This is a genomic window from Bacteroides sp. 90-K9/2, assembly GCF_047310725.1.
Classification (GTDB): Bacteria; Bacteroidota; Bacteroidia; order Bacteroidales; family Bacteroidaceae; genus Bacteroides; species Bacteroides vicugnae.
Map to the genome: position 1 here is coordinate 115,344 of NZ_JBCGVL010000001.1, position 115,343 is coordinate 230,686.

The following is a 115,343-nucleotide window of genomic DNA, read 5'->3' on the forward strand; positions in this document are numbered from 1 at the left end:
TTCGATCAAGGCAAAGAGTTTTTCATCATCTGTATTAGTATATGGAACAATCTTGTTTTGCATTCTTCGGATTTTGTTTATTTGTTTCCAAAAGAACAAAAAGTGTATTACTTGCTGCTATCTTTATAAAGAGCAAATGTAGCAAATAACTTAGAAAACCTAAATGTATTTACGAAAAAAGTCCCTGATTAACAATCTCCACTATAAAAGAGGATCCGTTAATCAAGGACTACTCCACTAACTAATTAACAATGAATTATAAATGATAGGTAACAATTCTTTCTTCGGGTGAATCAATCCAGAGACGCCACACTCCTTCCGATACTTTCTCCGGTGTTCCGATATTTGCTTTGGGCGGACGACGACTATTGATTGTCAGATAGCCTTTCCCTTCTGTTGCTTTCACTTTCATCATTTTGCCATTCATATAGATATGGATATCGCCATTCGGAGTGGGTACAGTACCCTCCATCCATTTCAGTCCTCCCAATACAGGAGCGATAGTAAACTCCTTATATCCTTCTTTCACTGGTTTCACACCCAAATAATATTTGCCGAGCAGATAGATAGGACTTGCTCCCCAGGCATGACACAGACTCTTGCCATAAGGACGGCCGTACATGGCAAGATGTTGCGTTCCAGTTTCTTCAGGGTTGTATTTTTCCCAGAAAGAGGTAGCACCCTCCTTCAACATACCGCCCCAATAAGCTTTCATTTCCTTCATGACAGCCTCCTGTTCACCCAGAGCACAAAGAGCTTCCAATTCATAAAAACGCATATAAGGCGTTGTGATTTTCAGAATGCTGTCATTCAGAAGAACAGAGTTCTTGATGGCTTGCTGCTTATCTGCGTTCAGATACTGGAAGAATACAGAAAACATATTGGCATAACGCGTCACAGCATCACTTTGCTGACCATTCACACGATTATGCACAAATGCCTGTTTTTGATTGTTCCAGAAAGTAGGTTCTAACTTTGCTTTCAGAGCAGCAGCCAGCTTCTCATACTTCTGCTTCCCAATCTCATCCCCGACTAAATCAGCACACAAAGCCATTGTTTCCAGACTTCTGCAAAATAAAACTTGCTCAAAAGAAAGTTCTCCTTTTTTATCCAGATAGCCGTCCGCCCAGTCCACAAATACCCAATCACCGGTCATACCTTCCACCATACCATTTTTATTTGTACGTCCCAATACATAATCCATCATCGTTTGCATACGTAGATACAGTTGGTTGACAAAGTGGCGGTCGCCACTATACATATAATAATCATATACGCTAAGGAACCAATAGAAAGTATAGTCCATGATCGTATTGCTGTGGCTGGTCACAGGATCTTTGCCACGAAGCAGCCAGATTGTACGTTTCACGGATTCAATATCGAAGAAAAGATAATAATTCATCAGATAACTTTGGATAGCATCACCACTCCATACCCAGCGGTCACGTTTGATACCGTCAATAAAGAACTCGCGCGTAGTGAGATGCATAGTATAAGCCCCCACTTCCCAGATACGGTTCAATTCTTCATCATTGCAACGGAAACTTCCACGATACTCTTCAGGAAGATATTCATATTGCATGGATACTTCTCCTATTTGTACACCCGGTTCGTGGGTAACGTAGACATATCGAAAAGCTTTACTGTTCTCCAACGTATATTCGTTATCAGAATTATTTAAAGGAGAAGTGCTGCGGATGGCGAGGTCAGTCACTTGTCCCGGCTCTAACAACAGTTTGTCCAAAGTTTCACAATATGCTTTATCCTTTGCTTCTTCCGGACTTTCACCATAATAAATCTCTATTTTTCCTTTTCCGGAAAGATTCTTCAATGTGATGAATCCGAATGTCTCTTTTCCAAAATCATAAAGAATACCTCCTTCAGCCTGTTCTGTCTTCGCAACAGGTTGCTGCGGTTCACGCATCAGACTGAATTGGGAAGGAAGTTGGGTAGCCCCGTCAAAGTTCCAGCATCCGGCATCCATATAGATCGTAGCAGATGTGTCACTGGCTTTTCCGCTCTCATCAATCCATTCTTTATCTTCGTAAGTCACTCGCCAGGAGGAATCAGAATTCACCGTCTTCCCTTTCACATAAATGGTGGGAGGAGTAGCCTGATTCCAAACTTTGATGTTCAGGTTATGCTTACCGGCAGGAAGAGTCATCGTCTCCGGCATACCGAATTGAAGCTTTCCATCCAGTTTGACATTATACTTTCCTTCCGCAGCAATAAAGATCTCTTCCGGCTCGGAAAGATTCAGTTGCTTGCTGAACTCTACGACTACATAATGACTGTCCGTTTTCCAGAAAGGAGGGAAAAATGCCCCCCGTTCCGTACGACGGTTGTTCATTTGATTTCCCAGCCAGATTTCATAATCTCCCGGATACCAGATCCAGGTCTGGGCAAATGTGCTGCTTGCCAAAGACAAGGCACTAAGCAATATCATATATTCCTTTTTCATTATTCTTACTATTATTAACTGACTGTGTTATAAGAAACAATTCGTTCTACAGCATGTTGATGTTTAGTTCCACATCTGTGGAACGAACCGCATATTGCAGTTAAATGATTTACCAATCACTATCGAATATTCAGCAAATCCTTGTATTCTGCTTCCAATCCTGCACGTTCACGAATAGCATCATCCACTTTCGGACCATTATTCTCCCATACATTTCCGGGACCATTGGCATTTTGCAGATACTTCTCTCCCTCCGTCCAATTGTCACGAACAGTGATGAAAGAAGAACCCTCATCCGTATAAAGATAGAACCAATGATTAGGATCGTGCACGTAACCCGGTTTATAGATACTATGCACACAATTCTCCGTTACATAGCTTTTGGGCTGTGAACCGAGCGTGTAAACACCCGCTACATCATACATGTGTTTCGCATAATGATGAATCAGATTTGCATGAACTCTGTTATTACGCATACAATTCACAGTTTGTGTCCATCCCCAACCAAGACTGATGCCACTATAAGGAACTTCACTGATTTCATTATGCTCGATATTAATATCACTCACATACCCCGCAGCAATGGCGAGACATCCCCAGTCCTCAATCCCAACTTCCGTGAAATAGCAATTATTGATTTGCTGGTGTGTGCATACTTCCCGGCGGTCAGCAGGATCATAAGGCAAATGCGTTTCGTGAGCAGCCGGAGAAAAGCTACCGGCCAGCAAACCATTTCCTGCAATATCGCGAAAGAAACAACCACGAACAATACCGCCCTGCACCGCTTCCTCATAATCCAGTCCGGTAGAACCCAAATGTTCAAATCGGCAACGCTCAAAATCAATCTGCCTGGCAGCAGCTATCCGGACAGCAGCCGCAGGACGACCCAACCATCCTTGATTATCCAACGGATGATTCTGATAATCCCGTTGTATCTTCGGATCAATCCGGTACCCATCCGTCAGATACATACCTGCCTGAAGAGGCACATGTCCTTTCTCTGACGGACGCATCCACGTAGTATAAGAAAAAGTAATTTTCTCAAAACGAATATGACACACAGGACGATCCAAAGTACCTTCTACCTGCACTAACGTCTCAACGGCGGGTACCATCACTTCCGCCTCCTGCATCTTCTCTCCTTCTCGTGGATAATAATACACTTTGCGGGCATCTATATCGTGATACCATTCACCCGGTACATCCAATAGCTCACGGGCATTCGTCAGATAGAAAGCAGAATTATGTCCGTCCGTCGTCACCATTGGACGCGGCCAAGGATGTTCAAACTGAATCCGGCTTTCCGGCTGATGGAAACGTACTGCCGCACTATCTCCCTGCACCTCAATAGACCGAATCCGAAGATTGGCCACACACCACATCTGATGGATTACCATCTCGGCATATTCAGCCTTCATTTTTCCCTTATGATCCATAAGTCTGCGCACCGCAACCGCAGGAACATAAAGAATTTCATTCTTTTCATCCACGCTGCAAATACGGTTCATCTTTTCGAAATTCTCTACATCACGGGCACGGACAGCCTTTTCTCCATTCACCCACAACTGACGGAAATCCAATGGACGCCCATTAAATGCCGGCACATCTGCCACCCAGAGCTTTCCTTGTCTCTTCCAATTCTTAATACGGATTCCTCCACTCAATACCACCTTTTCATCGACTGCCGAACGGATCACCGTTGGTGATTCCTTTGTCCCACTATCTTCCGGACGGATAAAAACCGGCTCATACAGAGCATACATTCCACCCTCCATATAAACAGTGATTCCTCCCTGCACACGGTCATCTTCCGTCCTCCGCCACTCACGCGCCTGCCGTAAAGCAGCAGTCAGCGTTGCTTTGGGAGACTGGCGGGTTCCATCATTCAAGTCATTACCTTTGGAAGAAACCCATATCTCACCGGACCATAACCAATGACTGCACAAAATACATATAGCCGTTAAAAATAACTTTCTCATCCTCATTTCTTCATTTCTGTATCCTGATTTATCTGGCAAGAGGCATCCATACGGTCATTTCTCCTTTTCCTCTATTTCCCCATGCATAATAAGGAATCAAACGAATATCCACCGTCTTTTCAGCCTGAACTACCGGACGATAAAGTACTCCTTCCCAAGAAGTTGCAGATGCCAGACGCGCTTTACCTTCGAGCGCTACAACCGGACTGCCTTCAATCGTAATCTTCTTCGGAGTCAATTTTATATCAGCAGGGATCAATACATTATCAATCTTCTCTCCATTCGCTATGTCCATATTTTCCAGACAATAAACCAACGGTCCGCGCTTCACGACCACCTGATTACGAATCTCCTCTGCCAACGGATGAGCTTCAAGCAAGCGCACAGGCATATCCATTGCCAGTTCCACTACATCTCCCTTCTTCCATGCACGATTTACTTCCGCATACGAATTTGCCCTCGCATTGATTTGCAGCGGCTGCCCATTCACCGTAAGCGTAGCCTTTTCGCACCATTCAGGGATACGTAAGAAAAGCGAGAAACTACCCGCCTTACGAGGAACTTTATTCAACGTTACACGTACATTTCCATCCCAGGGATAATCCGTCTCCTGCGTCAGAGCTACTTCTCCCTTCTCTTTCCAAGTCGTTGTCAATGTATTTGCTCCATACAGATTACAATAAATCCCTTCCGGACTCAATGTATATGCATAGTTTTGTGCCTGGCACAGTGTACGCAATGTGTTCGGAGGACAGCAGAAACAACTGATATATTCCGTCCGTTCCTTCGGCCAACGAAGCGTGTAAGGAAGATCGGCACTGATACGAAGCGGATTCGTGTAGAAATACTTCTTTCCATCCAGACTAATACCGCTCAATACACTATTATAAAGACAAGTCTCCACAAGATCGGCATATTTCGCATCTCCTGTCACCTCCAGCATCCGCCAGTTGAACAGCATATTACCGATATTGGCACACGTTTCATTGTGAGCAGTGCTATTCGGCAACTGATAGGGACGTCCATAACTCTGATGCACTTTCTGAATACTATCCGGCTCATAACACGTACCATCAGGCGATGTACCATCATAAAGAGCACCGCAAGCACCGGTCACATACATTTTCCGGGTCACGATATCATTCCAGATACTAGTCAGATTCTTCATTAATTGCTGCTCACCGGTTTCTGCATATACATCCGCTACTCCGGCATACAGATAGTTGGCGCGTACGGCATGTCCCATCGCACGATATTGATCGCGGAAAGGAATACGGTCCTGATTATCGTCTGTACCGTTCTCCACCATACCACGGATATCAATCAGATTCTTTGAAAGTTCCAGATAACGGGGATTTCCGGTAGCCCGGTACATTTCAACTACCCCCATATAATGAGAGGGACAAATAGCATTGCGAGCCAGTTCGGCAGAAGCCGTTTCATAAAAATGACAGAGGAAATCCGTCGCTTTCACAGCAGCATCGAAAAGAGTAGTCTTTCCAGTGGCACGACGATGCACAATACCCGCCATCATCAAGTGTCCCAGATTATAAGTCTCAAAGTTCAGCCGATTGGCAAAAGCTCCTTTTTCATTCTCGTCACCTACTTTCGTTCCAATGACCGTTTGTTTATGCTGATCTCCCAATGCATGAGAGTCAATCCCTTTATTCAGTTCTTCAATAACAACAGGCGTATGTATATAACCGTCTGCACGCTGGGCTTTTACGACACAAGTAATAAAGTTATCCATTAATTTGTCCAGCTCCGGATCTTTATTAACTGCATAGACAGAAGCCACACCTTCCATCCATTTATACATATCTCCGTCATGAAATGGAGGTCCCCAATGCTCTCCTTTGCATACCCCGGCAGCAATCTCAAAATTACGGAAACCGTGAGAGATTTCCGGCGTATTCCAAGTGTTCCACATACTTTGCAGGGAAGTCCGGCTAAATACCTGAAAGCGATCTCCCCAGAATCCATCCGTCCAATGTACTGCACCGATTCCGGTATTCGCCATCTTCGCAAAACGGCTCTGACTCATATCCGTCAATCCATTGCTTTGCGCAAGTGCTCCCGTAACGGAGGCGGAAGCTAAAAGAAGTAACAGTTTTATCTGTTTCATTAATATGGATAATTTAAAATTTACACAATATCTTTATAAAAAGACGTGATTATCCGTATTTTGTACTCAATAAAACAAAAAGCGAAGATTGCCAATCAACCCTCGCTTTCAGTAAAAAATATCTGAACTAACCTTTTATTTCTTGTTTATCAGGCATATAATTCAATCCTGCCTTCCTCGCCTGCGAATGTTGAAACTGTCGGGCAATCTTGTATTCATGTCCCTCTTTCAGTAAATAACTCCCAGTCTGCTTGAACCAAAAGCCGACATTCGCATCTATACATTGCTGCCGGATATCCAGCACCCACTCATAGTCACACATCCGGGCTTCCTTCCCCGACTCCCCTCCGGCAACCACCTGTTCCACCCAATCTCCCAACTCGCCTCTGAAATCAATCCGGCTAAGAAGCGGCTCGCAGATAATGATTTTATGTTTAATAGGACTTTCTTTATAAATAGGCAGACGATAATCCATCCTATCCTGATTCTCCATTGTGCAGCAGATTGTTACGTTCTCATACCCATCACCCCAATCCGGAGGCAGACACTGTTGTAATCGATCGATTCGTTTGGTGATAAAAAGGAAATGCAAGTCCTGCCGTATCCGCATCATCTCCCATGCTTCGGCACGCCATTCGTCGGCATCTTCTATCAGAAAATCCGAAGTAAAACAAGTATATACCAGATTTCCCGAAGGTATCTTATACGTACCATTCTTTTTTCGAAGCAAAGGTAAATCAAACTTCTCCGTCTTTGTCACCACCGAACTGTCTTTTCCATATTTACCATCCGTCCGATATACATAACAATGGCGGCAGCCCTCACTCAATTTGTGACAGCCGTGCCAGAGATTCCACATTGAAGCTTTTTCACCCATCTTCTTTTTTCTTCAAAGATATATTAATCTATTATATAACCATAAAAAGAGTGCACCTTATTCTTCAACAGAATAAAGGTGCACCAAAACACAAACAAAACAAACAATAGAGCGACCTTCACAGGCAGCCGATCCACGAGGGATCTTTATCTTAGTCAGCCCATCTTGACGATGGCAGCTTTCTTTTACAGCGATACTCCTACTGCCGGCACAAGTGTAGGCAAAAAGCATTCCGTGTATTGCCTTACATGAATCCGGTTTTCCATTTCCTCCCAAAATTCTAATTGCTTATAACGGGTAAAGTAGCACCCAAAAATCATAAAAGAATGTTTCTTTTTATCGAGAAGCCATTTTGCTAATCGACTATTATATATAATCATTAATCCCTAATATTGTTTGTTAGTTACCTTCTGCAAAAGTCCGCATAATCACGAATATGGCAAATTGTATTCATGTCTAAGAGAACAATATCTGTTTACAAACAAGACTAATAGCAAATATTTTAAATAGCCTGTTTCGATATATGCAAAATTCAAACTCAAAAGCTACCACTTTTACGTTATTCACACATTTAGGGCTACACAATCAATTATCACAATTAAAAATTTCGCCCTCATTCTCATTGTATATCCCGATATGAATATGAATATTATTGAACAATCACTCCATTAAGCCCGATATACCTCTACAAAGATAGTATTATTCTATATATTTCTATGCAAATCCTCAAAAAAGAATTCTCCTCTTTTTATAAATAAAGTAAAGTAACATCAATGCCGATATACTAATTATTAGCATCCAACTTATATTTTTCCTATAATATAAGCTATTCTCTACCTCCTCACCAACCACTTTATGACGATTCGTGTCGATAAAGGATGATATTTGAGTATCTTCTTTCTCATCTATCCTCTCTTTCTTTTCAAAAACCTTATTCACCGTCTTTCTGCTACCTGAAATAAAACAGGTGGAAGAGAAATCCCCTGTCGCAGTATCTTTCCCCAATACTACCAATATTTGTTCGGTAGACTCCTCCATCCGTTCCAGCATCTTCCTTTCCTGATTAACATCATACGAAGCCACATGGGAAGAATGCCCGGAAGAACTTGAATCCATCTGCACCTCACTGCTCCTACTGATAACTTCCTTCTTAGTCCTGCATCCCGAAAGCACCCCCGGAAGAACGAGACCCAATAATAAAGCAAACAGCAACTCCCTCCCACTCTTCATAAACTCTCTCATATCAAAACAAGGACACACTTTCACATATTCATAAGGTTCGATCACCCCGTCTCCATTCAAATCCGGCGAAGTATCCCGGTGTCCCAATACCTGAAGAATAGTATATTCCCGTTGCAAATCCATTATTACTTGATAAAGCACCCGTTTTTGCGCATTTGTCCGGGTATCTGCCGGATGTCCGTTCTCATCCAATCCCCCGATATAACAGATCCCGACACTTCGCTCATTCCAACCTTTGCAATGCGCTCCTGCCAAATCAATCTCCCTTCCTTTCTCCAGTTTTCCATCCAGGCGGATAACATAATGGTAACCGATACCGTTGAACCCACGTTCCCGGTGCCAACGGTCAATATCTGCGGCGGTAAAATCCTGTCCAGCTTTTGTAGCCGAACAATGTACTATAATAGAATCTATCTTTCTCATAACATTTTATTTTTATCAACTAACCTCATTAATATTCCGAAGGAGGAATGCGTTTCACACACCCTCTGATATCACACTTTTTCACCTCCGACTCTTTCTGTGCCAACTCCACCTCATGGCATTTATGTATCCAGTCGATCTTCTCTTCCTGCTCCTTGCGAAGCTCGATGTAAAGCCCGTCTATTTTCTCGTCCCGCTGTGTCAGGCGATCTTCCAGCCAATCCACTTTTTTACGACGATTTTCTTCTTCCAGACTACTCACGTCTGCCTCTTCTTTCCGTGCATCCGTTTTCCGGCAAGTGATATATCTCACCATCCATTTCACCGCTTCCAAACCGCCCATAGCAGTAATGAAAGCAAGGATTGTAGTTATTTGCATATTGATCTATTTATGTAGTTTAAAGAAAGAATGAGGCCGAAGCCCCATTCCATACAAAGTCGCTAATTTTCATTTCCCGCTTATCAAGCTGCCGGATCAGGTGCTTCACCATTATCTCCCGAACCACCGTCAGGATTCGGTGCTTCCTCTCCTTCACCTGCCCCACCATCAATGATACTTGAGTCGTTGATATGATCCAAATCCTTAAACTTCAATCCATCCGAACGCGTCGAAGTTCCCGTAAAGAGACGGATATCCGAATTAGCACGAAAACAAACCCGCAGGCCGCTGATGTCAGATACAGTAAAGTCTTCTGCCTTTTCTGTTCCTTTGCTTTGAGCCGCAAGAAAAAAGTAACCCAATCCCTTAATGTTCACTGAACGGCCCGAAAGTAATGTCTTACGTAGAAGTGTACGAAAATCTTTCAATACACTAATCGTTTCACCCTCACTGACACCGGAAGTAGAAGAGATTTCTTTCGCAAACTCATCCAGTGTAGCGCTCGTATCATACTGATAAGAAATCACCGGATACACTTTCTTTCCTGCCTCTTTGTTTGTCGGATCACACAGACGTTGAACTCTTTTAAATCTAATTGCCATAATACTTTTCTTTTTTAAATGAATACTGTTTAATAATTATTTCGCTAACGTTAACGATGCAAAGATGCGGCATATTCAACGGACATGAAACGACAAGCGATTATCGGCACTACAAGGCCTACAAACAATATTTATAGCAAATAATCAACCCAATACCTTGAAAAAAGCGACAAGCAGGGAGACAAGGGAGCATAAAAAAGACCGGCAAACAAAGTTACGCTTTGTATGCCGGCCCCACTACCTAAAAACAAATACCTTTTCTAATCCTATTGATCACAAGTCCAGGTTAAAAAGAAAATCAATGACTAAATTCATTTTACGTAATGTTCCAATCCTTTTTGTAAAAACTCAATATAGGAAGTAATATCTTCATTATATGCGTACGACTTATTCAACGGATAACCCTCATTATCCAGCAATACATAAAAAGGTTGTGCATTTGCTCCAAACTTCACACGTTGCAGATAGCTCCATCTATCCCCTACCGTGCGTAAGGTACGTTCCGTTCCATTTTCCGTTATTTTGAGCGGCTCATTCAATGGAGTTTTATCATCCACGTACAAAGAAATAAGTACATACTTATCATTGATGATACCACCCACCTTACTATCCGTCCACACAGCCGCCTCCATCTTACGACAATTCACACAACCATATCCGGTAAAATCGATCATCACAGGCATTCCCTTTTGCCGTGCATACTCCATACCGATTTCATAATCCTTGAATTTGGGGTGGACCTCATTCGAATATAAATTAAAGTCCTGTGTCGTCACAGGAGGAGCAAATGCACTGACAGCTTTCAAAGGTGCTCCCCAAAGTCCGGGGATCATATACACAGCAAACGCTAAAGAGACAAGTGCAAGAAAGAAGCGGGCTACGCCTACCCTACTTTCATCACCGTCATGCGGAAACTTGATCTTTCCTAACAGATATAACCCCATCAGTCCGAAAATCACAATCCATAATGCAAGGAAGGTTTCCCTATCCAGAATTCTCCAACCATAGGCTAAGTCCGCAACCGATAAGAATTTCAAGGCAAAAGCCAGTTCCAGAAAGCCCAATGTCACTTTAATTACATTCATCCACCCTCCTGACTTAGGCATTGATTTCAGCCACGAAGGAAAAAGAGCAAACAGTGTGAATGGTAAAGCCAAAGCGATGGCAAAGCCTAACATTCCGATAGCAGGAGCAATCACGCTACCAGTTGTAGAAACCTGTACGAGCAGAAAGCCGATAATCGGCCCTGTACAAGAGAAAGACACCAGAGATAACGTAAATGCCATCAGAAAAATACTTAGCAGCCCACTCGTCGCTTCCGCTTTGCTATCCACAGCATTACTCCATTTAGAAGGCAAAGTAAGTTCAAATGCCCCAAAGAAAGAAGCTGCAAAAACAACCAACATCAGGAAGAAAAGAATATTAAATACGGCATTTGTTGATAAAGCGTTCAATGCACTGGCACCAAATATTAAAGTAATTGCTAATCCCAGTGTTACATAAATCACGACAATTGAAGCACCATAAGTCCATGCATCCCGAATCCCTTTCTTCTTATCCTTGTTTCTTTTCAGGAAAAAACTCACAGTCATAGGAATAATCGGCCATACGCAGGGAGTGAACAAAGCCAATAATCCGCCAAGAAATCCAGTGACAAAGACATACAACCAAGATTTATCCTCTTGAGAATGTTCTTCACCTAACACTTGCAATTCATTGATTACCGGTTTCCAAAGATCACTTTCCGATTGCTTCTCTACCACATTTACCGGAGCCTCTTCCTCCCCTTTTGTAACTATTATATCTGCTTCTGCTTTTTTCCCATATTGAAAAGGAATTTGAGTCGGAGGTAAACAGCTCTCATCGTTACAAGCTCCAAACTCCAGAAACCCATCCATAAAGTAATCATTTCCTGTAAATCTCACTTTTTGGATAAACTGTACCGTATCTTCAAAATAACGCACGTTCATCTCGAACATCTTATCATAGATGCTGATTTCTTTTCCAACAGGTTGCAATTTACCCATTGTTTCTACATGATTACTCGCATTGATGTTGAAAGTAGCGGAAATAGGCCCATCATCCCCTAGCCCGGTCGAATACACATGCCATCCTTTCTCTATCGAAGCAGTAAACACGATTTCCGCTTCCGTTTCAGATGTCATTTTCAACTCATTTTTGAACTTTACAGGCTCTTTGATTTGTGCTTGTATATTTCCGATTGTGTACCAACCCAATAATAAAAATAAAATAATTCTCATTTTTCTAAGTTCTAAATTATAATCTATTATACAACAAATTTATTTCACTGTTTATATTCTATTGTGCTCGTCGGTCTCTTATATCTTTCAGCATCTCTATATATTCTGGAGAAGGATTCTTATTAGAGGTATCTGCATTTGATGGCGGGGGTATCACTTTGATGAATAAGAAGATGCAGAATATTACCCAAATAAGATTTATTGCTAAAAAAATCCAAACTTGCTTCATACGTTGTCGTTGTTTTTCTTTAGTTTCATTACGATATTTATCAGCAATAGACAAATATTGTCCATCGCTAATAAATAATCTATGAGCAACAAAAGTGAATATAACAGCCAAAAGTATACCTAACTCTTCATTGTTTGGTACTTCCAATGAATGTAATACTCCAACTATTGGGCCAACAAAAACAAAAGTAAACAATGAAGTCGGTAGTAATAACCCTGCCACTTCTGGCGACCGCTTTTCTCCCCACAATCTAAGCTGCCATATATATGTTCGATAAAACAGATATTCATATATCTCATATATTTGTTTAAGTATATTCATTCTCAATATATTTTTTTATATGGTTCAACATAAGTATTATCAGATGAACAGAAAGTCGGTTCTGTTATCGGACAAAATATAAATCCATGAGGAGCAAAAGTCATAGAATAATACATTGTTCCCACAATCATTCCAGGAGGTCCACCATAAGTAGAAATATATCCGAAAACAATATTTGCCGAAGATTGGAATATAAGTTCGTAATTATTTTCAGAAGCATTGTTCCAAATTATAACTCCATTAATTACAGCATCAAGACAGAACATATATTTACCAATTTTCTCTAAACGTAAAGCCTTTTTCATCACAGTGCTACGAGCCCCTGTATACTGATTACCTCCCCAAGATGTTTTGTACCATTTACCGTCCATTCCACGCCACATTCCATCATGTACATGCGAGTAAGCTTTTATTCCAGTATATGTCCCTACTGCATAATTTATCATAGAATAAGCATCACCTACACTAGGAAAGCCAGTTTCCTCTTTTTTCGGAAGCTTCCCATGAATTGTGATTTCCCCATCACTTACAGTCCCATAACTACTCAAGTCATAGCTACCATTGTAAGAAAATACAGCAACTCCATATACTGCATAGGCTCTAACAAACTCATCGTGAGTTAGATAAAACCAATCATTACTTACAGAATATGGTTTGCCAAACATATTCTGGCCATCCTTGTATAAATTAAACATCCGGTCTATCAAGTCAGGGTCAGACGTACTCCACATATCTTCTCCTGTTAAATCAATCCATTTTAATGGATTTCCATTACAATAAGTATAAGGATTAATTATATAATTCATGGCAGCGTGAGGATCAACACTAATAAAGCAACCAATTAAAGGATCATAGATTCTCGCATTCATATTAATCAGGTTCATTTCATCAATATGCTCATGAGTTGTAAATCCACGTCGCGTAATACGATAAGAATCTATCAATTCTATAGAAGTCAATTTCTCGCCAGTCAATGGATTGCGGCGTTGCCCCCATGCGTCATACCCCAACTGCTGTACTACATTCCCTTGAAAATCAGTCAAGCATCGAATAGAACCTAAATTATCAGAATAGACAAAATATATAGTCGCCTGATTTTCTGTAGTCTTTCTTAAAGCTACCAAATTTTCACCTGCATAAATATAATCAATATCAGTCGATTGGTTATCAGTACATTCTTTTTCATAATTAGAAAAATAATATTTAGTTAATCGTACAATGCCATTTTCTTCCAACACCGCTTTTGCACGCATCTCATTCACATCATAATCATAAGTCCATATCTTATCTTTTTCTTGTATTGTAGCAATACGATTATTTGTTGAAAATGTTAATATCTGTGAAGGATAATAATCTCTTTCTGACACTGTGGATATGCTATGAATTCGAGATTTATCGCTAGTATATAAATAAGTCCCCATGTCGGATTTTGATGCAATCCGATAACCGGAAGAATATGAAACCTCTTGCCCTGTTTTTCCTTTTCTTTCAGATGCAATAAGCCTTTCATAAGTATCATAGCTGAAATACTCATCAAATCCTTTCCATAAATCATCCGTATAAAACTTTTCTTTACGTGAAAGCATCAAATCACGATGATCATATTGATATAAAAAATCAATAACTCCCGGAGAATAAATATGTGTATATTCTCCACGATTATTATACGTATAATCTACTGTTCGATTATCTCCATTAATAACCTGTGAAATATATCCCAAAGAATCGACCTTCGTGCGTTTCCATAGAATTTTTGAATCGCCTGTAGTTATATCACGAATCTCAACCAATTCACAAAATCTATCATCATATACATTCTTTTGCTTGAAACCAGACGGAGAAGTATACACTGATAAACGTCCAAAGTTGTCATACTGATATTTCTTGACCATCGGTATCCCTAATGTCGTTTTCTTTTCTTCAATAACCCGTCCTATATTATCATATAAATATTCCAGTTTATGTGACAAAGATTCAATTCCTTTTAGCCAACCAGTAACTGCGTCATAAATATAATGAACAGTATTTTCCCCTGTCGTTTTTGTTATTATTCTTCCCTCTTTATCGTAAGCATATTTAATCTTATTTCCTTGACTATCAACCTCTTTAGCTAATTCATTGAAATTGTTATATTCACATGTCGATTTACCTGTAGAATTATTGAAATGAGAAATTCTCAATCCATAATCTGTATATTTATCCTCTGTCGGATATCCTACCGTTTGTACCTTTATTAAGTTATCAGCACTATCATATTGGTAAACTATTGAATCACTATTTTCGATTCTTAATACAGGTAAAGCAGTACGATTATATATCATTATTGTAACAATAGAATCAGTGGTAGATGCATTAGTTATTACAGTTTTTACCTTTTTCCCTCTCCTGACATTTGGATCATAATAAACATAGTCTATAGTTTTTCCATTTTTGCCCACATCTACTGGAGATGATATTTTCTCTTGTATAATGCGATTCTTATTATCATAATACATTTCTTTCGAATTTACTAAAACTTTCCCTCTATATGAATACAACTTTTCTGACAACCCTTTTTTGTTATAATAAATATCAACATGTTCGCATATTCCATTTAATAGAACTTTTTCTTTTCGAATTTCTCTCCCCAGACAATCGTAGTGTATGGCATTATTAAAAATAATACTTTTTTCTGTATTTCCATTCAATATAACATAATTCGCAACATAGAATCCTTGTTTATCACGTCCCCCTCTTATTGCTTTCCGGACTGAAACAGTACCATCGGGAGCCTTAATTTTATAAGGTCTGAATAAATCATCATAAGTATAATATGTTTTCAGATTTCCCGGTCCGGTATGAATAAGAATATTGCCATAGACATCAGTTGTATAAGTTGAGATTAAACCTGTCGGAGATATAGTCTTACTTCGATGTAGAAAGTTAGTATCATATTCATAAATAAACTGTTTTTTAGTGATAGAATCTTCTATACTCTCCGCAACCAAAAGCCCACAAACATTATATTGGTATCTTTTAAAATATGAATTAAATGATTCTAAAGAAATTTTTCCTTGTGGTGTATAATCGTATCTTTTCACCTGAGTGATACTATTAGCTTCATCTCTTGTGTAGACAGTTGTAATTTTTGAAGGTTTCTTCTTATATAATAGATTATCCGGACGTACATATTGATAATTGGTTAAAACTCTTTTTTCTGGTATATTATTTACCCTAGCAAATCCTTGATAACTAACATCAGAAATTATGATATTATCTACTTCATCATAAGTATATTGCTCCACTTTTTCACATTGCTTATCCAAGTCTGTTTCAAAAACGGATGTATGTCTCAAATAATAGCTCCCTGACAAATCATGTAATTCAGCTCCATAGTTAGTAGACGAAACGATTTCATGTCCAACACGATACTCGCTTTTGGCAAGATATAATATACAGGGAGATCCTAATACATTATAAGTATTAACCGTGATAGTATTTAAAAGAGAATCTGTTATTATTTGTTTTTCAAATCCAACAAAATTACCTTTATCCTTTCTATAAAAAGGAGTAGTATATGAATATGACTTCTTACCAATATGAATGTTTTTATGCAAATCGGATGTTAGTACATAATTTACATTTCGAATTAATGCATATTGCTTATTCCAATGAGTATATAATCCTTTTATTAGCGGATTCTTACTCACACGTGATTGTACATGACTATTATATTCAATAGAGCGCCTACCCGCATTACCATCTATGATATCAATCACCACATCAGAAGAACATTGTTCATCAAAAGTTACCAAACTGTATTTTACGTCACGAAAACGTGTAATCACCCCTGGCCCTGTTACTCTGGATTGAGAAATGGCTAATACATCAGCTCTACCATCCCCTGTAAAATCACCGGCAAAAAGATCGTGTTTTATAGGATAAACATAAGATTTTCCCTTATATGAATACACATCATCTAATCTTGTAGTTCCAGGAGAGATATCAGGAGATAGAAATAAATCCGTAACATCAATATTGTAGGTATTACTCGTAAAATGACATCCAGGATAACTAACAGTCGCAGCTTTGGTCTCTTTATCTTGGTCAATTGTATAATAACAAGACATTAACTCTGATATACCATCATTATTAAAATCTGCAACTAAGAAAGATAAATTAGGATGTGATTCCGTAATTTCTCCCTTAACAAATTCATTTCCGTTGTAATAATATATAAATTGTTTATATTGTTCCCCGGATTTACAATAAAAAAAGATATCCGCATATTGATCATTATTGAAATACCCGAATTTAATATCCTCGATTTCCCCCTCATTACAGGTAAAATGTGTCAATTTACGAAGATTCCCACTATAATCAATAATAGCATAAGCTGTAAATTCTTTCTTCTTTTTATCATATACAACAATATCATCGTATTTATCTCCATCAACATCTATGACTGCATAACTCCCATTATCTGGTAAAGTTTCTATATTTAGAGAAGTATATTTAACTAATTCATCATCAAAAGAGTAGTATTTATTTCCGATTAGAAGTTGATCTTTTCTATTTCCCTCAAAATGCCCAACTAATACAGGACTAGCAACTCCCCCCAACCTGGTCGTTGTTTTATAACCTAATTTTCCTTCCTCATTCAGATACGCTTTCATAATTGTGAAATGCGTATCATCCTTAGTTAACATAGCTAAATCCAATAAACCATCTCCATTAAAATCCCCAGGAATTACAGTAAAAGAATAGTTTTGGTCATAAATGGTTGTAGTCCATACTTTTTCACGATTTCCTTTTTTATCTATTGTTTGGACTTCTAATACAATATTTATAGAATCCATATATTCTGGAGGTCTCATTATATATTGTTTATCTATTGTCAGAAAATCCTCTATTCCATCACCGTTAAAGTCTCCTTGAATCACATCTGTCGGACGATGTTCAAACGCATATTTTTGCAAACATTTCTCACCTTGATGATTTCCCCAACCTATTATAATAGGATTATAAGCAACATTATTCTTTCCAAACTCTTGTATGCTATTAAGTTTTGGATATATATCTTTCTCATCTTTTATATACTTCATTTTATAGGTACGTACCTGTTCACTTCCTGCAAAAACGGAAATTTCTTTCAATATCTTATCACGTTTAATCCTGAAACCATTCAGGAAACCAGTTGGAACATCTTTCACACGATTATATAAAAAATCAATTCGATTGGTTTGTGTATAATTACATGAATTATTAAATGTATATTCAATTGACTTTAACCATATATCTGCATTTTCAATATCTTGTTGATAATTATACAATATATAATTTCCATAAGGATCTTCTTGACAAGCCAAATACCAGGAAATAATAGTAGTCTGGTCAGCATTAGATAATTGGTATGCTTTGGTATCTTTGTAATCACCATAATAATATTTCATTCCATCTTGAGTGGTCAATACAAAGTAACGTGTAGAGTTATCTCTGGTTATTAAGGAATAATCATTATTTTCTTTATAATAGACTATTTTTCCATCCACCCATTTCTTTATTAGAGGTATACCGTCCAGATAATATTTATTCCAAGAATGTAATTCATTAAATCTAGACTCTTCATTACTACGAGTAATTGAAGATAAACATGACAAATTTATTCCTGTACCTAAAACTCCATCTCCACTATAACTATTGTATACAATTTCCCAATTAGGTCCTATTCCACCATTGCCAACAGGCAACGAGAGAGGAATTGAAAAATTAGAAGCACCATTTGCTGCTATATCAAAAAAATAAGGAGTAGATCCTACTGCTAAAAGTGTATCAAGAGTATGATTATTTACATCAACAGCTACATCATATTCCAAATATGGAATATCAACAGAAGCAGCAATCATTATTCGACGATCTTTACTCTCAATATTATTTGTCCGTGAAATTCGATTTCCATTATTATCATAGTCATAAAACAATCGATTATTCTGTGATAAAACCGAATTGTTTCCTAATAATAGACTTACTAGTGCAATTTTCCAGAATCCCATAATATGTCATAATTATTATATGTGATTTGTATCATACCCATGAGCTGCTAATATTGCTTTATCAGCCTCAAGAATAGAAGAGTACCCATTCTTTTTAGTTAATTAATTATTTACCTGCGTAATAGAACGAAACCACTTATACTCCCCCTCTACTCCTTCTCTCCATACTTTCAATTGATATGGCTTGGTTACAAAATATTTGTTTAAAGTAGGATTGTAAATTCTTACAGCAAAATTATATGTTCCTTCACCACCATATAGTACTACAACAGTCGTATACCAATCAGAATTAAATATTTCCTTCATAGACCCATCGGCAGGTACAGGTCTATATATCCAATGTCCATATTCATAGTATTGATAGACCCCTCTCGGTATGACTATCGGATATTCAGAATCATAATTGACTATTGATATGTATGTATTAGATAAAGGACATTTATCACTCTCCCCAATACATAACAATTCGCTTGAAGGTACTGTTTTTTCGTAATGAGAGGGTGAATACCAACTAGTCACCACATTATCCACCACTTCATATTGTGATTTACTTTCAGAATCATCATCCGAACAACTGCTTATTAATCCTAACATTCCAATGAATATGATTAATTTATATAACGATTTATTCATCATAATATTCCATTTTATTTCTATTCATTTATAGAACAAAAATGGGGATGCCCTCACTAACACCTTACCGAGAAGCATCCCCTTAAACTTAAGAGAAAATTTATTTCACAAGAGATTTAGTCTTACTAATATAAGTTTTCTACTTCCGGCTTGTTATAAATGAGCGAGCCAAAAGTTCCCACAGGGCGTTTCAACGGTACAGACGGTACTCTAATGATTTCATCTTGTTGCGAACGGGTCATTCCTGATCTTCCGCTACGTTTCACCGGTTCACCTGTCGTCGGATCCACCCCTTGAACATCACATAGTGCCCAATATAATGGATAATTGAAATCAAAGTTATCCCAATCTCCGAAAGCATAAGGAAATACGTTATCAATATCATCCTCGTAATCTGAGTTTTGATTGTTCAGCATGACATCCGGATCCATGCCACTAGCATAATCTCCCCAATCTTTTGCATTGAAAGAACGGAAAGTAATCGGAGCAAATTCATAATATTTATTTCCATATTTATACTCTTGCACTTCCATTCCCACGTTCTTTCCCTCCGTGCGGCTACCAAATAATTTCACAGGAAAATCTATTCCTCTTAGTCCATTAATTATCAATTCACTGGCAGAAGCCGTTTCTTCCGAACAGATGATTCTTACAGAATTAAGATTTAGATCATCACCATCTCCAAAACGGATATACTCATCCGCACCGGAATTACGTTGCATTTTCATAAATACATCCGAACGATGTGATGTACCGGCGATAGAAGCGGCTAAATAACGAGCTAACTCAACTGAACCTCCATTGTTGAAACGTAAATCTAAAATCAAATCTGTAATACCTTCCGCCTTGAACTGCTGAATCACATATTTCAAGTCTTCTTCAAAATTCAAATCAAAACTTAGATAAACTAAATAACCGATATTGAATTTATTCTCTTTTTTATCTTTTATAAACATTGAATTCAAGATAGGGCTATTCTTATAACTACCGGTAGTTAATGTAGTAGCTCCATCCACTAAATCGTAGCCGCCCTGTTTTTCATCAAAGATTTTACGCCTATAGCCGATCTTAAAAGTTTCACCTCCACCTGCATAAAACAAAGTGCTCATGTATTGCTGATAATTATTCTTGTTCAAAGTAACCCCATCAACAGAAACAATCACGTCGCCCCGTCTCAATCCGGCTTTGGCAGCCGGAGATTCCAAATACACATAACCAATGGATAGTCCAATAGTTGTTCTATCCGGCATATAAGAAGAGAAAAACGTACCAAGTCCCGATCCTACAACACTTGTTGCACGAGTATTCGCACGGGTTCTACTGGAACCTGTTTCCATAATATAAGAATAGATATAGCGCTTGCCTGCATTGGCCGAAAATGCACGATAAGTTCCACCATCTTCCATATTGGTTTTCATCGGTAAAAGATAAGTCGGCAGGAAATTTTCATAAGATACTGATGCATAATCTATATCCAACGTATTATATTCCTCATTGAACAAATAATGTTCCTTCAAATATTTATCCATATACTCATTCAAAGCCAAGTCCACTGCCGTTCCGGAGCCTGCTCCTTGTGTGATAGTACATACTGTAACGGGAACCTTATATCCCTCCACTTGCACAGCTACAGTCAAGACCCGTTCTTTTCCGGATTCATTTTTATCAACCTTTACCTTTAATCCGCCTTTACCTGCTGTAGCATTACCACTGGTATTAGTGATGGAAGCCCAATCCGCTCCTGCAGAATATTGTAAAGAAGGCGACCATTTTCCTGCCGCAGTAAATGAAATCTCGACAGTTTCCCCATAAAGAGACACGGTCATTTCTGTTGCACTGGCAATCGCAGTGATTCCATTATCCGCACCACCTACTTCTCCGCCGTCATCACCATCCGAACAGTTACTGAAAGCAACCAGACACAAAGCAAGTAATACTACACTATAAAAACTATTAAATAAATTTTTCATCTATCATTTTATTAAATTAGAAAATTAAAAGATTATTGCGCAGGAACGTTTACCACAATTTTAGAAAGCTCATAAAGCCGTCCCTCCGCATCTACCCAAGTTACATTGATATTAGTTGGCAACGGTCCGTAAATACTTCCAGAATAAGTGGTTGTTTGTTTGACTCCATATTTCATCACATACTTGATTTGTTCATCAAACATACCCGTCAGGTAGTCTGCAGATCCGGCAAATACATAAAACTGTTTGCAACCGGCTTTAGGCTTCACGGTGTACGTAACCGTATAGAACTTATCCTTTTCTATCTTGTCAATCGTTACCTCCGGCTCACCGGCTTTCCACAAATCCGCATCTTTCTCTATTCTGACGAAAGTCGGTTTTGCACTGGTATACTCCTTCTTTGTCATAGTTGTAGAAGGATTACCGTCTGCATCAACTGCTATCATGAATAATACATAGTCAGCTTTAAACTCTATGTCCTCAATAACCAGTTGATTCTTTTTCAAATCAGCAACGGTAACCTCTGTTACATCCTGATTCATTACCAAAGCCTGCTTTACCATTTCATCATCCCCCCAATATGGATAGTTTCTGAAATCATTCAATGGCATATGGACATAACGGTATTTTACCGGACTACCGGTCGGGGTCAACGTCAACGTCGTGGATAAAGCTCCCGGTTCTATCAATACATCGACCGAAATAGAAGAATTATAGGACATTTCCTTAGAATCAGCCTGCACTTTAACCAACGAACCGAGCTGCCCTTTTTTATCCAAAGCTACTGCAACAAGAAAACCTTTCGTGCCTGGTTCCAAAGAAGCCCTTTCAAAATTTTCAGCCTCTTTGGCAGACTTGCCGTTTTTGATAAGATAGGATATCACATCTCTGTCGGTAGCATAATTAGCCATAGCCGTTTCCTTCATGTAAGAATAATAATATTTATAGCAATCCGTTCCGGGAGTAAGAGGCGCACTTACACTTGTAACCGTAGCAACCACATTACCCACATTTACCGTTGCCGTTCCGTCATATGTCAGCGCAGGAACAGGAATTTCAAGCGATACCAGTTCTTCTGTCTTATACTTTCCTTCTTCATTATAAGGAATAGCCCAAAGCACATACGTTGTTCCCGGCACAACTGTCGGAAGGAAATCCAACACCTTACCCTCCAGCGGTCCGTTATAATCCGAATACTGTTTGGTTCCGCCATCATAAAAAGACACGTCTTCGATGACTGCATCAGGTGAATAATTAGACTTATCCGTGATTCCTGTATAATAAATGTCACACCCCTTTCTTGTTGCAGAAACCGTTGCACCTTCAAATGTAATATCCGAAACCTTCAATTCCACAGTCGCAGCAGTCTTAATTGCAGCAGCAATTACATCATCAGACTGATACTTGTCGCCTGTTTCAGATGGAGGTACCGCCCAAATCATATACGTCTTTCCGGGTTCTGGATCCTTGCCCAACAATTCCGCCAAGGGCATTTTTTCAAGAGCGGCTGTTTTCATGTACATACGGGCAGAATATCCATTTACTAATTCAGCTACCATTTCTGCGCTGTATTGATCTATTTCCATCACTCCCAAATAATACATTTCTATTCCATTTTTCAAAGTGGTAGAAACCATCTGCCCTTCAACGGATATAGCCACAGGAGCTTCCCCTATTACTACCGGAATCTCCGAAATAAGACTCTGCCCGTTAGATGCAACAGCTACTATAGCGACCTTACCACCTGCCTCTGCATACTGATTTTCTGCAACAGGAGCAATAATAGTCAACCCCTTTCCAGTCAATGAAACTTTCCAGCCGTCAGGTTTGGTCACGGTATATTTCGAAATACCACTCATTTCAACCGGAAGCAATTTCTCCTCACCGTTCGCAAAATACTGTTTTCCTGTCAATATCTCACATTTCAGTTCTTTGGATTTTACAACCTTCAATATCGTACCATCTTTCAGAGTAAAATAAGCATAATCATCATCCTGGCTTACTCCGCTGAAAAGTGAAGTGTCCCCCGTCCCTTCTCCGGAAGCGTAAACACCGGTCGGTTCCCAGTTTTTTCCATTATCGGTAGAGATTTCCCATTCTTTCGTGTTCGTATTAATACGAACCTTAGGAGCGGCAGCCGTCACAGGCATCATATTCCCTTCTCCATCTTTCAAGAATGTTTTCTTACCGTCCGTACCGGTGATTCCCCAATAATAAATACCATCTTCTTCATTCTTTATAACGGTTATTTGTGGAGCATCCTCTCCATCTTCACCATTATGAATGGTCACTTCTGTCTGGTCTGAAAATTTGATAGTATAACTTCCATCTTCGTTCTCCAGCACAGAAGCGATCGATTTATTTTGAGACAGGGCATCGGTCAATGTCTTTAATGTAGAAATATCACCTTGTATACTCTGCAATGAAGCTTCCAATTTAGCCATACGATCTTCCAGACCGGAAATCGAATTCTTTAAATCATCGTCATTATAACATGACGAAAACATCACAACACATACTGCCATTAGGAAAAATGTACATTTTCCCATGCTACATAAAAATTGATTTCTTCTCATATCTAAAAAAATTAATGATTAGAGAAAACCGCACGATAGATAACACACTATCGTGCGGAAAAATAGTTCTGCCGATATTTATTTGGCGTGAGGATGTTTTCCTAATCTCTTCAAATCAAGATAAATAGTACTTTCACTTTTCATTGCTCCCGGAACATTTTTTTCTACCTGTTCATTAACAATCAGGTTTGCAGGTATCCGGCTATCTTTCTTCACTACTTGAGATTTAGTCATTCCCATTATTCTCTTCTGCAATTTCGGGGCATCCGGGAATAACACGGAAGGATCGGTAACAATACCCTTGTCTTTATCCCAGAATACAGCATAAAGGTCACCAATCACTTCATTGCCGTTGGCATCAGCACCAATAGGTACACATAAAGCAACCAGACGTTTGGCTTCACTTGTCTTATCATATGATTGAATTGTAGAATTAACAGTAGTCAAACCAGACTCTAAACATTTTTCTTTCCATACTTTCATACAATCCTCATAGCTATAATCGCCACTTGCCGAATACTCATCCTCCACTATCATATGAAAGATCTTGGCTACATCCTTTACCATTGAGAACTGAACAGTAAAATTCCCCAACTCACTCATATAAGCACTCAGTTGCATAGTCGGGTCAGGACCTGCTATAATAGCTTCGGTTGAAGCTTTCACTATTTTCACATCAGTCAGTACACCGTCCCAGTCTTCTGCCATATAAGCAAATATATATTCAGTAGCAGGGTCCAAACCGGTAAACGTATAATCTTCAACCCCTCCGTTTGCATTTGCAGGCCACGTATTTGAATCCTCTGATAACAGATATTGAATCAATTCAGCTTTATTAGCCTCTTCCAGCAAATCAGGCGTCATGATATACTGATGATAAAATACTGCCGCTTCCTGATTATATTTATAATTCAACTTCAGACTTGTCCTTCCCGGATCGGAAATAGTAATATCTATTGTAGCCTTGGATGCTCCCGGATTATCAGTCACACGTTCCTGTGTTGAAAAACGGCTTGTTTTCACTTTTGACAACTCCCCATATTCATTACGACCAATATAAGCGACAACATAGGAACCATTCGGAGCAAGATCATATTGGAATTCGGACTTTGTATACGAACCTTCCTGACCGATATTTAGATTCTTAATACCCCATCCTTCCTGATCCAGTGCCTGTGCCAATGCTGTCATCGTAGCCTCGTCCGCATTTTCATAAGGGGCATAGTCTGACTCACTGAAGATACGATAGAACATGGCATAACAGTTTTTTTCCAGAGTTACATCCATATTAACAATAGAAGCACCCGTTTTAGTGATTGTCATTGCACATTCTGCTTCGGGCGCATTTTCAGGAATCTGTTTTAATTGAAAGTCCTGACGTACATAATCCCCTTTATTCTTGTTTGCATCCAAGCCGATAGTCGTAGCCGTAATTTTTCTTGTTGCATCGGCAGTATAACCAAAGTCTACGACATAGTACATTTCTTCTTCAGGCACCTGTGCATCTCCTGCCGTCTGCGTCCAATGTCTCATAAAGTCAATATACATATCCTTTCCGTAAGCTTCGATAAACGCATCGATAGGTTCAGCATCTCCGCAAAACTGATAGAAATACTTACAGTCCTCATTCGGAAGGTATTGTATGCCAACCGCCTGATAACTGGGATCAACATCAATATCCACACGAGGATGACCTACTACATCTCCGGAAGGAGTCTTGAGATGACAGATTTTCATATCGGCCGGATTTTGTCCGCCTTCATCATTACAGCCTACCGTTATAATCAGATATTCTGCTCCCGGCACAATCTCCGATTGGGAATACTTGGAATTCGCCCAGTCAAATTCCGCATTCGGATAACTATCCCCTAATGTACTCCTGCTGAAAGTGTAAGCACCGGCACCTTCCGAATTATAAAGAGCTTCCAGAATCAAATCTTCAATTTCTTCTTCGCTTGCACCTACACCTCCACTTTCAAATAAGTAGTTATACATACGGCATAAAGGATAAACATCCAAACGGTAAGATTGCACCTTATCCCCCGGAGTACATTCAAACACAAAATTGTTGGCAGTTCTGCTGGTCACCTTGATGCCCACTCCACGTTCACCGCCATCCACTTCGTTTTCCACCCATCTGATAGGGGTCGGTACAGGAGGAAGCGGAGTATCCGGCTCTTCAGGAGGCGCGGGATCAACTCCCTGTTCATCCTTATCCGAACATGAAATCATCATAGGGCTTATAACTAAAAACAGCCCTAGCAAAAGTAATAAACTAACTAATTTCTTCTTCATAATTAAAAGTGATAAATGTGATTAATCATTTACATATTCATAATCGGCATTGCCGTTTATAGCTTCGCAAACAGCCAGGTTATTCACATAGCCGTTTTCGTCCGTTACTAATGCATAGAAAGAAAGTTTTTCAGCTTTCCATGCATTATCCAATATCACTGTATACTCTTTCATTACTTCCTTATCCTCCGGAAGCTGCCCCAGCTTGTCACCATCAACCGAAGCAGAAAGTAATTTCCTCACTACATGATTGTGCGTATAGTCACGATAGTTGCCACCATCATTCTGTTCATACTTCAAACCGTCTTCCACAGCATATACTATCAGACGATAGTCAGCCGTTTTCTCCGGAGTCACCCTCACCGTAACTTTAGCTTCGGAACCGGCTTCATTATAAAGAGAGCTGATAGCTACCCCACAATGGACAGGATATTTTTCCAAAGACTCATTGAATATTGACCGCATGACAGTATAGTTTTCGGATAATCCCATTTCCTTACGCATATCGACAACACATGAAGGGTAACCGGGGATAGCAAACTTTTTGGAAAGAATTGAGGACTGTTCGATTGCCATCGGATCAGCACTCGTTCCATTTACATGAAAGGACATCAGATAAACAATCCCTTCATAATCCGAATTTATCAGGTAATTCAGGCGAGTCATTCCTGCCGGACACATGGCGCACCATGTTCCGGTAAACTCCATCGCACAAATACGCCTTACAAATCTGGATAGTGTGCCCGACGTACTTTTCGCAACCACTGTCATCAATTTGGATACGTACTTGCCGTAAGATGCTTCAAAAGCATAGGTTCCCGCTTTAGAAGTAGAAAAGGTGCTTCCATCCAAGGTTTGCCCGTCCATCACGGAACGGATGACTGCATCGGCAGTTACATCTATTCCCGCATACATGACCGTAAAAGTTATAACATCCTTTCCGTCGGCAATCAAGGAGTTTTTGCTGACGCTCAAAATCACTTCCGTCTGTTCCGAATCATCGGTATTGCCCGAACAGGAAATCCCGAAAATCCCGATGCCGCAAATGCAGACCAGCAATGCTATTTTATAAATATTTATATACATAAGCCCTCTTTATTCATTATACAGATAATCTACCGATTCTCCAAGCTTGCACTCATTTACGTTATTACACGTATAAGTCTTTCCGCCGTCCAATGTTGTCAGCATCGATACAATCACACGCATATTTTCCACATTCCATCCCGGTTCCAACTGATAAGAACGCTGCATGGTAGACTCTACTCCTGCATTTATTTCACCAGTGAAGCGGTCACCGTTCAACGATGTGGAAAGTACTGCGCGAACTACATTGTTATGGGTATAATCATTTCCACCGTTCGTCTGGAAATATTTGATTCCGTCCTCCACCAGATAGATCAGGCAACGGTAAGTGTTTGCTACATTAGAGGTTAATTTGCCTGTAACTGTCACCGTACGGTCAGAAGCATTATATACAGATTCAATGGCTACCCCACATGACGCAGGATAGTTCTTCAGTTCATTCTGAAGTTCCTCTTCAATCTGACTTTTTATACTGATCATATCTTTAGTACCTTTACGCAGATTGTAAAATAAACGGGGCAATCCCGTGAAATTACCAAGAATATTGGTCCGGTAGTTATTGGTGGCCGCGATAGTCATAGGGTCTGTCATTCCCCCGAAATCCATGTGAAAAGAAGCTACCGCCAATCGTCCCGGCTGTTCTGTCTGGATGGCCTTCAATGTAGTACTAAGTGCCGGACAAGCCTGACACCCGATAGAAGTGAACTGCATCCCCAGCAACTTATGATAATAACTTACCCCGCCTGATGTCGAATTAGCCTGAATAGTCACTTCATTTTCACTGACTATCGACTTACCCTCATAATAACGGGCTTTAAAAACATAAGTACCCGGCACCGAAGTACTGAAAGCACGGATACCATAATCCAGGTTTTCCTCCCCTGATTCTTTTACCAGAATCAGGTTCATCGTACTTTCTTCACTTACATCTTTAGCACCTAGTCTGACTGTAAAAGTCACCCTCTCCACACCATCTGCCTGCATGACTGTCTTATCAGCAGTAATACGCAGAATACCGTCATCCGCCCCTCCGTTCTCTGTTTCGTCCGAACTTCCGGAACAGGATGACAGCATTGCTAAACAAAGGATCATTACAATTGGTAGAATTGTCAGGTATAATTTCTTCATAAGCCTTAGTCATTATAAATATAATCTACGCTTCCGTCGATAGAACATTGGGTTATATTATCCACCATATATGCGTCATCAACCTTACGTAATGCATAAACCACTACACGTGACGTTGAAGAGTTCAGGTTCGTTGCTCCGGAAATCATAAAAGTACCGGCAGTATGTTCTTCATTCGCTTTTACAGTAAATCTTCTATCGGTTGACATCGCCATGTAATTGTTGGAAATAGCTCTGACCGTATAATCATACGAGGTTTCATTTCCTCCGGATGCGGTCAAGCCATCAGTAACCAAGACATAAACCAGATCATATTCTCCTCCCTGGCTCGACTTTAACGCTGCATTTACCGTAATCTCACCACTTGAAGAATTATAAGACGTATTCACTTTGATGCCGCAAGTGGCCGGATATTTTCTGATCTGGTCTTTCAAGGTTTGTTTGATGGCACTTACATTTCTGTCTATCGACATCACCTTCAAATCATAGATACAGGTAGGAAAACCGGTTGCTCCAAAACGGGTCATAATAGTGCTTGTCTGCGACAAATGGAACGGGTCGGTAGCAGAACTGCTGGAAGCATGAAAAGCCATTTTCACCATACGATCCGGCATTATCTCTTCTACTTTCTTCAATGCCGAAGTCATAGCAGGACAATAAGTACACCAAGTTCCGGTCATTTTGAAAACACCCACCTTACGGTAAAAAAGTTCATAGTTTTTCCGATTCTGTACAGTCACGGAGACTTCTTCCGACTCCCAGTCCAGATAATAGGCCTTAAAACGATGTGATCCGTTTTCTACAGCCGAAAATGTGTTGGTTCGTCTATCTAAATAATCACCGGTATTAACATCTTCAAAATACACATTTTTAATATATTCAGAAGTTGTCAGCACTTTTCCATTCGCATCGGTCACCGTGAAAGTTGCCATATCGGTTCCATTGGCTTCAATCTTAGCTTTATCCACAGTCAAAGTAATAGGTCCCGTCACTTCACCGCTATCCGGCACCTCAGTGTCGTCAGAATTGCCGCTGCATGACACCAAACATCCGCACAGGCACATCAGGCCCGGCATAAAAAACATTGCAAATTTTCTCATATTCTATATTCTAATTAATAAATGATTCACTGACCTCAAAACGAAGTGGTAATAGTCAGGTTAGCACCTGTGTATTTAGGAATCGTCCGGCAAACTCCCCCGGAACATACATATCCTTCCCTGTTACGACCATAACTCAACGCAATACGCGTACGTGATTTTGCATAGCTGGCCCCCACATTGTAATAATGGATTTTATCTTTGCCATGATTATACATATCACTTCCGTAAATGCTCCATGCCGGAGCAAAATTCAGTTCCAGCAGAGCTGCCATCCAGTCCTTTTGATCTTCTTTTGTATTAAGGTATTGTAACTCCATACGAGTGGAAAAAGAAGGAGTGAATTTATATTGCAAATCTGCTACAAAAATATTCGACAGCGAGGTCGTTTTTTTCGCTCCGTAAGAAGGACTATATTCCTGCATGGAATAAAGCAGGTTCATTTTGAATGACTTTGTCCACTGCTTTTCTACATCGAAACTAAAATCACGGAACGCCAAGTTACCCATCTGGGCTGTGCCTTCTTTTTCTAAAGCGTAATAGGTAGAGAAGTTAGCATGTAATTTCAGACCGCGCTTACCTCCAATCACCGTTCCTCTTTTGAAATGATAAAAGACATCCAGTTGTCCCCCCATCTCACCGCTGATTGTATTCGTCACATCTCCCACTTGTGGAGTATGAGGATGTAAATTGGTCAGCATATAGGTATATTGCGTACTCATCGCCGGGACGTAATTCAACAAATTCGAAGTAGAACCATTACCAGCAATAATTTCACTGTTCATCCATTCCAGACGACGTCCAGTCAGATTCACACCTAATCCGCTGCCACTATAGCCCAGTTCCAGCAATTGTGCATTGGCACGTTTCCTTACAAAAGCCTTGTCATCGTGGATGAATCCATAATATTTATCACCGCCATCTACATATTCCCCCTTCATTGTAAACCCGGAACGTTCAAAATTCACCCGCCCCGAGAAGCCATTCGAATAAGGCTTTCCTCCTTCTTCTTCGAGGTCGATACTGATCTTCTCATACCGGTTCAATGCCCCTCCTTCGATACTCAAGGAGGTATTTTGCCATTTAAGCATTTCAGACAGGGAGAAACTTACATCTACACCACGTACTTGTGTATCAGAAAAATCCATACCAAAACGTGGAGTTCCCCAAATAGCCTTCAACCCTACAATATTCTTGTAATTGTAGGTAAAACGTGCTCCCATCACCGCATTATTTAAACCAAGCATACGGTCCTCCCAGCTACGGAATAGCAGTCCACTACCGAACTGCTCATAAAACGTACCCGCTGTTATGGAGAAATCCTTGTCGGCCCAAGATACGTAATAGTTGGTCAGCTTTGCCTTTTCCAATTCTTTCGGGTATCCCACCAGTACCGGTTCATAGGCTTCCAACTGTACGCCTACGGCAAACTTGCCCTGATAGTAATCCAATTTCAGATAATTATTCGAACCGAAATGATCCTCCGGAGATTCTGCTTCTGTTTTACTATCATCCTTATAGTAAGTCGTATTTGTTTCAAAGCTCCCCGTCAGATAACCCTTCTTGTTATCTTCCTGTGCATAGGTCAGAGTTGATGCTAACGCTAATAAAGCAAACATCCGAAATCTTATTCTAGTCATGTCATTGCGTTTATCTATGAATAATAACAGATTTACTTCTGTAATTTTTTAATCGCTTTCAATAGTTCCAGTTCACTTCCCGGAGCATAGCCGGTATGTGAATAGACAATTTTTCCCTCCGCATTTACCACATATACCTGCGGGGTCAGGCTCACATTCATAGCTCGCATGAACTCCTGATTCTTATCATACAACATGATAAAATCATCCCATCCATGCCCCTCCGCCAGCGCACGCGCTTTGGCTGTAGAACGGCTGTCATCTGTTGAGACAGCTACCACACGAAACTTGGCTTCTTCCAACCAGTCGGGCAACAGTTCATTAATAGCATCCAACTCACGAATACAGGGTTTGCACGTTGTTGCCCAAAAAGAAATAATCATAGGCGTCTTGTGATTAACCAGGGAAGCGGTGTTCACCTGCGTTCCTTTGGAATCTTCAACCTTGACTGACGGTATTTGTGCCATAGCACAAGTTAGAAAAGCAAACAACAGGGTAATGCAGACAATTAATGCTCTCATAAATTCTTTTATTAGTGATGTTTATAATTTTGTTTTTTTATCTGATAAGTTCCATCTTACAACCAAAAAGCCTGAATTTTTGTATCTGTATCTCACCTTCTTTATACATATCGCCTATCAGGTTAGCATTCTCGAAAGTGACCGTTTGTGTTTCAGCATCGTATTCTCCCCGGTAAACATCGGAAGAACTTCCATCCAGAGCAAGTCTCCTGAAACGAATGGTATATAAGCCATAGGAAGCAACATCTTCGTCCGTCACGATAGACAGATAGGTTTTCTGCTTAGCTGCATCATATTCATAGTGCAACCGCCAGTTAAATTCCCACTCAATATCATTATCCGGATCAAACCCATTCTTATTTGAACAAACCATATAGTGTCCGTAAGCCTCCGTACCTTCTTCCGCCGTATTTACTTTTACAGAGAAGCCTATCGGCACATTGGACACATTGGTGGCAGATGCCGTTCCGGTAAATACCCAAGTTCCTGAAAGAGTTTCATAAAGACTGGAATCATTGTCTTCAATAATCACCGTCAACCGCTTGTTTTCACCAATGGACGCCCCTTCCGCACTAGCTATTTCAATATCAAAGGAACGGTCATCATTGACTATTTTGTCATCTACAGTTTTAAACTCAAAATTTATAGTCTCCTGTCCGGCAGGAATAAGTAGTGTTTTGGTGGTGACGATGTAATTTTCATCTTCTTTTGCACTATGATCCTTTAACTCGAATGTCACACGGATAGTTCCGGTATGTTCACCTGTCACTACGACAGGTACAGTGCACAAACCTGCAGATTCTTTCACTGTCATCGCTGTCTCCTGCAAGTTTACCGTAGCCGCTCCGGAGTTAAGCTGTTCCTCGGCATCCGAACAGGCAGTTATTAGAACAGCACACAGAAGAAATGCATATATTTTCAGATAGTTCATTTTACTCAAGTGTTTGATAATTTACTTTATTCAATTTATTAATATCCCGGATTCTGTTGACCTGCCAGTTGAGGATTGGCGTCCATTTCAGCTTTAGGAATAGGCCAAAGCATCCGCTGGTCATCAGCAGGTTTATCCAGTCCGTCAGTGCTTGCCTGTCCCGGGAAAAGTATCAACCCTTTGCTTTGTGCTTTTCCGCGTTTCACACCTTTTCCCCAACGTTTCAGGTCCATCAGCCGGTAGCCCTCACCCACCAGTTCACGTTCGCGTTCGTTCATGACTTCATTAAGCAAAGCCTCCTGATCGTAGGTCGCATCAGCCAGTCCCTCGATTCGTGCTTTCTTTAGTGCATTCAGAGCATCATTCGCTTTTTGCACAGATGCCGCAGTTCCGATCCTTGCATTGGCTTCAGTGGCAATCAGATACATTTCAGCAATGCGGAATGGTTTCGGCTGATTCAAATACCGTGTTTCACTTCCTAATGCATTGTAATACTCATTACCCGGATATTTATTAAAGAAATATATATCCGCTGCATTACCGGACGATACGGTTAAATGATACTTCCCGAAATAAGTGGCCAACCGGATATCTTTCTCATTATATAAGTCAATCAGTCTTTGTGTAGGAATATAATCCTTCTTTGTGGTCGGATAACCGATAAAAATAGTTCCTAAAGGGACACCGGCGTCATCAGCACTGGTCATGGCAATCTGCCAGATGGTTTCCGTTCCTTTGTCATCCTTCCATATACTTTCAAAGTCCTTCGCTGTATTCGACAATGGATATCTGTTTGAATTAACCAGGTCACCCGCATACTTCGCAGCATTTTCATAGTCATCCATCTGCAGGGCAACGCGTGCTTTCAGAGCCGCCACCACATCTATCGTAATATAATTTCCGCAGTTCTTGGGAGCTGTATTCACGGTCACATATCCGCCGTTGATATATCTGTCATAATCAGCAATACCATTTTTGGCCGTTTCTATGCGCTCTTCAGCTTCTTCCAGATCATTTAATATCTGTTTATAAGTATCCTCCAGTGAAGAACGTCCCGGATATTGGGTAGCAGAAAGTTTAGGTTCATATTTCACTTGAAGCGGCAGTCCCTGAGTGCTGCTTGCAGTAGCCACATTGTAATCACGACAAAATAATGTTGCCAGATAAAAGTAGCAGTATGCTCTTGTGAAATAAGCTTCCCCCTCGTAGACATTAATCTGCTTTCTTTGGATTTCAGTCAACTCAATCTCCGGATTCTCATCTATCTTGTCTACTCCGTCGATAAAGAAATTGGCACGTCCGATAGCAGCGTAACAGTTTGCCCAAATTGTTTCTATAGCAGAGTTGGTACTCTCGAAGGTCCAACGGTGCAACTCACCATATTTATTAGAGAAATCCGCCACTGCATTAAAGGCATCCGCCTGAACTTCGGGCACCAGCACATAGCTGCCGCCAGTCAGTCCCAGATATACAGAATAGATACCGGCACGCGCTTCTTCAAAACCGACTATGGTTGTCAATGCTTCCTCTGTCGGAATAGCATCATATGGCATTTTATCCATATCACAGGAAGTCATTCCAAGTGTCAGTACAGTCAATGCTATTATAGATATTTTCTTCATATTCACCATTCTTTATGTTTTTAGAAAGTTAGTTCGACGCCAAAAGAGTATTGCTTGGTATTGGGGTAGTTACCCAACTGGATATTACTGTCCACTTCCGGATCATATCCTTTATATTTAGTCACAGTTAGCAAATTACGTCCTACAAAATAGATTCTGGCATTACTGATTACTCCGGTTTTCTGAATCAGCTTGGTAGGGAAAGTATATCCGACAGTCAGATTTTTCATACGCATAAATGAGGCATTTTCCAACAAATGCGTGTCAAACTGCATCGGAGAATCCGGAGTAGAGATTCTGGTTACGTCTCCCGGTTTCTGCCACATATTAAGCATTTCCACGGTTTGATTGTCCGAACCCGCGAAGGTCGGATTTTCTGTAAAGAAGCGTTCATTATTCAACATATACTGGCCAAGCATAAAGGAAAAGTCCGCGCTGACGGAAATCCCTTTCCATCCGAATTGGGTGCCAAAACCACCTGACCAAGGTGCGTAACGTTGCTTACCGATAAAAACGGCATCTTCTTCGGAATAACTTTTCGTCAGATTTCCATTTTTATCATACCACATATTATATCCGTCACGCGGATCGACTCCCGCCCACTTTACATAGTAATATTCTCCCCAAGGTTTACCGACTTTCATTTTCAAACCGGTATCGGGTAAGGTATATTCATCCAACCCGTTAAACAGTTTGGTTATTTCATTCTTATTATAATTCAAATTTCCGGAAACACTCCATGAAAAGTCTCTTGTTTTCAGAATATCCACTCCCAGTGTAATATCAAAGCCACGATTACGCATACTCGCCACATTTTCCACACTACTGCCATGTCCGGTAGTGTATGACAACGGATACGCCATCAGCATATCTTCTGTCTGACGGTTATAGAATTCCAAATCCACAGAAAAACGGTCAAACACCCTTGTGCTGATTCCTATATTCAGTGTTTTCATACTTTCCCATGTCAGGTTATCATTCCCAACGGTGGAAGGAGCAATACCTGCCTGCCCGTTATACAGCAAACCGGAGCCAACCAATGCCAAAGCGTTATAGGCACTGATACCGGAATTACCTGTTGTTCCATAGCTCGCTTTCAACTGCAAGCTGTTCAACCATGAGATATTCTGCATAAAATCTTCTTTTCTCATATCCCACATGGCTCCTAATGAATAGAAGTTTGCCCATTGGTTGTTTTTGGCAAACAAAGAAGAACCGTCACGTCGTGCTGCCAAATCAATATAGTATCGGTCAGCAAAGCTATAGCTGATTGTACCGAAATAGGAATTGAATACTTTATCATACATTGAGTGTATGGGTACTTCTGATTCGGCTCCTGCTGCCATCAGCATCATCCGGCTGTCTACCATTTTTTTAGAAGTCGCCGAGAAATTCTCATTTTTGGTTATGATGGATTCCTGTCCCGCCAATACCGTAAAATGATGTGCACCCGACAAACTGAACTTATATTCTGCCGTATTGGTAAAAGTAAATGAATAATAACGTTCAAAAGACTCGGATGCTACTCCTGCTCCCTCAAATGGTCCTTCCGGATATGCTTTATGAGAGTTGCGGTAATCAAAAGCATCTACTGCCTGTGAAGTACGGATATTCAATCCTTTTATCGGGTTTATATTAAAGAAGGTATTACCGTTGATACGTACCGTACTCCGGTCGTTAGGCTGAAGCTCTGACAGATAATACGGATTATAGTATCCCATATCGTCTAAATGATCCAGTCGCTTGCCATAACCTGTAAAATTACCTTCTTCATCGGTCAATATTTCATTCATCGTCTGATCGGGACGATAAATGCGGGCAGCATATGCTTTATTATAAACGCTATTGGCTTCCGTACCGAAAGTGGTTGTATTATATTTCTGATAGGAAAGGTTCACATTAATTCCTGCCTTCAGCCAATCGGTCACCTTCACTTCTACATTACTACGCAAAGTCTCACGACGCAGGGATGAATCATCCATAATTCCATCCGTATCATAGTGACCGAATGAGACATAATAGTTGATACCTTCAGAGCCACCGACCACATTTACATCATATTGCTGGGTAGGAGCTGCATCTCCGAAAAAGACGTCCGACCAGTCTGTCGATATACCATTATCTACATAGAACTTTTTCCGTTTTTGGAATGTCGTATCATATACTTTCCCCGGGTCCAACATTTCCTGCAGAGTGAGCCATTGTTCGCTGTTCATCATCTCGATATTGTCTCCCGTCATTTTAGACCAGCCATATTGCGCATTAACGGTTACACGGGCTTTCTGTCCCATTTTACCTTTCTTACTAGTCATTATTACCACTCCGTTAGCAGCACGGGATCCATAAATGGCTGTTGAGGACGCATCTTTCAATACAGTCATGCTTTCGATGTCATTCGGATTTAATGCAGTAAATGCACCGGAGGAGATAGGTGAACCGTCGAGAATAAAAAGAGGTTCTGTATTTGAGTTGATCGAACTTACTCCACGCAATCTCATTACGACAGTTCCGCTCGGTTCCCCACTAGGAGTAAAAACCTGCAAACCGGCAACCTGTCCTTGCAATGCATCCCCGGCATTGGCCACAGGTTTATTGGCTATCTTACTATTATTTACTGTTGTTACAGAACCTACTACCGAACCTAGTTTCTTTGCCGAACCGTAGCCCACCACCACAACTTCGTCCATCAGTTGTGCATCAGATTTCAAAATAACTTTAATAGTCGGCTGTACAGAAACCGACTCCGTTTTCATACCTATATAAGAGATTTGTATTATTTTTGCTGAATTTGGTACATTTAGCAAAGTAAAACGACCATCCACGTCTGTTATTGTACCTAAATTTGTGCCTTTTATGACAATCGAAGCCCCTACAACAGGCTGTTTGTCATCATCGGAAATCACAGTCCCCGTGACTTTCTGCGTTTGAGCTGTTATCAGCCCGATACCTATAAAAAGGTATCCAAATAGCAGCGCTAATTTTTTCTTCATAAATCTCTTTTTAAGTTATTAAATAGCCCTAAAACAATTAAACTCACTTTTCACACTTTATTAAGTTCTATCAGAACTTAATAAAGATTCATTGCTTTTGTTGTGTTTTTACATCAAATATGTTATCTAGGGGAGAAATGTTGCTTGATTTTACTTTTTCGATCAATCCATATAACGATTTCGCAAAAAAAATATGTCTTTTCGTTGTTTTTTGCAAAAAGAATATATACTTTTGTTCCATTAAACGATACCAAAAAGGAATTGTTAATAAATACAACTTGAGAAAGATTGATAATTTACATTTTAATAACTTATACACTTATTTTAATATAAATAGGGTATGAAAAATCACCAAGTTCTGATAGAACTTGGTGATTTTTCTTTTAATGAAGTACGCTATAGCCATTTTATCTCAATTAACCTCCTATCAAACCTTTCATCAATATTATAATTAAATTTCAAATTGATCTTAAACATAAAATAAAATCAGAATTATAAAAGAGTCTCGTTTAAACTATGTTAAATAGGTACTATCTGAAAATTCTCCATATATGACACTCGGTATATTTCTTTATACAAATAAAAACACTCAAACACATAGCGATACAATTTCTTTACATTGAAATAGATTAGATTATTTCACGATTTCAATTTTTTGAGAGATTTACTATAGTTTTATCTCTTGATTTTAAGGAGCGCCTCGTTGCTTTAAAACCAACGGGGTATTCCTCGGTGTCGAACGGGTCGTTCCTTTTAAAGGAACGACCCGTTGGTTTTAAACCAAAAATCACTTATGTAACCACCTGAAATCCAAATCATTACACAAGCATTCTCTCGTACCTTCCTTTTATAAGAAAATTCTCAACACAATAATGCAAATGCCAATATTAAAAATGGTACTACTCTGATAAATATTTTACAAATAAAATCTAAAAAACAATGATTACAGTTACTTTCCAAATCAAGCCCTATCTAGCGGCTTACATGTACGTGCGCTATAAAAATCACCTCGACGTACCTCCAGACCGCTTTTCCTCCTCGCCTTCCGCCATCCATCTTCTTGACACGCAGCCTCTTTACCACTTCCTCCACCAACTTTCCATCCCACACCCTCCCAATGCCTCATGGCACGAAACCGGAAATATCACCTTTACTCTCCCCCACCCAAGAAACGGAAAAAATCCAAATGTATATAATTATATAGGTCACGACAGTGCACTTATCATTGAAAAAGCAATGGAAGTAGAAATGAAGGCCGAACTTTATGAATTTCTTCTGGAAAATAAATACTGCCACGGCATCATGTTCAAAAAATCAATGGAAACTTTCGTCGCACATTATAATATGGTAGAGTTAGTGGAAGAAGAAAGTTTAATGAGGGCGTTTCAGAGGTGGAGAAAGATAGTGAAGGAGGAGAAAAACATGTGATAATTTATAGGTTCCATATAAAATGGACCGTTTTTTATTATTTTTGTGTGCAACAAAATGTCTAAAGTATGAAATTGAATAATTTTTTAATCGAAATAGGCAAAGTTTGTCTTGTCGAGCAAGAACGGATGAAACAGAAGCAACGAAATGGAGATTACTTCAACGTTTTCAACACGCTTGGACTATGGTCTGATGAGGTAAGATTACATTCCGCATTTCTTGCAGAATTGTTAAATCCTAACGGAAGTCATGGACTGAAAGATGCTCTACTTAAAGAATTCCTTGCAGTTATTGGCTTAAACAAAGATTATATTTCCAATTGTAAAAGCAATATAGTCGAACGATATATTGGTGAGCGAACAGAGTCCACTGGTGGGCGCATTGATATAATCTTAGAGGATGGCGAACATGCAGTTATCATTGAGAATAAAATATATGCTATTGATCAACACCATCAGTTATTGCGATACAACAACTATGGAAAACAACACTTTCCAAAAGGGTTCAAACTGATTTATCTTACACTTGACGGTCATGAGGCAAGTAAAGATTCATTGGGAAACGAAGAGATGGACTATCATTGTATCTCATACGATGAGCATATTCTCCATTGGCTGTCGCAGTGTGTAATGTTAGCATACGACAAACCGTTGGCAAGAGAGACTATTTCCCAGTACATAACACTTATTAAACAAATAACCGGACAAGATATGAATAAAGATAGTAGTGATAAAATAGTAAATTTAGCCATCAATAATATAGAGGCTGTTGTGGCCTTGATGGATAACAGAGCTGAAATTAGCAATAGATTAAGGAATGAATTCGTATTTAAACCGTTAGGTAAATTTGCGTCCCAAATGGGATTGTTTTTTGAAGTCAAAAAAGGGAATGAAGGTCCGGCTATATTATTCAAAAAGCCAAATTGGTCTCACTATATAACGATAACGAGAGATGATGGAAGAGATTCGGATTGGAAGAATCTTTATATTGGTGTCTCAAAATCTTATAACTCTGATGGTAAAGATCGGCCTTTGCCTCGTGTTCAGCTATCATGTTTTTCCGGATAGAATCCAGAGACTTACCCATGTAGTAATTCAAAAAATGGAAGATTGTATGAAAGCTCATGCAAAATAGACGATTATGAAAGTATACACTCAATATGATACGACGAACCATATTATACCTTAAAGACATAAAACAGAATAAGTATTACAATATACTTACTGTTATTGAGAATATTTTGGATGATATGCAGGATTACAATCCATCAATGTCAAGAAAAAGTTTCCTCGATCGTGGTAAAGATGATGCTCCATTCCGTACCGGACTACTAATTGAGGATATTGATACCGACATTCTACCTCAAGCTCCTATGGATGAAATTACTATATACGGAATGCCTCTTTATTTTTTGAATGATTCTTTTGGGCAATACCCCTCTGGTAATCCCCTAGGAAAGCTATTTATAGAATTGGAGAAAAAAGACTTGATTACTTTACCGGATATATTACCTAAACGCAAATGTTCTTTCAGACTGAAAGGTTTCTTTGATCCTAATTCTCAAATGCTGAAGGAACTTCAGTTGAAAGGTTTGCTCCCAAAACTCTCATATCTCACAAAGAAACATTTAGGATATGACATTATGGAATATACCAGCCATATCGGTAATGTATATATCCTACATAATAATGAGATATTTCGGAATATTGACTTTCGGGTATCTGAAAAACCAAATGGACTTTACATGCAAATGAAATTCAGGAAACCATATGTAGATTCTTTAAAGGTGAGAATAACGCAGTATGATAATGAAAGTAACATCATAACCGAAACGGATACAGTTATTGATTGCAGATCTGCGAATATATTTATTCCGCTACCATTCTTCTCACTGCAAGTTGGCATAAAGATATTCAATAACAATGGTGAACTGATTTGGATGAATAAACGTGTCATTTTTCTAGGCAAAGAATTCAGTTATGAAACTTTTTCATCTAAAGAAATAGAACTGGAGAAAAGTGAATCAGATGGCAGCAAAAGAACTGCAACTGTGACAAAAATCGTCTTGAATGGTAAGAAAAAAAGGAAGTCAAATAAAAAATTAAAGGATAATCTCGCTAATGATGAGTCACGTTGTTTAGCTGAATTGAATGAAAAACACATGGAGTTTGTATTTTTTAGTGCAGATACTAATCAGAATAAAGAAAATAAAGAAAAGGCAGGAGAATATGTCATGCAACTACTCAACTCTGCAGAAAACGAATGTCTCATTTGTGATCCTTATTTCAAGAAAGAAGATTTCGAAAAGTACATATTCTTTATGAAAAAACTTGACGTAAAAGTAAAAATTATCAATAGCGAGAAACAGCTAGGTAATATAAGTTCACCGGATTCCGAAGACTATCTATTGAAACTGAACGATTGCATCAACTATTACAATAGAAAAGTGGGAAGAGAGGTGGCAGAATGTCGTTCGCTTACGAAGAATCTGTCTATTCACGATCGTTTCATTATCATTGATGATTGTGGCTGGCTTATTGGTTCTTCATTAAATGAGTTCGGTAACAGAGCATCTTCTATTTGTAAGATACCACAAGGTAGTTTAGAATATATGCGTAAGAACTTCGAACGATGGTGGAATGACACAGAAAACTCGGAGTCACTTGACGGCTATATCCAACGCAAAGTTAAGCTCAATGCAAGCCCGAAAGGGAAACTATTAAAACATATTGCTCATTTGACCAGAGTTTTGAACTCACTGAAATCTCAATTAGCTAAATAAAAACATTATGAATCTGGATATTGAAATTCCGAATAGAAACTTCCATGAATTATGTAATGTCATAAAATGGAAGGAAACCCCACATACATATAATAAAGAAGAGTTGCAAGCAAAATCAATAGCAGATGTACTTTACAATAACATGACATTCGATTCTGACGATGTACTCAAACATTCCTATTCTTGTGCTCATGGCAAAGAAGGAACGTTCAATTATCTATTATCAGGAAAAAGTGACGAAGAACTGCAAAATGATGTTTCACAAATATATCATTGTTACTCCTGCTATATACTTTTACCTAGTGAATATTATATACTTTCCAACAGGTTACTACGAGAAGGCAACTATTTGCAATGGCTCACTCTACTACAAAACTTAAAACATTTATTTCTGCAATCAGTACTTATTATGGAACTTAAAGCAGAGCAACATTTTCTTGCAATACTTCATAATCTTGAAAAATACCATTTCGAATATCCTAAAACGATGGCTGCCTTGATAAGAGAATATTGGTTCGAATGGAGTCAACAAGTGTCTGTAAATCTCCATTCTTATACACTGAATGAAGACAATGATTATGATAAGAGATTTCTTCAAATTCAAAGACAAGGTGAGCTCAAATACAATGATTGGAAGGCTCATTTAAAAGATCATATAAAAGTGATGTTTGAAAAGTTACAAATATGTTTCACGGAACAGGAACTAACCAGATGGGCAGCAACACTGAAACTGAAACAAAGAGAAAGCAGGAAAGATGTGCATTATGAAGCATATAATAAGTTAACTGAATTAATAAAGGATTATATTATTAATAAGTATAATGCAACCTATTGGGATATAGATACGGGAGACTTTGACTACTTGGTACTCGTGATAGATATACTCCTCAATGATGAAGAGCCAAATGTATCTAAGTTAGAATCGGCTATAAAGACTATCATTAATAATATAAAGAATAATACATATAAATGGTATCCAACACTGGATTCTAACAGTATTGCTAATCTCAATACAATAATCAATGCAATAACACATATGGGAAATTCTGGCAAATTATTATTAGAAAAGGAATCGAAATTATGCCATATTGTGTATGAGGGATGGAATGCGACGTCAGAGAATAATCTTTATGACAAGTTACAATCAGAATGTTTCATCTTCTGCTGCCAACTACTGCTTGTTAGTGCTTCTGAAGCTTTCAATGATGAAATAGAACGAGAGTTATTTTGGAATAAAGTCACAGAAAGTCTATTTCGCCAAATACATGTCTGCGATAATAAACATTTTATAGAACGATATTACAAACATGTACTGATACTAGCTGCCCTTATCATCAATCAGAAACACAAGGAAGGAGAAATGGAATTCCTGAACAAAGTAAAAATGGAAATCATTGATGAGAATATACAAAAAGAAATCATATCGCAAGTTTTACATAAGAAATAGGATTTTCATTTTTTCTGTTTAAAGTTCCTTCTTCTTTCCCATAGTTACAAAAGATTATTCAATAGTACTTAAATAAGGAACGGCACCATAACGTCCTTTTATATAATTACGTTCAAGATTACCATCTCCTCTCGGCTTCGTTCCGTCAGGTAACACTATATGCATCAAACTGTACAAATCTGTAGATTCAGCCTTATCTTTCTCTGTAAACCATATTTGATCACGACGTAACAAATGCGAAGAAAGCAGATTGGTATCATGTGTAGTAAACAAGAGTTGTGCATGATGCTGATTTGTCTTTTCACTACTGAACAGTTTGATTATATGTTGAGAAATCAATGGGTGCATTTTAGCATCCAATTCATCCATCACCAACAACCGACCATGACGTAAAGCTTCAAACAACGGTCCTGCCAGTTCGAAAAGTTTCTGTGTACCTTGTGATTCACAATAATCAAAACGAAAAAGTTGTTTACCTGTTATTTCTCCATCTTTATTATATATATTATGCACAGTAAAAACATCTATCGCTTTTCTGCCTTTTTCTATCTCATGCTCATCGGTTTCTATATCGATGAAACCTAGCTGCAAATCTTTGAAGAATTGTAAAGCATCAACTGATTCTGCTTCTTTATTCAAAAATTGTCTTTTCGTCAAGCCCTCATAACCTTGGCTATTCAATCCAGATATAACATTGTATCCGGAATTAAAAAAATCTAAAACATTTTTGCTGATAGTTCCACCAAGCTGAGCTACCAATGACAGGAACAAACGATTATCATTTGTTCGTTCTTCCCAACCTATACCTTCTGCAAAAAGCATTTCATCAACGCCAATACCTTCTTCATCACGTACGAAATAAGGCAATTCTTTCTTATTCTTTTTACTGATAAACAACCACTCGCGCTCTATTTGTCGCAATGTATAATTAAAGCCATACCTTACACGAGTCTCATCTTATTGGATTTAGAAGCCAAATAATCTCTTAATAAGGCCAGACGTTCATGACACAAAAGCCTGTTGAATTGGGTAGATATCTAATCAGAAAACCCGGGGGATATCATTCTGTATAAAACAAGATTTGCAGTCAAAGAGAAAAAGCGTAAAAAGGTATAAAGAAAAGAGGGTGTACAAGCACCCTCTTTTTCTATACTCTTTTATCCTACAATACTCTTTATATAATCAGACGGACATACATGATAGAAGTCTTTGAACTTCTTTCCAAAGTATTTGGCATCGCAATAGCCCAGTATACCTGCAATATCCGAAATGTTGTACTGCTGGGAGGCCAGCAATTTAAGTGCTTTGTCCATTTTGAATGAATTGATATAGTTTTCGGGAGGGTTGCCCGTAATCTCTCTTATCTTATTATAAAAAGCAGTGCGGCTCATGCCTATATCAACGCTTAATTTATCTATTGTATATTTATCAGTAGAGAGATTTTTCTCCAGGATTTCATTGACTTTATCCATAAATTTCCGGTCGGCATTTTCTGTTTCTATTTCGGCTTTTGTGGAAATCATCGGAGAAATGGCATCTGACAGAAACAGCCTGATCCGTTCGCGTAAGACCATGCGGTTTTCGACAAGCATACGTATGTCTGCTCTAAGTTTACAAATGCTTTCCGTACGCAATCCCAGACGGTCTGCCCCACTCCCTAAATGTGACAAATAGCTTTCGTTATCAAAGGCTCTTAATAGAAGAATGATTGGTATGTATCCTATCGTTTTATCTTCCTTAATTTGAGTGCTAAGTATATCTCCGCTTATTCCATTCACATTGTCGTCAATAATGATAGCATCAGGATTTTGACTGATAGCCGTATCCATTAACAGCTCCGGATTATCAAGAACTGAAACTTGAAAATAGCGTGATAAGGTTTTCTTTAAATAATCACTGAATAACTTATCTGCCATTACTAATAGGATATGGGAAGTTTCTCTCGCTTTAGTGTTTTGTTTATTGCTCTTAGGACTCTCGCAGGAGTCATTTGTTGGAGCCTTCGTTTTTGTAGAAGAATGTCTCAATACCGGGCATGACTGATTCTGACAACGGCAGTCTGTCGGAATGACGATTTGAAAAGTAGCTGCTTTACCATGTCTGCATCCGGTTATTTTTCCGCCATGCAGACGGATGATTTTTCTTACCGTCCATAAATCACTATATCCATACACGGGAAATATAATAGGAATAAAGGGAAACATTTTCTCTGTTCTTTGCCCGGCTATTTCGTTATTGCTAATCTGCAACTGCCAAGAATTTATTGTGTGGGTTACGTTGATTGATATGCAACAGCCTGACTCGGAAATCAAAATCATCTTGTTGATAAGGTGTTGAAGTGCTGCAGTCATTATGTTTTCGTTTATCCTGCAACTGACGCAATCCGAACATTCACCAACAGTCAGCTGTATCTGGCGGGAGTTGGCATAAGTCCGGCATTGATTGACAATGGAAGTAACATAAGTGGAAAGTTCCAAATTTACCGTTGACGTTTTAGGAGGAATTCTCTTATTTACTTTATTTAGAGTTGCAATATTCTGGTTACAATATATGATACATTCGGCATATCCCAGTGCTTCTTCCACTTGTTGGGAAAGAGGTTCAGGGAGGTTGCCTGTTTTGAGTTCTTCCAATTGATTCCGCAGCAATATTAACGGTGTATGTGCTGTATGGAGCATGTTCATGGCAATCTTAAATTTTTCATGCGATAATAACTGCACATTGTATTCTATTATAAGATACGCAAATAGAATCACAAACAGTCCAATACCGAGACTTTCCACAGGGACCGCATATCCAAGCAACGACAAATCGGGTAAAATGATGCCAATAGTTTGTTTGCTGTTTACTAAATTGGCTCCAGGATCTGAAGAGGATAAAGCTCGGAAGCTTACTAATAAATTCAGGTAACAATCATTCATACTAATATCGGATTTGATTAATATTCTACACCTTTCGTAAAACACGCCTGATAATCTTTTAACGTGCTTAAAATCCGATGCAAGTATAAACTTTTCAACGTTCACACAGGAGGTGGTTTCCAACAAAAACAATGGGTGTTTTCTATCAAAAATGGTAACAATGTCTTTTGTTACCGAAATATTAAGAGGGGTATACTATCAAGTCTTCGTTTTACCCCAACAGCCTCTGTTAGTTAATTATTTTCATCATAATAATACGCTCATAATATCATGAAAAAATTAATTGAATCATCAAAACAATAGATTCTATTGAGTCATAAAACTACGTATATAATTAGAAAATTATATATGTAAGTGAGTATCATTTAACCATAAGGAACATATATATCACAGAAATACCTCATCATACAATGAAATATTCTTCGCATCGTAGACATGAGTGACTGCAAATATATCGTCTTTCTTGATTAGTAACCAGTCTCTGTCCTGATCGTCCATATTCGTATGGATAAGGGTAAACAGGCCTTTGAGCTTATGACCATGTAATTTGAATTCAAGTATTCTGTTTTTAATGGCAGCGGAAATGTTACGATTATTACCGACACAAGCATAGGTTCCGCTATCCCATATTTCCACTGTACCCGCTCCATAGTTGCCTTCGGGTATAACTCCCTCAAAGTGTGCGTAACTCAAAGGGTGATCTTCTACTTGTATAGCCAGTCTTTTATCTTTCGGATTCATGGAAGGGCCTTTAGGAACCACCCAGCTTTTCAACACTCCATCCACTTCCAGACGGAAATCGAAATGAAAATGACTGGCTTCATGCTTTTGGACAACAAAAACAGGTATCCGGCTTGGAGTTTCCACTGTATCCGCCGTCGGTTCGGGAGTCTCACTGAATAGTCTTTTTGCCTGGTACTCTTTGAGGTTGCTGAAAGAGGGATCTGCCTGCTTTTCCACCATTTTTGTACTTTTTCCTTCATCGGGAGAATTCTTTGCCATAATCTGTATTTTTTCAGGTGAATAAAAAATGAATGATTAATTGTCACAACAATCAGCATATCTGTTTGTTGCCGGAATTCATCTATTTTAATGGCTTTAAAACCGTATTTACGTTTGTTTATAGCAAAAAGCGGGTAAATATGTAACATTGCACATATTTACCCGCTTTCTGCAGGATCTAATTTCTTACTTGCCGGAAATTGAGTCTTTCTTACCTTGCTTATTTACAATAGAAGGACTTCCTTTGTATTCAATATCTCCGCTGCCACTGGCTTTTGCGTCCAACTGTTTGGAAGCGTAACAAGATATATCGCCGGAACCTGAAACTGTAGCAACGACATTAGTAGCCGTCAGCTTGTCGGCACTGATATCACCGGAACCATTCACAGTCAGCATAGCCATTTGAGTGGCACCTTTTATTTTCACGTCACCGGAACCGCTAACTATCGTTTTTACAGTAGTGGCCTTCACATTCTTCACGTCAATATCTCCACTACCTTTTACAAAAGCGGAAAGATTGGTGTATTGCAGATTTTCAGCTTCAATATCTCCGGAACCTGTTATATTCAGATTTAAGTCAGCTCCTTTGATAGTACCTTTCAGATATACATCGGCCGAGCCTTTAATATCGACATTATCCAATGAAGGAGAAGAGGCAATCACTTTCAACCGGCGTTCTCCGCTAAGAATCTTAACGCCTTTCTTTATATTTACCTGTAGCACTCCATTTACCGTAGATACTTCCAACAGGTCAACCAGATTATCCGAACCATATATAGAAACTGTTGTTTTAGAACCATTACTCTGACGATACTCAACGTCGGGACTACCCAGAACTCTGATTGAACTGAAATTGCTCACGTTATTCAGTTCTTTCGTGATATATTTCTTACTAGGAGTAACGGTCTGTGCCTGTATTCCTGTAAAGCACAAGAACATCAGCACCACTAACATAGATGTAACATTAAAACTTTTCATAATTTCTTCTTATTAAATATTCTACTGACAAATATAGGAAGTATATTTCAAAGTATGGCAACTGAAAGAATAATAAATCATTCCTACTTCTTAGTACCTGCATAGTGGGTACAAAATCCCCCATTAAACGTCCTTTTATAAAAGTATAAAAGCAGTTAGATGGAAATGAATAAAAAAAGATTAATCGGGTACCTGTTTGTACTGATGTCTGTGGGCTGCATTCATGCGCAGGAAACGAATGTGTCTGCACAAGAATATAAACTATGGTATGACTGCCCGGCACAGGTATGGACAGAAGCACTACCTTTGGGAAATGGACGCCTGGGAGCCATGGTTTATGGGACACCAGGGACAGAACAAATACAACTAAACGAAGAAACGATCTGGGCAGGACGCCCCAATAACAACGCCAATCCGGACGCGCTGGAGTATATTCCCAAAGTGCGTGAACTTGTTTTTGCCGGAAAATACCTGGAAGCACAGACTCTCGCTACAGAAAAGGTGATGGCAAAGACGAATTCCGGAATGCCATATCAAAGTTTCGGTGATTTGCGAATTGCCTTTCCCGGTCATACCCGTTATTCCAACTATTATCGGGAGTTAAGTCTGGATTCAGCACGTGTGATGGTGCGTTATGAAGTAGACGGAGTGCAATATCAACGCGAAACGATTACTTCATTTACCGATCAGGTAGTAATGGTGCGCCTGACAGCCAATCGTCCCGGACAAATTACATTTAACGCTCAACTGACTTCGCCTCACCAGGACGTAATGATCGCTTCTGAAGCAGGAAACTGCGTAACTCTTTCAGGAGTATCCTCCTTGCATGAGGGGTTGAAAGGGAAAGTGGAATTTCAAGGCAGATTGACTGCTAAAAATAAAGGTGGAGAAATAGCTTGTGCCGATGGGATACTTTCTGTTGAGAAAGCCGACGAAGCAATCATCTATGTATCTATTGCGACTAATTTCAATAATTATCAAGATATTACCGGTAATCAAGTAGAACGGGCAAAAAACTATTTGGAGAAGGCAATGGTTCATCCATTCATCGAATCGAAAAAGAGCCACGTTGATTTCTACCGGCAATACCTGACACGCGTTTCTCTCGATTTAGGAAAAGACCAATATGCAAATGTGCCAACCGATAAGCGTGTGGAAAATTTCAAGAACACCAATGATGCTCATCTGGTTGCCACTTATTTCCAATTCGGACGTTATCTGTTGATCTGTTCTTCCCAACCGGGAGGACAGCCCGCCAACCTGCAAGGAATCTGGAATGATAAATTATTCCCTTCCTGGGACAGTAAATATACCTGTAACATCAATTTGGAAATGAATTACTGGCCTTCAGAAGTAACGAATCTAAGTGAGTTGAATGAACCGTTATTCCGCTTGATAAAAGAGGTTAGCGATACAGGAAAAGAGACGGCTAAGGTTATGTATGGAGCCAACGGATGGGTATTACATCATAACACGGATATATGGCGCATCACAGGGGCGGTTGATAAAGCTCCTTCAGGTATGTGGCCCAGTGGTGGTGCATGGCTTTGCCGGCATCTCTGGGAACGTTATCTATACACCGGAGATATTGAGTTCCTGCGTTCTGTTTACCCGATACTGAAAGAGTCCGGACGTTTCTTTGATGAAATCATGGTGAAAGAGCCGGTACACAACTGGTTGGTAGTCTGCCCCAGTAATTCACCGGAGAATGTACATTCGGGGAGTGACGGAAAAGCCACTACAGCTGCCGGATGCACCATGGACAACCAATTGGTCTTCGATCTTTGGACAGCAATTATATCTGCTTCTCAAATACTGGACACAGATCAGGAATTTGCCACTCACCTGGCCCAACGTCTCAAAGAAATGGCTCCTATGCAAGTAGGACATTGGGGACAATTACAGGAGTGGATGTTCGACTGGGATGACCCGAAAGATGTACACCGCCACATTTCTCATTTATACGGACTATTCCCCAGCAATCAGATTTCTCCTTATCGTACTCCTGAATTATTCGATGCAGCACGTACTTCTCTGATTCATCGCGGTGACCCGTCGACCGGATGGAGCATGGGATGGAAAGTTTGCCTCTGGGCACGCCTTCTTGATGGTGACCATGCTTACAAACTGATTACAGATCAGTTGACCCTTGTGCGCAATGAAAAGAAAAAAGGAGGTACCTACCCTAACCTGTTCGATGCGCATCCACCATTCCAGATTGATGGAAACTTCGGTTGTGCCGCAGGTATTGCAGAAATGTTGATGCAAAGTTACGATGGTTTTATTTATCTGTTTCCTGCACTTCCTACCGTCTGGCAGGAAGGTTTTATCAAAGGAATTATTGCACGTGGAGGTTTCGAACTTGATTTGAGCTGGAAAAACGGGAAAGTAAGCCGTCTGGTTGTGAAATCTCATAAGGGAGGTAACTGTCGCTTACGTTCACTCAACCCATTAACAGGCAAGGGTCTGAAGCGTGCCAAAGGTGAAAACCCGAATCCTCTTTATGCCGTTCCCACTATTCCCGAACCATTGATTAACGAAAAGGCAAACCTGAATAAGGTGGAAATTGCAGAGACTTATGTCTATGATCTGCCTACCAAAGCAGGACAAGAATATGTATTGATTGGAAAATAATAACTCGACCGATATGAACAAAAACTTATTAAAACTGATGGTAGCTTGTGGAACGACTTGTTTTCTGGCATGCACAGCACCTCAAAAAGTAGAAACGGAAAAATGGAGTGAACGCATGGCACGCTCCGAAATGAAACGTTTCCCCGAACCCTGGATGATTGAAAAAGCTAAGAAACCACGTTGGGGATATACCCACGGACTGGTAGTGAAATCCATGTTGGAAGAATGGAAACATACCGGAGACAGCACATATTATGATTATGCCAAGATCTATGCGGATAGCTTGATTGATGCCGACGGACGTATCAAAACCATGAAATATCTTTCATTCAATATTGATAACGTCAACGGTGGAAAGATTCTTTTCGATCTTTATGCACAGACCGGAGACGAACGTTATAAAATTGCCATGGATACCTTGCGCAAACAAATGGCAGAGCAGCCCCGTACCAGTGAAGGAGGGTTCTGGCATAAATTGAGATACCCTCATCAAATGTGGCTGGACGGAATCTTTATGGCTTCTCCTTATCTGGTTCAATATGGGGCCACTTTCAACGAACCGGCTTTATTTGACGAAGCAACGAAACAGATTCTTTTAATAAATAGTAAGACTTATGATCCTGCAACAGGATTGTATTATCACGGATGGGATGAAAGCCGGGAACAGAAATGGGCAAATCCAGAAACGGGTTGCTCTCCTAATTTCTGGAGTCGCAGCATCGGATGGTACGGAGCGGCTATCGTAGATGTACTGGACTTCCTGCCACAGGAAACTGCCGGACGCGACAGCATTATACAGATTTTGCAAGGATTGGCAAAAACGCTTGTGAAATATCAGGATCCTCAATCCGGAACCTGGTATCAGGTGACCGATCAGGGAGCACGGGAAGGTAATTATCTGGAGTCATCTGCTACTGCCTTGTTTGTCTACACTCTCGCCAAAGCTATCAATAAAGGATATCTTGGCAACGAATATATCGAACCGACAAAGAAAGCCTTTGATGGAATGGTAAAGACATTCACCCGTCTTGAAGAAGATGGTAGCTATACAATCACTAACTGCTGTGCAGTGGCAGGATTGGGCGGAGACTCGAAAAGATACCGTGACGGCTCATTTGAATATTATATCAGTGAACCGATCATAGAGAATGATCCGAAATCGGTCGGTTCATTTATTCTGGCTGCCATTGAATATGAGAAAATGACAGAGAAAAAATAATTTTTAGACACGGATTACACGAATTTCACGGCTTTTGAAATATGACTAGCAACAGCGTAATTTGTGTAATCCGTGCCTAATATTCGAAAACAATAAACTAAAAACGATAAAATACAATGAGAAAATTCAAGATTCTTCCTCTCTTATTGCTGTTGCTAACTTTAGTTATCCCGGCAGCGGCACAGAAGAAAACGCAAAAGACGTACATTCCCTGGAACAACGGAAAGCTTGTAGTTTCCGAAGAGGGACGTTACCTGAAACATGAAAACGGTGCTCCTTTCTTTTGGTTAGGCGAAACGGGATGGTTATTACCCGAACGCTTGAACCGGGATGAAGCCGAATATTATCTGGAACAATGTAAACGCCGCGGATATAATGTGATTCAGGTTCAAACATTGAATAATGTTCCGTCTATGAATATCTACGGACAGTATTCGATGATTGACGGATACAACTTCAAAAACATCAATCAAAAAGGTGTATACGGTTACTGGGATCACATGGATTATATTATCCGTACAGCAGCAAAGAAGGGTTTGTATATTGGTATGGTCTGTATTTGGGGAAGTCCTGTGAACCGGGGTGAAATGACTGTTGACCAAGCAAAAGCATACGGTAAGTTTCTGGCAGAACGTTATAAGGACGAACCGAACATTATCTGGTTTATCGGCGGAGACATCCGTGGCGATGTAAAAACCGCCGAATGGGAAGCTCTGGCCACTTCTATCAAAGCTATCGACAAGAATCACCTGATGACATTCCATCCGCGTGGAAGAACAACTTCTGCTACTTGGTTTAACAATGCTCCCTGGTTGGATTTCAATATGTTTCAAAGCGGACACCGCCGCTACGGGCAACGTTTCGGAGACGGTGATTATCCTATTGAAGAAAATACGGAAGAAGATAACTGGCGTTTCGTAGAGCGTAGCTTGGCTATGAAGCCAATGAAACCCGTGATTGACGGTGAACCGATTTACGAAGAAATTCCTCATGGCCTGCATGATGAGAACGAATTGCTCTGGAAAGACTATGATGTACGCCGGTATGCTTACTGGTCGGTATTTGCCGGTTCTTTCGGACATACATACGGTCATAATTCTATCATGCAATTTATCAAACCGGGTGTAGGTGGTGCTTATGGCGCTAAAAAGCCTTGGTATGAAGCACTGGATGATCCGGGTTACAATCAAATGAAGTATCTGAAAAACCTGATGTTGACTTTCCCGTTCTTCGAACGTATACCCGATCAGTCTGTCATCGTTGGACAGAATGGAGAACGTTATGACCGAGCTATCGCTACACGTGGTAATGATTATCTGATGGTATACAACTACACCGGACGTCCGATGGAAGTTGATTTCAATAAGATCAGTGGTGCGAAGAAGAACGCTTGGTGGTTCACTACGAAAGATGGCAAGCTGGAATATATCGGCGAATTTGATAATGGAGTGCACAAATTTCAACATGACAGTGGTTACTGCAGTGGAAACGATCATATCCTGATTGTAGTGGACAGCTGTAAAAACTATATGGAGAAGGACTGGACAGAGTTACCGGATGCACAACAAAAATGGAATAAATAATTATATTATGAGGCACGGATTACACGGATTTCACGGTTGCTTTGCACAATCATAATTCTAAAAGCCGTGTAATCCGTGTAATCCGTGCCTAAATTTATAGATGAAAACCTACTTATGAATAAAAGAATATTTATATTATTCCTATTTTCCCTTCTGCTCTTTACCGGGTCCATATACGCAGCCATAGGTATCACTGACCTGCGAACAGAACAGTTGAAAAATCCGGCAGGTATCGATGTGCGCCAACCTCGATTGAGTTGGCGCATCGAATCGGATGGACAGAATGTGATACAAACTGCGTATCACATTCTTGTTGCATCTTCCCCAGAGCTATTGGAACAAGGAAAAGGGGATATCTGGGATTCAGGAAAGATTGAATCTGACGCTTCCCAATGGATCGCTTATCAAGGAAAAACGCTAAAGCGTAATGCTCCCTACTATTGGAAAGTGAAAATCGACACCAACAAGGGGACAACAGATTGGAGTACTCCGGCTTTCTGGACTACAGGACTGTTTAATGAAGCGGATTGGCAAGGGCAATGGATTGGTTTGGATAAAGCTGCTCCCGGAGACAGCGAAACACAATGGAGCCGCTTGGCAGCCCGCTATCTCCGCAAAGAATTTGCATTGAAGAAAGAAGTGAAACGTGCCACAGTGCACATTGCCGGAATGGGATTGTATGAACTGTTTATCAACGGACAACGTATCGGCAATCAAGTTCTGGCTCCTGCTCCTACCGACTATCGGAAAACGCTTCTGTACAACACCTATGATGTCACATCGTTGCTTCAAACAGAGAATGCTATTGGAGTAACTCTCGGAAATGGTCGTTTCTATACGATGCGCCAAAACTATAAACCGTATAAGATACCGACTTTCGGCTATCCTAAACTTCGGTTGAATCTGATTGTGGAATATGCAGACGGCAGCAAAGAAACGATTGCTTCAAACACCACTTGGAAATTGACAACTGACGGTCCTATCCGTAGCAATAATGAATACGATGGTGAAGAGTACGACGCCCGTAAAGAGTTAGGAAACTGGACTCAAACCGGGTATGATGACAAAAACTGGATGCCGGCACAACGTGTGAGCATTCCTTCGGGAACATTGCGTGCGCAAATGATGCCCGGTATGAAAGTCACAGAAACGTTGAAACCTGTTTCCATTAAAAAGCTCGGCAATAAATATATCTTGGATATCGGTCAGAATATGGCAGGATGGGTACGTTTCCGAGTTAAAGGACAGGCTGGTGACAGTATCCGCCTCCGTTTCGCAGAAAGTCTGCAAAGCAATGGTGAACTTTACACCAGAAATTTTAGGGATGCCCGTTCTACAGATGTATATGTTGTCAGTGGACGCGAAACAAAAGATGCTACCTGGGCACCTCGTTTTATCTATCATGGATTTCGCTATGTAGAAGTTAGCGGTTATCCGAATGCGAAGGCTGAAGATTTCGTAGCTGAGGTAGTAGAAGATGAAATGGAGCATACCGGAACTTTCAACTGTTCTGACGAGACTCTGAATAAGATTATCCGTAATGCATTCTGGGGAATCCGGAGTAATTATAAAGGTATGCCGGTAGACTGTCCACAACGAAATGAGCGCCAGCCATGGTTGGGCGACCGTACCATGGGGTGTTGGGGAGAGAGTATGCTTTTCGATAATTATGCAATGTACACCAAATGGACGCGTGACATTCGCGAAGCACAACGTGAAGACGGCTGTATTCCTGATGTGGCCCCGGCATACTGGAATTATTACTCGGATAATGTGACCTGGCCTGCCGCTTTACCTATGGCCTGCGACATGCTTTTCACAAACTTTGGAGACAAACGTCCGATCGAGGAGAATTATCCGGCTATCAAAAAATGGGTATCTCATATCCGCGAATACTACATGACAGAGGAATATATCATCACCAAAGATAAATATGGTGACTGGTGCGTTCCACCCGAATCACTGGAGTTGATTCACAGTAAAGACCCATCCCGCAAGACTGATGGAGATTTGATCGCAACCGCTTATTATCTAAAGGTACTGCAACTGATGCACCGCTTTGCAAGTCTGCAAGGACTGGAAGCTGACGCAAAAGAATGGGAAGATTTGGAACATCGCATGAAAGATGCATTCAACGCCCGTTTCCTACACGTAAAAGAAAGCACCTCACTCGTGCCGGGACATGCCTTATATCCGGATAGTATTTTCTATGGCAACAACACGGTTACTGCCAATATTTTGCCACTTGCCTTCGGACTGGTTCCTAAAAATCAGATCAATGCGGTAGCCCAAAATGCCGTGGCTTCTATTATTACGACCAACAAAGGACATATAAGTACCGGAGTAATCGGCGTACAATGGTTATTGCGTGAATTGAGCCGTCGTGGACATGCCGATGTAGCTTATTTACTGGCTACCAATAAAACATATCCTTCCTGGGGATATATGGTTGAAAAAGGTGCTACCACTATTTGGGAATTATGGAATGGTGATACAGCCAATCCTGAAATGAACAGTGGTAATCACGTGATGCTTTTAGGCGATTTATTACCTTGGTGTTTCAATAATCTGGCAGGTATTCGTGCAGACCGCTGGAAGTCCGGTTATAAACATATCGTTTTCCAACCGGCTTTTGAAATCCAGGAGTTAAGCAATGTGGATGCATCATACATGAGCATCTACGGGAAAATAACCAGTCGGTGGGCAAAGACTCCTACTCATTTGGAATGGGACATCGAGCTTCCTGCCAATACAACAGGTGAAGTGCACCTACCGGATGGACGGAAGGAAAAGATCGGATCGGGAAAATATCACTTCAGTGTAGACATCCCCACCCGGAATACGGCTATTCTAAGTGATGAATTCCTGTACGAGAAAGCTTCTTTCCCCGAATGTCACGGAGCTACGATTGTAGAATTGAAGAACGGTGATCTCGTAGCTTCTTTCTTCGGAGGAACCAAAGAACGCAATCCGGATTGTTGCATCTGGGTATGTCGTAAGCCGAAAGGTTCCAAAGAATGGACTGCCCCCAAACTTGCCGCTGACGGTGTGTTCTTGCTCAAAGATTCACAAGCTGCATTGGCTGGAATCGATTCAACTTGTACACCTGTGAAAGATGAGAAAGGAAAACTTATTGCCCGCAGAAAAGCTTGTTGGAATCCGGTTCTTTTCCAGATTCCCGGAGGTGACTTGATTCTGTTCTATAAAATAGGTCTGAAAGTGAGTGACTGGACAGGATGGCTGGTTCGTTCACGTGACGGAGGAAAGACTTGGAGCAAACGCGAACCGCTTCCGGAAGGTTTTCTTGGACCTATTAAGAATAAGCCGGAATATATCAATGGGCGTATCATCTGTCCTTCCAGTACGGAAGGAAGTAACGGATGGCGTATTCACTTCGAGATTTCCGATGATAAAGGCAAGACCTGGAAGATGGTAGGTCCACTGGATGCCGAGTTATCCGTCCCCACCCAAAACCGTAAAAAAGGTGGCATGAATGTGGACGATCAGGAAGGAGGAGAAGCGATCAGAGGAGAAGGAGCCAAACCTGTTTATGCGATACAACCTAGTATTCTGAAGCATAAAGACGGGAGATTACAGGTACTCTGCCGTACACGTAATGCACAAGTAGCAACTGCATGGAGCAGCGATAATGGTGATACGTGGAGTAAAGTAACGCTGCTGGATGTTCCGAATAATAATTCCGGAACGGATGCTGTGACAATGAAAGACGGCAGACATATACTTATCTACAATAATTTCTCTACATTACCCGGAACTCCGAAAGGTCCGCGTACTCCGCTTTGTGTAGCCGTATCAGAAGATGGCATCAACTGGAAGCCTGTTCTTACATTGGAAGACAGTCCGATCAGCCAATACTCTTATCCTAGTATTATCCAGGGAAAAGACGGAAAACTGCATGCCATTTACACTTGGCGTCGCCAACGAATTAAATATGCAGAGATAGATTCGACGAAGTTTTAAATTGAACCGTCATCTGAATAAAATCGACCGCTCCTTTGTCCGCAAAAGAGCAGTCGATTCTTTGTATTTATCCATTTTATATTTTACATTTGCCAATAAATAAAAAAGAACGATGGCAGATAATTATATAGAAAGACAACAGGAACAATATGAAGCCAGAAAGGCTGCTTGGAAACAAGCACAGAAATATGGTAAGAAGAAATCTACAACAGTTCATCCGGCTGAATCGGCTTCGTGTACTCCAATGACCTCCAAATCAGCCCCCTCCAAAAGAAGAGTATTTATAACAGGAGGAGCGGAAGGAATAGGCAAGGCAATGGTAGAAGCTTTTTGCCTGTCCGGCAATCAAGTCGCTTTTTGTGATATAAATGAAATAGCGGGACAAGAGACTGCAAAAGCAACCGGATCTATATTCCATAAAGTCGATGTCAGCGATAAGGATGCACTTGAAAGTTGCATGCAACGTATTCTTTCCGATTGGAAGGATATTGATATCATTGTCAACAACGTCGGTATCAGTCAATTTTCGTCGATCACCGAAACGAGCGTAGAGGATTTCGACAAAATTCTTTCTATCAATCTACGCCCTGTATTTATCACCTCCCGCCTGCTTGCCATACATCGTAAAGAACAGTCTTCTCCTAACCCATACGGCCGGATTATCAATATCTGCTCCACACGTTACCTGATGAGTGAACCGGGAAGTGAAGGTTATGCAGCTTCGAAAGGCGGTATCTATTCTTTAACTCATGCACTGGCCTTGTCGTTATCCGAATGGAATATCACCGTCAACTCTATTGCTCCGGGATGGATACAAACTCATGATTATGACCAACTCCGACCGGAAGATCATTCACAGCATCCTTCGCGACGGGTAGGCAAACCGGAAGATATTGCCCGTATGTGTTTGTTTCTCTGTGAAGAAAACAATGATTTCATCAATGGAGAAAATATCACGATTGACGGAGGAATGACGAAAAAGATGATTTATCCGGAGTAACTTGAAATGAAGTCATCACCTCTGTAACAGATATAATAATATCTATTATTGCCCAATATTATATTTATCAGATACAATGATATGTCTTTATCATATCATTAATCACCATGAGACTCTTGCAACACGCTTCGGGTAACTTCCACTCCTGTCTTCACTATCGAAGCTGCATGATGAAACTCCAACATATCATAGGTATCGCCGGACATCTGAATTAAGATATCCGGCTGACAACGCTCTATCTGGTAACGAGTGATTTGTTGCATCATCATTCTTGAAGATTCTGTCAATAGATTATAAGGAGATATTTTCTTTTTCTTTCCGGAATTGAGGGGTGCATTCACATCGACAGCTATCAGGATATCTCCTTCAATGCGTTTTACATGAGCCAATGGAAGAGGATTCAGAATGCCTCCGTCAATCAGAACCATGCCGTCTTTTCTCAATGGACGGAAAAGCATGGGGATGGAAATAGATGCACGGATAGCTTCATGTAAGCTCCCCCTGTCAAACCTCACTTCCTGATCGCGGACAATATCCGTAGCCATTGCTACATAAGGGACAGGCAGGTCTTCAATATTCATGTCCGGAATAATCTGTTTCAGTTCTTTGATAAAACGGTCACCTTTCACCAATCCATCCCGGCTTAAGGTAATATCCACCAATTCCCACATTTTACGTTTATCCCAACTATATAGCCATTCCTTACATTCTTCCATCTTTCCTGAAGCGTACATCGCCCCCACCATAGCTCCCATCGAGCTTCCTGCAATAGAAGTGATCTCAAAATTGTGACGGAGCAATTCTTCAATTACTCCTATATGTGCTATCCCACGTGCTCCTCCCATAGAAAGGACCAATGCTACTTTTTGCTTATCCATATCATCTACATTTCAAATAGTTATCTACAAAATAACACATTTTCAGCGAAAAAGATGTTTAGTAATCGTGAAGAAATAATTTATAGCGGCGTTTTATGAGAGATAAAGCTATGCTTTAGAGATGATAAAGCTATGCTTTGTCTGTTGCAAAGCATAGCTCTATTATATTCTTCTTTATTGTCCCGGATTATACTCCGATATATAGGAAGGAAAAAAGGTCTTACCCCTATTTATTTCTTTTCTTGGGCCTTTTTTTCTGCGTTTCGCTTATTCACATAATCCTTGAACATCTGACGCCAGTTACGACCGTGCTCATTGAAATACTGTTCGCATTTGGTTTTATAAATTTCGAAGATAGCAGAGATCTGCTTCATATTCTTATAGTCAATAGCCTGTTCGCGAGCCAGCTTCAACTGTTCCAGGATGTAAGCAGTTTCCTCCTCTGTCATATTGGGCACAATGGCCTGATAACCTTTCAAGGTAAAAGCAACTTTACCTACCGTATATTTATCGAGGATTTGTTCTATCTGTTCTTCAGTCAATACTCTGCGTAACTCTTTCATTAGCCTTTCATGTACTTCTTTCGGCATAGCAGAATCTGCAATCATTTCACGGTCGAGCTTGGAAAGCGGCTTGCCTGTAAGAGGATTGATACCCTCGGGAATTGTTGTATAGGGATGCTCATTGTGCCAGTCGCGAACTTTACGAAGATGGTTATAAATAGCTGTTGCCGCAAAACCTGCCTTTTTCTCATCATCCAACTTTAAAGAAGCTACCCAGTCCATAGCTTTCTTTTCAAGAGAAGCATCTGATTTTAAATCAGCAAAGGCCTTCTTGTCAAAATAGGCGGCTACCTTGTCAAATGACCGGATGGCATCTTCGGGAAGCAAAGCTCCTTTTTCTCCAAAACTATACATCGCAGATTCCGGTTCAATGGTAACTTTGCTTTCGTCCAGCATCTTTTTGTCCAACTTGAACACGTCTGCGAAGAAATCATAAACAGCATTCCGTTTGTTCGGACCAAAGTCATGTTTCTCCTTGGGAAGATGTACATTCGTTACTTTGTCTTTCGCGTTATATAATCCATAGATTCGTTGCAAATAAGGAAATTCAAGAGTAGGAACACTAGCCGTCCAGTCGCCACCATCAGATACAACGAGTTGTGGACGAGGGGCAAAAGTAGCAGCTAGCTCCGCATTACAGGTTCCTCCCGCAGAAAGTTGAATGGGCATTCCGCTTTCACACGGACAGCCACCGTCAAAGTGAGAAGCAAGGCTCACCACCGGAGCAGAAGCTGTAAAACGGCCATCTAATACACTCAACAAAACAGTATGAGTGCCCCCTCCAGAACCACCATTTGTACCGATACGACTGGTATCAATATCCTTACGGGAAGCAAGCATAGACTCAAGAATCAACAAGCCATTCATTGCCTGAATAGTGTGCGCCGCACTACTACGATGTGCCGCACTGCCAACTTGTAAAGCCGACTCTCCCCATCCGAACAAATCATAATCCACACAAATAGCTCCCATACGTGCTAAAGTGCCCATACGTTGTTGCTGGTCCTCGCGATAACGTCCGCCACCAAAATGTCCGTTAGGACAAATAATCAAGGCATGTTTTCCTTTTGATTGAGGTGTGTAGATAGAACCGCAAACATATAAGCCGGGAAGTGTTTCAAGTGCAAAATTCTGCACTGTATAGCCATCAAATTTACGTATCTTCGAAAGAATAGGTTTGGATTTAACACATTGAGCTAGTAAAGTATCGATACCTAAACGCTGACGCACTTCTTTTTTCAAAGAATCAGCACGAAGTTCAAAAGCCTGTCGATCCGCATAAAGAGTATTCAGATAAGCCAGCATCTTTTCTCCGTCTGCATCCGTACGACGTGGATACTCATACGCTTTTAGCTTATACATATTTCCTTTCTGTTTGACAAATTTATAATCGAAAGGGGCCAATACATTCGTCAGGGATTCTTCTACAGAATAAGGACGAATACGAAAGTCGGCATAAGGCAGTACTTTTCCTACCGTATCAATATCATATTTCAGACGGACTCCGAAACGGTTTTGAATATCCGTCAGTACTTCATTCAAGGGACGGGCAAATTCCGTCTCGTATGTTTGTGTCTGCGCTTCAGCCGAAAGAGATGCAGCAAGAAGCATGGTAAAAAGGATTCGTTTCATTTTTAATTATTTGATTCTAAGTAAGTCATCATAAAGATATCAGATGCAGAGCAAGATTACATTTTAATCTCTTCACCATTGACGATCACATCATCCATCGTGATACGCTCACAATTTTCGAAGATACATTTCTGTTTTCCTCCCTGAATATGAATATCACGCAAAACAATGTCAGATATCGGTGCTTCTTCCAAACCCACCATTTTGATTGGAGTCTTTACATCTGTCACAGTCATTCCACTGATATGTACGTTACGGAAGATCGGAGTGCGTTCACTCTTTGGTTCCGCGGGCATTTTACTGTATTTCAAATTCAGCACGACCGCCTCCTGTTTAATATTGCTCATAACAACGTTGCTAACGCGAATGTCTTCAACAACTCCTCCCCTTCCACGGGTTGACTTGATGCGGATTCCACGATCCGTTCCGTCAAATACGCAATTGGAAATAGTCACTTTACGCACACTCCCACTCATCTCACTGCCGATAACAACGCCTCCATGGCCCGAAAGCATGGTACAGTTGGTTATGGTGATATTTTCGCAAGGTACTCCCAAACGACGGGCCTGCGCATCTCTTCCGGACTTGATGGTTATGCAATCGTCCCCCACTGATATATGGCAGTCACTGATATGCACATTGCGGCAGGATTCCGGATTAACCCCGTCTGTATTTGGTGAAGGGGCATTATCAATAGTTATCCCCTTTATTATTACATTATCGCAAAATTCAGGATTCACCGTCCAGAAAGGAGAATTGATAATTTTCACTCCTTCAATCTTTACTTTCTTACAACGGACGGGCTGGATAAACGGAGGACGGAAAAAGCGACGCTGCAACGTAGTTACATAATCCTTATTCGTTTCAGCATAAATCGCTGTCGTATCGTTTGCCGCATCCCACATCGGCTGATATTTATTTATATCACGCATGCCGTTATCTTTCAAATCAATCATGACACGAAAGAACTCCATCCACCATTTCTTTCCCTGTCCGTCCAAAGTTCCTTCTCCTTTGATGGTAATATTCTCGGCATCTACCGCATAGATCAAAGGCTGGAAACTTTTCATCATCACTCCTTCATGACGAACTTCAACAAAAGGAAGATAGTCATCGAAGTTGTCAGAAAAGAGCAAAGTAGCTCCGGCTTCCAACTCCAGTGTTATGTTGCTTTTCAGATGAATACTTCCTGTCAGGTAAGTCCCGGCAGGAAAGAAAAGAGTACCTCCGCCACCACGGTTCAAACGATCAATCGTCGAATTGATTAGCTTTGTATTAAGAGCCTTACCATTTGCTTTTGCACCGGCCTTCAACATATCCACACGCTCGGCACGAAGAACTGTGGTTGCACAGAAGCAAAGAAAGACGAGAAGAATTGTCCGTAAATTCATAATCGATATTATTAAATTATATTTCATCATTGCCTTCTAAAAAATCATGAATACATTGTTTTTTTAATTCTACAAATATATGCAAAAGGTTCTTTCATTTTGCACAAACTAATTTATATGTTCCACTCTGTATCTCTTTGGGTTCTTTTTCTCCCGGAAGATAAACAACAGCTGTAGTATTCACTGGAACAGATATGTTTAAAGTGAAAGTTCCATTCTGGCTAGTCCAATCCACAACAATAGTACCATATAAAGTTTCATACGATGCTTTGACATATTTCAAATCTCCTACAGGCTGGGGAGCGATGATAAACTTTTGATAAGTAGTAGATGGACGAATACCGACCAGTGAATTAAAGAACCATTCATCAATCTGTCCCATCATAAAATGATTCCAGGAAGAACCTTGGCGGGGATCCCATTGCTCGGTTAAGGTGGTTGCACCGAATTTCAACTGGAAGCCATATCCGGGAGCTTCTTCGTGGTTGAACATCTTATAAATAAGTTCGTGCTGACCATTACGCGCCAGTGTCTGAATCAGATAGCGGTTACCCACATCACCGGTCGTTAAGCGATTGCCATGTGCTTCCACATCTTTAATCAGATTCATAAGTACTTTCTCATCCAACTTTGCATCCGGTTGATAACTGCCTTGTTCATCTGAATCCTGCGTCATCTGGAGGAATAACGGAAGTGCATTACTACATTGGCTCCCTGTACCATACTGTGCTGTCTCTTTATTGAGAAAACATTTATTAAATGCGGCAAGTATTTCATGTGCCAAAGAAGTATAATAATGAATGTCAAAGTCATTGCCAACCATTTTCGCAGCTTTTATTAGATACATTACTGTCATATAATAATGCGCGGTAGCCACCAGGGGAACCGGTGTGTTCCTAGAGAATCCGGCACGAAAATCTCCATAATCATACCAATCTCCCAAGCCGAAAGAAAGAATACCCATCTCTGCACGAGTCTTCAAATAATCCACATAACGGCGCATATTCGGATAATATCTCTTAATCAACGAGTCATCTCCATACGTCTCATAGTACATAAATGGGAAAATAACCAGAGAACCACCCCATTCCGGAGATTCGGCAAAAGCATCCATGCCCGGACCTTCAAAAACCACGTATTCCGGAGCAGTTGTCGGCATGGCACCGTTGGCATGTTGCGCATCTGCCATATTCTGCATAATCTGCGGAGCATAAGCTGTCAAATCATAGTTGTATAATAACCCAGGACCATTCAGATGCACCTGCTCCAGCCAGCCTAGTTTTTCACGATGCGGACAATCTGTAAACACAGACTGCATATTGCTACGCACTGCTTTTTCGATCAATCGATGGGCAGCATTAAATATCCGGTTGGATGATTCGAAAGTGGAAACTTTCTTAGCCGAATTAAATACGAAACAGGATTGAATATTCTTCAACACAGGCAACTTCTGCGGATTCTTTTGTCCTTTTAAGACAGCCCCCTCGACTTGAATATATCTAAAACCGTAATAAGAGAAACGAGGATGCCAGGTTTCGTCACCTTCACCTTTCAGTGTATATTCATAATAGTGTTGACGTCCCGTTTGTCGCTGACTACAGGCACCTTCATCCGTCAATGCTTCGGCTACAAGCAGAGTCACTTTCTGTCCACGTTTACCACGTACTGTTATTTCCGGAAAGCCAGCCAGATTTTGCCCCATATCCAACACGAAAGCAGAAGGATCGACAGTTCTTTTTGTCGATTTAGAAGCTGAAGCAACCTGTTCCGCATTTAGTTTGGTTACCTTTTGAATATCATATCGTTCCATGATTTTCACCGGAGGAGCCATCTGTGGACGTAGTATTCCTTTAGGAGCTTCCTGTATAACTACCGGACGCCAATGACTATCATCAAAGCCAACCTGATTCCATCCTTTTTGCTCACGACGTGCATCATAATCCTCACCTCCATATATGCAATTGAAGGTCACCGGACTAAAATCATATTTCCAGTCATTGTCAGAACGGAGTGTAGTAGATGTTCCGTCTTCGTAATTAATAACCAGTTCAAATAAAAGTGTAGGAGGCCCAAAACTTATCTGTAATTTGCGATAACGTCCTCCCTGCACATTATAGAATCCATTCCCCAATAAGATTCCCACAGCATTCTCACCATGCCGTAATTGTTCCGTTACATCATATGTGTTATAGTAAACAGTTTTATCATAATCACTCCACAGCGGAGCAAATTCACTGTTGCCCACTTTCTTGCCATTCAAAGAGAATTCATAGAATCCCAAGCCACAAACGTATGCGGTTGCCTCTACTATTTTCTTGCTTGATTGACGGTTTGTATTCCCTTCTGTTGTATCTCCCACCTGGAATGTTCTGCGCAAACAAATACTTTTCTTTGCTAAAGTATCCACTGCTTCCCAAGCTGCCTTTACCTCCGGTTTCTTCAACTCTCCACCGTGAAACTTGCGTCCTTCCGGCAAATGAGCATTCTGACGAGTGATAGCTCCAATCCATTTTCCTTCGGAAAGTCTTGAGGAAGCAGAGCGGAACTGTGCTTCACGGCTCCATTCAGAGGGTGCATCTGTCTCATCCCAAACACGAACACGCCAACTATAATTGAACGGATTATCAGGACGTATATCTGCCCCTTTTATAGAAACCAGCTGGCTCTGTGAAGAATAGACTTTTCCACTATTCCAAATTTGACGTCCTGTAAAAGCTTCCCGAATGTCTATTTCATAGGCTGATTGTCGTGTCCCGTTTTGAGGTGATTCCATCGCCCATCCCAAACGAGGTGCCCCCTCAACTACAACCAAACCTTCCTGCATTTCACAAGTAAGACGGCTGATTGTTATATTCTTCGCCTGCATGAAACATGGCAGACAAAGCAGTACTAAAAGAAAATAATTTCTAAAATTCATCTTTCATATATCTTTATTTGATAAACGATAAATCAGGCACGGATTACACGGATTTCACGGTTTTTAGAAATATGATCGCGTAAAGCTACAGCGTAATCCGTGTAATCCGTGCCTAAAATTTATCATTCAAGAACATTTGTACAAACGATTCTTGTCAATGTATCTGCATGACCGACTTCTTTACCATCCACAAAAATGCGTAAGCCTTTTCCACAATAATAACGATCGCCGTTCTTATCCCAAAGAATCGTCAGATTATGACCGTGATATAGTACATTATCCAAGCAGAACCAATCCCATTTGTCGGCAGGGATCAATGGATTTACTTCAATTGTATTATCCAGACGCGGACGAAGTCCAATCAGCCCTGTAATCATCAGATCGTTGAAAGTAGAATGATTATAGTAACGGCTACGTTCCTGATCCCCTTTCAACCAATAACCGGTCACTTCATCCAGATATTCGCCAATGTAAGGACGACCACGGTGATACTGTGATTCCACATACAATTCCATCTGACGGAAATATACACTGTCAGACAATACGGTCTGCGGATAATTATTCATAAAGTTAGCCATTGCTGTCAATGTCTGTGCAGAAGCAAACGGCCAGATAGCTCCGTCCCACTCACACTTACCCACTCCACGTGTACGGAATTCCGGATGACGACGTTCTGCAGTAGTTAATCCGTAAGGAGCAGAGAAACCTTTTTCATCCAGAATCTCTTTCCAGGCAACTTCATATTTCTTTGTCGTATCCGGCAGGTTGAAATACCAGGGAATATATCCGATTGCTTCACGGACATTTGCTGAAGAGTCTGTACGCATCGTTTCAAAAAACTGGTGACGGGTATTCCACAACTCATTTTCTACCAGATTTCTTAACGTGTCTGCTCTCATACCATATTTCATAGCCATCCCCTCGTCACCGGAAAGAATTCCCATACATGAAAGTGCTTTGGCATTGCCATACATATAACTATTGATTGTCGGGCGGGCATATTTTTTCTTCCGTCCACCACTGATAGATTCCTCCATACCATCCTGTACATCCCCCTGCCAGTACAATCCATTCTTCAAACGGTTCGTACGTTCCCAACGTTGATATTCAGTTTCCAGATCTTTTTTCATATCCAGCATAAAATCTTTATCCCCATCTACCATATAACGGGCCAATACAGCATCCGCATTCCATGAGCTGAACTTATCCATTTTCTTCATCGGACCGCCGTCATTGCCACGATACCATGTATGAATAATCTGATCCAGATATTTCGGGTCACGTAACCAACGGCTCTCATAAATATGATGTCCGATCGCACAAGCGATCAGGTTATATTTATCAGAATAGGAACGCTGAACGAGGAACTCCGTCATACCATATCCCACAGGAGTTTCTTTGATATGCTTACGCAATGACCACCAACGATAATAATACATCTCTTCAAAGTTATGTTGCGGACATTCAAACAAAGGAATATTTTCCTCCATCCATTCCGAGGCTTTTGCATTAGGAATTGCCTGAACGATGTTCTCATCTTCCATACTGTTGAAATAGTCGGCATAATGACTGAAGTCGGCATACTTTAAGAAAGCAGAAGACGCGTCTTTATCTGTAGAAGATGTTTTCACATTGGCAATACCATATTCTGTCAATGAGTCTTGTGCACCTGCATTCGGCAGATCATAAGTCTGATCGGCAGGAGTATCTACAGTCGGGAATGTACGAGGCGTACCAGTACGGAATACGATCCGTTCAATAGCAGCCACAGGTGCGTAGAACATACGCAGCCCTACTCTTTTACCATCTACATATACTTGAATATTACGATCGGCAGTAGAAAGGACCGCTTCTACATGATAAACCTTTCCTGCTTCATATTTCATCATGTTGGCAAACCGCGAGCCACCTTTCATTCGGAAAATTCCATTATCAGTAAGTTCCATACGGGAACATGCTATTCCGTTCTCATCCAGGAATTCAATCTGAAGGATGCCTTTATCATTTTGCCCGGCTTGCAAATCGAATGAGACTTTCAACTCTTTAGAAGCCGGTATTTTACGTTCCACTTTAGCATAATCAAACGGGTCTTTATCTTGCAGTTTCAGCCATTGACCTTCCAGAGAAACCGGAGCCCAAACCGGAGAATAAATATTCCAGTCAGTCAGTTCTGCAATTGATTTATTGTTTGAGAAATCATCGTCCGCATGTGCTGAAGCATTTATCTCTACCGGAACAGGAATGCGGGAAATCCACATATCTTCCTTATTCACACTGTAAGAAACCCATAAATCACCATCTGCAGGTATTCCATTACCTTCCTGAATACCACGTGGATATTGGGGACCGTATGATTTATAATTTCCTCCATAGCGCATGGGAGTGATTTCACCATGTACCAAATTTAATGTCTTATATTCCAATCCATCTTTACTCAAAGAGATGGCTAGCGGCCAACGAAATTCCGACGGATTATATACGGTAGCATACGTTCCGTCACTTAGACGTTGTCCCCAGATTTTTGCATTGCTATTGACAAAACCTTTTGCACGAAGCACCGGTTCCGCCCAGGTATGTCCGCCATCCTCACTGATAGAAGTAAGTGCGTGTTTCCAAAGACTGGCAATACGTCCATCCGGCAATGTATAGCAATTGAATGCTTTATATCCTTTCTTCAGCGGAATGATAGGATCTTCACGGTCGGCTTCTTCCACCCACTGCATCATATACAGCGGATTATCAAGAATTTCCTGACAAGCTTTTACAAACTCACGATCCTTACTTTTTTTAAAATATGGATAATCGGTATTCTTTTCATTAAATCCATGATTATAATAAATGAAATAGATCGGTCCGAAAGAGCCGTCTTTCTTTATTTCACGAACTACGCGGCCAATACCGTTTCCATCATTGGGGTCATCCTTTTTATCCAAAGCAACTCCATAATTCCCCATTGTAATCAGTTTGCCGGATTTAGAGACATAAAATCCAACACGTTGGTGCATAATGGCAATCAGATCTTTGGCCTGCACACCCGGACGAGACTCTTTGGTATATCCATCGGGCACTTTATAAGGAGGAAATACAATTTCCGGATTCGTCCAGTGATATCCATCCTTCGAAGTCATCAGAAAAGTCTGTGAAGGCGGTACGTGCTCATCAGAAGGATCTGCCAGATATTGATAGAAAAATTGCCCATTCCAATAAGCGAGCATCGGTTGGTGATTATAAGTCCATCCATTACCGTTCGAAGCATCCGGATGTTCGCGATTAGCACGCACCAATTGAATATTATGTACTCCGACTACCGGAGACAGTTGCCCGTCGTGATAAGCAGGATTCGATAATTCTTTTCCTGTATAATGGATTCTATCTTGTGCAAAGGCTGTAGTAGTCAACCATCCGGCAGCCAGTACAAAAAGAATTTTAGCAGAGTTGTTCATGATTTATTTCTGATTTTAAATTAGTTCCGGATTTATTTCTTTTCTTCCAGCAATGCCTTTACTACTGATTCCGGAGCTTTGAATATTGTTCCATGCTTATGCCCCACAGGGATGCTTACTTCTTCTGTTACGTCTGTAAAGTTCCGGAAATCCTTTGTACGCATAGCACCATATATTTTTTTCTTATACACATCAAAATAGATTAAATAATCATCGCCCAACTTCTCTACAGACGGTCCTTCTACAAAGGATTCTGTAAAAGGCTGTGATGCCGGCGAATAAGGTCCGGTCATAGAATCGGAAAAAGCGATTTTCAGATTGCGCTCCGGACGGGTATTATCCTTAAGCACCATGACATAGTCATTCTTCGCCCGTTTCACGATGACAGCATCAATGGTGCTGAATCCCGGGTCGTACAGAAGTTTTGCTTTCGAAACTGTCTTAAAATCTTTTGTAGTGATATAGTATAAACGATGATTGTTATTCTCTTCCTCTATCCCCTTTTCAAAACGCCCGGGGACACAAGAGGCCCATACAACCATAAACTGTTCACTCTCGTCGTCATAGAAAATCTCCGGAGCCCATACATTAATGGTAGTCGGTTCGTCTGCCATTACAGGAATCATCTGTTGCTCCGACCAATGAATCAGGTCTTTGGAATGTGCGTAACCAAATCCCAAATCGCCTTTCCAACTGGTAGTCCAGACCAAATGGTAGGTTCCATCCGGAGTGCGCACCATTGAAGGATCCCTCATTAGTTGATGCTGCCCCAATTCCGGTTTCAACCAGATTCCCGGAATACTGTCCCAATGTATTCCATCCTCACTATATAAGTATCTCAATCCCTCATCAGCCGGTTCATGAAATGAAGTGAACATATAGTAGTCTTTGTTACCTCCACAAGAAGCCAAAAACAGAAGACTTATTGCAGCTAATGTATTTCTTAACTTTTTCATTTCTATATTCTATAATTGTATCCTTTATACAGAGGAGACGATAATAAGTCTAATTTGTACTCAAATATAACAGAAGAATCATTAGATTCAAAATTTATATATGATAAAAGGGCGACTCTCCGAGCCACCCTTTCCACCATCAAACAAACTAACCATTTACAATGGGAAAGAATTTCGCTTCTTTTTATAGTATCTTATTTTTTTATTATAGAGAACCTCCACGGGCTTTTACACGTTTATACCATTCCTCACGTTCTTTCTTCAGATCATATCCACGTTTAGCCAGATAATTATTGATACGTCCTTTGTACTTTCCGAAAGCAGCATGTTTCTTGTTCGAATTTTCGGCATCCAATGCGAATTCACGTGCCTCTATCAGCCAAGCATATATCTGGGCTTTTTCTTCTTCTTTCAAAGTCGGAATCATGTCCAGATGTGAGTCATAAGTCACTTTCACCACTCCATAAGTCATGCCATCCTTCACTGCCTCTATTTGCTTTTCATCAAGAAAGAGGGATAAATCGGCAGGAAAAGCGAAATGTGAACGGTATAATGCCGCATCTTTTTCATTTTCGGCAGCTTTCAGTGCTTCATTTTTAGCATCACCAGTCAACCCTGAATCTTTTACCTTCTTGACTTTTGCATCCCGTACTTCATAAATATCATTTAATTCGAAGTAACGATTGGCTATGATATTCCGAACGTCTTCGGCTATTTTCGCATCTGTAAGCCCAAGTTTATCAACGATCTTCTGTGACCGACCGACAATAGACTTCACATATTCAGGATCACGATTCTCTTTATTCAAGTCGACTGTCTGTGCGGACATCCAACCGGAAATAAAAAGCAATGATAGTATCAGTATCTTTTTCATTGATATTGTTTTTAAAGCAAGATGCCGAAAGAAAACTTGACCCCGGCACCTTACCTGCGATTACATTAATTTTCCTTTTTCAGCCAATGTATCGTAGTTGTTCTTCATATCTCTCCAATCTACTTTGTGCTTTGTGCTGATACCGTTGATATATTTTTCAATATTAGTATATCCGTCACCTGTACAATCCTTATTAGCATCACTCGGATCATTCGGATTCAAGCCATTGGCAATTTCCCATTCATCCGGCATACCGTCACCGTCTGTATCTACATAAGGAGTACCTTTATATTCAGGGAATCCACCCATCTGACGGATATCAGTAATAATACCCTGCTTATAAGAATCTTTAGGCAAACGACGATACTTAAATTGTCCGTCTTCACCCATTGATTTAGGAGACAGACCGGTTAGATCGCCATAAGCATCTTTCGGAAGTTTCTTTTCATAATAAGGGATGCCCGTTTTCACTTCTTCAATCACACGTTCATCTACAATATCACGACAAGGGATAGTTGCACCTGCATGTTTCAATACATAATCATAGGCATCATTTGCACCCATAATATTAATATACGGCATTTCAAACGGTTGATAGCTCCGTATGTTTTCAGTATACCCGTCAGTATTTGATTGGTCTTCAATCTGAATACCACCTTTCCAATTGTCTGCTGTAATGGCAGGATAACCTTCCATGATGTTTCCATCAGCATAAACTCGTCCGTAGACGTGATGATCCAGTTTGCTGCGTCCTGATTCCGGCTTCAAAATACGATGTCCTACATTAGAGTCTTTCGGTGTAGCAGGTCCCGGTTTGTAGTAGTTATTAATCATATTGAACATAGCGGTATTATCACCACCATCAGAAGAACGATGAACCCAGTTGAACACTACATTATTGACAAAGTTGAATATTCCATTCCAGCCAATAGAAGGGTTACGTCCTGCATTACTAGCCCATAGGTTACGGGCAAATGCACAGTTTTCACCTCCCAAAGTGCTACCAAATGCATGGTTGTATGTATCCAATGCTTTTGCAGAGATTGTATTCTGAATAGTCACATTTACAGTAGGAAGTTTTAAATCTTTGCTTTCATATTGACCTTCACTAGGATCATACATATGACGGTAGAAAGATATATTTTCATCCAACCCCCACGTACAAGAACAGTGGTCAATCATAATATTACCAACCGGATTTCCTCCGAAAGAGTCATCACGATGCCAAACCTTTGTTTCTCCACGGCGGAAACGCATATGGCGTACAACAACATCATGCGTATCTACCCAAAATGATTCGCCGGCAATGCAAACGCCATCACCGGGAGCTGTCTGTCCTGCAATAGTAACATAGGGAGCACGAACTATAATCGGAGACTCCAAACGGATAATACCTGCCACATTGAACACGATAATACGAGCGCCCCCTGTTTCACAAGCTTCACGGAAAGAACCGGGTCCACGATCATTCAAATTAGTCACAGTAATAACTTTACCGCCGCGACCACCGAAACTATACATACCGCCACCTTCTGCTCCAGGAAATGCCGGAATATTCGCTTGTGGCAAATCACATGGACGGCTAGCCCAAGGAATATAAGGACGTCCCTCCTTTGCTTCTTTCTGCACTATTGGCAGTGCCTTCGCCCATGCTTCATCAGAGCGCTTCCGCTCTTCAGTCATCATCTTTTTATAGTTTTCTTTGGCTTCGTCGGTTATTTGTGGGTATTGAGCCCATGCAACAGTCGGAGTCAACATTGCAGCAGCAAAAGCTGCTAATAATACATGTTTCTTCTTCATTTTTATTTGGTTTAGTGAAGTTGTTAATTCAAAAATACAATAATAAGACGAAAGAGAAAAAGATTTGTAATCAGTAGAGCAGAAATTATTATTCAAAATATGTTTTTCTACATAACTCAAATCTTTATAAAAGAATAACGTCTCTAATCCTCCTATTCAAGAGGTATTAGAAACGTTATTATATAAATTGGAGATTATGAACTTATTCTGCTAATGGATCGAAAGTACCATTAGCACCACCATTGTTATAATCTGCCCAACCAATAGTTTGTGGCAATGTTTGATTAGCTTTTTGAGCTCCTTCTGCAAAACCCAGGAAATAATACCGAGGAAGGAAATTCATATATTTCGGTGTATGATCAGTAGTATATGCATCTCCCTTCTTCATTTTACGTGTTAGATAAGTATTATAAAACTCAACTAACTTATTCTGTTGACTTGAAATATCCGCCTGTCTCAAATCTAATGCATCCGGACGTGTTACATCTTTTAATGGATCTGGATTTACCCCATTTATTTCCCACGATGTACCACCAAGTCCTTTACTCTCATGAGCGCTGCTTACACGGAATTCAAGATTATCGCGACGCTGTCCATTTAGTTGTTTAAACCCTAAATAAGTACAAGTATTTCCATTCCAACCAGATGGGAGCCATGTGTCAGGTGCTCCTTCTGCTCTTTCCGCACCACCATCAAACAACATCCAACGACGTAAGTCATCAAAACGTTTACCTTCATAAGCCAACTCAATCTGACGTTCATACAAGATGGCGGCAAAACATGCAGACTGATCACTTGACAAATTGGTTTGCAGGCCAAAATTATTTGCTGATGTATATCCCACACGAGCACGTATCTTCTTCAACTGTTCAACAGCTACTCCCATTTCACCGGCACCACATGCTGCTTCCGCATAATTCAACAACACTTCAGCATAACGAATTTCCAAATATGGACTACCACTAAATTTAAAGCCGTTTGCTTGGCTAAATTTGTATCTGGCATTTGAATTTACATCTAAATCATCCGAACGTTTACGTATATAAAAACCTTTGGCATTCGTCAACAGGTTATCTGCACCATATGTATTGGAACTACTAGCTTCCTCATTATCTCTATCATTTTCATTAGCATACCAAACATAGTTCCACAAATTATACTTATCTCCTGTATAAGGATTATTATTGCTTGAGTTCTTTGGATCACCACTGAAAGCCCAACGTACTCCCGGAAAAGCAAATGTCCTATAAAAACGAGGATCACGATTAGCAAACGGAACATTTTTATCATAAACGATAGAAGATTGCTCTAATGTAGTATAAGTATTGCATGTAGAAGGTCTCTTACCATCAGCCATAGGGAACATATCAACCATCATGGCTGAAGGAGTTTTACCACCTCCTCCCATAGCATTTGATGGTCGAATACCATGTTCCCATGAATTATTTTTGCTAAAATCAGGTACTCCCCCCGTCGCTATGTCATTATACAACGTTACAAATACCGCTTCTGTATTACCATCAACCATAGAAAATACATTCGCCCAGCCTGAAGCATTCGTTCCGACATTACTTTCATTAACTAAACCATAGCCACAAGCATTTATTCTAGGTAGATCAGTCGTAATTTCATTATAAGCTTTCCTCCAGCGTTCTACGTCATTTTTACGATTAAACAGTGGACTTGCATATAACAAAAGAGCCCGTCCTTTCAATGCAAGTGCTGTACCAGAAGTAACACGTCCAAAATCGCTAGAAGGCCATCCGCCATTTTCTGTAAATGAAGCAAGTAACTGTGCAGAACGTTCCAAGTCTCCACAAATAAAATCAATACAAGCTTTTGTCGTAGAACGAGGAACAATAGCTCCTGCCACTGGCTCCTGCACTTCCGTAATTATGGGCACTCCACCATACCACTTCACTAAATTATAGTAACACCATGCACGAAAGAAATAGACCTGTCCTAATAGTTCATTCTTTTCTTCTTCTGAAAGAGTACTATTCTCTATACCATAAATAACATCATTGCAATTACGAATACGCCCCCAAACACTTGCCTGAATATTATTACCACTATTATGGAAATAATCAGGAACCGTATTATTTCCACTTTGGCTAGTCATCGGAGCATCAGGATCTACAAATGATCCAAACCCACTGTACTCTTCTGTAGACTTAGATTGGAGATCAGCTGCTCCTGTACTGTTATATTTCCAGCTTGGTTCTGAACTCGTATTAGGCAAGCACCAAGCATATATATCATCCACACGTGCCTTTGCGCCACTAAATGTATTATATGTACTTGCATCAACATAATCGTAATTTTTTTTATCTTGTAGAAACTCATCACTACATGAAGTGAAAGTGCCTATTGCCATTAAAGCAACACTGAAAGCTATTATATTTTTTCTTTTCATCGCTATTTCTTTTTAGAATGTCACATTTACACCAATAGTAAACTTACGCAAAGTAGGATAACTACCATAAGAAGTCATTGGATCTATAAAATTATCAGGATAAGGATTATAGAAACTAAATAAATTCTGCCCCGTCACATTGAAACGACAACTTTCAATACCTATTAATCTTGTAAACTTAGATGGTATACTATATGCAAGTGTCAAACGATTCATACTAACACGAGTTCCACTCACTCTCCAATATGTAGAATTCACACTATTAACACTACCCCATCTTAAGTTTGGATATTTTGCATTGCGATTAGCTTTTACAACCACATTCCCTGACGCATCAACTACATCATTATAAACGAACATATTATCTGTGTTCCAGAAAGATGGCATATTGGTATATTCCAAATCTGTATAAGAACTCGATCCAGAGCCGACCATATTGCCGATCTTAAGTGCTGATGTTGGAATAAAACTATATCCTCCCCAACTTGCGCTTATCTGTGCAGATAAAGAAATTCCTTTCCATTCCGCACTCAAATTGGTAGTGAAACCATAAGGGTTATTTCGGTTTGATAAACGAACTTGATCATTTTCATAACTTACAACTCCATCTGGTCCGGCATAGGTTCCATCAGTCTGTTCTGCACCACGAATATCTTTATAGATCAACATACCAGGCTTTACATTATCTTTGGTCATACCCATATATGATGTAATATTATATTTAGCAAAATATTCATCAATATCTTGATAACTGCGAAACATGCCAAGACACTGCATTCCCCATGTTCCCATATCCGTACGACTTCCCTCATGAATCTTCATATAACGTTGATTGGTTTCCCAGTCCATCATAAGCACTTTATTATCCGTATACCCTGTATTAACAGACACCTTATATTTAAAATCTTTCCCTATTCTATCTCTCCAAGTCACAGACAATTCCATACCATATGTATTTAACTCTCCGTAATTAAAATTCGCTGACTGTGTTCCTACCGTACCTGGAATAGAAGCAGAATATGGAAGTAACATTTCTCGATTCCACTCATAATAACCATCAATATTGAATGACAAACGATTATTCAAGACGTTGAAGTCCAAACCAAAATTTGCCTTATATGACTTATCCCAATGTGCATTACGGTTAACAGCAGAAATCTCCTTATTAATTGTTATATGATTACCAGCATTTGTTGATGTGTTGACACCAAATATAGGTCCTTTATCTTTATCAACTGCATAATTTTGCATCCATTGCCATGCTTTCGTATTATCTCGACCTGTCAAACCAAACGAAGCACGTACTTTCAAATAGTCGACCCACTTCACACTCTTCTTAAACCATTCCTCTTGTGATATTATCCAACCAGCAGAAACGGAAGGAAAAACACCCCAATAATTTTCAGGAGCAAACTTGGTTGATGCGTCTGAACGAAGCAAGAACTCTAACAAATACTTGTCAGCATATGCATAGTTCACACGACCAATATATGATAATGTTCCAGACTCCGCACGCTTGAATTCAGTAGTAGATGCACTATTATATTGAACAAGATTGGATTGTCCATTTGTAAATTCATAAGGATTAGTAACCTGTCCTACCAAATATTCACTTTCAGCCTCCGACTTTTCAATAGAGAATAAAGCACCTATATGATGATTACCAAAGTCACGGTTATAAGTTGCCGTAAAGTTCATCTGATAATTATCGGCACGACTCATCGTACGAGATAAATAGGGATCTCCACTGGCATTATTGATAGCAGAACCATTATTAGCAAGTAAGAAATTATTTTCTCCCAGTAACTCTTCATATAGAGATTCCTGTCCTTGAACAGGTGTATATAAATGATTTCCACTTCCTGCACGTTTGGACATATAATAAAGTTCATATGATGAACCATATTGATTATTTTTTGTTGAATTGATACTCTTTGAATAAGAGAATTTCAGTTTTAATCCTTTCAGCCATTTATTCCATCCAAAATCATATTCCAAACCGGCATTAATATTCATATTCGATGTTTCTGTCCTATTATAATCCCCTGCATTCTGAAGTAGAGAAAATGAATAATTCTGTGAAGAACTTATTTGCGAATTACTAATACCATAAGGCACAATTGGAATACCATTTACTTCTTCAGGAATATAATACGGACGAACTAATAAAAGATTATAGTCTTTCTCATCATTACTACCTCCTACCTTTACATTCGGTTTGTTTTTCTTTCCATAATCACCAGAAACCTGAAGACTTGCTTTTAACCATTTACTAATCTTCACATCAACACCAGCACGATAGTTCCAACGGTTATAATCCAAATTTCCTAGATTACCATCTTGATCAAAATAAGATATTCCCCCAAAATAATTAGCTCTTTCCGAACCACCGGTCATATTAATACTATGCTTTTGTGTCAATGCTGCTTTCCAATATTTATCCAACAGGTCGTAATTCAGCCCTCTCATTGCATTCAACTCATCTGCCTGAAATAAATCATTCTGCAAATTAATAGATACGTCAGTCGGATCAGCCGCACGCACGGCATTCCAAAGTTGACCATATTGATAAGCATTCAACATCTTAGCACGCGAAACTTCATCCACAACGCCAAAAGTTCCACTATATGAAATCTTAGGTGCACCTTGTTTACCCCTCTTTGTGGTTACCAATATAACACCATTAGCAGCACGGGCACCGTATACTGCAGCTGCAGCATCTTTCAAAACTGAAATACTCTCAATTACAGATGGGTCTAAATTATTAAATGCTGTTGCTCCCAAGTTTTCTGTCACATCACCAATCTTCACTTCTACCGGATAAATATACCCATCGATAACATATAATGGTTCTGAAGCTGTTCCACCAATATCTGATAAAACATCATTCTGACGAATGTTAATCCGTGCATTTTCACCAGGGCGTGCATCTCCACCACTAACACTTAGTCCATTTACCATACCACTCAATGTACTTGCCAAGTTACCAGAAGCAAGGTCCTGAATATCATCCATTGGCACAGTAGCAATGGCTCCTGTTAAATGCGCTTTTTTCTGTGTACCATAACCGACTACCACTACCTCATCCAACTGTTGAGTATCTTCTTTCAGTTCAATCTTAGTCTGCTTAAAATCTGATAATACCTGCGTTATATATCCTATATAAGATATTTCAACCTGTTTCCCTGATGGAACAACTACCATAAATTTACCATCCAAATCAGTTATTGTTCCAGTAGCTGTTCCTACCACTTTCACAGAAGCCCCAATGATAGGTTCTCCCGTCGTATCTACTACTACCCCCTTGAATGTCATGTTTTTCTGGGCCAAAGCAGGTAAAGCTATCACAAAAACCAGAAATATGCCAAGACACAATTTGATTATGTTATTATGTTTCATTATTATAGCATTATAATTTATACTTTATATTTATTTATACCAACGAGGATCACCACTTTTATTTTTTACAGCTTCTGCACCCTTAGGCTCAAAATTAACACCACCGTTAATTTGTGATAAGTCCAATTCCTGTAAGAAAGGACCTACGAACTCTGGGTCTTCAAGTGTAGCAAACGGATTTCCATTATCATCTTTTCGTCCTCCTGTATCATTACCGTTAGGAGTTCCACCATCAACTCCCCAAATAGTATTACCAACAGTTGATTTCTTATTATTACTTTGAAGATATTGATATAAACGATATACATCATAGAATATATTATATTCAACCTTCTGGGTTATTGAAGTCTTATCATTAGGTATATTATTACCAAAATCTTTATTTGAAAATGTTTTGCAAAATGTATTATTAATAATAATATGAGTTGAAGTATTATCGCTCTTTCCAAAATATTTCCAAGGTTGTGAGTTGTTTTGATAACGAATAAAATAAGCTGAACTATTTTTTACTAAATTATAGAATGTACAGTTCTTTATTGTCATATCTTTAATTGTACCTGTAGCACCATATAAATTAATAACCCCATTAGAACCAGAATTATTCATTTGTACGATACAATCCGTTATACGGAAATCACGTAAAGTCCATGGTTTCTTATTGCCATAAAGCAAGCTATTTTGTAGGTTTTTGATATTACATTCTTGAATAATTACAGGTTTATTGATGATATAACCATCTTGATTAGCTTCATCCTTATCATAACCTAAGCTCTTTATTGAGATCGTTTCACTTGGTTCCCCACTAAGAGTCAAAAAACCAGCTCCAGTCATTTCCGAGCAATCAAAATTGATAAATTTAATTTTCAATCCAGCTTGCGTTACCAATCCTCCATTAGCACCAATTTTTACTATTGGTCGATTCTCTTTATCAGTACTACGAAGCGTTATCACATTCAATCTAAAATCAACTACACCATTCAGGACATAAGCTTTACCAGCTTCTAAAGCAAAAGCTTGCTCTTTATCACTATCTTTCAATTGATTATTAATATACTCTGCTATATCTTCCCCTACAGGAATTGTTGTAGCAGGTACCAATGCTACATATTTAAAATCAGTGCTCTCTTGCGCTTCCTTATTATTCAGTTTTTCATTTCCAAGAGTCTTAATCTTTATTTTATAGGTGGCATCTTCCGTTTTCGTAAAAACGACAGACGAACCATCTACAATACTATCCTGCATCACAACTATAGGATTTTCTGCAGTTACTGTAGGATCTGCCGGATCTTCTATAAGAGATACATTAAGCAAATATCCTCCTGCTCCCATAACTACTGGCCATGTTATCTTTACACTTTCCGAGCCATCAGAGTTTGTCAAAGTTGAAAAGCTATTATCGTCGAGAATGGGCGATTCTAACTGTGTATTTGTCACACCTCCAGAAAAGGTTTCATTATCGTTAAAACCTTTAGCACAAGAAACAAATAAAAGAATTGCTGATAAGCCCCATAACTTCCCGGCAATCTTCATTTTAATCTTCATCTTACTCTTCATAGATTAAATTTTAATTTAAACAAAAATAATATATTATATCTTCAAAATCCAAAAGTTCTTTTTAAGGAAAGACGTACAATCAAAAAATATGTAATCACTTAAAAGGATAAAAAATAGATTTTGCGCTTTTTTCTCTCTCTCCTTGTAATATTAACTATATCATAATCATCCTCCTATCTTTACTGAAACACTTCTTTCAAATACTTAATATTCGTGCCATAATTCTTCTTCACGTTTCGTACATCATCCTTATCACGTGAACGTTCTACTACTAGCCATCCACTCCATCCCATCTTGTCCAAAGTCTTTTTCACCTTATTCATGTCCAATCGTTCATTAAAAGGTAGAGTCACTCCATCTGTATCCGTACAGTGAATCTGGCAAATATTCTTTTTCCCCAGAATTTTCAATTCCTTACATAAATCCCTTCCATTCTCCAATGCATTTTGAAATTTAAAATAGATCTTGATTCCCGGAGAATTAATTTCTTTCAGCAGTTTCACATCTCCTTTAGCATCCAGTTGAGTTTCAATGCCGATAACTACTCCTTCAGAAGCAGCCATATCTCCCATCTCCTTCAAACGTTTTACAACTTCAGTTCGAAGTGCCGGATTCTTTTCCCATCCAGTTTCGATTCCCCCCAAAGGAAGAAAAGCTACTTTAGTATTCATTACTTTCATTGCATGAAGGCAGTCTTGAACCAACTCTTTATAATTAGCACGTTCCAGAAAAGACTGCCCGTAGAAACCGGACATAGCAATGGAAGAAACCTCTAATTGATATTTTTGAGCAGTTTCACGAAACAGTTGCTGAAAATGAGGTTCCCGCAATTTGTTATCAAACATTTCTCTCTTGCCAAGGCCACCCATATCCAACTCAACGCCGTCACCATTCAATTCGTGTACCAATTGAAATGAACCGATTTTCTGACGCTTCAAAATCATCCAGTCACATACAGCTATTTTATAACGTTGTTCCTTTTGCTGCGATCCGGCAATCGCTAATAGAGGGAAACACTTTGCAAGTATTAATATCCAAAGGATATGTTTGAATAAATTTCTTCTTATTTTCATCTTATTGCCTACAATTTACATAGTAGACGTATGAAAGAGATTTTTGTAATCACCTATAAAACAGAGAATAACTATAAATGTGGCAGAATGTGGCCTAATGAAAATAAGATAATGACGGTATCCGGAAGAAATAGTGACGCTATCATAGCCGGATACCGTCACTATCCCGAGCATATGGCGTCGCTATTTTCCGAGAAGTAATAATAAAAGTAAATGTAAAAAAAATAGGCTGCCGGACCATAAAAGTCCGACAGCCCTGTCAACCCAAAAACGATACCTATGAAACACTGTGTGTTATTTCAATTCAAATTTTAAATATTTGCCGTGAACAAGTTCATCATGTGTGATATGATATTTATTGAACTTTTTGCCATTCAGCAGTACCTTATCAATATATAAAGTTCCTGGTTGAGTGCGATTAGCTTCAATAATTAGCTCTTTCTCTTTATACCATTTCGGATCTAACCGAATCGTTACCTTATTAAAAACCGGAGTCGTCAATGTGTATTCAGGCAGTCCGGGACAATCAGGATAAAAACCAATCATATTGAAAATAGCCCAAGAAGACATCGTTCCCGTATCATCGTTTCCCGGGATACCATCAGGTTTGGTAGTAAAGTACTTGTCTATTAAACGTTGCGTCTCTTTCTGTGTACGCCATTCTTCACCTTTAAAGTATGAGAATAAATGGGCATAAGCAATATCCGGTTCATTTGCCGGGTCATAAAGCCCTTCGTCAAAAACCATTTGTAGCTTATCAATAAAAGGTTTCTTCCCACCCATTAGTTTTGCCAGACCATACACATCATGTGGCACATAGAATGTATAATTCCAGGAATTACCTTCATGGAAACCGGGATTCGGTTCAAAGTTCTCTCCTTGTCTCGGATTGAACGGACTGTAAAATGTTCCATCAGGAAGAATCGGACGGAAAGTACCAAATTCTTTGCTATAATAATGTTTATATCCTAAAGAACGCTTGTAGAACATCTCTGCATCTTTCTTTTTGCCTAAAGCCTCTGCAAAACGGGATAGTGCAAAATCGGCAATATAATATTCCAATGCATGAGATACAGAATTGTCATACTGTTCGCGAAGGGGCACATATCCCTTGGACATATAATCATCATTATCGGGACGCATCAAGTTTTCCGCTCCCGGTAACGTAGCAGACTTGTACATTGCTTCATAAGCCAGATCAACATCAAAATCACGCAAACCTTTCATCCAGGTATCTACAATCACCGGAATACTCGGGTCACCTTCCATTGTCAATGTTTCCCTGCCATATAACTCCCACTTAGGCAACCATCCATGTTCACGATACATATCAAGCATTGTACGTACCATTTCCATCTGACGTTCCGGATAAACCAAAGTCAACAATTGATGAACATTGCGGTAAGTATCCCAAAGAGAAAAGACAGTATAGCGATCTCCTTTTGTTGTCAGAATCTTATCACTTTCCATTGCCGGATATTCTCCGTTTACATCCTGCAAAATATTAGGATGAATCAGCAAATGGTAAAGTGCTGTATAAAATACAGTCTTTTGAGCATCCGTACCACCTTCTACAGTTATACGTGATAAGTCATCATTCCATTTGGAGCGTGCTTCAGCATGAATCTGCTCGAAATTCTTTCCAGCCTGTTCACGATTCAGATTCAACCGGGCATTTTCTATACTTACAAAAGAAACTCCCATTTGTACTTCTACCTGTTCACCTTCTTCTGTGTCGAAGGAGAAATAAGTACCGATGTCATCTCCTGCTATTTCTTTTCCGTAGCGAGTATAAAGTTTATATTTTCCCTGATCCGGATCCCATTCAGCCTCAACACCCGTCATCGCACGTTGTTTCTTCCAATACCCTGTTGCAGAAGGGCTCTTTTTAACTCGTAATACAAAGTAAATAGGAAATACAGCTTGAGGGTTATAACAGAATGTACCAAGCAATTTGACTCCTTCCACCTCACAATCGCTTACACGACGAAGCATGGCACCACTCTCATTCGTTAATCCTTCACCTAAATTCAACAATATATGACTTTTTCCTTTTGGAAAAGTAAAACGGGCAATGCCGGTACGCGGAGTAGCCGAGACTTCCGTTTTTACATTATATTTAGTCAGATAATTAGAATAATAACCCGGTGAAGCCTGTTCATCCTTATACTTACTACCATATTCTTTATAATCCACATTCAATTCTCCGGTAGTAGGCATCAGCAATAAAGAACCTAATTCCGGACAACCGACTCCACTCAAATTCACATGAGCATATCCGGTAAAGAAACAGTTTGTATATTCATAAGGCGTAGACCACCACCGGGCGTCTTTATCATAGGTATTTTCAGAAGATCCCATCACATTGAAAGGAACCACAGACATCATACCATTCGGACAAATCGCTCCGGGATTGGTAGTCCCGAAATTAGTAGTTCCGATAAAAGGATCTACATAATCTATCAAAAGACTTTTATCCGTATTTTTTAGGGGAGGGCTTCCCCCTTCCCCCGCATAAGCGGAAAGAAGGGAAAAAGCAAGTGTGTAAGTTAATATAATACGTTTCATATCTTAATTAAATGATACTCGTTCGTTTAGTAAAATCGATAATCTCTTTTATATATCCGAAAGCCATACCTACCACCGTATCTGCTGCACCATAATAAACAGCCACACGTTCACCATCCTGCAAAGCAGCACAAGGGAATACCACATTGGGAACATCACCTTGAAGTTCATAAGGAGCAGCCGGACCAATCAGGTATTCACGTGTACGGTAAAGGACTTTTTCCGGATGATCTTTATCTAGTATAGCAGCTCCCATAGCATAACGGAAACCGTTGCAGGTAGTAATAACGCCATGATAAAACAGCAACCAGCCTTCGTCAGTGAGGAAAGGCACTGATCCTGCACCAATCTTCGTACACTGCCAAGCACTTTCCGGGAAAGGAGTCACTTTCATTACACAGCGATGTTCACCCCAATATTTCATATCCGGGCTATAACTGATATATATATCACCGAACGGAGTATGTCCATTGTCACTCGGGCGACTCAACATAGCATACTTGCCATCAATTTTCTGTGGGAAAAGTACGCCATTACGGTTGAAGGGCAGGAATGCATTCTCACATTGGAAAAATTCCTTAAAGTCAAAAGTGTATGCAATACCAATTGTAGGACCATGATAACCATTGCACCAAGTCACCCAATAGCGATCTTCAATCCATGTAACACGGGGATCATATTTATATTCCGACTCAATCATTTCTGTATTACCAGCCTTAAACTGGATAGGTTCATGATTGATATCCCAATGAATACCATCCTTACTGAAACCTGTGAAGATATTCATTTGCACCGCTTTGTTATCACAACGGAATACACCGGCAAAACCATCCTCAAAAGGAACAACAGCACTATTGAATATACTATTAGATGAAGGAATATGATAACGTCCGATAACCGGATTTTGTGAGTAACGCCACATAACGTCCGTACATCCGACAGGACGATCTTCCCAAGGAATTTGAATTTTATTCATAATCGTTATTTTTTATATTATTATTTTTTTGAATCATCATACGTGAAAGGGATGAAATAAGTAATCAGGAAAGCTGGAATAGTTGCAATTAATACATAAATAAAGAAATTTCGATACCCAAGCAAGTCGCTAAGATAACCGCTCACCATTCCCGGAAGCATCACTCCCAGGTTCATGATCCCTGAAGCAAATGCATAATGCGACATTTGATGTTTTCCTGGAGCAATCTGTTGCATCATAAACAACGTCAGTCCGACAAAGCCAAAACCATAACCAAAATATTCCATTGTTATACAAGTTCCGATTAGATATACATTAGTAGGCTGTGCAACTGCCAAAAAAGTATAGGCTACGAACGGAAGATTAAAAATACAACAGAGAGTGAATAGTGTCTTTTTCAGTCCGAACTTAGAGACATAAATTCCTGCCAACAATGAACCTAGAACGAAAGCTGCAGAACCAAAGATACCATTCAGCGTACCGATCTCGGTTAATGACAATCCTAAACCACCTACATCTCTTGAAGCACGCAAAAACAGCGGAGCTATTTTCATGATAAATCCTTCTGCCAGTCGATACAAGATAATAAAAGCGATGTAATAGAAAATATGTTTCTTAGTAAAGAAATTCCCTATTACTGCTATCAATTCTTTTTTTATTTCCGAAGTCGTCTTTTTAGTTGTTACGGGCACTTGTGTAGAAGGCAAGATTCTGATATGATAAATACCGATCAGTACCATTATTGCAGCAATCACGCCGAAAATAATCATCCATGCAGATGAATATGCCCCTTTATTAGCATCTATTGAAGCACCTTCTATCGCTCCAAAATGTTCTGCCAATGCTCCTGCCATAGCAACCAATCCTCCATTAGCGACCAATTTGGCTACATTATAAAAAGCACCTTGCACTCCGATATATTTTGCCTGATCTTCTTTGTTCAATTCAGCCATATATACACCATCACAAGCAATATCGTGTGTGGCTCCACTAAAAGCTATCACTGCCATCGTAGAGATACTTATAGCGAAAAAATAATCGAAGAACAAAGAAAAGGCTACTACTCCAAACAGTACACCGCTCAACAATTCTGTAATTAATACGAAGAATTTTTTCGTTTTATACATTTCAAGAAAAGGGCTCCACAAGAACTTCAATGTCCAAGGCATCATAATTAGAGAAGTCCAGAATGCAATTTGCGTATCCGAAATTCCCAGATCCTTAAACATGAAAACGGAAACCAAATTAATAGCAATAAAGGGAAGTCCCATTGCAAAATAAGCGGTAGGCACCCAGCAAGCCGGGCTAATAGTGTTTCGTTGAGAAGCAGTTTTATTCTGTTGCATAAATCATAGTATATAGATGAAAAAATCCATTTTTCTAACCCATCTATATATAATACAACTAAAAGGGGGAAACTACTAACGTCTCCCCCCTACTTTTTTTATTTTATTATCACTTCGTCTATAAAGAACCACGAAGGATGTCCTACACCGTAATGCCAAGTCGGGCATTCTTTCGTCCCGGTAACTTCTACTTTTACATAACGAGCTTTTACCGGTTCAACTGACTCTGCCTTGACTCCACGGAATTTCACCTCCCCCGTACGCTCTTCCGGCAAATCAATCGTTTTCCAATGTGTATAATGCTCACCGTCATCAGTATACGAATAAACCACCTTTAAAGGGAAAAGAATCCATGCCCCTATTTGATGAAGAAAATCCGTTTCCACACTATGTATTTCTTTCGTTTCACCTAAATCTATAACAAATGCACCATCCGTTCCTTCCCAACCAATCCAACTATCAACAAAGGTTGCTCCACCAAACAAACCGTCAACCAATGCAGTCTTTCCTAACGCTGCATATTTTCCGGTAGGGGGAGTTATATAAGTAACCTTTGCTCCCAAAGCCAGACTATTCTCCTTTTGTGGCATGTAACGTTCCCGATACAATTTACAGTAGTCTATCGGTGAATTGGAACGCTCATTCAAGGTCGGGACTTGAAACTCTTTCACACGTTCCTCAAAAAGATCCAACTTCTTATTTATATCTGCCAGGTCTTTTTCAGTCTCTGTCCGTGCGATCTCCAGTTCTGAATACTGAATTGGCAGACGCGCCCGTTGAACTCGCTTCAAGAAATCCGGCTCTGTTGCGACAGCCTTTTCGGCCAAATCAAATAAATGATTATAACGACGCATCAAAGCAGGCTTCAACATGCCATATTTATGTGATACAGGAGAATCATAAATCCATAATCTCTGTCCGCTACCTATTAATGCACCTTCCATAACCTTTATGTATTGATAAAGATGTGGCGCAGCTTCACCATAATATCCATGTAGGAAATGTTGCATCAAAGAATCTACATTAGCTTCGGGATTCCACATTAACTTCGATACTAAATAGGCACGAAGTTCGGCAAAATCTCCTCCCCTGCTCCCCGCTATTTGAGAGAAATGCATAGTGGCATGATTCTTCTTGAAAAGACGGATATTATCCTGTAAAATATGGAAGTTAGGAAAAGGGGCCAGATAATTATCAAAATTAATACCATAATCCCATACGAAAATATTATTGGTTATTTTAGACCATCCCTCCATAGCTTTCACAAATTCCTTTCCCGAAGCATTCTCTGTCAAGGTTACCTCACGGTCGCAGTCAATATCACACAACATAATATTCACATTCGGCAAAGGCTTCACATGCTTCGGTGGATTCATCGTATACAGATAAGCCAATGTAGAAAACTCCTTATCCGGAAAACGAGCTGCCAACTTATTCAGAAAAGTAATCACACTTCCCGATAGTGCCCCTTCATAATCATCAATTGCCTTACAATCATCACAGGTGCAATTCGTATAATTACCATCATTCTGACTAACGGACATGATATGTTTATCGGGATTAGCTTTGAAAATAGAGTCAACACGTTGAGCTACAATCTCAAAAACTTCCGGATTACTCAAACACCACTGACTGGCTTTTCCCGGATGACGTTTTCCTTTAAAATAAGAATAATACTCCGGATGTTCTTTCCCATAAACAGATGAAGGCAGAAGCTTGTCAAATGTATGTACCCAATAACCGGCAGCAAATACTTCATTTGGTTCCTCTAAACGATTCCACCACTTATAAATAGAATCTGTACGGATAGCATAACATTGTGTCTGACGATAACGAAAGGCCGGGTTTTCGACTTTATTAATCAAGGGCAAGGTCACCGTCTTTTGAGGAGTAAAAGAATATTCATTCTCTCCCCAATAATCGACTCCCAGATATTGTTCCAACAAAGTGACAACTCCATATACAACTCCTTTTTCTTTTCCTGATATCCTTAAAATACCATTTTGAGTAGAAATAGAGAAACCATCTTCCGTCACTGTTTGAGGAGTTTGACCGCCAATCAGTATATCTCCTTTTCGAGACGTTTTATCATATTCAATAGGAAGCCTGCTTTTCGAAATATGATAGAGAAAATGTTGTAAGAGCTCCGCTGATGTCTTACTATTTGGCATTTTGTCCTGCACAATAATACGAGCATTACTCTTGCCATCTTTTACTAGTGTTATTTGTGCTGAAACAGTACTACATACCATCAGCAAAACAGATAATAACCAATGTTTCATGTTTGTTAGAAATTAAGTTTATACGAGTATTTATTATAAATACAGTTCAGAAGAATAAAGTTCTAATAATTTATGAATACTTTAACATATAAAAAAAAGGATATGCCCTAAACTGGACACATCCTTCTCTTTTATATAAATTATTTACCTAGTACATTCTATTTATCAAATCTGATATTATGTTCCCACTTTTGAAGAGCACCATTAGAAGTTGCATCATGTCCGTTGCCTGTTGCATCTCTAAAGGAAGTGCCATCTCCTTCATCCATTGGCCAAAGAGCTATCAAATTCGGATTCTTAGGATTTACCTCAAAATACATATTGTTCACGATCTCCGATTCTGTACGCGCTACTTTCCACAGACGAACCTGGCTCATAGCACAATTATTACGGAAATAGCTACCACTATCAACTATTTTCATAAAATCAAAACGAACGTTTCCACCTTTTGGTGCAGGAGGATCAAAGAATGTATCTTGTTTTCCATTTCTATAAATAGTAAGTGTTGTTCCATTATAAACGAAAGCCCAATGATACCAAGTATTTGCCTCCAAATCACTAGCTGTTTGTTTCTGTCCTCCCAAGGACTTTATCTGTAGATAATTGTATGGTCTATTGGCATCCCCAAAACGGATATAAATTTCATGATCATTACTGCCGGATGTGAAAATAGCTTGGTTATTTATACTATAACCATCCATACGTACCCAAGCTTCCAATGTCCATGCATCCACCGTAATACCCCAATCTGTTTCAGGCAATGTTGTTACATTTCCGGCATTACCACGTAATACTGGAACAGAAACATTCAAAGGTTTTGCCAATACATAAATGAATCTACTCTGAACTTTTGATTTTGGAATATCACCTTTTAGAACATTTCCTAATGTGAGAGGAATGGCATAAGTGATACCATTAGTCACAAAATCATCTACATGAAGTCGATAACTGGCACTAATTTCACCTGCCGGAATCGTCACTGTAGCATTCTTCGGAAGCATATTTTCGGGCAACACTTCATATTCTGTACCGCTGGTTTCATTGTACTCGGCCAATAATTCAGGAGAGAACTGAATTTCCACTTCTACGTCTTCCTCAACTTTTTGGGCCAAACGCACGACAACGTTAATGTCTGCACCGTCATCCATAGTAACAGTAGTGGCAATGTCTGTACCAGCTGCATCTGTTATGTAAAGACTATTTGCCTGTACCTTGTATTCTGCATTCTCACATCCTGTAAGAAAGAATGCTGACAATACAATCATAAGACTTGATAAATAGATATATTTCATAATTTTCATTCTTATAAAATTCATTTAATCATTATTCCTCACTAACCGCATTCATGCGATCATAGAAATTTCTGTATATATTCGTAATTCCCTGGCGTAAGAAGTAATATTCCGGTGAGCCATCATAATCACCCTTACCCTGTGCATAGTCAAATCCTACCCTATAAAGACCACATCCGCCAATCAATTGATCTATCTCATAAGGTTTTCCATTAACAGTATAAGTACTTTTATATACGTAATTTGACATACCGAGGAATCCTCCTCCAGAATTGGCATAGGATTCAAAATTTTCGGTTGCTATGGTTCTGCGGACAATTTCATCCGGAGTGATAATCCCTTGCTGTATCCAATCATCCATATCACGTAACACTCCCGTCATTCTGTAATCTGCCATTCCACCATAAGCCTGCAATACAAAATAGTCTACATAATATGAAAGCCATTCTTTATCCATACCGGTTCGGATTCCGACCTCACCGTCAATTAAGAAAAGGAGACGTTTCTCTGGCATAGGACGGTCTCCACGATCGCGATTAGGATCCATAGCACCATGTCCAAACCAATAAGAGAGTTCCTCTACAAAGATGGTTCTCTGTACTTTATTTGACCAAAGCGGACCTACTCCCATTCCACCACCCGGTTCATAGTCCCAATCATAGCCATCATATCCACATTCGAGACAAGCTCTGTAAAGATCTTCGGCATAGGCTTTAATTGCAGGTCTTACTTTTTCCGGATCACTGCTAGTTCCGGCTTCGTGATAAATTTCTTTATCCGGAAGGTCATCGCCAATGTTTTGAGAAAATAAAGTAACGACCACCTTTGTACCTTTCACTTTTTGCACATATTCCATATCAGCCTTTCGTTCCGGAGTCAATTCAAATTTCGGATGTCCCCCCCAGTTGGAAGCAATGGTGACGGAATCAGGCAAACCTCTCAAGCTATTTTCACCGGTAGGAGAAGTTCCCGTCCAATTGTCGAACCATACAAACACTTGTGGAAGGCCCGGTGTCTCTTTCCATTTACGCAAAGCAGCAAAATATTCATCAGTCTTGACGGTTTGATTCAAATCAACATCATTAATAGATTCCACATCCGTACATCCAACGAAGAATGTTGCGGCAAATGCAAATCCTAATGCATTCTTTATATGCTTTATATTCATATTCTATATTTTATCAGGTTAAAAATTAGTTCTTTTTTGCCCACCACAAATCCGTAGCTCCAGTGTCCGGACCACCTAACATCGTTGCAATAGCTGCCGATACATTAGCAGAATTACTGGATTTTTCTGTTGTAGGATATGGCAAACGGCGAACCATACGTTTACTATCAATGTCACCTATATAGCCAACAGAGCTTAGATTGTCACGTGCAGTGAACAGCTCAGGATAGCCGGTACGACGATAATCACACCAAGCTTCAATTCCCAATGGATAGTTGGCAATCCATTTTTGAGTAATAATCTTCTGGAGCTTATTACTTCCGTTTTCCCACGCAACAGTAGGTACATCAGTAAATGAAATATTGTTTTGAGAATTCCATCGATCTGTATACCCTTGAGGAACAACTGTGCTTGAAAGGTAATCACCAATCTCTACACCATGTTGATTCATTGAAACCTGAATGCCCTGTTCATAGTAACTCTTAGCCGCTGCTGCTCCACCTGCAATCCATCCCTGTAAAGCTGCTTCCGCTTTCAAGAAATATGTTTCTGCCGCATAGAAAACCGGCATAGGAGAAGCTTCTGTAACAGCTGGTTTGGAATACCTTGCGGCACTACCTTCAACACTTTTACTTGTATCTTTAATGCCCATACGTACACCACGATACTCTCTATATGAAGTCGAGGTATTCATATATTTGCTAATACGCGGATCATTATATCCATTCATGTATGCGGAAAGTGTCGCATTGATAGCTAAGTCACCCCAATCAGAAGCGATCCAGAACGGATTATATGGCATAGAGGGGAAAAAGGCATTATCCTCATTAGATTCTATTACTCCCCCGTTAATCGCTTCCGCCATCATTTGTTTAGCATATTCCGTATCTTCAGTATTAGAGGCAATACGCACAGCCATGCGAAGTTTCAAAGAATTAGCATATTTGATCCATTTGCTAAAATCACCATTATATATGATATCATATTCGGCAACAGGCACTTCTTTTCCTTCATTTTCTTGAACAAAAGCCGAAAGCACATTAATACTACGTGTCAAATCATCAAACATATTATGATAGAGTGTTTTCAAATCATCGTATGCCACCTGAAATTCTCCTTTTCCCATTTCTGAATAAGGAATAGGACCATAAATATCGGCAACACGAAGCATAACGCCTACCCGAAGAATAGATGCCCACGCATAAATATACCCGGTACCCCCGGTAGATTCTTTTATTGTCTGGAAATTTGGATAAAATTCCGTAAACATATCTTTGTAAGGAACATCTACCCAGTCGGCACTAGGATTGAATGTTCCGAAATTAGTGCCATTCCAAGGAGCAGTTGTCGCGAAATACCCGCCATACTGTCCCACCATTTGTTCGGTGTGCTGACTGTTATTTTCCTGGCAGGCATTCAATAAACGAGTCATAGACACAAACAACGTACCTACCCGCTCTGTCGGAGTCATATCCTCTGGATACACGTCCGTTGGATGTGTATTTAATTCATCAAAGTTTCCCGTACACGAAGCGAATAGCAGAGTAGTAGTAAAAGCTGCCACGCTTACAGTCTTGATTATCTTGATTTTTTTCATTATTCGTTGCTTTATTAGAATTGTACTTTTATACTAAATCCCATGTTTCTCAAGCTAGGCTGCATGAAATAATCCACACCAGTATAGAAAGTGCTGGTAGATGACGCAACCAATTCAGGATCGAACGGTGCCTTGCAATATATCATAGCGAGGTTGTTTCCAATTAAACCTAATGTCACATCAGCAATGTTATATAACCATTTTTTAGGAAGTGTATATTCAAGACTAACCTCCTGCAAACGGATATTGGTTGCTTCGTACACATAATGGTCACCTTCACCAGTACCAGCCGCTACTATACCCAAATAATCTTTAGCAGACACATTTCTGTTGTTGATCATTACACCTCCAGCCTGACGAAGTTGCGCGCTATATTCGGAAACGCCACAACGGTCAAGAAACGCTTGTGTATTAGACACAACCAAACCACCAAAACGTCCACTTAACAATACATTCAGACGTATACCTTTATAAGTAAATGAATTTCTCCATCCTAAATTAACTTTTGGAAGCAATGAACCAATTTTCCGATATTCAGTCTCCACCATACTCGGCAAACCAGTCTTGGCATCCAAATAAATATAACCATTATTATCGCGTTTGAAGTCACGGTTGATATACAAGTCTCCCATAGAACCACCCTCTGTCAGACGTACTACCGGTGAAGTTGATCCTCCTAATCTAGCTTTGTCTACATAAGGCATTTCAATCGGTTCACCTGTTATTCTGTTAGTTACACCATCTGCCAGCCTTTTGATTTTATTTTTATTATAAGTAAAAGTAAAATTACTGGACCAACCAAAATCACGCCATTCATTTTTGTATCCCAAAGCCATCTCTATACCCTGATTCTGTACACTACCTGCCTGGATGTTGACAGCTGTATAACCAGAACTTGCCGGAAGAGGTGCAGCAAACGTTTGGTTACGCGTATCAGAGTTGTAATAGGTAATATCAAAATTCAATGTATTTTTGAAGAAACGCATATTCAATCCCGCCTCATAAGATTTGGTAATTTCAGGTTTCAAATCAGAGTTCGGATACAGGGATTCTGCTTTGTATTGATCTAGTTGGTCGTCATACGTATAACGCACCTTTGTTAAATATGGATCATAGGCATTACCCACAGAAGTGAAAGAGAAACGCGCTTTCAAGAATGAAAACCATTCGGGCAAATCAATAACTTCACTCAAAATACTTGAAATACCAATAGAAGGATAGAAGAATGGTTTATTTCCTCTTTCTGAAAGAGCTAGAGAAGAATCCCAGTCAGCACGTCCGGTAAGACTTAAGTAGAGAAAACTTCTCCATCCAATTTCCGCATTGGCAAAAACTGATTGAGTCTGACGCTTTAAACCATCAGCATTTACTTTATAATAACCGCTGCGTGTCAGATTTTCGATAGTAAAATGGTTAGTCACATTATTCAAGTCTCCATGTAAAGAAGTCAATTCCATACGGAGATCTTTAATAGAAGCACCCAAATTGGCTGTTACATTAAACTCATTGAATGTTTTGTTGAAATTCGCCAATACATCCGCATAAACTTGTCTGTCCAGACGGTTTTCTTCTTTATATCGCCCTTTCGAACCAGCAAAGTTACCAACTGTACCAGCGTGGAATTTTTCTGTATATTTACTTTCGGTATTATCAATGCTCACACGTCCTTGCACATTTAACCCATCAATGATGTTATATTGTAGGCTGGCAGCCAACTTATAACGTCTTCTATCATTCTCACGGTTCATGCGATTCATAATCCAATAAGGATTCTGAGATGAAACACCTCCTAAATCACCATATGGCCAATACTGTGTATTTACCCCCGATAAATCATCATAACGTTCATATACAGTTACATCAGAAAAGTCTTCACCACGTGGAAACAAATACAAAGAAGTAAGCGGGTTGAAATACTGTCCTTGAGATACCATATTCTTATCGTTTTGAATAATATAGTTGGCACTTGTATCCAAAATAAACTTATTATTCAGAAAATTGGTAGTATTACGAAATGAGAAATTATATCTATCGTAGTCATTATTAGGCATAATGCCTGCTGCATTAGTTGTAGCTACAGAGATATAACTTTGACTCTTATCATTGCCAGTGGAAAGAGAAAGTGTATTAGATACATTACTTCCTGTGTTAAAGAACTTTGCAGGATCGTATCTCTTATCCGTTTCCAATCCCCAGCTCATCACTTCCCCCGTCATATTACCATAAGTATTCTGAAACTTTGGCATCATCATAGGATCGCTGAATGTAGTATTATTACTATAAGTCACAGTTGTCTTGTCAGCACGCCCTTTCTTAGTAGTAATTAAAACAACTCCATTAGCCCCTTCATATCCATATAACGCAGCTGCAGAAGGTCCTGTCAGCAATGACATACTTTCAATATCATCCGGATTAATGTCAGCTATTGATTCACTGCCCGGTTGCGTTGCCATCGCTCCATCACCACCAGAAGAAGCGCGATTGTACATTGGAATACCATCAATCACATAGAGTGCATTATTGTTTTGCGTGATAGATTTAGCGCCTCGCATTACCACCTTTACACCACCACCAGGACCTGAAGCACTAGAATTAATCTGCACTCCCGCTGCCTTACCAGCCAGTGCTCCCATAAAGTTTGTACTTTTTACAGTTGTAAGTTCATCCCCTTTCACCTGTTGTACATTATACGTCAAAGCTTTCTCCGAGCGCTTGATACCCAATGCAGTAACAACAACTTCATCCAATACTTGCGTATCTTCTCCTAAAGTTACTTTCAGAGGTTGAGCATTGGCAAGCGTGATTGCTTGGGAGGCATAACCGATATAGGATACTTCAAGTACATCACCTTTGGCAGCCTGTATTTTGAAATTTCCATCCATATCAGTGATAGTACCATTTGAAGTTCCTTTTACCAGAATACTAACTCCGATCAATGGTTCTCCTTTTGAATCGGTAACAGTACCACTCGCCATAATTGGAGTTTTTTTCTGCTGATCTTCTTTATTACTCTTTGCAGAAAGTACAATATGATTATCTACTATTGAAAAACTGACATTAACTCCTCTGAACAACTGATTCATTACATTATTCAGAGATTCTTTTGTTACCTTGATGGATACGATGCGATTTATATCGACATCATTTGTGTTATAGACTACTGACATTGAGGTTTGTCTCTCAACTTCTTTCAAAGCAGTATTTAAGGGTACTTTTGATAGATTAAGAGTGATCGTTCGTTCTTGCCCATAAACTGAAGCAAAACACGAAGCCAACAAAAGGAAGAATAACAAGTATGAGAACTTGTGTTTTATAATTTCTTTCATCTTATTCTTTTTAATTAGAAATAGTTTTTAGAGAGTTTAATTAGTGGCGGTAACTAAAATTACCGTTTTCACACAAAGGTTTCATGTATCTCTGTTTCTCATAATTAATAAATTTAAAGGTTACACTTAAAATAAATTCCATAAGCGCTTATTCAATAGTAATACATTCTATGTTGTAACCTTACTAAACGAAGATAAGATTTTTTTTGAAAAAATATAATAGAAGCAAATTCCTAATTGAAAAATAAATACTCAAATATTTGATAAATAGAATCTTATACACTTATTGAAATCAGGCTGATTTATTATATTTGCATACATTTTGCATACAAATCATGTATATTTCAGTTAATGTATAGATATAAACATTCATTTTTATGTTCAAATATTCAAGAGATGGAGTCTCTGTATTAACCATATTAGATACCAGAAGAGTGAAAAAGAGCGGGTTGTTTCCTATTAAAGTTCAAGTGGTATTCAGAAGAAAACAAAAGTATTACTCAACAGGAAAGGAACTTTCAAAAGAAGATTGGAACCGACTGCTAAAAGCGAAAAGCAGGTTATTGACAGAGATACGAAGTGATATAGAAAGTAGTTTTTCTAATGTAAAACAGCACATTAATGAACTAATACAAAAGGGTGAATTTAATATTGAGACTTTAAGTATTAGGTTAGGAAGACAAATGAAAGATATGAACCTGCATAGTGCTTTTAATCTGAAAATGAAAGAACTAAAAGACAATGAGCAGGCAAGTACTTATCTAAGTTATCAGAGTGCACTAAAAAGTTTAGAGAGTTTTGGCGGAACATATATTCCTTTAGAAAGAATTACAGTAGATTGGCTCAAACGATGTGAGCGTTTCTGGCTTTCAAAAGGTAAGAGCTATTCAAGCATTAGTATTTATTTCAGAGCTTTAAAGTGCATACTAAATCGTGCTATACAAGATGGCATATTAAAAGAATCATCATTCCCTTTTGGAAAAAATAAATATGAGATTCCTGAAGGCTGTGGACGTAAATTAGCACTCACTCTTGCTGATGTAAAAAAAGTAATGTCCTATCAAGATGGAACAAAAGATATAGAAGAGTTTCGAGATCTATGGGTATTTTCTTATTTATGCAATGGTATCAATTTCATGGATTTACTATTTCTTCAGTATTCAAATATTGTAGATGGAGAGATATGCTTTGTACGTTCTAAAACTTCGAGGACAGCTAAACATAGTAAAGAAATACATGCAATAATAACTCCGGAAATGTGGAATATCATTCATAAATGGGGGAATCCTAGAATTAATCCACAAACATATATCTTTAAATACGCTGACGGAACAGAAAATGCGTTTGAAAGAGTTAGGCTAGTGAGGCGTATTGTTACTAAATGCAATAGAAGACTCAAAAAGATAGCTCAAAATACAGGGATTTCTCAATTAACAACCTACACCGCTAGGCATTCATTTGCAACAGTTCTAAAACGTGCAGGTGCTAAGACTTCTTATATTTCAGAAAGTTTGGGGCACTCCAATTTAGCTGTCACAGAAAACTATCTAGCCTATTTTGAGAAAGAAGAAAGAATAAGAAATGCTCAATTGCTTACCGACTTTAATATTTAAATTAGAATAGTGCATGCAAATTGTATGTACATTCTTTATTTTCTCTAGTTTTTCAATACAATAATTTGTGAAAAAACAGAAGAGATAAATGGACTTTTCATATTCATTTTTAATTACAGGAAAATTATGTTATATATCAATTAGACAGTTTTACGTCAAATTTTATAAATATGCCATTTGCATGATGATAATGTTTATAAAGTCTATAAGTATCTGTTCTACATTTTACTTACTTGAAGCATAGCTTTAGGGAACGAAAAGCTATGCTTTAGGTAGGCTAAAGCTATGCTTTGGAGAATTGGTAAAACAATATTTGATTTTCCTACATATATGTTTTTTTCTATCCCTTTCACCTTTTTTCTGAACACCCGGTGACTAGGCCGTTTATGGGTGAAGGGGGACTCTTCATCGTTACATTCATATCGAAAGAATGTTGTAACAGTACTTTCTAAAATCATTGCGTTAATTGTAAAAAACACTGTGATGTTTTTTACAATCATCCCAATGTTTAAAAAAAACATCCCAATAAAAAATAATCTATGAGCATATTTCATTTCCAAGTAAGGTGAAAGAATCGCCTTTCACCCGTAAACGTCCTGTTTATCGGGAGTCCGGAAGAAAGGTGAAAGATAATAAATATTATTGGTGGTGATGAATTGTAGAGACAAGACACTGCAATCATATGCATAATGCTGTTTAATTTTGAACAATTACTTATTGATAAATAATAAAGGTGTTATATATTTTATTCCCTAATCATAATAATGCACAGTTTCTCCCAAGCAATCACGCTTGCCAATGCTCAACCTCTGAAAGTAACTTTAGGAGAAGATACGCAAGTATTGGATGAAGTTGTTGTTACTGCATTGGGTATCAAGCGTGCAACAAAGGCATTAAGTTATAATGTACAGGAAGTAAAAGGTGATGAATTGACAGCTGTAAAGGATGCTAATTTTATGAATTCACTATCAGGAAAGGTTGCCGGTGTTCAGATTAATAGTGGTGCAACCGGTGCTGGTGGTGCTACACGTGTTGTTATGCGTGGAATGAAATCTCTGACTAAAGATAACAATGCATTGTACGTGATTGACGGTGTACCTATTTTTAATACAGGGAAAAGCGGTGGTGAAGGGTTATTCGGAGACATGGGAGGATCAGATGCCGTTGCTGACTTAAACCCGGATGATATTGCTAGTATCAGTATGATGACCGGTCCTTCAGCGGCAGCATTATATGGTTCTGCTGCGGCAAACGGTGTTGTTTTAATTACTACTAAAAAAGGCCAAACAGAGAAAACTACCATAACAGTATCCAACAGTACTACCTTTTCTAAAGCATATATTATGCCGGATATGCAGAACCGTTATGGCACAAGTTCCGGATTATTCAGCTGGGGAGAATTGACAAACCGTCGATATAACCCATCTGACTTTTTTGAAACAGGATCCAATGTTATCAATTCGGTAGCATTATCTACAGGAAATACCAAAAATCAAACCTATCTTTCTGCTTCTACAACTAACTCTGGTGGTATTCTTCCGAACAACTCCTATAACCGTTATAATTTTACGGCACGTAATACCACCCATTTTCTAAATGATAAGCTTACTCTGGATATCGGTGCACAATATATCGTTCAGAACAACAAAAACATGGTTTCTCAAGGACAGTATTATAACCCTCTCCCATCACTGTATCTATTCCCTCGTGGAGACAACTTTGACGAAATTCGTTTGTATGAACGTTATAATACTAACTACGGCTATATGGAGCAATATTGGCCTTATGGTGATGCAAGTTTGTCATTACAAAATCCATATTGGATACAAAATCGTATCAACCGTACTTCCAACAAGAAACGTTATATGATGAACGCTTCTTTGAAATGGCAGGCTACAGATTGGCTCAATGTTGTCGGTCGTGTCAATCTGGACAACTCCGACTACCGGAATAAAAACGAAAAATCAGCTTCTACATTAACAACATTCTGTGGTGTAAGCGGTGGTTTTGAAGATGCTATGCGTCAGGAACGTTCTTTATATGCCGATTTCCTGGCCAATATAGATAAAACATTCGGTGATTTTCATTTAACAGCCAATGTTGGTGCTTCCATATATCATACTTCAATGGATCAGTTATATATTGCAGGCGACCTGGTTATTCCCAACTTCTTCCAGATCAACAATATTAATTTCTCCGCCAACTATAAACCGGACCCTACCGGATATGAAGATGAAATTCAAAGTATTTTTGCCAGTGCTGAATTAAGTTGGAAAAATCAACTGTATTTAACTGTAACCGGACGTAATGACTGGGATTCAAAACTTGCATTCTCCAAACAGAAATCTTTCTTTTATCCGTCAGTCGGTTTATCGGCTTTATTATCAGAAATGGTTAAACTACCAGAGGTGATTTCTTATGCTAAAATACGCGGTTCGTATACAGTGGTAGCCTCTTCCTTTGATCGTTTCCTTACTAATCCGGGTTACGAATACAACAGCCAGACACATAACTGGGCGAATCCGACCGTATATCCGATGGACAATATGAAACCTGAAAAGACTAAATCCTGGGAAATCGGTTTGAACTTGAAATTCTGGGGAAATCGGTTTAATTTAGACGCTACTTACTATCGTTCTAACACATTAAACCAAACATTTAAGGTGGATATCCCCTCTTCTTCCGGATATAAACAAGCGATTGTACAGGCCGGTAACGTGCAAAATCAGGGTATTGAATTAGCTTTAGGATTCAGTGATAAATGGGCAGGATTCGGATGGTCTTCTAATGCTACCTTCACTTTAAACCGTAACAAGGTGAAACGACTGGCAAGCGGCAGCGTGAATCCTGTGACAGGAGAAGCTATCCAAATGGATGAAATGAATGTGGGTTGGTTAGGTAAAGAGAATGTAGCTCCCCGCGTCATCCTGACAGAAGGAGGTTCTATGACCGATATCTATGTATACAACCAACTGACAAAAGACAATAACGGTAATATAAAAGTCGATCAGAATGGTAATCTGGGTATCACTTCATCAAACACTCCGGTAAAAGTCGGTAATCTGGATGCTGATTTCAACCTCGGATGGACCAATCATTTCAATTACAAAGGAATCGACTTGGGAATTGTATTATCAGCCCGTGTAGGCGGATTAGCTTATTCGGCTACTCAAGGTATTTTAGATTATTATGGAGTGTCGGAATCATCTGCAACAGCTCGTGATAATGGTGGTGTTCCTATTAATAACGGTAAAGTTGATGCCCAAAAGTATTACCAAGCTATCGGTACGGGTGAAGGTGGCTATGGCCGTTATTATCTATATAGTGCAACCAATGTACGTTTGCAGGAATTGAGCTTAAATTATACACTTCCTAAAAGATGGTTTAAAAATGTGGCGAATATTACTTTAGGTGTTGTAGGACGTAATTTATGGATGATCTACTGTAAAGCTCCATTCGACCCGGAATTGTCTGCCTCTACCTCCAGTAACTATTATATGAATGTAGACTACTTTATGCAACCCAGCTTGCGTAACTTCGGTTTTAATGTGAAAGTTCAATTCTAAAAGAAAAAGCTAATGTTATGAGAAAATATTTAAGAAATATCACAGTCGGTGCCGCTCTATTGTTACTGGCAGGAAGCTGTACCGATAAATTTGAGGAGTATAATACGAATCAATATCAAATTCATGATGCAGACCCTGCTACTTTGATGAAGTCTATGATTGAAACAATTGTGAATATTCAGCAGAATGACTCTCAAATGCAGGATCAGATGGTGGGACAGTTAGGTGGCTATCTATGCTGTTCTAACACATGGAGTGGTACAAACTTCAGTACATTCAATCAGAGCGACGCCTGGAATGCCACTCCTTGGAACACTCCGTTTGAAAAAATATACGGAAACTTTTTCCAGATACAGGAAGCAACTAATTCTACCGGACATTATTATGCTTTCGCCTGCATGATACGTGCCATAACGATGCTTCGCGTTGCAGATTGTTATGGACCGATGCCTTACAGCCAAGTAAAGAAGGGGAATTTCTATGTATCTTATGATACCCAGGAACAGGTCTATACTAATATATTAAGTGATTTAGCCAATGCAGCTGATGTTTTGTACAACTATTATGTAGAAACAAATGGTAATGCCCCATTGGGAGCCAATGATCCGGTTTTCGATGGAAATTATTCAGGCTGGGCTAAGCTAGCCAATTCAATGCGTTTACGTGTTGCAATGCGAATCAGCGGAACATGGCCAAGCATTGCTCAAGAGGCAGCTGAAGCAGCAGTAACACATAAGGCAGGATTGATTGAAAGTAACTCGGATAATGCTATGCTTTCTTGTGGCACACAAAGTAATCCATATCAACTGGCAGCTGTAAGTTGGGGTGATCTGCGTGTGAATGCAAATATTGTAGACTATATGAATGCATATGACGATCCACGTATGCCGAAGTTCTTTAATAAGTCTACCCTTACCGGAAAAACAGATGAATATGTAGGTATGCGTACTGGAGATGCTGATTTTAAAAAGGCAGACGCAGCGGGATTCTCTATTCCTGCATATACGGCAACTTCTAAATTAATGGTTTTCTGTGCTGCAGAAACGGCTTTTTTACGTGCAGAAGGAAAATTGCGTGGTTGGAATGTCGGTTCTAAAACAGCAAAAGCCTATTATGAAGATGGCATTAATTTGTCAATGGAACAGTATCAGGTTTCAGCCACTGAATACTTGAAGATTGACGAGGCTCCTGTCGTATCACATGAAAGTGATGCTGTGCAAAATGCTACTGCTACAATTACCAATACAGTGAGTGTGATGTGGGATGACAGTGAGGCTGATAACGTAAATGGAAAAAATTTCCAACGTGTCATTACTCAAAAATGGATCGCCAATTATCCATTAGGATTGGAAGCATGGGCTGAATATCGCCGTACAGGTTATCCGGAACTTTATCCTTGTATCGACAATCTATCAGATTGTGGAGTGAGTAGCCAACGCGGTATGCGTCGTCTAAGCTTCCCTTATACAGAGGCACAAAACAATAAAGCCAATTATGATCTGGGAGTAGCAGAACTTGGCGGTGCTGATAATGAAGCTACTGACTTAAAGTGGGCTAAGAAGAACTAATTTATATAATGCATAAAAAGGACTTTTATGAAGAAAATTTATTTATTATACATTGTACTCATATCACTGGCAACGACCTCATTGATCGGTTGCAGTGACTGGACGGAGTCGGAAGCAAAAACTTTTCCCGAATCGATCGTATCGGATGAATATTATGCGGCCTTGCGTGCCTATAAGCAGACAGATCACCAAGTTGCCTTTGGCTGGTTTGGCGGCTGGAGTGGTGAAGGTGCTTTTATGAAAAGCTCTCTAGCTGGTATTCCGGATAGCGTAGATATTGTTTCTATTTGGGATAATGGAACAAATCTTTCTGAAGCTCAACGCAAGGATATGGCTTTTTGCCAGAACATGAAAGGTACAAAAATTATATACTGTTCAATTATCGGTGGTGTAGGAGACAAACTGACTCCACAGAACATACTGGATAATTGGAAAGAAATGGGATATAATAGTAAACAGGAAGCTATTAATGATTTTTGGGGATACCCGTCAGACGAGAGTAATATAGAAGCAGTAGAAACTTCAATCCGCAAATATGCAAAAGCGATTGTAGATACTTTAAATCTATATGGTTATGATGGATTTGATATAGATTACGAACCAGTGGCCGGACCCTACACCGGAAATATTGTCAATTCAGATGAACATTTGTTTTTCTTTATTGACGAATTAGGCAAGTATCTGGGACCGAAATCCGGGACTGGAAAACTATTGGTCATTGATGGTGAACCTCAAAGAATTAGTACCAAACCTGAAATTGGGACTTACTTTGATTATTTCATTATTCAAGCCTATAATCCGGGTGGTGATTCTAATTTGGATGGAAGACTTATTGATGGTAACGTATGGGGACCGGCATTAATAGCTACTTTTAATGGGGTGATGAGTGAGGAAGAAATCACCAGAAGAACTATAATGACTGAAAACTTCGAAGCGACCGATGCTGCGATGGATGGCGGTTATCCCTATACCGACCGTTATGGGAATAGTATGAAATCTTTGGAAGGCATGGCACGTTGGCAGCCTAGAAATGGTTTCCGTAAAGGTGGGGTAGGAACTTATCACATGGAAGCAGAATTTGGTACTTCACCGGAATATAAGAATATACGTCGTGCCATCCAGATTATGAATCCATCATCACATTCATTACTTAAAAATTAATGTAAACTATGAAACGTATGAATTATATAAGAACTTTATACTTCTCTGCAATTATAGCAGGCTTAGGAAGTATGGTAAGTTGCGGAGATGCGAAATATGATGCTTTAGACACACATGCTTATATTGAAGAAGCACTTTCAAGTACAAGCCAAAAAGTAACTGTACAAGCCTCTGGCGAAAGTTTTACTACTCTAAATGTGCATCTTAGCAATCTTTCTTCTACAGACAACCATTATAAGTTGGTCACGGACCAATCTGTATTGGATGCTTATAACCACATTAATGGAACCGGATATATAATGTTGCCCGAAGGATATTATACACTACCGGAAACTATTACAGTGAAAGCCGGACAGTATGCCACTGATGCCCTCTCTATTGCCTTGAAAGCTTTTAGCCAGGAAATGATGAAGTCAGGAGAATCATATGCGCTGCCTGTAAAACTTGTATTGCAGGATGGAAGCATTTCACCAATGGAAAATACCGGAACTTTTGTTATTTTAGCTGAAAGTATTATTGAGTTTTCAGCCCCGATGTTTACCGGTTCTGCTAATTTAACTTCTAATAAATATGCAGAATCATCTGAAACGTATGCACAATATACGATAGAGGTTCGTTTTCAAGTAAGTAATATGAATAATCGAAATCGTGCTATTTTTAGTAATGGTAACGGTGATGCCCTGAATAATATCTTGTTGCGTTTTGAAGACCCGCAGTCTGATAATGAAAATTTCAAGGCTCATTCATTAGTACAAGTTGTGGGCCGTAATAGTCTTTATTTGAATCCAAGCAATTCTTTTAAGCCTAATGAATGGCAACATCTAGCTCTAGTATGCGATGGTTCATCTTACCGTCTTTATATTAACGGAATAGATTCAGGTGTCTTGAGTATTCCATCGGGACCCACTATTTTTTCCAGTATAAGTTGGTTTTCTGCCGATACATGGTGGAGTGGTTGTAAGATCTTGATGAGCGAAGCACGTATTTGGTCTGTAGTTCGTTCCGCTTCTCAAATTCAGAATAACATGACTCAAGTTAGCCCAAAATCTGTGGGTCTGGAAGCTTATTGGCGATTCAATGAAGGACAAGGCAATGTATTCGAAGATGCAACCGGCAAAGGTCATACTTTGACTACTTCTGTTACTCCTACCTGGATTGACGGTATTTTATCTACAGATAAATCTACCGAATGGAAATAGTAATAATTTAATCGTATGTACATATGAAAAATATATTTCAATCACTATCAATAGCAACTCTACTCGGCTTGTTTGTACCGTTCATTTCGTCCTGTAGTGATGATGAAGAAGTTTTTAACGAGTGGAATGCTACGTATGTGTCTCTACAGAGAAATGACTATTTATCGGGGAATGTAAAAAAGTTCAATCTGACTCATGATGCGAATGGAATCGGAGGAGATGAAATTAAGATGGCTTTTACTGTAAAAACACAGAAAGCAGTCTCTACAGATATCGTTATCACATTAAGTGCAAAAAGTGAAACAGAAGGGCTTGATGCAAGCCAGATCGTTTTAAGTTCCTCACAGGTTACTCTCAAAGAAGGACAGATGACTTCTGAAGAAATCACAGCGACGGTTGATCCGACGATATTTGCCAGTATCATGGAAAAAACAAGTTTCTCTTTCAGTGTCTCAATCAGTAATGTAACGACCAATGATAAGAACACTGTTATTAGCAGTAGCTTAAGTACATTACCTGCCATTATTAATAAAGCTGCCTACTGCAATCTAAAAAGTGGTACTCCTGACAATAGCCAACTTATCAATAATCGTGCAGGTTGGATTATTAATGTAGAAGAAGGAGTAGAAGGCGCACCCAATAATTTAATCGATGGCAAGACTGGAACTGACGTTGCTCTAAATAATAAAGGATTCTGGTTTACCGTTGATTTAGGAGAAACTAAGCTTTTAACAGGTATCAAAACGAATCATTGGGGATATGCATTTGCTCCTAGAGAAGTGGAAATATTACAGTCTGAAAATGGTACGACATGGAAATCATTGAGTTCATTAACAATACCCAGTAATAGTACACAAAACATTACGTTCATCTCTCCTATTACTACGCGGTATCTGAAATATCAGATTATCACTATCTCTACAAACGGTCGTACGGATGTTACAGAATTTAATGTTTACGAACCCAAAAGTGAATAAACATAATGAATAGATAACATAGAAATGATAGAATAAAGGGTAACCCATTGGATTACCCTTTTTCTTAGAAACATACCTCACAAACATACAGGTCAGTCCGAAAACCACGCTTTAGTTCAAACCCGTACCAGATTTGAACTAATTCATTGTATAGGAGTTTAAACTAAACATTACATAATAAAAAAACTACCTATCATGCTATCATTTATTTTAGTAATATTCTAATTATCAAAAGAATAAGTATGATAGATAACTCTAAAAAAATGTATCTATCATACTTTTACCAGTAAAAACGGGTTATCTATCATCTACAAAATAGCCGTATAAATATTCTATAATAAGCATAAGACGGCTTGTTTTTGTCACAATGAAACTATATAAATCCGAATATCGCAGCTCAAAAATCCCACTTAAACGGCGATAAGTTTATAGCCCACAAGTGTGGGCTGTATAGCCTGCATATGTAGGCTGTATGGTTTACATGCGTGGGCTGTACGGCACACACTTGTGAACTATAGAAATACTGCCGCTCCCCATAGATAATTAAGCTGTCAAATACTGGTTATCATCCTATAAAGTGTGCATTCGTATGTCTTTAAATGGATTATCTCACCTAATGCTACACTAAAACAGATACAGTACAGGAATGATAGATGTCCCTTTTTGCTGATAAAAGTATGATAGATACATTTTTTTAGAGCTATCTATCATACTTATTCTTTTGATAATTAGAATATTATTAAAATGAATGATAGTATGATAGATATTTTTCCACTATGTATGACCGAATCCGTACAGTTTCACTCATTTTCGCACTGTTTCATTCATTTCCGTACCGTTATGAGTGAAATTATAAATAAGGAATTAGGCACGGATTACACGGATTTCACGGTTTTAGCGTAGTGAGTGCGCAAAGCTACCGTGTAATCCGCGTAATCCGTGCCTAAATTTATGATCTGTTTAATTCAAAACGGTACGGTTTTGAGCATAATTGTGATATGTATTCAGCGACAAAAAACTTTATTATCTTATTTCTTCATCATCCGGACAATCCGTCCGTCTTTCTTGTAAGAGAAATGATTAGTATGCATTAAAACATTCAGTATTTCATCAGCAGTGCTATCAGTAGAGAATTCACCGGTAAACCGTTCTGATTTCAATGTTTCATCCTTATAGATAAATTTGATGTCGTACAACTTCTCCATAATATTGGTTATTTCCAATAAAGACTGTTGCTTAAATTCCAACTTGCCATTAATCCAGAGAAGCACATCTGTAGGTTGGTTATATTCAATTAACTCTGCTTGATAAGTATCCGTATTTACATTCAATGTCTGTCCCGGTTTCAACAAATAACCATTCTCTTCCGTTCGCGGAGAATCTACCCGTACCAGTCCTTGAAGCAAGGTAGTCACTACCCTATTCTCATCTTGGCGTGCACGCACATTAAATTTCGTACCAAGCACACAAGTCTTGATTTGTTTGCTATTTACTATAAATGGAGCATGTTTATCATGGGACACTTCAAAATAGGCTTCACCCGACAAATCAATTTGACGATCCGAACTCCAAAAAGAATTATGATAAACTATTTTTGAAGATGCATTCAGCCATACCTTACTACCATCCGGCAACACAGTCTGCGCTCTCTGTCCGGCAGCAGTTATCACCTCATAATCCGAAAGTTTATTAGAAAGTAATCCCCAGGCAATTCCACCGGCAAAAACGAGTCCGGTAAGAAAAGCAGCCGCCACAGTAGCATAACGTCCCCAACGGATCGAGATACTTTTCCGCTTAGCCTTTTTCTCCTTTTCTCTGATAGCTGATTTAAATTGCTCCAATGACGCCTCTGTATCTACAGTATTCATCACCGCTATACGCTCACCTACAAAAAAAGTGTAATAAAGTTGCTCCAAAGCTTTCCGGTTTTCCGGTCCTTCCTCGCACCAAGCCTCCACCCGGGCAGCTTCTTCATCATTACATTCGCCTTGCAGGTAATTCACCAAGATAGTTTCATCCATGCTCTTTTATCTTTTTACAAAAAAAACTATAATACCTTTGTAGTAATACAGTTGTGAGTACAAATATACTAAAGAGAAAAAGAAAAAAATATTTTTTCTCGCATTTTTATTTCATTTATCTACTTCTTTCATTATTTTTGTCTTACATAAATTAAAAGAGAATGTCACAATCTCCGATATATTTGGATATTAATAATAATAAGTCCGTTATCACTGCCCTAAAAGCAGGAGAAGAAAAAGTTTTTGACGTCGTCTACAGACATTATTTCCGTAGGCTATGTGCTTTTTGTTCCCAATATGTAGGCGAGCAGGAAGAAATAGAGGAGATTGTACAAGAAACGATGATGTGGCTGTGGGAAAATCGTTGTACTCTTATGGAAGAGCTGACACTCAAAACACTTCTTTTCACAATTGTCAAGAACAAAGCTCTCAACCGTCTTTCCCATTTTGAGATCAAACGAAAAGTTCATCAGGAAATCGTTGATAAATATGATAGTGAGTTCAATAACCCGGACTTCTATTTGAGTGATGAGCTTTTCCGTTTATATGAAGAAGCACTAAAAAAACTTCCGAAAGAATATCTCGAAGCTTACGAGATGAACCGCAATCAACATCTGACGCATAAAGAAATTGCCGAGAAGCTGAATGTATCTCCACAAACGATTAATTACAGGATTGGACAAGCCTTAAAGTTATTGCGAGTAGCTTTAAAAGACTATCTACCTTTATTCATACTTATTTTCGGACCTAATTTTTTCGAACAATCATGAAATCAAAATTCGTATTTAGTAGTTCAAGCCTGTTTATCGGACTTTTTCTTTTCTTCTTCACTGAAAACGTGTGTTCACAAGAATCCGCTGATAACTGGACTCTTAAACAAGCCCGTCAATGGACACAAAAACAAGAATGGGCGAACGGATTGAAGGCAATGCCTCATAAAACGACCGATTATCAGGAATTTGCGTCACAATATCATAAGAACAAGAAAGTATGGGACAAGACTTTCCAATGGCTAGCTACCCACGACCTTGTGAATATGCCTGCCGGACGATACGAAGTGGATGGCGAACATTGTTACATCAATGTACAGGATGCAACAACGCAAGATGTCAGTAAACGTAAAATCGAAGCACACCGCCACGGCATTGATCTGCAATATGTAGTAAAAGGCACCGAACGTTTCGGAATTACTTCAGCAGAATATGCAGAGCCTATCACCGAATACAAACCGGATGTTACTTTCTACAAAGCCAAGAAAATAAAATATGTAGATTCCACTCCGGATACATTCTTCATGTTCTTCCCCAAAAACTTTCATCAGGCATTGGTAAAGGCAGGGAAAGAACCGGAGGACATACGGGTCATTGTTGCTAAAATCGAATATATCCCATAAACAGAAACATGAGTGAACTTTTAGTCTATAAAGCCTCCGCAGGTTCGGGTAAGACATTTACCTTAGCAGTGGAATATATCAAACTGTTAATTCTCAATCCCCGCGCCTACCGGCAAATTCTCGCTGTCACCTTTACCAATAAAGCAACAGCAGAAATGAAAGAACGTATTCTTAGTCAGCTTTACGGCATACAGATAGGCGATAAAGATTCCGAAGCCTATCTCAACCGAATTAAAGAAGAGACAGGAAAAACCGAACAGGAGATACGGGAAGCGGCAGGCGTCGCCCTTAGCTATATGCTGCATGATTACAGCCGGTTCAGGGTAGAGACTATCGACTCATTTTTTCAATCTGTCATGCGCAATCTCGCACGGGAACTGGAACTTAGCCCGAATCTGAATATCGAGTTAAATAACACCGAAGTTCTTAGCGACGCTGTAGATAGCATGATTGAGAAACTAGGACCCACTTCTCCCGTCCTCGCATGGTTGCTCGATTATATCAACGAGCGGATTGCCGATGACAAGCGTTGGAACGTGTCGGACGAAGTAAAAAGTTTCGGACGCAATATTTTCGATGAAGGTTATATTGAAAAGGGAGAAGGACTCCGGCAACGGTTACGAAACCCGGATACCATCAAAGAGTATCGCAAGCAACTGAAAGCTCTGGAAACGGAAATACTGGAGCAAATGAAAGGATTCTACGACCAATTCGAAGGAGAACTGGACGGACACGCACTGACTGCTGATGATCTGAAAAACGGTTCACGCGGAATCGGAAGTTATTTCCGTAAACTTAATAATGGCGTTTTAGGCAATGATATCCGTAATGTCACAGTAGAAAAATGTCTGGAAGACTCAAAGAACTGGGCAACCAAGACTTCTCCCCGCTACGCGGACATCATTAATTTAGCCAACTCCAGTCTCATGCAAATTCTGGAAGATGCTGAAAAGTTACGTTCCAAGAATAATTTGTTACTGAATAGTTGCCGATTATCCCTGCAACATCTCAACAAAGTGCAACTCCTCGCCAATATCGATGAAGAAGTACGTCAGTTGAATCACGACAACAATCGTTTTCTATTATCAGATACGAATGCCCTGCTCCATCAACTGGTGAAAGACGGTGACTCTTCTTTTGTATTCGAAAAGATAGGAACGAATATCCATAACGTCATGATAGATGAGTTTCAGGATACCAGCCGGATGCAATGGGGAAATTTCAAATTGCTCTTACTGGAAGGATTGTCTCAAGGAGCAGACAGTTTGATTGTAGGAGACGTTAAACAATCCATTTATCGTTGGCGAAATGGCGATTGGGGAATTCTCAACAGCCTGAATGACCACATCGAACATTTCCCGATCCGCGTCAAGACACTGGCTACCAACCGGAGAAGTGAAACCAATGTGATCCGGTTTAATAACCAAATCTTTACAGCTGCCGCCAACTATCTGAACGGAGTATATAAGCAACAGTTAGGCAAGGATTGTGAGGATCTGCAGAAAGCCTATGCCGACGTTGTGCAGGAATCTCCACGAAGTACAGAAAAAGGATATGTAAAAGTCTCTTTTCTCGAACCCGACGAAGAACATGATTATACCGAACAGACATTAATTAGTCTGGGAGAAGAAGTAAAACATCTCCTCACCTCCGGAGTACGACTTAATGATATAGCCATCCTGGTACGGAAAAATAAAAGTATTCCCCGAATCGCCGATTACTTCGATAAGGAGCTACACTATAAAGTGGTATCAGACGAAGCCTTCCGCCTGGACGCCTCTCTCGCCATTTGTATGATGCTGGATGCACTGCGATTCCTTTCCGATGAAAACAATAAAATAGCACGTGCCCAACTGGCCGTAGCCTATCAAAACGAGGTTTTACAGAAAGGACTGGATTGGAATACTCTCCTACTCCTCCCTGCCGGGAATTATCTTCCCGCAGCTTTTCTTGAAAAGATAAAGGAACTAAGGCTAATGCCTCTCTATGAGCTTTTAGAGGAACTTTTCTGCATATTCGAGATGAATCTTATTAAAGATCAGGATGCCTATTTATTCGCTTTTTTTGATGCCGTGACCGATTATCTGCAAAGCAACTCTTCCGAGCTGGACGGATTCATCCGGTATTGGGACGAAACATTATGCAGTAAAACAATTCCAAGTGGAGAAGTAGAAGGTATCCGGATTTTCTCCATACACAAATCCAAAGGATTGGAATTCCATACCGTGCTCCTTCCTTTCTGCGACTGGAAGCTGGAGAATGAAACCAATAATCAGCTTGTATGGTGTGCCCCGCAAACAGCACCGTTCAATGCATTGGATATTCTTCCTATTAACTATTCCACCCAAATGGCTGAATCGATTTATGGTAACGACTACCTGCAAGAGCGTCTTCAACTTTGGGTAGATAACCTCAATCTACTATACGTTGCTTTTACCCGCGCAGGGAAAAACCTTATTATCTGGAGTAGAAAAAGCCAGAAAGGCACCATGTCCGAACTATTGGCAAACACCCTACCGATAGTAGCCCAAGAAGAAGGGATTGACTGGGAAGAAGACTGTTACGAGCAAGGGAAACTGTGCCCTTCAGAAGAAGAAAGAAGAAAGACATCCACAAACAAGCTAACCCAGAAACCAAAAAAACTCCCTATCCGAATGGAATCCATGCGGCATGATATTGAATTTCGTCAGTCCAACCGCTCTGCTGACTTCATTCAGGGCATTGAAGAAGAAGATTCGGACGACCGCTTTATCAACCGCGGACGCATGTTACATACTTTATTTTCTGTCATCGAAACGGCAGAAGATATCGATCCGGCCATCGAACGGCTTATTTTTGAAGGAGTTATCAGAAATGATGAGAAAGAGAAGGTGGCTCGTGAAGTTGCAAAGAAAGCTTTTTCTTCCCCTGAAATTCAAGATTGGTATTCCGGAAAATGGACGCTGTTTAATGAATGTGCTATTATCTATAAAGAAAAAGGAGTTTTGCAAACCCGTCGTCCGGACCGTGTAATGATGAAAGATGATCAGGTTGTTGTAGTCGATTTCAAGTTTGGTAAGGAAAATCCTAAATATAACAAACAAGTGAAAGGATATATGCAACTTCTTACCAAGATGGGATATAAAAATATCACCGGCTATTTGTGGTATGTGGATGAAGAAAAAATAGAAAAAGTATGAAAGCTGTTCCTCTCATCGGCATTGCCCGCCATCGACTAACGATTGACGGTGAAGGAGTTACAACATTAGTTGCTTTCCATGGCTGTCCGTTGCGTTGCAAATATTGTCTCAATCCAACCTCTCTACAACCTGATGGCGTTTGGGAGAGATATGATTGTAACCAACTCTACGAGGAAGTACGTAAAGACGAACTTTACTTTCTGGCGAGCTGCGGAGGAGTCACATTTGGAGGTGGAGAACCATTATTGCAAAACGAGTTCATCCGGCAGTTTCGCCAACTTTCCGGACCGGAATGGAGAATCACTGTCGAAACGTCTCTCAATGTTCCACTACAGAATGTAGAAGAGTTGATTTCTATTGTAGATAATTATATCGTCGACATCAAAGATATGAATAATGACATCTATCAGCGATATACCGGAAAAGGTAATGAAAAGGTTTTATGCAATCTCCGGTATTTAATCGAAGAAGGCAAAGCCGGGAAAATTATCATTCGGACACCGCTCATTCCTTCTTATAATACAGAGAAAGATGTAGACTACAGCATAGAGCTTTTGAAAGAAATGGGAATCACCCAATTCGACCGATTCACCTATAAAACCCCTAATGATTAATGCCATGGCACGAGGAAAACAAACCTGTAAAATTTTAAAAGAGATTCGTCGGCAAATAGCCGAAGCGAATGATATTGAATTCATCACCTCTGAATGTCAGTATCAGGGAGATTGTTTGGGTACTTGCCCCAAATGCGAAGCTGAAGTTCGATATCTGGAGCAACAACTTGAGCGAAAGCAGGTATCGGGAAAAGCAATCACAGTATTAGGCATATCTGCAGGCTTGATAGCCATGACTCCAATGACTTCATGCACCAATTCTGCTAATAAAGGAATGAATAAAGAAGTGTCTAGTGACACCACCTCCTATGGAGATCTTATTATGGGAGAACCTGCCCCCACTTTAGCAGAAGACACCATCATTGCCTCCATAAAAGATGTGCCACCTCCTCCACCACCAGCGCCAATACCCGACGATGTGATAGGAGGAGAGGTAGTAGTAGGATTTGTTTCCCCCGATATATCAGATACTTCATTGTCAGCAAGTGATACTCTGAATATAGCTCCGGTTATGCCAGAATTTCCTGGAGGCCAACAAGCTCTCATGCAATTTATTGCAAAAGAAATCCAGTATCCTACAATAGCACAAGGAGAGATGGGGGTGGGACGCGTTATAATTCAGTTCATCGTTGATAAAGAAGGAAATGTAGTCAATCCTAAAGTTGTACGCAGCGTAGATCCTTACCTGGACAAGGAGGCATTACGCGTCATCAACCAAATGCCCAAATGGAAACCCGGAGAATTGGAGGATGGTACTAAAGTAGCCGTTTATTTCACTGTTCCCGTTTTGTTCCGACTACAATAAATATATGAATTAGAAAAAACTTAATCAATATGCAATCATTTCTCCAACTAGTCGCTCATGATTTATATACCAAGATAGGAAATGACCTGTCACGTACAGCACTCATTTTCCCTAATAAACGTGCTAACTTGTTCTTCAATGAATATTTAGCAGGAGAATCCGATCAACCGATCTGGTCACCGGCTGCCATGAGTATCAGCGACCTGTTTCAGAAACTATCCGTACAGAAAAGCGGCGATCCTATTCGATTGGTCTGCGAACTTTATAAAGTGTTCAAAGAGGAAACACAGAGTCAGGAAACATTGGACGATTTCTACTTCTGGGGAGAGTTGTTGATTAGTGATTTTGATGATGTAGATAAAAATATGGTCGATGCCGACAAATTATTCAGTAATCTACAAGATTTGAAAAATCTGATGGACGACTATGAATTCCTTGACAAAGAGCAGGAAGAAGCCATACAACAGTTTTTTCAGAATTTCTCCATTGAAAAACGGACCGAACTAAAAGAAAAATTTATTTCCCTTTGGGACAAGCTAGGTACTATCTACCATCGTTACCGGGCGAACCTGACAGAGTTAGGCATTGCTTACGAAGGCATGCTCTACCGGAACGTGATCGAACAACTTGATACTGACCAACTCAAATACGACAAATACATATTTGTCGGGTTCAATGTATTGAACAAAGTAGAAAATGACTTTTTCAGAAAACTGAAAGATGCGGGCAAAGCACTCTTCTATTGGGACTATGATATTTTCTACACCCAACAAATCAAAAAACATGAGGCCGGAGAATTCCTGAAACGTAATCTCGGGGAATTTCCGAACGAACTCCCGGAAAGCTTTTTCAACACCTTTAAAGAACCGAAGAAAATACGATCTATTTCCGCTTCTACCGAGAATGCCCAGGCACGTTTCCTTCCCGAATGGATTAAGGCGATAACAAACGATCATTCGCAAATTGCCATAGAAAAGGAAAAAGAAAATGCCGTAGTGCTTTGTAATGAAGCTCTGCTTCTCCCCGTGCTTCATTCCATTCCGCAGGAAGTGAAAAACGTCAATATCACCATGGGATTCCCATTGGCCCAAACTCCCGTTTATAGCTTTATCAATGCCGCAATGGAATTGCAAACCAATGGTTACCGCTCCGACACCGGCCGATTCACTTACGAGGCAGTATCTGCTATATTGAAACATCCCTATACCCGGCAATTATCATCTCATGCCACTCCCCTGGAACATGAGCTGACCCAAACCAACCGTTTTTATCCACTTCCATCGGAACTTAAACAAGATGATTTTTTAGCTACCCTCTTCACTCCCCGTAATGGTATAAGAGAGCTATGCGATTACCTGATTGAATTAATCAAAAACATTTCAACCATTTATCGCAAAG

69 protein-coding genes and 1 pseudogene (2 of these 70 cut by a window edge) are annotated in these 115,343 nt (G+C 39.6%); 22 read left to right on the top strand and 48 right to left on the bottom strand.

All coding sequences use genetic code 11. The annotated features are described in order from the left end of the window. The 23 genes from AAHJ11_RS00380 to AAHJ11_RS00490 form a co-directional block, all read right to left on the bottom strand. Nucleotides 1–63, bottom strand: the beginning of a protein-coding gene (locus AAHJ11_RS00380; RefSeq protein ID WP_195650314.1) for an RNA polymerase sigma factor. 558 nt of this gene lie to the left of the window's left edge; only the first 63 of its 621 coding nucleotides appear in the window; it begins with the start codon at nt 61–63; the stop codon falls past the left edge of the window. A 193-nt stretch (nt 64–256) separates the two neighbouring features. Then, entirely contained in the window at nt 257–2,461 is a 2,205-nt protein-coding gene (locus AAHJ11_RS00385) for an alpha-L-rhamnosidase C-terminal domain-containing protein (RefSeq protein WP_320978958.1), read from the bottom strand. Between the two features lie 119 nt (nt 2,462–2,580). Next, complete coding sequence (locus AAHJ11_RS00390; RefSeq protein WP_320978959.1) at nt 2,581–4,440, bottom strand: right-handed parallel beta-helix repeat-containing protein; 1,860 nt, start codon at nt 4,438–4,440, stop codon at nt 2,581–2,583. A gap of 28 nt (nt 4,441–4,468) precedes the next feature. After that, nucleotides 4,469–6,565, bottom strand: a complete 2,097-nt coding sequence (locus tag AAHJ11_RS00395) for a glycoside hydrolase family 127 protein (RefSeq protein ID WP_320978960.1) — start codon at nt 6,563–6,565, stop codon at nt 4,469–4,471. 127 nt (nt 6,566–6,692) lie between these two features. Continuing rightward, complete coding sequence (locus AAHJ11_RS00400; RefSeq protein WP_413578866.1) at nt 6,693–7,442, bottom strand: DUF5131 family protein; 750 nt, start codon at nt 7,440–7,442, stop codon at nt 6,693–6,695. Nucleotides 7,443–8,168: 726 nt separating this feature from the next. Continuing rightward, the gene (locus AAHJ11_RS00405) at nt 8,169–9,107 is read right to left on the bottom strand and encodes an N-acetylmuramoyl-L-alanine amidase (protein WP_413578867.1); all 939 of its coding nucleotides are present in this window, start codon (nt 9,105–9,107) and stop codon (nt 8,169–8,171) included. Between the two features lie 28 nt (nt 9,108–9,135). Further along, nucleotides 9,136–9,486 (bottom strand): hypothetical protein, encoded by a 351-nt coding sequence (locus AAHJ11_RS00410; RefSeq protein ID WP_195650309.1) that lies wholly within the window; start codon nt 9,484–9,486, stop codon nt 9,136–9,138. An 83-nt stretch (nt 9,487–9,569) separates the two neighbouring features. Next, complete coding sequence (locus AAHJ11_RS00415; RefSeq protein ID WP_413578869.1) at nt 9,570–10,088, bottom strand: HU family DNA-binding protein; 519 nt, start codon at nt 10,086–10,088, stop codon at nt 9,570–9,572. A gap of 311 nt (nt 10,089–10,399) precedes the next feature. Beyond that, nucleotides 10,400–12,349, bottom strand: coding sequence for a cytochrome c biogenesis protein CcdA (locus AAHJ11_RS00420; RefSeq protein ID WP_413578870.1), 1,950 nt, complete (start codon nt 12,347–12,349; stop codon nt 10,400–10,402). 58 nt (nt 12,350–12,407) lie between these two features. Further along, nucleotides 12,408–12,899, bottom strand: a complete 492-nt coding sequence (locus AAHJ11_RS00425; protein WP_032848910.1) for a hypothetical protein — start codon at nt 12,897–12,899, stop codon at nt 12,408–12,410. Between the two features lie 2 nt (nt 12,900–12,901). Further along, nucleotides 12,902–18,931 (bottom strand): FG-GAP-like repeat-containing protein, encoded by a 6,030-nt coding sequence (locus AAHJ11_RS00430; RefSeq protein WP_413578871.1) that lies wholly within the window; start codon nt 18,929–18,931, stop codon nt 12,902–12,904. A 102-nt stretch (nt 18,932–19,033) separates the two neighbouring features. Further along, complete coding sequence (locus AAHJ11_RS00435) at nt 19,034–19,567, bottom strand: hypothetical protein (protein ID WP_234132190.1); 534 nt, start codon at nt 19,565–19,567, stop codon at nt 19,034–19,036. Between the two features lie 122 nt (nt 19,568–19,689). Next, nucleotides 19,690–21,534, bottom strand: coding sequence for a S41 family peptidase (locus AAHJ11_RS00440; protein ID WP_259022902.1), 1,845 nt, complete (start codon nt 21,532–21,534; stop codon nt 19,690–19,692). A 32-nt stretch (nt 21,535–21,566) separates the two neighbouring features. After that, nucleotides 21,567–24,059: a PL29 family lyase N-terminal domain-containing protein gene (locus AAHJ11_RS00445; RefSeq protein ID WP_413578873.1), complete on the bottom strand. Its 2,493-nt coding sequence runs from the start codon at nt 24,057–24,059 to the stop codon at nt 21,567–21,569. Between the two features lie 129 nt (nt 24,060–24,188). Then, nucleotides 24,189–26,405, bottom strand: a complete 2,217-nt coding sequence (locus AAHJ11_RS00450; protein ID WP_413578875.1) for a hypothetical protein — start codon at nt 26,403–26,405, stop codon at nt 24,189–24,191. 21 nt (nt 26,406–26,426) lie between these two features. Then, on the bottom strand, nt 26,427–27,491 hold the full coding sequence (locus AAHJ11_RS00455; protein ID WP_413578877.1) for an Omp28-related outer membrane protein: 1,065 nt from the start codon (nt 27,489–27,491) through the stop codon (nt 26,427–26,429). Nucleotides 27,492–27,500: 9 nt separating this feature from the next. After that, the gene (locus AAHJ11_RS00460) at nt 27,501–28,619 is read right to left on the bottom strand and encodes an Omp28-related outer membrane protein (protein WP_258980571.1); all 1,119 of its coding nucleotides are present in this window, start codon (nt 28,617–28,619) and stop codon (nt 27,501–27,503) included. A 5-nt stretch (nt 28,620–28,624) separates the two neighbouring features. Next, nucleotides 28,625–29,719: an Omp28-related outer membrane protein gene (locus tag AAHJ11_RS00465; protein WP_258980569.1), complete on the bottom strand. Its 1,095-nt coding sequence runs from the start codon at nt 29,717–29,719 to the stop codon at nt 28,625–28,627. Between the two features lie 35 nt (nt 29,720–29,754). Next, nucleotides 29,755–31,359, bottom strand: a complete 1,605-nt coding sequence (locus AAHJ11_RS00470; protein ID WP_234132197.1) for a DUF6029 family protein — start codon at nt 31,357–31,359, stop codon at nt 29,755–29,757. A 32-nt stretch (nt 31,360–31,391) separates the two neighbouring features. Further along, nucleotides 31,392–31,880 carry a TlpA family protein disulfide reductase gene (locus AAHJ11_RS00475; protein ID WP_143260131.1) on the bottom strand — a complete coding sequence of 163 codons (489 nt, stop codon included), beginning with the start codon at nt 31,878–31,880 and terminating at the stop codon, nt 31,392–31,394. Between the two features lie 37 nt (nt 31,881–31,917). Further along, the gene (locus AAHJ11_RS00480) at nt 31,918–32,811 is read right to left on the bottom strand and encodes a Calx-beta domain-containing protein (RefSeq protein ID WP_413578880.1); all 894 of its coding nucleotides are present in this window, start codon (nt 32,809–32,811) and stop codon (nt 31,918–31,920) included. Nucleotides 32,812–32,849: 38 nt separating this feature from the next. After that, entirely contained in the window at nt 32,850–34,433 is a 1,584-nt protein-coding gene (locus AAHJ11_RS00485; protein WP_342988638.1) for a RagB/SusD family nutrient uptake outer membrane protein, read from the bottom strand. Between the two features lie 20 nt (nt 34,434–34,453). Then, nucleotides 34,454–37,423 carry a SusC/RagA family TonB-linked outer membrane protein gene (locus AAHJ11_RS00490; protein ID WP_234132200.1) on the bottom strand — a complete coding sequence of 990 codons (2,970 nt, stop codon included), beginning with the start codon at nt 37,421–37,423 and terminating at the stop codon, nt 34,454–34,456. Between the two features lie 939 nt (nt 37,424–38,362). Between AAHJ11_RS00490 and AAHJ11_RS00495 the strand changes: the two genes are divergently transcribed. From AAHJ11_RS00495 to AAHJ11_RS00510, 4 genes are all read left to right on the top strand, one after another. Further along, nucleotides 38,363–38,851 (top strand): hypothetical protein, encoded by a 489-nt coding sequence (locus AAHJ11_RS00495; protein ID WP_234132201.1) that lies wholly within the window; start codon nt 38,363–38,365, stop codon nt 38,849–38,851. A 68-nt stretch (nt 38,852–38,919) separates the two neighbouring features. Next, nucleotides 38,920–39,918, top strand: coding sequence for a PD-(D/E)XK nuclease family protein (locus tag AAHJ11_RS00500; RefSeq protein WP_259022898.1), 999 nt, complete (start codon nt 38,920–38,922; stop codon nt 39,916–39,918). A 92-nt stretch (nt 39,919–40,010) separates the two neighbouring features. After that, entirely contained in the window at nt 40,011–41,633 is a 1,623-nt protein-coding gene (locus tag AAHJ11_RS00505) for a VPA1262 family N-terminal domain-containing protein (protein ID WP_413578882.1), read from the top strand. Nucleotides 41,634–41,640: 7 nt separating this feature from the next. Next, nucleotides 41,641–43,080: a hypothetical protein gene (locus AAHJ11_RS00510; RefSeq protein WP_413578884.1), complete on the top strand. Its 1,440-nt coding sequence runs from the start codon at nt 41,641–41,643 to the stop codon at nt 43,078–43,080. A gap of 54 nt (nt 43,081–43,134) precedes the next feature. On the opposite strand, the pseudogene AAHJ11_RS00515 reads toward AAHJ11_RS00510, so the two are convergent. The 4 genes and pseudogenes from AAHJ11_RS00515 to AAHJ11_RS00530 all read right to left on the bottom strand — a co-directional run. Further along, nucleotides 43,135–44,025: pseudogene (locus AAHJ11_RS00515) on the bottom strand (AAA family ATPase); the annotation flags it as partial. A 212-nt stretch (nt 44,026–44,237) separates the two neighbouring features. Continuing rightward, entirely contained in the window at nt 44,238–46,001 is a 1,764-nt protein-coding gene (locus tag AAHJ11_RS00520) for a helix-turn-helix domain-containing protein (RefSeq protein ID WP_413578886.1), read from the bottom strand. Between the two features lie 387 nt (nt 46,002–46,388). Then, nucleotides 46,389–47,003 (bottom strand): DNA polymerase ligase N-terminal domain-containing protein, encoded by a 615-nt coding sequence (locus AAHJ11_RS00525; protein ID WP_413578888.1) that lies wholly within the window; start codon nt 47,001–47,003, stop codon nt 46,389–46,391. A gap of 186 nt (nt 47,004–47,189) precedes the next feature. Continuing rightward, nucleotides 47,190–47,981 (bottom strand): head GIN domain-containing protein, encoded by a 792-nt coding sequence (locus tag AAHJ11_RS00530; RefSeq protein WP_195650385.1) that lies wholly within the window; start codon nt 47,979–47,981, stop codon nt 47,190–47,192. Between the two features lie 165 nt (nt 47,982–48,146). Here AAHJ11_RS00530 and AAHJ11_RS00535 point away from each other — a divergent pair, with 165 nt between their 5' ends. From AAHJ11_RS00535 to AAHJ11_RS00555, 5 genes are all read left to right on the top strand, one after another. Then, nucleotides 48,147–50,615 carry a glycosyl hydrolase family 95 catalytic domain-containing protein gene (locus tag AAHJ11_RS00535; protein WP_413579263.1) on the top strand — a complete coding sequence of 823 codons (2,469 nt, stop codon included), beginning with the start codon at nt 48,147–48,149 and terminating at the stop codon, nt 50,613–50,615. A gap of 13 nt (nt 50,616–50,628) precedes the next feature. Beyond that, nucleotides 50,629–51,834 carry a glycoside hydrolase family 88 protein gene (locus AAHJ11_RS00540; RefSeq protein WP_322019209.1) on the top strand — a complete coding sequence of 402 codons (1,206 nt, stop codon included), beginning with the start codon at nt 50,629–50,631 and terminating at the stop codon, nt 51,832–51,834. A 116-nt stretch (nt 51,835–51,950) separates the two neighbouring features. Beyond that, entirely contained in the window at nt 51,951–53,417 is a 1,467-nt protein-coding gene (locus AAHJ11_RS00545) for a glycoside hydrolase family 140 protein (RefSeq protein ID WP_195650383.1), read from the top strand. A gap of 114 nt (nt 53,418–53,531) precedes the next feature. After that, nucleotides 53,532–57,398 carry a family 78 glycoside hydrolase catalytic domain gene (locus AAHJ11_RS00550; RefSeq protein WP_413578891.1) on the top strand — a complete coding sequence of 1,289 codons (3,867 nt, stop codon included), beginning with the start codon at nt 53,532–53,534 and terminating at the stop codon, nt 57,396–57,398. 112 nt (nt 57,399–57,510) lie between these two features. Then, nucleotides 57,511–58,398 (top strand): SDR family NAD(P)-dependent oxidoreductase, encoded by an 888-nt coding sequence (locus tag AAHJ11_RS00555; protein WP_195650381.1) that lies wholly within the window; start codon nt 57,511–57,513, stop codon nt 58,396–58,398. A gap of 98 nt (nt 58,399–58,496) precedes the next feature. Here the strand turns inward: AAHJ11_RS00555 and AAHJ11_RS00560 are convergent, their stop codons facing one another. The 12 genes from AAHJ11_RS00560 to AAHJ11_RS00615 form a co-directional block, all read right to left on the bottom strand. Beyond that, on the bottom strand, nt 58,497–59,276 hold the full coding sequence (locus AAHJ11_RS00560; RefSeq protein ID WP_413578894.1) for a patatin-like phospholipase family protein: 780 nt from the start codon (nt 59,274–59,276) through the stop codon (nt 58,497–58,499). A gap of 230 nt (nt 59,277–59,506) precedes the next feature. Next, nucleotides 59,507–61,471, bottom strand: coding sequence for a DUF3826 domain-containing protein (locus AAHJ11_RS00565; RefSeq protein WP_298044585.1), 1,965 nt, complete (start codon nt 61,469–61,471; stop codon nt 59,507–59,509). Between the two features lie 56 nt (nt 61,472–61,527). Continuing rightward, nucleotides 61,528–62,862 (bottom strand): glycoside hydrolase family 28 protein, encoded by a 1,335-nt coding sequence (locus AAHJ11_RS00570; RefSeq protein ID WP_195650378.1) that lies wholly within the window; start codon nt 62,860–62,862, stop codon nt 61,528–61,530. Between the two features lie 94 nt (nt 62,863–62,956). Beyond that, entirely contained in the window at nt 62,957–65,779 is a 2,823-nt protein-coding gene (locus AAHJ11_RS00575; RefSeq protein ID WP_413578896.1) for a glycoside hydrolase family 78 protein, read from the bottom strand. 122 nt (nt 65,780–65,901) lie between these two features. After that, complete coding sequence (locus AAHJ11_RS00580) at nt 65,902–69,222, bottom strand: MGH1-like glycoside hydrolase domain-containing protein (protein ID WP_148366778.1); 3,321 nt, start codon at nt 69,220–69,222, stop codon at nt 65,902–65,904. 32 nt (nt 69,223–69,254) lie between these two features. Then, nucleotides 69,255–70,178, bottom strand: a complete 924-nt coding sequence (locus tag AAHJ11_RS00585) for a glycoside hydrolase family 43 protein (RefSeq protein WP_167511862.1) — start codon at nt 70,176–70,178, stop codon at nt 69,255–69,257. 205 nt (nt 70,179–70,383) lie between these two features. Beyond that, nucleotides 70,384–71,052 (bottom strand): DUF3826 domain-containing protein, encoded by a 669-nt coding sequence (locus tag AAHJ11_RS00590; RefSeq protein ID WP_148366779.1) that lies wholly within the window; start codon nt 71,050–71,052, stop codon nt 70,384–70,386. Nucleotides 71,053–71,112: 60 nt separating this feature from the next. Continuing rightward, nucleotides 71,113–72,852: a polysaccharide lyase gene (locus AAHJ11_RS00595; RefSeq protein ID WP_413578899.1), complete on the bottom strand. Its 1,740-nt coding sequence runs from the start codon at nt 72,850–72,852 to the stop codon at nt 71,113–71,115. 202 nt (nt 72,853–73,054) lie between these two features. After that, nucleotides 73,055–75,268, bottom strand: coding sequence for a RagB/SusD family nutrient uptake outer membrane protein (locus AAHJ11_RS00600; RefSeq protein ID WP_195650374.1), 2,214 nt, complete (start codon nt 75,266–75,268; stop codon nt 73,055–73,057). Nucleotides 75,269–75,280: 12 nt separating this feature from the next. Further along, nucleotides 75,281–78,667 (bottom strand): SusC/RagA family TonB-linked outer membrane protein, encoded by a 3,387-nt coding sequence (locus AAHJ11_RS00605; RefSeq protein ID WP_195650373.1) that lies wholly within the window; start codon nt 78,665–78,667, stop codon nt 75,281–75,283. A 30-nt stretch (nt 78,668–78,697) separates the two neighbouring features. Then, nucleotides 78,698–80,221 carry a DUF4992 family lipoprotein gene (locus AAHJ11_RS00610; RefSeq protein ID WP_195650372.1) on the bottom strand — a complete coding sequence of 508 codons (1,524 nt, stop codon included), beginning with the start codon at nt 80,219–80,221 and terminating at the stop codon, nt 78,698–78,700. 179 nt (nt 80,222–80,400) lie between these two features. Next, nucleotides 80,401–81,288: a sugar phosphate isomerase/epimerase family protein gene (locus AAHJ11_RS00615; RefSeq protein ID WP_413579264.1), complete on the bottom strand. Its 888-nt coding sequence runs from the start codon at nt 81,286–81,288 to the stop codon at nt 80,401–80,403. Nucleotides 81,289–81,324: 36 nt separating this feature from the next. Between AAHJ11_RS00615 and AAHJ11_RS00620 the strand changes: the two genes are divergently transcribed. Continuing rightward, nucleotides 81,325–81,495, top strand: coding sequence for a hypothetical protein (locus AAHJ11_RS00620; RefSeq protein ID WP_165860938.1), 171 nt, complete (start codon nt 81,325–81,327; stop codon nt 81,493–81,495). Nucleotides 81,496–81,588: 93 nt separating this feature from the next. Here the strand turns inward: AAHJ11_RS00620 and AAHJ11_RS00625 are convergent, their stop codons facing one another. The 8 genes from AAHJ11_RS00625 to AAHJ11_RS00660 all read right to left on the bottom strand — a co-directional run bounded on the left by AAHJ11_RS00625 (nt 81,589) and on the right by AAHJ11_RS00660 (nt 95,849). Next, nucleotides 81,589–83,862 carry a GH92 family glycosyl hydrolase gene (locus tag AAHJ11_RS00625; protein WP_148366784.1) on the bottom strand — a complete coding sequence of 758 codons (2,274 nt, stop codon included), beginning with the start codon at nt 83,860–83,862 and terminating at the stop codon, nt 81,589–81,591. A gap of 7 nt (nt 83,863–83,869) precedes the next feature. Next, nucleotides 83,870–84,838 carry a 1,4-beta-mannosyl-N-acetylglucosamine phosphorylase gene (locus AAHJ11_RS00630; protein WP_117933585.1) on the bottom strand — a complete coding sequence of 323 codons (969 nt, stop codon included), beginning with the start codon at nt 84,836–84,838 and terminating at the stop codon, nt 83,870–83,872. A 20-nt stretch (nt 84,839–84,858) separates the two neighbouring features. After that, nucleotides 84,859–86,184 carry an MFS transporter gene (locus AAHJ11_RS00635; protein WP_195650371.1) on the bottom strand — a complete coding sequence of 442 codons (1,326 nt, stop codon included), beginning with the start codon at nt 86,182–86,184 and terminating at the stop codon, nt 84,859–84,861. A 98-nt stretch (nt 86,185–86,282) separates the two neighbouring features. Further along, nucleotides 86,283–88,466, bottom strand: coding sequence for a DUF4838 domain-containing protein (locus AAHJ11_RS00640; RefSeq protein ID WP_413578903.1), 2,184 nt, complete (start codon nt 88,464–88,466; stop codon nt 86,283–86,285). A gap of 158 nt (nt 88,467–88,624) precedes the next feature. Further along, nucleotides 88,625–89,758 (bottom strand): DUF1735 and LamG domain-containing protein, encoded by a 1,134-nt coding sequence (locus AAHJ11_RS00645; protein ID WP_148366787.1) that lies wholly within the window; start codon nt 89,756–89,758, stop codon nt 88,625–88,627. 31 nt (nt 89,759–89,789) lie between these two features. Then, the gene (locus AAHJ11_RS00650; protein ID WP_148366788.1) at nt 89,790–90,926 is read right to left on the bottom strand and encodes a glycoside hydrolase family 18; all 1,137 of its coding nucleotides are present in this window, start codon (nt 90,924–90,926) and stop codon (nt 89,790–89,792) included. A gap of 25 nt (nt 90,927–90,951) precedes the next feature. Then, nucleotides 90,952–92,523: a SusD/RagB family nutrient-binding outer membrane lipoprotein gene (locus tag AAHJ11_RS00655; RefSeq protein ID WP_148366789.1), complete on the bottom strand. Its 1,572-nt coding sequence runs from the start codon at nt 92,521–92,523 to the stop codon at nt 90,952–90,954. A 14-nt stretch (nt 92,524–92,537) separates the two neighbouring features. Continuing rightward, nucleotides 92,538–95,849: a TonB-dependent receptor gene (locus tag AAHJ11_RS00660; protein ID WP_234132219.1), complete on the bottom strand. Its 3,312-nt coding sequence runs from the start codon at nt 95,847–95,849 to the stop codon at nt 92,538–92,540. A gap of 377 nt (nt 95,850–96,226) precedes the next feature. Between AAHJ11_RS00660 and AAHJ11_RS00665 the strand changes: the two genes are divergently transcribed. The 6 genes from AAHJ11_RS00665 (at nt 96,227) to AAHJ11_RS00690 (ending at nt 105,933) form a co-directional block, all read left to right on the top strand. Next, nucleotides 96,227–97,462: a phage integrase SAM-like domain-containing protein gene (locus tag AAHJ11_RS00665; RefSeq protein ID WP_413578906.1), complete on the top strand. Its 1,236-nt coding sequence runs from the start codon at nt 96,227–96,229 to the stop codon at nt 97,460–97,462. A gap of 764 nt (nt 97,463–98,226) precedes the next feature. Continuing rightward, a complete protein-coding gene (locus AAHJ11_RS00670) occupies nt 98,227–101,028 on the top strand; it encodes a SusC/RagA family TonB-linked outer membrane protein (RefSeq protein WP_413578908.1) in 2,802 nt (933 codons plus the stop codon). 17 nt (nt 101,029–101,045) lie between these two features. Further along, complete coding sequence (locus tag AAHJ11_RS00675) at nt 101,046–102,596, top strand: SusD/RagB family nutrient-binding outer membrane lipoprotein (protein WP_217723495.1); 1,551 nt, start codon at nt 101,046–101,048, stop codon at nt 102,594–102,596. Nucleotides 102,597–102,623: 27 nt separating this feature from the next. Further along, nucleotides 102,624–103,757 (top strand): glycoside hydrolase family 18, encoded by a 1,134-nt coding sequence (locus AAHJ11_RS00680; protein WP_234132225.1) that lies wholly within the window; start codon nt 102,624–102,626, stop codon nt 103,755–103,757. An 8-nt stretch (nt 103,758–103,765) separates the two neighbouring features. Further along, complete coding sequence (locus AAHJ11_RS00685) at nt 103,766–104,956, top strand: DUF1735 and LamG domain-containing protein (RefSeq protein WP_148366795.1); 1,191 nt, start codon at nt 103,766–103,768, stop codon at nt 104,954–104,956. Between the two features lie 23 nt (nt 104,957–104,979). Beyond that, nucleotides 104,980–105,933 carry a DUF4999 domain-containing protein gene (locus AAHJ11_RS00690; protein WP_148366796.1) on the top strand — a complete coding sequence of 318 codons (954 nt, stop codon included), beginning with the start codon at nt 104,980–104,982 and terminating at the stop codon, nt 105,931–105,933. Nucleotides 105,934–106,961: 1,028 nt separating this feature from the next. On the opposite strand, the gene AAHJ11_RS00695 is transcribed toward AAHJ11_RS00690, so the two are convergent. Further along, entirely contained in the window at nt 106,962–107,954 is a 993-nt protein-coding gene (locus AAHJ11_RS00695; RefSeq protein ID WP_297284596.1) for a FecR family protein, read from the bottom strand. A gap of 161 nt (nt 107,955–108,115) precedes the next feature. Between AAHJ11_RS00695 and AAHJ11_RS00700 the strand changes: the two genes are divergently transcribed. The 6 genes in view from AAHJ11_RS00700 to AAHJ11_RS00725 are tightly spaced (at most 29 nt apart) and all read left to right on the top strand, a layout consistent with a single transcriptional unit that may run on beyond the window. Then, nucleotides 108,116–108,724 carry an RNA polymerase sigma-70 factor gene (locus AAHJ11_RS00700; RefSeq protein ID WP_004300457.1) on the top strand — a complete coding sequence of 203 codons (609 nt, stop codon included), beginning with the start codon at nt 108,116–108,118 and terminating at the stop codon, nt 108,722–108,724. Further along, nucleotides 108,721–109,347 carry a YhcH/YjgK/YiaL family protein gene (locus tag AAHJ11_RS00705; protein WP_148367169.1) on the top strand — a complete coding sequence of 209 codons (627 nt, stop codon included), beginning with the start codon at nt 108,721–108,723 and terminating at the stop codon, nt 109,345–109,347. The genes AAHJ11_RS00700 and AAHJ11_RS00705 overlap by 4 nt, the downstream gene beginning before the upstream one ends. Before the next feature lie 8 nt (nt 109,348–109,355). After that, complete coding sequence (locus AAHJ11_RS00710; RefSeq protein ID WP_413578912.1) at nt 109,356–112,526, top strand: UvrD-helicase domain-containing protein; 3,171 nt, start codon at nt 109,356–109,358, stop codon at nt 112,524–112,526. After that, entirely contained in the window at nt 112,523–113,140 is a 618-nt protein-coding gene (locus AAHJ11_RS00715) for a radical SAM protein (protein ID WP_322019228.1), read from the top strand. Before AAHJ11_RS00710 ends, AAHJ11_RS00715 begins: the two co-directional genes overlap by 4 nt. Before the next feature lie 4 nt (nt 113,141–113,144). Next, a complete protein-coding gene (locus AAHJ11_RS00720; protein ID WP_413578914.1) occupies nt 113,145–113,945 on the top strand; it encodes an energy transducer TonB in 801 nt (266 codons plus the stop codon). 29 nt (nt 113,946–113,974) lie between these two features. Next, nucleotides 113,975–115,343, top strand: partial view of a PD-(D/E)XK nuclease family protein gene (locus AAHJ11_RS00725; protein ID WP_413578916.1) — the 5' end (the start) only. It continues 1,511 nt past the right edge of the window; 1,369 of the gene's 2,880 nt are visible here — the first part of the coding sequence; it begins with the start codon at nt 113,975–113,977; its stop codon lies beyond the right edge, outside the window.

Bases quoted from the DNA above. Each gene is read 5' to 3' on its own strand.
- AAHJ11_RS00385 (WP_320978958.1), bottom strand. From the start codon at position 2,461: ATGAAAAAGGAATATATGATATTGCTTAGTGCCTTGTCTTTGGCAAGC.
- AAHJ11_RS00390 (WP_320978959.1), bottom strand. From the start codon at position 4,440: ATGAGAAAGTTATTTTTAACGGCTATATGTATTTTGTGCAGTCATTGG.
- AAHJ11_RS00395 (WP_320978960.1), bottom strand. From the start codon at position 6,565: ATGAAACAGATAAAACTGTTACTTCTTTTAGCTTCCGCCTCCGTTACG.
- AAHJ11_RS00400 (WP_413578866.1), bottom strand. From the start codon at position 7,442: ATGGGTGAAAAAGCTTCAATGTGGAATCTCTGGCACGGCTGTCACAAA.
- AAHJ11_RS00405 (WP_413578867.1), bottom strand. From the start codon at position 9,107: ATGAGAAAGATAGATTCTATTATAGTACATTGTTCGGCTACAAAAGCT.
- AAHJ11_RS00410 (WP_195650309.1), bottom strand. From the start codon at position 9,486: ATGCAAATAACTACAATCCTTGCTTTCATTACTGCTATGGGCGGTTTG.
- AAHJ11_RS00415 (WP_413578869.1), bottom strand. From the start codon at position 10,088: ATGGCAATTAGATTTAAAAGAGTTCAACGTCTGTGTGATCCGACAAAC.
- AAHJ11_RS00420 (WP_413578870.1), bottom strand. From the start codon at position 12,349: ATGAGAATTATTTTATTTTTATTATTGGGTTGGTACACAATCGGAAAT.
- AAHJ11_RS00425 (WP_032848910.1), bottom strand. From the start codon at position 12,899: ATGAATATACTTAAACAAATATATGAGATATATGAATATCTGTTTTAT.
- AAHJ11_RS00430 (WP_413578871.1), bottom strand. From the start codon at position 18,931: ATGGGATTCTGGAAAATTGCACTAGTAAGTCTATTATTAGGAAACAAT.
- AAHJ11_RS00435 (WP_234132190.1), bottom strand. From the start codon at position 19,567: ATGATGAATAAATCGTTATATAAATTAATCATATTCATTGGAATGTTA.
- AAHJ11_RS00440 (WP_259022902.1), bottom strand. From the start codon at position 21,534: ATGAAAAATTTATTTAATAGTTTTTATAGTGTAGTATTACTTGCTTTG.
- AAHJ11_RS00445 (WP_413578873.1), bottom strand. From the start codon at position 24,059: ATGGCAGTATGTGTTGTGATGTTTTCGTCATGTTATAATGACGATGAT.
- AAHJ11_RS00450 (WP_413578875.1), bottom strand. From the start codon at position 26,405: ATGAAGAAGAAATTAGTTAGTTTATTACTTTTGCTAGGGCTGTTTTTA.
- AAHJ11_RS00455 (WP_413578877.1), bottom strand. From the start codon at position 27,491: ATGTATATAAATATTTATAAAATAGCATTGCTGGTCTGCATTTGCGGC.
- AAHJ11_RS00460 (WP_258980571.1), bottom strand. From the start codon at position 28,619: ATGAAGAAATTATACCTGACAATTCTACCAATTGTAATGATCCTTTGT.
- AAHJ11_RS00465 (WP_258980569.1), bottom strand. From the start codon at position 29,719: ATGAGAAAATTTGCAATGTTTTTTATGCCGGGCCTGATGTGCCTGTGC.
- AAHJ11_RS00470 (WP_234132197.1), bottom strand. From the start codon at position 31,359: ATGACTAGAATAAGATTTCGGATGTTTGCTTTATTAGCGTTAGCATCA.
- AAHJ11_RS00475 (WP_143260131.1), bottom strand. From the start codon at position 31,880: ATGAGAGCATTAATTGTCTGCATTACCCTGTTGTTTGCTTTTCTAACT.
- AAHJ11_RS00480 (WP_413578880.1), bottom strand. From the start codon at position 32,811: ATGAACTATCTGAAAATATATGCATTTCTTCTGTGTGCTGTTCTAATA.
- AAHJ11_RS00485 (WP_342988638.1), bottom strand. From the start codon at position 34,433: ATGAAGAAAATATCTATAATAGCATTGACTGTACTGACACTTGGAATG.
- AAHJ11_RS00490 (WP_234132200.1), bottom strand. From the start codon at position 37,423: ATGAAGAAAAAATTAGCGCTGCTATTTGGATACCTTTTTATAGGTATC.
- AAHJ11_RS00495 (WP_234132201.1), top strand. From the start codon at position 38,363: ATGATTACAGTTACTTTCCAAATCAAGCCCTATCTAGCGGCTTACATG.
- AAHJ11_RS00500 (WP_259022898.1), top strand. From the start codon at position 38,920: ATGAAATTGAATAATTTTTTAATCGAAATAGGCAAAGTTTGTCTTGTC.
- AAHJ11_RS00505 (WP_413578882.1), top strand. From the start codon at position 40,011: ATGATACGACGAACCATATTATACCTTAAAGACATAAAACAGAATAAG.
- AAHJ11_RS00510 (WP_413578884.1), top strand. From the start codon at position 41,641: ATGAATCTGGATATTGAAATTCCGAATAGAAACTTCCATGAATTATGT.
- AAHJ11_RS00520 (WP_413578886.1), bottom strand. From the start codon at position 46,001: ATGAATGATTGTTACCTGAATTTATTAGTAAGCTTCCGAGCTTTATCC.
- AAHJ11_RS00525 (WP_413578888.1), bottom strand. From the start codon at position 47,003: ATGGCAAAGAATTCTCCCGATGAAGGAAAAAGTACAAAAATGGTGGAA.
- AAHJ11_RS00530 (WP_195650385.1), bottom strand. From the start codon at position 47,981: ATGAAAAGTTTTAATGTTACATCTATGTTAGTGGTGCTGATGTTCTTG.
- AAHJ11_RS00535 (WP_413579263.1), top strand. From the start codon at position 48,147: ATGAATAAAAAAAGATTAATCGGGTACCTGTTTGTACTGATGTCTGTG.
- AAHJ11_RS00540 (WP_322019209.1), top strand. From the start codon at position 50,629: ATGAACAAAAACTTATTAAAACTGATGGTAGCTTGTGGAACGACTTGT.
- AAHJ11_RS00545 (WP_195650383.1), top strand. From the start codon at position 51,951: ATGAGAAAATTCAAGATTCTTCCTCTCTTATTGCTGTTGCTAACTTTA.
- AAHJ11_RS00550 (WP_413578891.1), top strand. From the start codon at position 53,532: ATGAATAAAAGAATATTTATATTATTCCTATTTTCCCTTCTGCTCTTT.
- AAHJ11_RS00555 (WP_195650381.1), top strand. From the start codon at position 57,511: ATGGCAGATAATTATATAGAAAGACAACAGGAACAATATGAAGCCAGA.
- AAHJ11_RS00560 (WP_413578894.1), bottom strand. From the start codon at position 59,276: ATGGATAAGCAAAAAGTAGCATTGGTCCTTTCTATGGGAGGAGCACGT.
- AAHJ11_RS00565 (WP_298044585.1), bottom strand. From the start codon at position 61,471: ATGAAACGAATCCTTTTTACCATGCTTCTTGCTGCATCTCTTTCGGCT.
- AAHJ11_RS00570 (WP_195650378.1), bottom strand. From the start codon at position 62,862: ATGAATTTACGGACAATTCTTCTCGTCTTTCTTTGCTTCTGTGCAACC.
- AAHJ11_RS00575 (WP_413578896.1), bottom strand. From the start codon at position 65,779: ATGAATTTTAGAAATTATTTTCTTTTAGTACTGCTTTGTCTGCCATGT.
- AAHJ11_RS00580 (WP_148366778.1), bottom strand. From the start codon at position 69,222: ATGAACAACTCTGCTAAAATTCTTTTTGTACTGGCTGCCGGATGGTTG.
- AAHJ11_RS00585 (WP_167511862.1), bottom strand. From the start codon at position 70,178: ATGAAAAAGTTAAGAAATACATTAGCTGCAATAAGTCTTCTGTTTTTG.
- AAHJ11_RS00590 (WP_148366779.1), bottom strand. From the start codon at position 71,052: ATGAAAAAGATACTGATACTATCATTGCTTTTTATTTCCGGTTGGATG.
- AAHJ11_RS00595 (WP_413578899.1), bottom strand. From the start codon at position 72,852: ATGAAGAAGAAACATGTATTATTAGCAGCTTTTGCTGCTGCAATGTTG.
- AAHJ11_RS00600 (WP_195650374.1), bottom strand. From the start codon at position 75,268: ATGAAAAGAAAAAATATAATAGCTTTCAGTGTTGCTTTAATGGCAATA.
- AAHJ11_RS00605 (WP_195650373.1), bottom strand. From the start codon at position 78,667: ATGAAACATAATAACATAATCAAATTGTGTCTTGGCATATTTCTGGTT.
- AAHJ11_RS00610 (WP_195650372.1), bottom strand. From the start codon at position 80,221: ATGAAGAGTAAGATGAAGATTAAAATGAAGATTGCCGGGAAGTTATGG.
- AAHJ11_RS00620 (WP_165860938.1), top strand. From the start codon at position 81,325: ATGAAAGAGATTTTTGTAATCACCTATAAAACAGAGAATAACTATAAA.
- AAHJ11_RS00625 (WP_148366784.1), bottom strand. From the start codon at position 83,862: ATGAAACGTATTATATTAACTTACACACTTGCTTTTTCCCTTCTTTCC.
- AAHJ11_RS00630 (WP_117933585.1), bottom strand. From the start codon at position 84,838: ATGAATAAAATTCAAATTCCTTGGGAAGATCGTCCTGTCGGATGTACG.
- AAHJ11_RS00635 (WP_195650371.1), bottom strand. From the start codon at position 86,184: ATGCAACAGAATAAAACTGCTTCTCAACGAAACACTATTAGCCCGGCT.
- AAHJ11_RS00640 (WP_413578903.1), bottom strand. From the start codon at position 88,466: ATGAAACATTGGTTATTATCTGTTTTGCTGATGGTATGTAGTACTGTT.
- AAHJ11_RS00645 (WP_148366787.1), bottom strand. From the start codon at position 89,758: ATGAAATATATCTATTTATCAAGTCTTATGATTGTATTGTCAGCATTC.
- AAHJ11_RS00650 (WP_148366788.1), bottom strand. From the start codon at position 90,926: ATGAATATAAAGCATATAAAGAATGCATTAGGATTTGCATTTGCCGCA.
- AAHJ11_RS00655 (WP_148366789.1), bottom strand. From the start codon at position 92,523: ATGAAAAAAATCAAGATAATCAAGACTGTAAGCGTGGCAGCTTTTACT.
- AAHJ11_RS00660 (WP_234132219.1), bottom strand. From the start codon at position 95,849: ATGAAAGAAATTATAAAACACAAGTTCTCATACTTGTTATTCTTCCTT.
- AAHJ11_RS00665 (WP_413578906.1), top strand. From the start codon at position 96,227: ATGTTCAAATATTCAAGAGATGGAGTCTCTGTATTAACCATATTAGAT.
- AAHJ11_RS00670 (WP_413578908.1), top strand. From the start codon at position 98,227: ATGCACAGTTTCTCCCAAGCAATCACGCTTGCCAATGCTCAACCTCTG.
- AAHJ11_RS00675 (WP_217723495.1), top strand. From the start codon at position 101,046: ATGAGAAAATATTTAAGAAATATCACAGTCGGTGCCGCTCTATTGTTA.
- AAHJ11_RS00680 (WP_234132225.1), top strand. From the start codon at position 102,624: ATGAAGAAAATTTATTTATTATACATTGTACTCATATCACTGGCAACG.
- AAHJ11_RS00685 (WP_148366795.1), top strand. From the start codon at position 103,766: ATGAAACGTATGAATTATATAAGAACTTTATACTTCTCTGCAATTATA.
- AAHJ11_RS00690 (WP_148366796.1), top strand. From the start codon at position 104,980: ATGAAAAATATATTTCAATCACTATCAATAGCAACTCTACTCGGCTTG.
- AAHJ11_RS00695 (WP_297284596.1), bottom strand. From the start codon at position 107,954: ATGGATGAAACTATCTTGGTGAATTACCTGCAAGGCGAATGTAATGAT.
- AAHJ11_RS00700 (WP_004300457.1), top strand. From the start codon at position 108,116: ATGTCACAATCTCCGATATATTTGGATATTAATAATAATAAGTCCGTT.
- AAHJ11_RS00705 (WP_148367169.1), top strand. From the start codon at position 108,721: ATGAAATCAAAATTCGTATTTAGTAGTTCAAGCCTGTTTATCGGACTT.
- AAHJ11_RS00710 (WP_413578912.1), top strand. From the start codon at position 109,356: ATGAGTGAACTTTTAGTCTATAAAGCCTCCGCAGGTTCGGGTAAGACA.
- AAHJ11_RS00715 (WP_322019228.1), top strand. From the start codon at position 112,523: ATGAAAGCTGTTCCTCTCATCGGCATTGCCCGCCATCGACTAACGATT.
- AAHJ11_RS00720 (WP_413578914.1), top strand. From the start codon at position 113,145: ATGGCACGAGGAAAACAAACCTGTAAAATTTTAAAAGAGATTCGTCGG.